Below are 97,366 nucleotides of genomic sequence, written 5' to 3' on the forward strand. Positions count from 1 at the left end.
TTATTTTTGCTAATAGATCCGTCGTTTATTAAGTCTTTCGTGGATTCAAAATCACCACCCCAATAAATTCCATTAGAAATCTCGACACTATTCGGGATCAGTTCAGGAATATTGTGAATGAAATATAGATTGTCCTGCTCTACAGGGCCTCCATTGTATATTTTAAAGTTGGCATCAATCTCAGGTATCAGGTCATTAATAGTGTATTTCAAGGGTTTATTAATGATGAATCCTATTGATCCTTCTTTGTTATGGTCTGCTAATAAAATTACCGATCTGTTAAAAGATAAATCTCCAATTATTGAAGGCTCGGCAATAAGCAGGTGTCCTTTTTTTAATTTTTCTGAAATCATACGGCTACAATTTTTATTAAATTTAATCATAAAAAAATTAAAATCCCAAATAAAATCGTTAAACCGCACAAAAAAACCCTCCATGAGGAGGGTTTTGATTATATTATAAGTTTAGAGAACTTTCTTACTTAGTTCACTGCACCTTCTAATTCAGCACCAGCTTTGAATTTTACTACATTTTTAGCAGCAATTTTGATAGTTTTTCCTGTTTGAGGATTTCTACCATCTCTTGCAGCTCTAGATGATACTGACCAAGATCCAAAACCTACTAAAGAAATTCTTCCACCTTTTTTCAAAGTAGCACCTACATTTCCTAAAAATGACTCTAAAGCTAATTTTGCCGCAGCTTTTGTGATTCCTGCATCAGCAGCGATAGCATCGATTAATTCTGATTTGTTCATAATAATTAGTTATTAATTGTTGGTTAAAAAAAATTGTTAATACACAAATTTAGTAGGAAATCCGTTGCGTGCAAGTGTTTTCTTTAATTTTAGCAATAATTGTTAATAACTTGCTTTTTTTGTTCATAAAGCAGGTTGTTCATCGATCAAAATCAGGTAGAAACCCCTGTTTTACTGAGTTTAATACATCTTTGCATCATCAGAAAAAGTGATGCCGTTTAAGATTTCTACTGCTTGCATTCTCTTTTTTCCTGGAAATTGCAAGCTTAAAAGTTGAATAAAGCCATCTTTAACTGCAATTTTGATTTCTTTTTTGCTGCTAACCAGTTTTCCAGATTCGTACGAATGCGCTTCTGCTATAAGTTTCGCTTCGTATATTTTAATGTTTAATTCTTCATTTTTGTCTTTCAGAAAACACCAAGCTGAAGGATATGGACTTAAACCGCGAATCAAATCATTGATTTCTTGACCTGATTTTGTCCAATCGATTTTGCAATTTTCTTTGTTTAGTTTATAGGCGGTTTTGATCTCGTCGTTATCTTCTTGAATTGTAGTGGTTACTTTTCCCGATTCAATAACTTTTAAAGTGTCGATTACAGTTGTGCTGCCAAGATTCATTAATCTGTCGTGAAGTTGTCCGGCATTTTCGGTCGGTTCAATTGCAATTTCCGAATTTAAGATCATCGCGCCCGTATCGATTTTGTCATCAATAAAGAATGTCGTAACGCCCGTTTTGGTTTCGCCATTAATAATGGCCCAGTTAATTGGTGCCGCACCACGGTAATTTGGCAATAAAGAAGCATGCAGATTAAAAGTTCCTAAACTTGGCATTTCCCAAACTACTTTTGGCAACATTCTAAAGGCAACTACAATTTGAAGATTTGCATTTAAAGCTTTTAATTCGGATAAAAAACTTTCATCTTTTAAATTGGTTGGCTGTAATAAAGTAAGATTGTTTTCAAGCGCATACTCTTTTACAGCCGAATATTTAATTTTTTGTCCACGTCCTGCTGGTTTGTCTGCCGCAGTAATAACGCCAACAACTTCGTAATTGTTTTTGATAATGGTGTCCAAAATGCCGACGGCAAACTCTGGAGTTCCCATAAATATAATTCGTAATTTTTCCATTATGTTTTTAAAGTGTATTTGTTGTTTGCTAATACGATGATATGGTTGTTTTCTAGAAGTTCTTGAATGACTTCTATAACATCATTAGCATCTAGCTTGATTTGATTTTGAATTTCGCGCGAAGTTAAGGCAGTTGCTTTTAATAAGTGAAGAATTTTATCAGCAATCGAATCGGCCTCTGTGATTTTTCCTTTTTGAGTAATGCAATAAGAACAAACGCCGCAATTCTCATTTGTTTCTTCTCCAAAATAATCCAAAACCAATCTGTTCTTGCAAGTTTTGTCTTCCTTAATATAATAGAGTACAGATGAAAGCTGATCGCGTTTCAGTTTGTTTTGCTTTTCAAGATATTTTGAAACTCGGTTTATCGTTAAATCATCTTCTCTAACTTCATTAAATAGGATTGTTGCATCGTTGTTTTTTGATTTATATTCGATGATTTCCTTTTCTTTTAGTTTCTCTAAAAGTGCGGTAACCTGTTCTTCGGTGTGATTTGATTTTTTTGCAATTAGCGAAAGATTCAGTGGTGTTTTCATTTCATGAATTCCCGGATAGGTTCTTAAAATCGCCAAAATGATTTCTTCGTCATTCGGATTCAGACTCATGTATCGAATAACTTCTTTTGATTCGATCAAAAACTGCATTGTTACTTTTTCTGAAAATTCTTGAGACATCGTAATAATTCCCTGCTGATTCAAAAACTGTAGAGCATTGTACGTTTTTAAAGTAGGGAAGTCGTATTTATTGCAAAAATGATTCATTTTAAAAGAATACGAATCATCCAAGCCTTCGCCATAAGCAATCTGAAAATAATTGCACAATTTGATGTACATGGTTTTCAGAAACTTTTTGTCTGGCAAAATGTTTATGAATTGTTGCTCGGTTTGTGTCGCATCTGAATTATTATAAAGCAATACCGAAAATGCTTTTTCGCCGTTTCGTCCCGCTCTTCCAGATTCTTGATAATAGTTTTCCAGATTTTCTGGCAATTGCGTATGAATAACGGTTTTTACATTGTCTTTATCGATTCCCATTCCAAATGCATTTGTAGCCACAATAACTTGTGCTTGTTCGGACATCCACAATTGCATGTTTTTGTCTTTTTCCTGAGCCGAAAGGCCGCCGTGATAATATGTGGCTCGAAAACCTAAAGATTGCAATTGTGTTGAAATGTTCAAACACGATTTTCTATTGCGTACATATATAATGGAAGGTTGTGGATTTTTCTTTAGAATCTGCTCTACGCGATACAATTTGTCTTCGACTTCAAATACCATGTACGCGATATTTTTTCGCTCAAAAGACTGCTGAAAAAGTTGGGTATCTTTTAATCCCAATTCGGTTTTGATATCTTCTACAACTCTTGGAGTCGCAGTTGCAGTCAAAGCCAAAAACGGAATTTTTGGAAAGAATTTTTTTAGTTCGGAGATTTTTAAATAAGCTGGCCTAAAATCGTGTCCCCATTGCGAAACACAATGCGCTTCATCGATGGCAATTAAATTGATAGGAAGATTTTTGATGCGTTCTAAAATCCAATCCGATTGTAAACGCTCTGGCGAAAGATATAAGAATTTATAATTCCCGAATTGGCAATTATCTAAAAGATCAATGATTTCTTCGGTATGAATTCCTCCTGTAAGTGCAATGGCTTTAATGTCTCTTTTTTGCAAATTCGCTACTTGATCTTTCATCAAAGCAATCAAAGGCGAAATTACCAAGCAAATTCCCTCACGCATCATCGCCGGAACCTGAAAACAAATTGATTTTCCGCCACCAGTTGGCAAAAGCGCAAAAGTATCCTGACCCTCTAAAACCGAATCAATAATTTCTTTTTGCAAAGGTCGGAAACTTTGATGTTTCCAGTATTTTAAAAGAATTTCTTGTGCTTCCTGCATGGCCAAAGTGTTAAAGTTAAAAATTTAGAAATCAGTTTCTAGTTTTGCAACTTTAAACCCGCCACTAAATTTTATCTAAGATATAAAGAATTCTGTTTTCAACCGTATCTTTTGGAACTTCGATCAAATTGTAACCGTACTTTTTATAGGTTTCAATAAGATGATTTTGAATTTCCACTGCCTGTTCAAAATTTTCATAACGCTCTGTGTCGCTCTGATAAATTTCTTCCCAAGGCGGTAAAATAAAAGTTTTAGAATATTTGTAATCCTCACAAGCTTTCGTGAAATGCTCTGGATATTCATCGCCAATATAATCCATATAAGCCACAACATCAGGAATTCCTCGGTCAATAAAAACTACATTATCAGGTTCTTGATTAGCATTTTTAAACTGCTGAATACGACCTTCCAACAACATTTCGCTGAACAATAAAGGCTGTTCCAAAAACAATTGCTCGATGCCTCTTTTTTGGGCTTCGAGAGTAACTTCTCTAGAAATTTCAGGGTAACAGCAGTAGCCACGAGCTACTAATTCGTTTATCAGCGTAGATTTTCCTGTACCAGGACCGCCAAGGAGAACTATGATTTCTTTTTGCACTATTCTAAAAATAAAGGGCAAATTTACCTAAACTTATTCATAATTAAAAAGAATATTTGTCTGAAGCGAAAAATTTGGCATTTTCAGCCGACATGGGTTCCTGCTGTCCGCTTCAATCTTTTGCTTTTTAAAGAAAAAAGCAAAAGGATTTCCACTTCCATCAGGGCTAGAGGATAGGCATGGTTTTGTTTTTGGATTAATTTAAAGTCCTTTAATTTTTGTTCTAAAATAACCTTTCCCAAAATGTTGAATTCGGTTGTTTTTATGATCTGTTTCAATTGATTTAAATTCAATGTTTCCATATAAACTATCTCCAACTTTATAGTTTTGTTTGTCTAGTATTAATTTTTGATAAATGAGATTGTAAGTAGATTTGGTTTCATCTTCATAAACAACATCGTCGTATGAATAAGCCTCAGTATAGAATTTGTCATTTTTGAGTTTTATTATAAAACCACTGCCGGAATAACCTCCAACATAGCCAATATCTATTTTTAAAGTGTCCGAAAGAAGGAAGTTAGCCTCACAATTATAATATTTTGAATATTTATCGTTGAGATTTATTCTTTCACCATAATAGTAAGATACTCCGCTTGATTTTTTTGTAACTGTAGTGTTTTTGCTAAAGTGATTTGGAATATCATTTTGTTTGTCTAATTCCTTGTAGATTTTGTTTCTACTAATTTTATTGTCAATGGTTGCTTTATCCCATTTTTCAATAGTTGCAGGTTTTTTACAACTAAAAGTTAGAGCTATGATAATTACAAAAAAGTGTTTTTTTAGGTAATTCATGTTTTTGAATTAGAATTATTTACTCACAAAACAAATATTTCCCAGAATCCTTACCTTTTTTATTAGAAGCAATAATCAAATGCGATTGGAATCTTTTTCCTTTTAAAACATCATTCACAAAATCTAGCACATATTGTTTTCCGTCATGAAAAAGATAGCCGGAAAATTCATGTCCGCCTCCACAAAAAGTAATCAGTTCAACATCTTTATGCAAATCATTCATTTGATTGTAAACGGCATAAGATCCAAAAAGAATCAGCCAACCTGAAGCATTTGTTGGGCAAGAACGATGTGAGCCCGCAGCATACGGAACGGTTTCATCGCTGTTTCCGTGCGCCAATAACATCGGAATTGCTTTTTCTTTCGTAATCAAATTAATGTCCTGAATCGCTCCCGAACCTCCAATTAGACCTTTGTATTTGAAGTTTTCAGGAAGATTGTTTTTGTAAAGATTCATCAATTTATAATCCCAGAAAGTTGCGTGGTAACTAATTTCGGCTCCAGCACTAATTCCAGAAATAAAGATTTTTGAAGTATCGAGATTGTATTTGTCGGCATTTTCAATTAAAAAGCCCGTTGCTTGCCACATGTCACTAACGCCAATTTGAATCGCTTTTATCTTTTCGGTCAAAGTTCCTTTGCAACCAAAATCTTTTCCTTTCATATACAAACTATACGAAATGCTTGCAACCGCATAACCATTTTGTGCCATGAACATTGCAAATTCTTTTTCGCTGGTACGTTCTCCTCCAGAAAATCCGCCACCAAAAGCAAACATAATTAATGGAATTTTTTCGTTAGTTTTTTTCTTTGGCAGATATAAATCTAAATCCAGTTTTAAGGTGTCGTTTTGGAAATAAGTTAAGGTTTTAACTTCTTGTGCTTGGATGTTGTTGGCTATAAGCGTGATAAAAAGTAAAAGAATATTTTTCATTGTAATGTTTTTTTAATCTCGCAAAGACGCAGAGTCGCAAAGAAGTTTAAAAACTTTGCGTCTTCGCGACTTTGCGAGTAAATTTTGTAGTAATGCAATCTCAAATATAAGCGTAAAATTTACAATGAAATAATCTTCTAAATCTTTTTTCTCTGCACCTTTGTAACTTTGTAACTTTGAACCTTTTTTCGAAAGAAAAAATATAAAAAATCTAAATTCAAAAAGCGTATATTTGCGTTTATTTTTAATTACGAATGGAGAACGATAAAGAAAAAAATACAGCCGAATTTTACGAAAGATTAAAATTAGAGCTTGACAATGCAAATACTTGGCCAGCAGAATATTTGTACAAATTCATTGTGCCTTCTGTTGCAGATAATGTGGAGCGTGTCGAAAAGGCTTTTGATAGAATGGGAGCGGTTATTAAAACAACAAAATCAAAAACAGGTAAGTTTACCAGCGTTTCTGTAGATGTTACTATGCACAGCTCAGACGATGTGATTAGTAAATACAAGGAAGTTTCTACCATAGAAGGTATAGTTTCATTATAAACTTATGATCGAAAAATATAAAAGAGAAGCCGCAAGCGATGTTGTCTATAATTTAGAATATAATTCTGAAAGACAACGATTAATAATTCCCGAATATGGTCGTCATTTACAAAAATTGATCGATCAGGCTACCGCTATTGAAGATGATGAAACGCGCAATAAAGCTGCGAAATACATCATTCAGGTTATGGGAAGCTTAAATCCGCATTTGCGTGATGTACCCGATTTTCAGCATAAATTATGGGATCAGCTTTTTATTATGTCTGATTTTAAATTGAATGTTGAGTCGCCATATCCAATTCCGTCAAGAGATGTTTTGCAGTTAAAACCTGAAACTTTGCAATATCCGCAGAACTTTCCAAAATACAGATTTTATGGAAACAACATCAAATATATGATTGATGTAGCCAATAAATGGGAAGAAGGCGAAATGAAAAATGCTCTTGTGATGGTTATTGCAAATCACATGAAAAAATCTTTCTTGAGTTGGAATAAAGACACTGTAAAAGACGATGTGATTTTTGAACATTTGTACGAACTATCAGGAGGAAAAATCAATTTGTTGCACAGCACAGAAGAGCTTTTGAATACAACAGATTTAATGCGTACCAACAAGCGTGTGTCAAACAAAACAGCTTCTGGAGGGCAGGCAAAAATACAGAACAACAAAAACAATAAAGGAAGTAAACAGAAAAACTTTCAAAAAAACAATAATCAAAAATAGAAAAGCTACTAAGATGCTAAGCTACTAAGACACTAAGTTTTTTTTACTTAGAATCTTAGAATCTCAGAAACTTAGAAACTTTGAAGAACCTAAAAAGAATCTATGGGAATTTTTAAAATCGAAGGAGGAACTCCTTTAAAAGGAGAAATCACTCCGCAAGGAGCAAAAAATGAGGCATTACAAATTTTATGTGCCGTGCTTCTAACAGGAGAGAAAGTAAAAATTAATAACATTCCTGATATTATAGACATCAATAAATTAATCACTTTGTTGGGTAATTTAGGGGTGAAAATTCAACGCAATGAACCAGGTTCAATCACTTTTCAGGCTGATGAGGTTAATGTTGGATATTTAGAAACAGAAGCTTTCAAAAAAGAAGGTGGAGCGCTTCGTGGTTCTATTATGATTGTTGGACCGCTTTTGGCCCGTTTCGGAAAAGGATATATTCCAAAACCAGGAGGTGATAAAATTGGTCGTCGTAGATTAGATACGCACTTTGAAGGTTTCATCAACCTTGGAGCAAAATTCAGATATAACAGAGAAGATCACTTTTACGGAGTAGAAACTCCTGAAGAAGGTCTTAAAGGAACAGATATGCTTTTGGATGAGGCTTCTGTAACTGGAACTGCAAACATTGTAATGGCTGCCGTTTTAGCAAAAGGAACAACTACAGTTTATAACGCAGCTTGTGAGCCATACTTACAACAATTGTGTAAAATGCTGAACTCTATGGGAGCTAAGATTACAGGAGTTGGCTCTAACTTATTGACTATTGAAGGTGTTGAAAGTCTTGGTGGATGTGAGCATAGAATTCTTCCTGATATGATCGAAATCGGTTCTTGGATTGGTCTTGCGGCTATGACAAAAAGCGAAATCACTATCAAAAATGTAAGCTGGGAAAACTTAGGTTTGATTCCGAATACGTTTAGAAAGCTTGGAATTACGGTTGAGAAACGCAATGATGATATTTATATTCCTGCTCACAAAGATGGATATGAAGTAAAAACGGATATCGATGGTTCTATCTTAACAATTGCTGATGCGCCATGGCCAGGATTTACACCTGATTTATTAAGCATCGTTTTAGTTGTGGCAACACAAGCAAAAGGAGATGTTTTAATTCACCAAAAAATGTTCGAAAGCCGTTTATTCTTCGTGGATAAATTAATTGACATGGGAGCAAAAATTATGTTATGTGATCCCCACAGAGCTGTAGTTATGGGACATAATTTTGAATCTCAATTGAAAGCAACTACAATGTCTTCTCCTGATATTCGTGCAGGGATTTCATTGTTGATCGCTGCGCTTTCTGCAAAAGGAACAAGTACAATTCAAAATATTGAGCAAATCGACCGTGGATATGAGCGTATCGACGAGCGTTTAAGAGCAATTGGCGCAAAAATCGTAAGAGCATAAAAAAGTTATAGCCACGAATTACACGAATCGTATTTTTTTTCAAAATTAAATTCGTGTAATTCGAGGCGAAAAAAATAAAAGTCGTTAAATGACAAACGAACAAAAAGCTGTAAAAGCTACTATATTTAGTATAGCTGGAAATACCTGCTTAGCCTTGATAAAAGGTTTAGCAGGTTTTTTTGGCAATTCATACGCCTTAATTGCTGATGCAATTGAGTCAACGACGGATATATTTTCATCTTTTTTGGTGTTGTTCGGAATCAAATATTCGAATAAACCGGCAGATGAAAACCATCCTTACGGTCACGGCCGTGCAGAACCTTTGATTACCTTTTTGGTTGTTGGGTTTTTAATTACTTCAGCAACGATTATTGGTTATGAAAGCATTTCCAATATTGGGACTTCACATGATTTGCCAAAATCTTGGACATTATATGTACTTGGCGCAATAATTATCTGGAAAGAATATTCTTTTCGATTGGTAATGAAAAGAAGCAGGCAGACAAATAGTTCGTCTTTAGCGGCCGATGCTTGGCACCATCGAAGCGATGCAATTACTTCTGTTGCAGCTTTCATCGGAATTTCGATTGCGCTTATAATGGGAAAAGGTTATGAATCTGCAGATGATTGGGCGGCACTTTTTGCAGCATTTTTTATTTTGTACAACAGTTATAAAATTTTCAGACCTGCGCTAGGCGAAATCATGGACGAAAATCTTCATGAAGACTTAGTCGAAGAAATTCGTGTAAAAGCCCTATTGGTTCCGGGAATCCTTGGAACGGAAAAATGTTTTATTCGTAAAGCCGGAATGCGTTATCACGTAGATCTACATGCCATTGTTTCTGCAAAAATTTCAGTAAAAGAAGGGCACGATCTTTCGCATAAACTTCAAGATACTTTAAAAGAGGAAATTCCAGAATTAGGAAATGTTTTGATTCATATTGAACCAGATGATTATCACTCTTAAAGAGGCTAAGATTCTGAGGTACTAAGATACTAAGTTTTCTCTTTTAGAGCGAATATGAATTTTGTCAAGCTGAGCGAAGTCGAAGCTTACTAAAAAAGAATCAAATTTTAAAAATATAAAATCCGCTTATTTGCTGTTTAATTCATAGAGAATTGGCAAATAAGCGGATTTTTTTTCGAATCTACAGGAAGGAAAAAACTTAGGATCTTAGTGTCTTAGCAACTTAGAATCTTAATCTAACACATTCAAAATCTTCAATCCAAATACGACGCCATTCTGCTGTACGCCACCTTGATAAGAATGAACATAATCAACTCGGAATAATTTGAATTTTCCAAAACCAAGATTGTCTAGACCAACTGTGAATTCAGAATATGGTTTTCGGTCTGGAATTGCCAAAGTGTGAAATCCGATATTCATAGTTGATTTTAAAAGATTGATGAGCGGAATTTTATTAGTTACAAATCCCATGTCGTTGTGCTCCAAATGCATTTCGAAATAACTGTCATTTGTTGAATTTGAATAATACGGCATTAGATTGAAAACATTCAAGTAACGATCTGTAGTGCCAATGTGAGTCTGATTTCCGTTGAAATGTCTATAATCCATAAAAGCGATGTTTTCAGCATTATAGAATTTTCCTGCTCTAAAATTTGTACCTAGAATTCCTTTGTTTCCTAACGATAAATCATATTGGACAGAAGCGCCAATTCGCTCAAATTCATATTTTTTCTCGCTGGCAGCAAAGGCTTTTTCAAAAACTAAATATACGGTTGGGTATTTCTCGTTTTTGACATTAAACCTTTCATTTGGTCTGGAAATATATTTGTTCCCAAAATTAATTCTCGCACTCAAAGCAGTTTTAAATAAATGATGCTGATCAAAGGCTGGTGTCGTGAAATCATTTGGCGCCAGCGGATTATTGGACGAATAAATATCATCTTGCTTAAAGAAAGAATAATCGGTTGTGTTGAAAAGTGGTTTTCGTTGTTCGTAAGCAATTTTTGCGTTGAGGTTTATTCCGTTTGCAACATCTTGACCGTAATTGACTTGGGCAAATTCCAAATTATACAATTTCATATAATTGTCTTTAAAAAATAAAGAACTTATCGAATTGACAAATTTTGTAATAGGTTCTGCATTATTGAATTGTGCTGTTTTTGTTCCTCCAGAAACATAAATCGAAGCGTAATTTATGGTATTGAATCGATGGCTGAATTCACCTATTACGCGCAAACGATCGTCTGAAAAGCCGTAATTGAAAGTCGTGCTTATAGAAGTGCTTTTCCCTTTTTCTTCATTCCATTTTCTAAATGAAAAACCAGAATCTAAATTGAAGCCTTGAACCGTATTGAAACTTAAAGAACTTATGTTTAATAATCCTTTGTAATTAAAGGAATAGCTTTTAAATGTATTCTTATAATCATAACCCATTAAGACATCCCAAACTTTAAATTTATTGTTTTTTGCGTCAATGGAATCAGTGTATTTTTGAGATTTTCTAATCGTTAGTAGGCTATCTTTTTTAGTATAATCATTGCTTTCTTCAAGAGTTAAAGGAATTGGACGAATCGAATTCCAGAAAGCATCGTCTTTTTTATTAGCAAGTGGTTCGAAAGCTACAATTTCATTTCCAAAAGTTTTCTTTTCGAAAGAAGCTGGGAATTCATAATTGGAATACACATAATTAAATGTTCCGGAGAATTTAATCCCAAAAACACCAGCATTAAAGGAAAGTGATTGCGCATTTTTTGACCATATTTTGTTCGCCGAATTATAGCTGAAGCTTTGTTTCAAGTTCATTACTTCAGTAAATTCATTTTTCATACGATACCCTTTGATGTCTAAATCAATTGCATAAATAGCAAAACTATCGTCTATAATATAAATGTAGCCTTCAAAAACGGGTTCTTTGTCTCGTTTTGGAGTAACTTTTATTTTGTTGATTTGATGGTTGTTATCGTCAAAAAAAGTACCTTCAAGTTTGTATTTATAATAGCTGAAAGCATTATCGGCAATCGGAGAAATGAGTTTGATGTCAAAATCTAAAGTATTGTCATAAAAGTCATAAGTTGATAATGCAGCCGTGTTGTAGCTATATCCTCGATTGTTTCCGGAGATTTTCGAAGCGATTATTTTCTCTTTTAATTTGTCGGGTTTCTCAAAAGAGATTTTTGATACGGTTTCAGATAAATATAAAATTCCTGTTCCAGTTGAATCTAAATTTGAAGCCATATCTTCGCCAAGATCTACTTTTTGTCCTAAGATTTTTTTGGGCAAATCTTTTACTTTGAACATTCCTTTCGAATAAAAATCGGCTGTGTAGCGTCCTGTTTTATCTGAATTGTCTTTTTTGTTTGCAATCGCGCTTTTTATAATAGCATCTGCTGGGTTATTTTTAGGATCAATGACTACTTCATTTAATGCAAAACTTTCTTCAAACATTTTGACATCAAGAGTGATCGTTTTTGAGTCTGAGGCAACAGCAAGTTTTTGCGTTTTAAAGCCTAGATATTGAAAAATGATTTTGTTTTTACCGGGCTCTTTTACATTTAACTGATATCTTCCTTGTTCGTTTGAAGTTGTTCCAACATAAGTGTTTTCTTCAAAAACTGATACAAATGGTAGCGGATTTCCTTTTTCATCAGTTATGGTTCCTTTGATTTGGGCAAAGGCAGAAAATGAAAAAAATAAAAGGGCAGATAAAATAAAGTTCTTCATGTAAGTGGTTTATCTTACAAAAATAGAATAACTTGAATCTGAGGATATTAATAATTTGTTAAATTGTGAAGATGTATTCGGGGCAAATTTGTTGTTTATAGAGTTGAAGTTCTAAAACATTAATATCTTTTTTTCTCGCAGATTTAGCAAATTGTGTAGATTCTTTTTTGATTTTTTTGCACTGTAGTAAGATGTTCTTGATTTGCAAAATCTGCGAGAATAAATAAAATTTTATAAAAACGATTGAATTGCTAATTCGTAGCTTTTTAATCCAAAACCTAAAATAACGCCTTTTGCATTTCCAGATAAATACGATTGATGTCTGAAACTTTCACGGGCATAAGTGTTTGAAATATGAACTTCTATTACAGGAGTTGTAACCGCTTTCATTGCATCGCCCAAGCCTATAGAAGTATGCGTATAGGCACCGGCGTTCAGAATAATTCCATCAAATGAAAATCCAACTTCCTGAATTTTGCCAATCAATTCGCCTTCAATGTTGCTTTGATAATAGGAAAGTTCAATGTTAGGGAATTTTTCTTTCAACGTTTCAAAATAATCTTCAAAAGTTTGGCTTCCATAAACTTCTGGTTCTCTTTTTCCTAAAAGATTTAAATTGGGTCCGTTGATAATGCAGATTTTCATGTTTAAGTTATTTATGTTGAGGTATTACATTTTGATATTTGCCATTGAATTCTGGCATTGCCATTGCATTCTGTAAAAATAAAAAAACCGTTCTAAATAAATAGAGCGGTTTTTATAAAAGTATGTGATATTATTTTTAAAACATGAATCCTGCTGAAAGCTGGAATACTGAGTTTTTAAGATCTGCATGAGTAGAAACTTCTGTCAGTCCTAAACCATATCTCGCCTGAACAAAAAGCCCTTCAGTGATTTTTAATCCAAGTCCGGCATTAACGGCAAAGTCAAAAGTTTTAGGATCTTGAACATCAAATTCTTTTTTATTGCTTAATAAAAATGAGGCTTGCGGACCAACTTCTAAGCTTAAAGATTTAGTCATATAGAATTTAGCCATCACTGGAATAGATAAATACCCAAGTTCATTTTTAAATTCGTCAACAGCATTTTTGTAAGTTGCCCCTTGTGTTGAATATAAAAGTTCTGGCTGGATTGAAAATTTTTCTAACAATTTTAATTCTGCTACTAAACCTGCATGATAGCTTGTCAAGCCTTCTTTGTCAACAGAAATCCCATCAAAACTAGCATCACCATGCTGATTAGCAAAGTTAACCCCAGCTTTTACCCCGATTTTTAATAATTGTGCGTGTATTGCAGTTGATGCTGCCAGGAACATTACAGCTGCTAAAAATAATTTCTTCATAAAAATGTCTTTTAAAAATTGGTATTTTATATGTTATCTACAATTCAAAACTACATTATTTAGAATTTATTGTTTTACATCTTAGATTAAAATATTATTAAAATTCTCACTTTTTAGAGGTTTTTCTCTTTGTGTTTGCCTTAAACATATGATTTTCAGTTAATTGTTTGTAATCCAATTCTGTCTTATTTTGTTGTTTTGTAATCTTATAAAGGAGTTTATTTAGTAAGTATATTTTTACTTTCGTGTATGTAATTAAAAAAAATATATTATGAAAAAACTTATTTTGGCTGCTATTGCAGTTTTGACATTCGGTTTTGCAAATGCACAAGAACAAACAGCAAAAGGAAAATGGTTAATTGAAACTAATACTTCTTTTGGAGCTACTCACGTTGGAAATACAGGCTTTCATTTGGAGTCTACAGATGGAGAGACAACTTGGGGAGCTGGTGCAGAAGGTGGATACTTTGTTGCAGATAATTTAGCGGTAAAAGCTGGTCTAGGTTATGAGGATTTTGGCCATAGTGCAAATGCTATTTCGTATAAAGTTGGAGCGAAATATTATTTATTAAATAAATTTCCTCTTGAGGCTTCTTATACAGGGATGAGCGTAAAAGGTTTAGATGAAAATCCTTCTTTTATTGGTCTACAAGGTGGATATGCGTGGTTTGTAGGTAAAAATGTTTCTGTTGAGCCAGGACTTCGTTATAATATTTCTTTAAATGATGATTATTATAAAAGTGTTTTCCAATTCAATATTGGATTTGCATTACATTTCTAAACAAAAAACATTTAGTTAGTTTTTGTTGGCCTTCCTTATCTTTGAGGAGGGCTTTTTTTTGAGTACTAATTTATTTGTTAAAAACCTAATTTGTTTTTAGTAGGGATAGTTTTATATTTGATTAATTTAAATTTTAACCCAAAACAAATTAGAATGAAAAAAATTATTTTATCTGCCATTGCATTAATGGCTTTTGCATTTAGTAATGCTCAGGAAACTAGGTTTGGAATAAAAGGAGGTCTTAACATTACAACTTTTGCAGGTGGAGATTATTGGGATGCCAAATCTTTAGTTGGCTATCAAATTGGAGGTTTTGCTGAGATTAAAATTATTGACAGATTATCAATCCAACCAGAGGTTTTGTTTTCTGCACAAGGAGCAAGAATTGAATTTGGAAACACTGATTCAGATATTAAATTAAATTATATCAATGTTCCGGTTTTAGCAAAATTTTATATCACAAAACAGTTTACTGCTGAAGCAGGTCCACAACTTGGATTTTTAGTTTCTGCTAAAAATGAAGGAGATGATGTAAAAGATAATTTTAAATCTGTTGATACAGGTTTTAACTTTGGAGTCGGTTACAATTTTACAGATAATTTCTCAGCTGGAATTCGCTATACAGTTGGTTTGTCAAATATTGCTGATTATGATGTTGACGATATTGATGAATACTACGACAGCCCAAAAAATAGTGTTTTTGCTTTGACTTTAGCTTATAGATTCAATAAATAAAAAAAAATACATTTTTAAAGCCTCCTTATATGGAGGCTTTTTTTTTTGCTCGCATATTATTGTTTTTTATTTTAATCAAATTTTTAAAAAAATCATCAAATAATTTTGTTTTTACGTTTTTCCGTAAGTTTTTTCATTATAGTGCTTCTATATTTGGCTCATTAATTTTAACCAAAAATAAATTGTAATGAAAAAAATTATTTTATCTGCAGTTGCAGTTATGGCATTTGGTTTTGCAAATGCACAAGATGTTAAATTTGGAGTAAAAGGAGGTTTGAACTTTGCTAATCTTGGCGGTGATTTAGATGGCGATGGCGTAACAAGCTTTCATGTTGGTGCTTTAGCTGAAATTAAACTAAGTGACAAATTCGCAGTGCAACCGGAGGTATTATTTTCTGGTCAAGGAGCAGATTTTAGTGAAGATGGTTTTGATTCTACATTGAAATTTTCTTATTTAAATATTCCAGTTATGGCAAAATATTATGTAATTGAAAAGTTAAGCATTGAGGCTGGACCTCAAATTGGATTTTTGTTATCTGCAAAAAACGAGGATGAGGATGTTAAAGACTCTTTTAAAAGTGTAGATTTTGGAGTTAATTTCGGAGCAGGATACGACTTTACAGAGCACTTTTTTGCTGGAGTACGTTACAATGTAGGTTTGTCAAATATTGCTGATGTTCCAGACGAGGCAGATTTCAAAACGAATAACGGTGTTTTCTCTGTATCTGTAGGATATAAATTCTAATAAAATAAAAAGAAAACAAATTAGCCTTTCGTTTTAAATAACGGAAGGCTTTTTTTGAAAAAAAATAATCAAAAAACAAAGAAATCAAAAAATGAAAAAAATTATTTTATCTGCATTTGCAGTTATGGCATTTGGATTTGCGAATGCACAAGATGTTAAATTTGGAGTAAAAGGAGGTTTTAATCTTTCTAACTTTTCTGGTGATACTGAAGGCGTAGATTTGAAATCTAAAGCAGGATTCCATGTAGGGGGGGTTGCAGAAATTAAGTTATCAGATAAATTCGCAATCCAACCAGAGCTTTTGTATTCGACTCAAGGTCCAAAGGCAGTAAATCAAGTGGGAGAAGATGAAAACGGGATAACTTATACAGGTGATGTCTGCTTTAATTTATCTTATATAAATGTTCCGGTAATGTTTAAATATTATGTTGCGGAAAAGTTTAATATCGAAGCAGGTCCGCAAATCGGTTTTTTAACTTCGGCTAAAATGAAAACAACAATTGATGGTTTTAATGGTTCAAATGAAATGGATGTTAAGGATATTTTTGAGTCGATTGATTTTGGCTTAAACTTAGGTGCAGGGTATGATTTTACTGATCATTTTTCTGCAGGTGTAAGATATAATTTAGGATTGGCAAACATTGCAAAAACAGAAGATGGTGATGATTCAAAACTTCACAACGGTGTTTTTTCATTATCTGTTGGATATAAATTCTAATTTTAGAAAATCTCATATTTTAAAACCTTCCTAAATTTTAGGAAGGTTTTTTTATTTCTAAAAAGTATTTACTTTGTAATTATGAATTGGAACCGATATATAAAAGATTATCAATCGTATTTGCGAATTGAAAGAGGCTTGTCTAAAAATACAATAGAAAACTATGGCTTTGATATAGAGCGATTATGCCTTTTTTTAGAGCAAAATAAAATTGAGGTTTCGCCGGTGAAAATTTCAGATGAAACTTTGCAACAGTTTATTTATTCGGTAGCAAAAGAAGTTAATCCGCGTTCACAGGCCAGAATAATTTCGGGGTTGAAAAGCTTTTTTAATTATTTGATTTTCGAAGATTATAGGAATGATAATCCTCTGGAATTAATAGAAGGTCCAAAAACAGGAAGAAAATTGCCAGATACTTTATCGGTTGAAGAAATTGATGCCTTAATTGCTGCAATTGATTTGAGTTCCAATGAAGGAGAACGAAATAGAGCAATTTTAGAAACTTTATACGGGTGTGGTCTTCGAGTTTCAGAATTGGTTACGCTTAAAATATCGGATCTCTATTTTGATGAAGGTTTTATAAAAATTACTGGAAAAGGAAATAAAGAACGCTTTGTCCCGATTGGGAAACTGACTAAAAAATATATTGAGATTTATAAAGATGAAGTGCGTCCTGATTTGAATATTAAAAAAGGTCATGAGGATACACTATTTTTAAACCGAAGAGGAAATCAGCTTACACGTGCGATGATTTTTACAATCATAAAGGACTTGGCAGTAAAAGTTGGTTTGCATAAAAATATCAGTCCGCATACATTGCGTCATTCTTTTGCAACGCATCTTTTAGAAAATGGTGCCGACTTAAGATCTATTCAATTAATGTTGGGTCATGAATCGATTACCACAACCGAAATTTATGTGCATTTGGACCGAAGTTTCTTGAAAGAAGTAATGCATACTTTTCATCCCAGAAAGTGATTTTTTTGCTTTAAAGTTAATTTTTATTTCAAAAATTAATATATTGTATGATAATTTCTACTAAAAGCAAATAAAATCGACGAACTGCACGTTTCTTGATTTGAGAGGCAAAAATAACTCGATTTTGCATAAATGTTATTATATGGTTTTTGATTTATATGGAAATGAAGATTGCCTGGAAGTAAATAATTTTTATAAAAAATTATTGGCTGAAATGCCCGATTTGCTTTTTCAATTTGTAATCGATAACAATAATAATTATTCTTTCCCGCTTGTCAGCAAATCAGCTGATGATATTTTCGAAATTTCTGCTAAAGAATTTACGAACGATATTAAATTTATAATCTACGATAGAATATTTCCGCAGGATCGAGATTTGTTTTTTCAGTCTTTAGTTAAAGCGCGAAAAGAAGTTAAACCTTGGGAAGTTGAATTTAGAGCAGTTTTACCAAAGAAAGGCCTTCGCTGGTTTAAAGTGGCTTCAAAAACTGAATTGTCTTCAGATGGAAAAGTGAGTTTCTTTGGACATGTTTCTGATATCACAGATTTAAAAGATAAAGAAGAAAGACTTCGTATTTCTGAAGAAAGATTTCAGTTTGCCTTAGACGCCTCTACGGCTGGAATTTGGGATTGGGATATGGTGACCAACCAAGTTTTTTATTCTTCGCTTTCTCTTAAAATATTAGAATTGGAATCAACGGATATTTTTGATGATCCAGAACGTTGGGACAAAATTGTTCATCCAGATGATCTTCCGAAATATTACTCCGATATTCACGAGCATTTTGACAACAAGATTCCGTATTATGAAAATTACCATCGTGTAATGACATCAAGTGGTAATTATAAATGGATTCTTGATCGCGGAAAAGTTATAAAACGTGATGAAAATGGTAAGCCATTGCGAGTAATTGGGACACATACCGATGTTTCTCAGCAAAAAGAAAAAGAGCTTGAGCTGTTAAAAACAATGAAATTATACAGCGATCAAAATAGCCGATTATTGAATTTTTCGCATATCGTTTCGCATAATCTAAATACACAGGCAGGAAACATAAAATCGATCTTGGATTTTATTGATGCTGATGTTGACAAGCAGACCGTAAGCGAAATGCTGGTGCATTTGAGAACGGTTTCAAATGATTTGAATGATACCATTTCGAATTTGACGCAAATAGTAAAAACCCAAAGCAACATCAATATTGCGGTTGTGCCGCTGAAATTGTGTGAATATATTGAAAAGACTATTGCAGCAATTAAAGGTTACGACAAACGCAAAAATGTGACGATTGTAAATAATGTTCCAAACTACTTGACCATTAATTTTAATCCGGCATATCTGGAAAGTGTTTTGTTGAATTTTACCACAAATGCAATCAAATATGCACATCCGGATCGTGATCCTCTGATTGTTTTTGATTTTGCAATTGAGCCAGAAGGACATAAGTCATTAAAAATAACAGATAACGGCCTAGGAATCGATTTGGCGGTTCACGGGGATCTTTTATTCGGAATGTATAAAACGTTCCATAAGCATGAAGATGCACGCGGAATTGGCTTGTATATTACCCGAAATCAAATCGAAGCAATGAAGGGAACTATTTGTGTTGAAAGTAAGGTAGGAGTTGGTACAAGTTTTAAAATTATATTTGGCGATTTGTAATTTCGTTTTTCGAATAAGATCATAAAAACAAAAACGGCTATCTGAAAAGATAGCCGTTTTTGTTTATTTAAAAAGAGAATTACTTCGCAATGTTCACCGCTCTTGTTTCTCTAATTACAGTTACTTTCACCTGACCTGGATAAGTCATTTCGGTTTGTATTTTCTGTGAAATCTCAAATGATAAGTTTGCAGCATTATCATCAGAAACTTTTTCGCTTTCTACAATTACACGAAGTTCTCTACCAGCTTGAATTGCATAAGCATTTTTCACGCCGCTGAATCCATAAGCAACATCTTCAAGATCTTTCAAACGCTGAATATATGAATCAAGAACTTGACGTCTTGCTCCCGGACGAGCTCCAGAAATCGCATCACAAACCTGAATAATTGGTGATAATAGTGATTTCATTTCAATCTCATCGTGGTGTGCTCCAATTGCGTTGCAAACTTCTTCTTTCTCACCATATTTTTCAGCCCATTGCATACCTAAAAGTGCGTGCGGCAAATCACTTTCTGTATCTGGCACTTTTCCAATATCATGTAGTAAACCAGCTCTTTTTGCTAATTTAACATTTAAGCCTAATTCGGCTGCCATGATACCACAAAGTTTAGAAACTTCTCTAGAGTGTTGTAACAAGTTTTGTCCATAAGAAGAACGGTATTTCATTCTACCCACAACTTTAATTAATTCAGGGTGTAATCCGTGAATTCCTAAATCTATTACAGTACGTTTTCCAACTTCAATAATTTCGTCATCGATTTGTTTTGCTGTTTTTGCAACAACTTCTTCAATTCTTGCTGGGTGAATACGTCCATCAGTTACAAGTTTATGTAATGACAAACGAGCAATTTCTCTTCTAACTGGATCAAAACAAGAAAGGATAATAGCCTCTGGAGTATCATCAACAATAATTTCTACGCCTGTAGCCGATTCTAAAGCTCTGATGTTTCGTCCTTCACGTCCAATAATTCTACCTTTTACATCGTCAGACTCTATGTTGAATACAGAAACACAGTTTTCAACTGCTTCTTCAGTCCCAACTCTTTGAATCGTATTAATGATGATTTTTTTAGCTTCCTGTTGTGCAGTAAGTTTGGCCTCTTCAATAGTGTCTTGAATGTGCGACATTGCTTTACTTTTAGCTTCAGCTTTTAAGCCTTCAACCAATTGCTCTTTTGCTTCTTCTGCAGAAAGTCCTGAGATTACTTCAAGTTGCTGTAATTGACTTTTGTGAAGTTTGTCAACTTCAGCTTGTTTTTTGTCCAAAAGCTCAATTTTGTTGCTGTATTCTTGAGTTTTAGCTTCAAAATCATCATTCACTTTTTTAGCTTTCGAAAGTTCATTCGAAACCTGAGATTCTTTATCGCGTACGCGTTTCTCTACTTCAGCAACTTTTTTATCGCGTGCTAAAATAACTTGTTCGTGTTCCGATTTTAATTCGATAAAACGCTCTTTTGCTTGAAGAATTTTATCTTTTTTAATATTTTCAGCTTCTAAATTAGCATCTTTCAAAATGGAAGCGGCTTCTTTTTTAGCGTTTTTGATTAGATTAGAAATATTGCTTTTCTCGATGATTTTAGCAATTGCAAAACCAGCTGCAATTCCTACAATACCAATAATGATCGTTATGATGCTCATGTTTGTTAGGGTTTATATATAAAAAAAGCCTACATTAATTGCTTGTATAAACTCGTAAAGACAAGTTTTGAGCTAACTCACTGTTCAAGTTTCCCAGCCAAAAGGAGGGCATACTATAGTAGCGACGATTTGCTCATTCTAAATTGTTAGTGTTGAGTTTACCAATTGTGAACTAATGTAGGCAGTATCTTAGTTTCTGTAAAGAACGTTTATTTTTCGAGATATTGATCTAATAGCGAATTTAATTTTTTAATTCTTTCGATGGTTTCTTCTCCATCGATTGCGTTATCAATTTGTTTTTGTTCAACTTGTGATGCAAATTGTAATGCACACATAGCTAATACATCTTGTTTGTCACGAACTGCGTAATTTTCTTCGAATTGCTTAATCATTGTATCAATTTTTTTAGAAGCACTTCTAAGTCCTTCTTCTTGAGCAGGTTCAACCGTTAAAGGGTAAACACGATCTGCAATTGATATTTTGATTCTAAGCTTTCCGTCCATGTTTTTACTAATCTGATAGTTGCGCTATACAGTAATCAATTTCGCGAATTAATGAATTTATTTTAAGCTTTGTCTCTCTCTTGTTATTGTCGCTGCCGAGCAACGAATTGGCTATTTTAAGTGTCTCATATTGCTTTTTCAAAGCTTCAATTTCTTCAGATTGCTTCTGGATAATTTGCACAGCTTTGGCTAGTTCTAATTGTAATTCCTGATTGTTTTTCTCCAAACCTTTTGACTTTTCAAAAAGCTTCTCGACTTTATATTCAAGAGTATCAATTATTTCGGCAATTACACTCATTATAAATCCTATTCATTACTTAATCATACAAAGTTAGTATTCCTTTTTATTAATGCAATTTTTTATCGATTTTTTTGTAGTTAAAATAACCAAATAGATGAAATTCAGTCAATTGTATTTTTGTAGCTAAATACTCGGTTTTGGCTTCATATTTTTTTATCTTAGCAAAAATGTTGTTTATGAAATTTACCTTATTCACCTTATTATTTAGTCATTTTATTTTTGCTCAAAGCCAGTATCCTAAAGATTATTTTCGCGCTCCACTTGATATTCCAATGCAACTTTCTGGAAATTTTGGAGAGCTTAGGCCGAATCATTTTCACGCGGGTTTTGATTTAAAAACAAATCAAAGAGAAGGCTTGAATGTATATGCTGTGGCTGATGGATATATTTCAAGAATCAAGATTTCGACTTTTGGCAATGGAAAATGCATTTATATTACGCATCCAAACGGGTACACTTCTGTCTATGGGCATTTGCAAACTGCAGTTGGCGCTGTTCAGGATTATATTCAAAAAACGCACTATAAAGAAAAAGCTTTTGAAATCGAAATGTTCCCGAAACCGGATGAATTGCCTGTAGCAAAAGGCCAATTGATCGCGCTATCTGGAAATACAGGGTCGTCAGAAGGCCCGCATTTGCATTTTGAAATTCGTGATACAAAGTCAGAATTTGTGATTAATCCAATGTTTTTTGGATTTGACCAAAACATAAAAGATAGCAAAAAGCCAACTTTGTCCAGTTTGTATGTTTATCCGTTGTATAATGCTGTTGTCAATCAGTCAAAACAGCCTGTAATGCTTAATTTGGCTTTGCAAAAAGATGGAACTTACCTTGCAGGTAAGGTCAAGACCAACGGGAAAATTGGTTTCGGAATTAATGCTATCGATACCGATGATGTTTCTTTTAATAAAAATGGCGTTTTTAATGTCTCGACTTTTTTAAACGGAAATCAGAATTATAATTATCAGTTTAATACGTATTCATTTGATGAAATGAGATTTGTCAACGCCTTTATTGATTATCCAAGATATAAAAAGACAAGTCAGCGTATTCAGAAGCTTTTTATGAAAACGCCTTATGCGTTAAGCATTATTAAAACTGATTCTGTTAGAGGAATAATTTCGGCGCAGCCAAATTTAGCTTCGACCTACAGAATTGAAGTTTCAGATTATAACGGCAATATGAATTCGATCACTGTTCCTGTTGAATACGATACAGTAACACCGCTTATTCCAGCAGAGCCAATTACGTCAAAATATTTTGTGAGATATAATAAAGACGCCAATTTTGAAAAAGATAATATGTCTGTGTTTTTTCCAGCAGGGACTTTTTATGAAGATTTCAATTTGAATTTTGATGTGAAAAACAACAAAATATATATTCATGATGATGTTGTTCCAGTGCATTCAAATTTTACGATTACAATTAAAGATGATTCTTATGACGAAGCTTTGAGAGATAAGCTTTTTATAGGAAGAAGCGGAAGTTATAATGCAACTTCCCGAAAAGGAGATGTTTTCACAGCCAAATCAAAAACTTTAGGTCAATTTGGGTTGGTTTTGGACACTATTGCACCTAAAATTTCAATTGCAAAACCAATTCAAGGCAAATGGATTAGCGATGTGAAGAAAATACAACTTACAATAAGTGATGCAGGATCAGGAATTAAATCTTATAATGGTTACTTGAACGGAAATTGGATTTTGTTTGAATATGATAATAAAACTAGAAAAATTACACATACTTTTGAGGATGCATTATTGCTTGAAGGTGAAAATAATCTAAAAATCGAAGTGGCTGATAATGTTGGAAATATCGGTTTCTTTGAAACTAATTTTTTTAGAAGTCAACAAAAATAAAATCTAAACGTTTGAATAAATATAAGCTAATACTTGTTTTCTTTTTTTTATGTATCGGGTCTATTGCATTTGCTCAAAACGCTCATGTGAAAGGTGTTATTTTAGACACAGAAAATCATCCAGTTGCAGATGTTAATATTTCGTATCAAGGAAATGTTGTTCAGTCAGATCAAAATGGAGTTTTTTATATTAAAGTGCCGGCAAATAAAAAAGTGTCTTTGATTTTTACCCACGTTTCTCTAAAAATGATGAGCCTTGTGGTAAGTTTGAAGCCAAACGAAGTTTTTCTTTTTAATCCGGTAATGAGCAGTTCTGCCGAACAAATGGGTGAAGTTTTTGTTTCTTCTAAAAATAAAAAACGGGTTCAAGGTATTGTAACTGTTGAACCTGAAACTATAAAGAAAATTCCTGGAGCAAACGCGGGAATAGAAAATATTTTAAAAACTTTGCCAGGAGTAAACTCAAATAATGAATTGAGTACACAATATGCGGTGCGTGGCGGGAATTATGATGAAAATTTAGTTTATGTAAATGAAGTCGAGGTCTATCGTCCTTTTTTGATTCGCTCTGGCCAGCAAGAAGGGTTGAGTTTTACAAATACCGATTTAGTGCAGAATGTCGATTTTTCGGCTGGAGGATTTCAGGCTAAATTTGGAGATAAATTATCTTCTGTTTTAGATATTACTTACAGAAAACCAACTCAGTTTGGCGCCGCTTTTGAAGCTAGCTTTTTGGGTGCAAGCGCTGCTGTCGATTTGGTCTCTAAAAATAAAAAATGGTCGGCGGTTACTGGAATACGTTATCGAAATAATAGTCTTTTGGTAAACAGTCAAGATACAGAAACAAATTATACTCCGATTTTTGTTGATATTCAAACGAATATTAATTATGATATTTCTGAAAAATGGCAAATGAGCTTTCTAGGAAATATTTCTCAGAATAAATATTCATATCAGCCATTGTCTCGTCAAACAAATTTTGGAACCATTGATCAGCCAATGGCTTTGACGGTATATTATGACGGTCAGGAAAAAGATAAATATGAAACCTATTTTGGGGCTTTAAAAACAACTTACAAAGTTTCTCCAAGTTTAACTTTTAAATTGATTGGTTCTCTTTTTCATACGACAGAACAAGAGCATTTTGATATTTTGGCACAATACCGTTTAGGAAATGTTGATGAGAATGGAAATATTGAAGATGTCGATTTTACACGTGGAATTGGTTCTCAATTAAATCATGCTCGAAATGATCTGGATGCTTTGATTGCTAATGCAGAAATAAAAGGTTTTAAAGAATGGATGAACGACAGTGAATTGGAATTTGGCTTGAAATATACTCGGGAATCTATTCGTGATCGCGTAGTCGAGTGGGAGGTGATCGATTCGGCTGGATTCTCAATTAATCCTCCATTAGTAATTTTGCCAAAAAATAATCAGCCGTATCAGCCTTATACAGGGCCGTTATTGCCTTATCAAGATGTTAGGGCTACAAATTTTAATACCATAAATAGGCTTTCCGGTTATATGCAGTTCAATAAAAAAACGGCTATTGGTTCTAGTCAGGTTTGGTATCATATTGGTGCGCGTTTTCAGAGTTGGAATGTTAAGGGGGCTTTAGAAGAAGGCAAAAACCAGTTCGTCTTAAGTCCGCGTGCTCAATTTTCTATAAAACCGGATTGGGATATGGATATGGTTTTTAGGGTTTCAGGAGGGCTTTATCATCAACCACCATTTTATAGGGAGCTTCGTGATTTAGATGGCGTTGTTCATCCAAATGTAAAAGCGCAGGAATCAGTTCACATTGTTTTAGGAAATGACTACAATTTTAAAATGTGGAATCGTCCTTTTAAATGGGTGACCGAAGTGTATTATAAATCACTTTCAGATGTAAATGTATATTCAATAGACAATGTCAGAATTCGATATATTGCCAATAATAATGCAAAAGCCTACGCTCAAGGTCTTGATTTTAGGTTAAATGGCGAATTTGTTCCAGGGACAGAATCTTGGGTGAGTTTTGGATATTTGAAGACCGAAGAAAATTATGAAAACAAAGGATATATTGCCAGGCCAACAGATCAACGTTTGAAATTTGCGATGTTGTTTCAGGATTATATGCCAAATATTCCGAGTGTGAAATTGTATTTGAATTTAGTGTACAATACAGGTTTACCTGGCGGAGCGCCGGCTTATTCTGATCCGTATTTGTATCAAAACAGATTGAATGATTACAGAAGGGCAGATGTTGGTTTTGCGAAAGTTTTTGTAGATAGCAGTACAAAAGTTGCTAAAGCAAAATGGCTGAAAGATTTTAAAGAATTATCAGTTGGATTGGAGATTTTTAATCTTTTCAATAATCAAAATGCAATTACCAATACTTGGGTTCGTGATGTGTATTCTAAAAATGAATATGCGATTCCAAATTATATGACTTCGAGAGTTTTTAATGTTAAGATTAATGCAAGGTTATGATCGAGAAACGTGAAAAAAGAAAAAAGATTTTTTACGTTCCAGGAATGATTTCTTTGGTTTTTATTCCTTTATTCTGTCTTTATCATTTTTATAAAGTTGATGCTTTTAAGGTTTATAATAGTATAGAATTATCAATGCCTTATGAAAACAATTTTGAAAAATATAAATTTTCGACTCTAAGAAAATATAAAGAATTTAGTTTTGCCCGAAATCACTCTGAAAAGAAAAAACTGAATGAAATGAGGCTTTATCTTAGAAAACTGAGAGTTGAAAAAGATACTGTAAATGGCATTAAAATACATTTTGGACTAAAATCAAATTATCAAACATTTATAAGTACTCTTGATATTTTAGCAGAAGAAGAGGCGCCTACTTGGGTAATTAATAAAAATGATATTTATGTTTTAGGAAGCAGTAATGTGTATAAAAAAGTGAAAGATGCAATTGAGCATCATACAATGAATTGTGGTACAGGTGAGGTGATGAGAAGACAGGCTTATTGGGCAGAAAAACAGGCCAAAGAAGAAGAAATGCATAGTTTTCAAACTTCTTTTTTAAAACAAAAATGGAAATCGCTTTCTCTAGGTTATTTAGGACTTGTATTCTTAAATATCTTCATTTTAGTAAAATTCAATAAAACCAAATTTTACAATCAAAAATAGTATATTTGATATTCTAATATAATTGCCACAAATGAAAAACTATATAAAATATATCGGCTTATTAATTATCGGAACTGCAATGAGTTGTAAGGATGAAGTGCAGAAGCCGAAAGTGATTTATGATGCTTCAAACAAAGCTAGTGTTGTGGCCAAAACCGACTCGACTCAAATTGAGATTGCTGATTTGCCGATTCAAATGGAAGGAACAAATTATTTGATTCATCCTGTTGGTGATTTGAGAGTATATGAAAAAGGCTCAAAAGCGCGTTATGGTTCGTCTAGCGTAAATGATGTGAGCTTCACAATTTCGAATTTGGGAGAATATGAAATTACAGGGTATTTGCAGAATTTAAAATTCCAGAAAGTAGATTCAGATTCTATTAGGCCTTTGTCAGATAAACCAGTTTTGATTTTAACGGCTACTTATTTGAAGACTGTTGCAGATAAAACACAGAATAAAGTAATGGTTTATACGCTAACAGATTCAGATACTAACAAAGATGGCAAAATTGATACGGGAGATATCAAAACTTTATATTTGAGTAATATCAGTGGTGAAAATTTCACGAAGGTTTCGCCAGATCTTCAGGAATTAGTAGATTGGAGTTTAATCGAATCTAAAAACCGTTTGTATTTCAGAACAATTGAAGATACTAACCAAAACGGCCAATTTGATAAAAATGATGTTTTGCATTACAACTATATAGATTTAGCTTCAAAAAACTGGGAGGTTAAAAGTTATAAACCTATCTAAGGTGCTAAGGTTCTGAGATGCTAAGATTCTAAGGTTTTTTGTAAAACGATTCCAGAGGAATCGGCAGAGCCAAAGGCTCGGCCAATTTTGAAGGGCTGGACTTTAGTCCAGTTTAACCGTATAGTTTCGGCAAAGAAAAATCAGATCAGAATGTCGCTCTCCAAATCAGATTTCTCAATTTCGAAACCAAAATCCAATCGTTCAACCAATTCGATAACCAGTTTTTTATACCAGTTTTCAGATTTTGGATGAATGTAAATTTTCTCAATCAATTGATTGATGTCAACATTGATTTTTAATCCATCATTCAGTTTTAAAGAACTTTTAGAAGTGTCGGTAATAATACGGACTTCACGTTCGTATTGAAAGCTTTTTCGTTTAAATAAAAAAGGAAAGAATAAATCATCAAACGGAATATATTCTTTTTTGTAGTCGATGTAATTTACCTCGCCAATATATTGGTCAAAATTATTTTCTGGTTTTAGCGCCTTTTGTAATCTTCCAATAGTAGATTGAATAGCAAGACCTTCACTGTTTTGTGTGAAAATCTGCCACATGGCAAATGATTCGTACTCGTTAATGTGCCAACTGCTTATTGCAACTTTCTCCCTGTGCGTTTTGTAATAATTTAAAAAGTCAGGATTGTCGACGGCCAGTTTTTTGATCTCTTCGTAAGTAGGTTCGCTAAAAGTGCCTTCGTATTGATCTTCAAACTTGTCTGAACGCGACATAAATAATTTTTTCGAAAGCAATAAATCAAGAAATTTAGATAAGTCGAGATACTTCCAAACGATAGTATCAGGATCTTCGGGCAATTTTATATTCGGATTATTGATGTACATTTTTAAAGAATTATCAATAGCTACCTAAAGTTATAAAAATAAAAACAGATTAAAGAAAATTAAATGGTGTTTTAATATTTCCTTAATCTGTAAAAATGATTTATTTCTTTTATGAATCTTATGATTCGAAAGACTGCATCGTAACTAGTTTGTTATAAGTTCCGTTATGGGCAATTAATTCTTCGTGAGTTCCCTGCTCAACGATTCTTCCTTTTTGCATTACTACAATTAAATCTGCTTTTTGAATGGTTGAAAGACGGTGTGCAATTACAATTGAAGTTCTGTTCTGCATCATGTTTTCAAGCGCAACTTGAACAAATTTTTCGCTTTCGGTATCCAATGCCGATGTGGCTTCATCTAGAATCATGATCGGAGGATTTTTAAGAACTGCTCTTGCGATTGATAAACGTTGTTTTTGTCCGCCTGAAAGTTTGTTTCCGCTGTCTCCAATGTTAGTGTAGATTCCTTGAGGAAGATCTTTTACAAATTCATAAGCATTTGCAATTTTTAGAGCCTCGATAATTTCATCATCAGTGGCATCAAGTTTTCCTAATGAAATATTAGCTTTAATTGTATCGTTGAATAAAATACTGTCTTGAGTTACTAATCCCATTAAACTGCGAAGTGATTGCAGGTTCATGTCTTTTATGTTGATGTCATCAATTGAAATCGTCCCGTCGTTTACATCGTAAAAACGAGTCAATAAGTTTGCGATTGTACTTTTTCCGCTTCCAGATTGACCAACAAGTGCAACCGTCTGACCTTTTTTGATTTGAAGAGAAAAGTCTTTTAAAACTGTTTCGTCCTCATATTTAAAGTTAACATGCTCTATATTTATATCGCTGTCAAAAGTGGTTTTTTCAATTGCTTTTTCTTTAGAAACAATCGTGTTTTCTTGTTCTAAGATTTCGAGAACACGTTCAGCAGCGGCGTTTCCTCTTTTTACTCCGTATGAAGCTTTAGAAATTGCTTTTGCAGGAGTAAGAATGTTATATGCTAAAGTCATGTAGCCAATAAAAGCTGCAGGGGCTAAAGTTTTGTCAATCAGTACCATTTGTCCTCCATACCATAATAAAATAGTGATAACTAAAATTCCCATGAATTCACTCGCAGGAGAAGCAAGATTTTGACGGTTTCCAATACTGTTAGATAATTTGAAAAAACGTTCTGTTGAATTTCGAAAAACAGTATTGAAGTAATTTTCAGAGTTGTATCCTTTTACGACTTTCAGTCCACCAATAGTTTCTTCAATTGTAGATAAAAAAGTGCCTTGTTCCTGTTGTGCTTTTGAAGATTGTTTTTTAAGTTGTTTTCCAATCAAAGAGATTACATAACCAGAAATCGGAATGAAAATAAAAACAAAAAGAGTAAGTTTGGCACTAATTGTAACCATCGTGATTATGGTAAAAACAATGGTTAGTGGTTCTTTTACAATTAGCTCCAAAATGGCTAGAAATGAAGTTTGAACCTCATTTACGTCACCCGAGATTCTGGAAATAACATCGCCTTTTCTTTTTTCGGAGAAAAAAGCCAAAGGTAATTCGAGTGTTTTTTTATACATAGCATTTCGCATGTCTCTCAAAATTCCGTTTCGCAGAAAGTTGATAAAATACATGGCTAAGTAATCAAATAAGTTTTTTAGTAAAAAGATTGATATTACTGTTAAAACCATGATGGATAAAGTATATCCCGGACCATTTGCATCTGTGGTTTTCGTAACAAAATAACTTAAAGAATCTTCGGCATAGTCTTTAAGCTCGCTTATTCCTGTATAAACTGGCTTAATAGTATTTCTTTTGGTTTGGTCAAATAAAACCTGAATCATCGGGATTAAAGACACAAATGAAAGTGTGCTGAAAAGGGCATACAGAACATTGAAAAAAATGTTTAAGTAGGCATATTTTTTATACGGATGTATAAATGGAACTATTTTTTTGAAATTACTCATTTATGTTTTTTGATGTTATTTTCTTTTTGGTTGATGGCTTTACTATTATTTAATTATTTGGTAAAGCAATTTTCACTGCACAAAATTAATCCAATTGAGGTGTTTTCAATTTCTTTTTGCTTTTTTTTATAAAAAAAACTCTGACTTGCATTTCAAAAATGTAAATCAGAGTTTATTATAATATGTTTTTTCAATTGTGCACAAGCATGCGTAATTGGAAAAAGATTCAAATTTTATTTCAATTGCATATCAGCAATAATATTCTGTATTTTTCCGTCTAAGAATTTTTCTGCTTCGTCAAATTCTGAAACTGATTCGATTTCGGCATTTACGCTGATATAGAATTTGATTTTTGGCTCAGTTCCACTAGGTCTTGCACAAATTTTAGATCCGTCTTCCGTATAATAAATCAATACATTAGACTTCGGAATATCCATTGTAGATTCTTCGCCAGTCAACAAATTTAAAGCAATTGACGAATCATAATCTTCAATCATAATCACTCTTTGTCCGTTGATTTCTTTCAAAGGATTCTGACGCAAATTGATCATCATTTGGTTGATTTCTTCTAAACCTTCCATTCCTTTTTTAGTCAATGAAACTAGGTATTCTTTATAAAAACCATTTTCAACATAAAGTTGTAGAAGCTCTTTGTAAACAGAACTTCCTGCAGCTTTTGCCTGCGCAGCAACTTCGCAGATTAATAAAGTTGCAGCAACGGCATCTTTATCTCTAACAGCGTCACCAACCATGAAACCAAAGCTTTCTTCGCCACCTCCAATAAATTGCAGTTCTGGAAAATCTTTGATCATTTTTGCAATCCATTTGAATCCAGTCAAACCTACTTTGCATTCAACACCATAACTTGTTGCCAATTCCATGATCATTGGAGTCGAAACGATTGTTGAACCTACAAATTGTTTTCCGTTGATTTTACCAGCTTTCTTCCATTGCTTCAATAAGAAAGAAGTCATTAAAACCATTGTCTGGTTTCCGTTAAGCAAAATTAATTTGTTGTCATTATCTCTAACTGCAACGCCTAAACGATCGCAATCAGGATCGGTACCAACAACAATGTCGGAGTTGGTTTTTTCTGCTAGAGCAACAGCCATTGCTAAAGCTTCAGGTTCTTCGGGATTTGGAGATTTTACAGTTGGGAAATCTCCGTCTGGAATAGCTTGTTCAGGAACGATGTGCACATTTTTGTAGCCTGCCTGCGATAAAGTATCAGGAATAGATTTTATAGAAGTTCCGTGCAATGAAGTGAAAACAATATGTAAGTTATCTTTGGCTTCAGCGGGAGTATTGAAACTTGCATTTTCAATAGATGATTTCACAAAAGCCTTGTCGATATCAGTGTCAATATATTTAATTAAGCTTTCGTTTGCGTCAAATTTGATTTTGTCGTAGCTTAAATTTTCAATTACATTAATGATAGCTTTGTCTTGCGGAGGAACAATTTGTCCGCCATCTTGCCAATATACTTTGTATCCATTGTATTCTGGCGGATTGTGAGAAGCCGTTAAAACGATTCCGCATTGGCATCCTAAATATTTAAGTGCAAAAGACAATTCTGGAGTTGGTCTTAAGTCTGAAAACAAATAAACCTGAATTCCGTTTGCAGAAAAAACATCAGCAACTACTTTTGCCAAAGTATTACTATTGTGGCGACAGTCGTAAGCAATAACCACTTTTAAAGGTTCATTTGGGAAAACCTCATGTAAATAATTAGATAATCCTTGAGTGTTTTTTCCAAGCGTATATTTGTTGATTCTATTGTTTCCAATACCCATAACACCACGCATTCCACCTGTTCCAAATTCAAGGTTTTTATAAAAACTTTCCTCTAGTTCTTTTGGAGAAGTTGTCATTAATTCTTTAACTGCAGCTTGTGTTTCTTTGTCAAATGTTGGTGTCAGCCATTCATTTACAGCGCTTAATATATTAGGTGCTATATTCATGTCAATTTTATATTTAAATTATAATATACAGAGTTGGTTATGCATTAAAAGTTAACTTCGCGAGCTACTTTGTATCTTGCTTCGTTGCTTTTGGTTCTTAAAATGATTTCGCCTAAAAATCCAGCAAGAAATAGCTGAGTCCCTAAAATCATTGTAGTCAAAGCAATATAAAACCACGGATTGTTTGTAACAAGCGTATATTTCATTCCTTCGTACATATGATATAATTTAGAAATACCAATATAGCCTGCTGATAAAAATCCGATAATGAACATCAAAGATCCAATTGCGCCAAATAAGTGCATTGGCCTTTTTCCGAATCGTGATAAAAACCAGATTGTAATTAAATCTAAGAATCCGTTTATAAAACGTTCCATTCCAAATTTAGTTTCGCCATATTTTCTGGCTTGATGGATGACCACTTTTTCGCCAATTTTGTTGAAACCTGCGTTTTTTGCCAAAACCGGAATGTATCGGTGCATTTCGCCAGATACTTCGATGTTTTTTACTACTGTGTTTTTGTATGCTTTTAATCCGCAGTTAAAATCATTCAGTTCAACGCCGGAAGTTTTTCTAGCGGCCCAATTGAATAGTTTTGAAGGCAGATTTTTTGCTACAACCGAGTCGTAGCGTTTCTTTTTCCATCCAGAAACCAAATCGTATTTCTGAGCGGTAATCATTTCGTATAAACCTGGAATTTCATCAGGACTGTCTTGTAAATCGGCATCCATTGTGATAATTACATCACCTTTTGCTTTTGCAAAACCAGCGTGCAAGGCCTGAGATTTTCCAAAGTTTTTCATAAAACGAATTCCTTTTACATTCGGGTTTTCGTTTGAAAAACTTTCAATAATATTCCAAGAATCATCTGTACTACCATCATCTACAAAAATGATTTCATAAGAGTAATTGTTAGATTGCATCACTTTAATGATCCATGCGTAGAGTTCTTGAAGTGATTCCTCTTCGTTTAGAAGCGGTATAAGTATAGATAAATTCATTTATATTTTTATTCTTGAGTAGTTTTGCTTTTGAAAAATGCAGCCAAAATTAACCCTAAAATAGAATAAAGGGCAAGGCTGAAAGCTAATCCTTTAAGTTGTTCTAGAGTTGAAAACGGGCTGGTTTCTCTCATTTTGTCCAATGCTTCGTTTATGGCAGAAGCAGGTGTTCCAAACTTTTGCAATGTTTCGGCCATATATTTTATAAGATATTCTCCTATGGTTTCTTTTGCGCCCGGATCAATAACATTAAATAATAAAATACTGAAAAATGTTGAAATTAATAGAGCAATAAGTGTGGTAATAAAATAGGTTGTAAATGCATCTTTAAAAGAGAACAAGCCATTGATTTCTTTTTTTGTCTTTGTCAGTAATAAGATTCCAATTACCAAATAAATGACAAAACTCAATGCGCCAATCCATCCAGAAACAAATAATTTGAGATCTATTGAATAGAGGCTAGCTGTAATTAATGCTAGGATAACTCCTAAGACAATTCCGTAAGTAATACCATTCTTTTTTATAACTTCATTAATCATATTTCTATATGTTTTAAAATTAATCCACAAATATAGTAATTCCCACTATAATCGTAGATAAAAAAAGCTTTTCGAAATAAACTAAAAAAAAGTGCGCTAAGTATTTGTTTATTAAAAAAGAATTGTAAATTTGCACACTCAAAAATAATTAAATTTTTAAACAAAAAAGAGTGTTGTTTGTTTATACCTTTTTCTAATCGCGAAAAAGCTTCAAAATGAAAATGCTCTAAACAATAAATAAAAGAAAAGATGAAAAAAGGAATTCACCCAGAAAATTACAGATTAGTTGCATTTAAAGACATGTCAAATGACGAAGTTTTTATCACTAAATCTACTGCAGATACAAAAGAAACAATTGAAGTTGACGGAGTTGAGTATCCAGTTGTAAAAATGGAGATTTCTAGAACATCTCACCCTTTTTATACTGGTAAATCTAAACTTATCGATACTGCAGGACGTATTGATAAATTCAAAACTAAATACGCTAAACACGCTAAAAAATAATAGCTGTTTTAAATTATACAAAAGCCTTCCAGATTTGGAAGGCTTTTTTTATGCAATTTTTTTTTATCACTTGACTAAAGTGTTGATTAGGGAATTACAAACTTTGTTTTGAAAATAATGGTTCGATTTAAAATAAAGGATTTTTGAATTTATTACCAATTACTAAAATAAGTTTAGTGAAAATAAATATTTGTAACTTTGACCTCGATAACCAAATCAAGATTTTAACAAGTACCAAATTTTTTATTTATGAATTACATTCTTTTTGACGGTCCCGTTCGGAATGCTTTATTACCTTTTACTTTTACGAGGCCTGTGGCCGATATCCTAATCGGAATTATGACAATTCGCCAAAAATGGGAAATGCGTCTTGGCTCAACAATAACAACAATTACCGAAGAATATTTGTCTGAAAAATTTCCGATGGTGGAAATGGAGGAAAACGTAATGATCAATGCCGCTTATTTGCCAAATGATAAGCTTGCTGAGATGGTTTCTGATTTAACTGCAAATCAGGCAATTTTTAAAGGTGATGATGTAATTGCTTTTTTTGCATCTGAAAATCAAGAAGAAGTTGATTTTGACTCTTATGAAATTATTCAGTATAACGACGATTGTTTAACTGTCGAGCATACTTGGGATATTTTTTCTAAAAATGATGCCGCAATCCGAGCTGATTTTGCCTTTTTGACTGAAGACAGAAAATCACAACCAATTCCGAAAAGCGTAAATGTTATTTCGCCTGAGAATATTTTTATTGAAGAAGGAGCGAAATTAGAGTTTGTAACTTTAAATGCTTCAAACGGTCCTATATATATAGGTAAGAATACCGAAATTATGGAAGGAACCGTAATTCGTGGGCCATTTGCTTTGTGTGAAAACGCGATGGTAAAAATGTCTGCTAAGGTCTATGGAGCAACAACTGTTGGACCTGGATCTAGAATAGGTGGTGAGGTTAAAAATTCGGTTCTTTTTGCTAATTCGAATAAAGGCCACGAAGGATTTTTAGGTGATTCTGTTTTAGGCGAATGGTGTAATATTGGTGCCGATTCAAATAATTCAAACCTAAAAAATAATTATGAAGAGGTGAAATTATGGAGTTATGAAACGGAAGGTTTTGCTAAAACCGGGCTTCAGTTTTGTGGTTTGATGATGGGAGATCACAGTAAATGCGGAATTAACACAATGTTTAATACAGGAACTGTGGTTGGCGTAAGCGCGAATATTTTCGGATCTGGTTTTCCGAGAAATTTTGTTCCGAGTTTTTCTTGGGGCGGTGCTGCGGGATTTACGACTTATGTAACAAAAAAAGCTTTTGAAACAGCAAGGTTAGTAATGAGTAGAAGAAATATTGAATTTGATGCTACAGAAGCTGCAATTATGGAGCACATTTTTGAAGAAACAAAAAAATGGAGAAAAGATTAAATTAGATAATTAGTCAATTTGAAAATGAGATAATTTTTTACAAACCCGACAGGTTTTAAAAACCTGTCGGGTTTTGTATTGTTGCATGTTTGCATGTTAAACTGGACTGAAGTCCAGCTCTACAACATGGTTCGAGCCTTTGGCTCTTTTTAAAGTTCTGGAGGAACGACTTATATTGTAGGGCTGGACTTCAGTCCAGTTTAAGAATAGAATATGAAAATTTTGTTTTTGGATTATCTAATTATCAAATTGGCACATTTTCAAATTTAACTTATTTGTCAATTTTAATGAATTCTTCCTTTAAGTTGAATTTTAGTTCTAAGCCATTGGTCAGTTTTGTCTCGTAGCCAGAAGTTCCAATTTCTATTTTGGTTGCGTCTTCTTTAGGGAAATTTGATTTTATGTAAGAAGCGATTTTTTTAGGAACAATTGATTTTGGAATTTTATCATTTTTTCCGTCAACTTCTTTCCAATTTCCTTTCTTGTCAAATTCAATTTCGATCCTATTGTCATACTGAACTTTATATTCCGTAGAAAGAATTTCTTTGTCTTCCAATATATAACTCGGCTTTTTAGAGCCAAAGTGGGTCTTTAAAAATGTTTGTGCATTTGCCGGTAGTGCTTCTTTCTTAATTACTGTTTTTTGTGCGATTGCAGAAAAACCAAATAGCAATCCTGCAATTAAGTAAACGGTCAGTTTTAATTTCGTTTTCATATTTTGCTGATTTTTAAATTCTTATACAAGGTAAGACGAAAAATTCAAAATGTGATTAAATATTTGGGATTTAGTTTTTTGCGATTTAGATATTCTTCTAATAACATATTGCCTAATTGGCACATTTTCAAAATTATCTAATTATCAAATTGGCACATTATCTAATTAAATCTATCTTTGCGGCACGAAAAAAAAATGGATAGTCGGTTAAACGATTAACCGATTAAACAAATTAACAAGAACAAATGATTACAGTTAACGATATTTCGGTTCAGTTTGGCGGAACTACACTTTTTAGCGATGTTTCTTTTGCTATAAACGAAAATGATAAAATTGCCCTTATGGGTAAAAATGGTGCGGGGAAATCGACACTTTTAAAAATAATTGCAGGAGTAAGCAAGCCTTCGACTGGAAATATTTCGGCTCCAAAAGAAGCTGTAATTGCATATCTTCCTCAGCATTTGCTTACTGAAGATGGCGCTACAGTAATGGAAGAAGCGTCAAAAGCTTTTAGCGAAATTTTCACAATGAAAGCTGAAATCGACGATATCAATGAGCAATTGACCGTTCGTACCGATTATGAAAGTGACGAATACATGAAATTGATCGAAAGAGTTTCAGACTTAAGCGAGAAATTTTATGCTATTGAAGAAGTAAATTACGAAGCTGAAGTTGAGAAAATATTAGTTGGTTTAGGTTTTGTACGTGAAGATTTCACTCGCCAAACTTCTGAATTTTCTGGTGGATGGAGAATGCGTATTGAACTAGCTAAGATTTTATTGAGGAAACCAGATTTGATTTTGCTGGATGAGCCTACCAACCACATGGATATCGAAAGTATTCAATGGTTAGAAGATTTCTTGTTGACGCAAGCAAAAGCGGTTGTGGTAATTTCGCACGATAGAGCGTTTGTAGATAATATCACAAACAGAACTATCGAAGTTACTATGGGGAGAATTTATGATTATAAAGCAAAATATACACATTACTTAGAATTAAGAAAAGATCGTAGAATCCACCAACAAAAAGCATACGATGAACAACAAAAGATGATTGCTGAAAATCGTGCTTTTATTGAGCGTTTCAGAGGAACATTTTCTAAAACAGATGCTGTTCAATCTCGTGTTAAAATGCTTGAGAAGCTTGAAATAGTAGAGGTTGATGAAGTGGATACATCTGCATTACGATTAAAATTCCCGCCAGCAGCACGTTCTGGTCAATATCCTGTTATTGTAAAAGAAATGTCTAAAGCATATGGCGATCATGTTGTTTTTAAAGATGCAAACATTGTAATCGAACGTGGACAAAAAGTGGCTTTTGTTGGGAAAAATGGAGAAGGAAAATCAACAATGATCAAAGCGATTATGAAAGAAATCGGAGTTGATTCTGGAAGTGTTGAAATTGGTCATAATGCTCAAATTGGATATTTCGCTCAAAATCAAGCAGCTTTGTTGGATGAAAATGCAACAATTTTTGAGACAATCGACAGTATTGCGGTTGGAGACATTAGAACACAAATCAAAAATATCTTAGGCGCTTTCATGTTCCAAGGTGATGACATTACAAAAAAGGTAAAAGTGCTTTCTGGAGGAGAGAAAACACGTTTGGCAATGATAAAATTATTGTTGGAGCCAGTTAATTTGCTGATTCTGGATGAGCCTTCAAATCACTTGGATATGAAGACGAAAGATATTATTAAAGATGCATTGAGAGATTTCGATGGGACTTTGATTTTGGTTTCTCACGACCGTGATTTCCTTGACGGGTTGGCAACTAAAGTATTTGAATTCGGAAACAAAAGAGTAAAAGAACATTTTGAAGATGTTGCTGGTTTCTTGGCACATAAGAAAATGGATTCTATGCGCGAAATCGAAAAATAAAATTCATTTCATATTAAATGCAAAAGCACAAGTTGATTCTTGTGCTTTTTTTATGTCCTAGCTTTAGTAACAATATTTTAATGCAATTTTTTTTACAATGATTGTTTTTTTAGTATTTTAGTAATCCCATTTCGTGTTGATTATTAAGTAATTTGCTTTTCTGTTTTTAAAAGCGTAGTACTGATTTTGAATTTAGTTAAATAATAACCTTGTTTTTATCTATTTGAATTCTATGAATAAAACACTACTAATTCCACTATTTTTTTTCTTTCTAACCACTTCCTTTGGGCTTTATGCTCAAGGAGATGTCAATCAGGGCGAAGAAAATGATAAAAAAGAAAAAACAGAAGGTGAGATAAAATATCCCCAATACCAAATTAAAGGCCTTTTGCAGGCAAGATATCTAAAAAGCTATGGTGAGAATGTCGATGTGATGGGGGTTCATCACTCTACAGGTGACGTTGTCCAGGAATCTTTCGATATTAAAAGAATGCGTGTTGGTTTAAATACCAAATTAAGTGAAGCGACAGAGGTTGTTGTTTTGGTAAATCTTGCTGATTTTAAATCTGATACAAAGGGGAAAGTTCTTGAAAACGCTTACGGAAAATACACTTTTAATAAATATATAGCTTTAACGGGAGGTCAGTTTCGACCAGCATTCGGAATCGAGGAACTTGTTCCTGTCGACATCATTAAGTCGTTTGATTTTTCTAATCAATATTATGAGTTTGGAAAAAATGGCTGGACCAGCTTTCAAATCGGTGCTTCAGCAACAGGATCTGTTGATCTTGGAAAAATCCCTTTAAGCTACGCGCTTTCTGTTTTGAACGGAAATGGCAAAAATGTAGAAATGGATAAAGATAACGGAAAACAATATTCTACAAGAATGGTTTTTGGATTGTCTAAAAAATATAAAATCAATCTAGGTTTAAATGGCGGTTTTGGGCAGGTTTTTAAAGAAGATGTTTTTGCAATAGGAGCTGATTTTACCAGTGATTTTAAACTTACTGATCGATTTAGTTTAGATCTTCAAATTGAGTACAAACAAGGTACAAATCATAATTTGTATTATTCTTTGCCGGTCGCTTCAAGAATTGGAAGTGTCGACGGTTATCAAATGCGAGGTATTTATTTTCTGCCAAATTTGAGATATATTGTCGATTACAAGAAATTAACTGCTTTTGAATTTTCTTGCCGATACGAGACTTTTAATCCGAACTATAAAATTGATCCTAATGTTAGGCAGACTTATACGCCAATGGTGAGTCTTGAGTTTGGAAAAGCATACACGGGCCGAATTGAGTTAGGTTTTCAAATTGATCGATATGATCATGAAATCCCAGATACATCAACATACAATAACGACTTGTTTTTACTACAACTCCAGCTTAGGCTTTAATTAATTTAAATCTTGTTTTTATGAAAGAAGTACAAATCCCCCAGACCCTGATCACACTTGCTGTAGGAATTGCAATTTGGTTGATTCCTGCGCCAAATGGTGTTGTTGTTGAAGCTTGGCATTTGTTTGCCATTTTTGTTGCCACAATTTTAGGAATTATTCTGAAAGCAGCTCCAATGGGAACCATGTGTATGATTGCTATTGCGTTGACAGCTTTTTCACAGGTTCTGGCGCCTGGTGATGCTGGGAAATCAATAACATTGGCCTTGAAAGGATTTGGAGACAAGGTAATTTGGCTTATCGGAATTTCATTTTTTATTGCACGAGGATTTATTAAAACTGGTTTAGGAAACCGAATTGCTTTTTTGTTTATTCGTATTTTTGGAAAAAGCTCACTCGGACTTGCATACGGTTTAGGATTTGCAGATTTGGTTTTGGCTCCAGCCGTACCAAGTAATACTGCTAGGGGAGGAGGAATCGTATATCCAATCATGAAATCAATGTCGATGAGTTTTGGCTCAATGCCAGATCAGCCAGAAACACATCGAAAATTAGGGGCTTACCTTACGTTGAGTAGTTATAATGCGAATTTGATCGCTTCATCAATTTTTTTGACGGGTACAGCAAGTAATCCAATGTGTCAAAAGTTTGCCGCTAATCTAGGAATAAAAATAAGTTGGATTTCTTGGGCTATTGCGGGAATTGTTCCGGGGCTTGTTGCTTTTTTTGTGATTCCGTTTGTGTTGTATAAAATATATCCGCCAGAATTGAAGAAAACTGGAGATGCGCCTCAGATTGCGGCTCAGAAATTAAAAGAAATGGGGCCGATCACCCGAAATGAATGGATGATGTTGCTTACATTCTTTATTTTATTGTTTTTGTGGATGACCGGCGATTTGTTTTCTATAGATGCAACAACAACAGCTTTTATTGGTTTGGTTATTTTACTTTTGACTTCAGTTTTAACTTGGGATGATGTAAAAGCAGAAAAAGGTGCTTGGGATACAATTGTTTGGTTTTCGGTTTTAGTAATGATGGCAAGCTCATTAAATGAACTTGGTTTTATTGCTTGGTTCAGTGGTTTAATCAAAGCTGAAATAGGCGGATTAAGTTGGCAAATGGCTTTTCCTATAATTATATTGGTTTACTTTTTTAGTCATTATCTTTTTGCAAGTGCAACGGCACACGTAGCAGCCATGTATGCGGCCTTGTTAGGAGTAGGGGTTTCTCTTGGAATTCCTGGCTTGCTTTTAGCTTTTATGCTTGGTTTCGTAGGGTCGCTGTACGGAACTTTAACGCATTACGGACATGGACCTGCACCAGTCTTTTTCGGAAGCGGTTATGTCGACCTAAAAAGCTGGTGGGTCAAAGGGCTGATAACCGGATTGGTTATGCTCTTTATCTATATGGTAATTGGAGGTTTGTGGCTCCGATTAATTGGTGATTTTTAAATCCTGATTCCTGGAGGAAGCAATTCTTTGTATTTCGGATTTTTTTTGAAAAAAGTCACAATTTTTGGGTGAATAGGAACAACTCTGAATTTTTTTTCGGTATTGAGTTCCATAATGCTTTTCAGCATATTGTCAATGGCAACTTGATTGTCAAAGCCTTCTGGCGTGTTGATTTTAGTTAGAAAAATTTTCTTTTCCTGAAATGAATATTCGACAGTAAGCATGCCTTCCGGGGCGATGGTTTCAAATTGTCTTGCAAAAGCATTGTCTTTGACTGGGGCAATAATTTCAGCTGATTCCATAATTTATCATTTTTTTAGCAGGTTTAAAATATAAAATAGATTTTGGGCGATTGTCCTGTTTAAAAGCTTGTGTAAGAATCTTAAACGGGACTGATTTGGACTGCAAAGTTAATCATTTGATTTTCAATATAAAATTATTTTTTTTCAGACTTGGTTTTTTGCATATTTTGTAATTTAAATTGTTTTAATATATAATTATGGTGTAAGATTTGCTGTGCATATTGTTAAAAAAAGTAAATTTATCTTGAAATAGAGATTTGTAATTAAAATACAATTTTTGACAAATGAGTAAAATTCCTGTTTATTTTATGCCGGGCTTGGCTGCTAGTCCAGCTATTTTTGAAAGAATTAAATTAGATGAATCTGTTTTTGAAACTCATTTGCTTGAATGGGAAATTCCAAAACAAAAAGAATCTTTGTCTGATTATGCATTTCGTATTTCTCAAAAAATCAAACATGAAAATCCAATTTTAATTGGAGTTTCTTTTGGCGGAATTTTAGTGCAAGAAATTTCGAAACATATAAAAGCTCAAAAAGTAATTATTATTTCAAGCGTTAGGAGCAATCTTGAATTCCCAAGAAGAATGAAAATTGGGAAAACCACAAAGGCTTATAAGCTGATTCCGATGAAGCTGATTTTAAATATTGAAAATCTGGCGAAATATTCTTTCGGAGAAAAAGTAAAGAAAAGAATCAAATTATATGAGAAGTTCTTAGCTGTCCGTGATCTGCATTATTTACAATGGGCTGTAGAATCAGTAATTTTGTGGGATCGAAGCGCAGTTGATGATAATGTGATTCATATTCACGGTGATCAAGATGATGTTTTTCCTATAAAATACATTAATAAGTGTATTGTGGTAAAAGGCGGAACTCATATTATGATTTTGAATAAGTATAAATGGCTGAATGAGAATTTGCCTTCTATTATATTGGAGGATTAAAAGGTCTAAGTTTTAATTTTTTAAAATTCTAAGTTTCAAGTTTTCAATCTTTGTCAAAGTTTTAAACTTTGACAAAGATTTGCGCAAAGTAATCGCAAAGTTTGTCCTCCTGATCGAAATCGAATGATCTCATGCAAAATCCATTCTGTGTGAACGTACTTTGCGTGTCCTTCGGCTTCGCTCAGGAGGACAAAAAATGAGAATAACTATACTACTTTTGAAAACGAGTGCCCTAGCCCTGATAGAAGCGGTATCCTTTTATGGCGGGGTTCGCCATAAAAGATACAAGTGAATAGCAGGGAATAGCTTCAAAAAAAAATCCCAAATACCGGAAAATTGGAATTTGGGATTTTAATATTGGAATTTAAAAATCGTTAGATTTTCTTCATTTGTTCTTTCATCATAGAAATTTGCTCTTTCAGCATTCCTTGTTTGTCTAATTTTTTAGCTTCGTTTAATAAATTAGTCGCTTCAAGTTTTCTTCTACGTGACATTGCAACTCCTGCAAGGTTTAACTTGGCTACAGCCAAATCCATATCCATTGATAATCCAAGCTCGATTGCTTTTTTGAAATGTTTCTCAGCTTGATTGATATTAGTTTGAGATAACATGATTCCGTGAAGGTAATTAAAGTATCCTTGTTGTTTTCTTACTAAAGCTGCTTCAGGATTTTTGATGTATGCAAGCCATTTTTGAGCTCCAGCAAAGTCTTGTTTTCTTAATTTAAGGAAGGCTAAAAGGATGAATTCATTTTTGAAATAAAGAAAAATTGGAATTGCAGTCAGTAAAATCAAGAATATACCATTTCCGATATTACTTTCTGTAAATTGCCAAATGCCCGCCACCACTAGAAGTGCGGCCAAAATAAGTTTAATATTTTTGTGAAACATAATTAATGTAAATTTGTGATTGCAAATATAGTAAAAGGAATTAAAAATATTTTTATAAAAGTGCTTGCCAGTGAAAAAAGTCTTTGTATATTTGCACTCGGTTTTTGAACAACGATATCCAAAACCAAAATAAAGAGTTAATAGATACCATTTTTAAAGATACAAAGCAATGAGCAAAAGAACATTTCAACCATCGAAAAGAAAAAGAAGAAATAAGCACGGATTTATGGACAGAATGGCTTCTGCGAATGGAAGAAAAGTTCTAGCGCGTAGAAGAGCAAAAGGAAGACATAAATTAACTGTTTCTAGCGAGCCTAGACACAAAAAATAATGTTTGTATAAACATACATAAGGCGATTACTTTTTTAGTATCGCCTTTTTTTATACCTTTTCGGTAATAAATTTGTAACTTTCTAGTTTAGAATACACTATGAAGGTTTTTTAAAGCACTTATATAACTACACAATACATACAAAATGCCTAAAGACACATCAATAAAATCAGTTTTAATAATAGGTTCAGGACCTATTGTTATTGGTCAAGCTTGCGAATTCGATTATGCGGGATCTCAATCTGCACGTTCGATTCGTGAAGAAGGAATTGAAGTTATCTTGATTAACTCGAACCCAGCAACGATTATGACCGACCCATCTATGGCCGATCATATTTATTTGAAACCTTTAACTACAAAATCGATTATTGAAATTCTTAAGGAACATCCGCAAATTGATGCAGTTTTACCAACAATGGGAGGGCAAACAGCATTAAACTTGTGTTTGGAAGCTGAGGAAAAAGGAATCTGGCAAGATTTCGGAGTAAGATTGATCGGTGTTGATGTTAACGCAATTAATATTACTGAGGACAGAGAGCAGTTTAAACAGCTTTTAGAGAAAATTAATGTACCAACTGCGCCAGCAAAAACAGCTACTTCTTACTTAGAAGGAAAAGAAATTGCTCAGGAATTTGGTTTTCCGCTTGTAATTCGTCCTTCGTTTACACTTGGAGGAACTGGAGCAGCGGTAGTTTACAAAAAAGAAGATTTTGATGAGCTTTTAACTAGAGGTCTTGAAGCTTCTCCAATTCACGAAGTTTTGATCGACAAAGCTTTGATGGGATGGAAAGAGTACGAGTTAGAGCTTTTAAGAGATAAAAATGACAACGTTGTAATTATCTGTTCGATTGAAAATATGGACCCAATGGGAATCCACACTGGAGATTCGATTACAGTAGCGCCAGCGATGACATTATCGGATACAACTTTCCAAAAATTACGTGACTACGCCATCTTAATGATGAGAAGTATCGGAAATTTTGCTGGAGGATGTAACGTACAATTCGCAGTTTCGCCAGACGAAAAAGAAGATATCGTAGCAATCGAGATCAACCCTCGTGTTTCTCGTTCTTCTGCTTTAGCATCAAAAGCAACAGGTTACCCAATTGCAAAAATCGCTTCTAAACTAGCTTTAGGATACAACTTAGACGAATTGCAAAACCAAATTACAAAATCTACTTCGGCTCTTTTTGAACCAACTTTAGATTATGTAATCGTAAAAATACCTCGTTGGAACTTCGATAAATTTGAAGGTTCAGACAGAACTTTAGGTCTTCAGATGAAATCTGTAGGTGAGGTTATGGGAATTGGACGCTCGTTCCAAGAAGCGCTTCACAAAGCAACTCAATCTTTAGAGATTAAGAGAAACGGTTTAGGTGCTGACGGAAAAGGATATAAAAATTACGAACAAATTATCGAGAAACTAACTTATGCAAGCTGGGATCGTGTTTTTGTAATTTATGATGCAATCGCAATGGGAATTCCATTAAGCACCATTCACGAAATTACAAGAATCGATATGTGGTTCTTAAAACAATACGAAGAGCTTTATATTTTAGAAAAAGAAATTTCAAACTACAAAGTTTCAAATCTTCCAAAAGAATTATTGCTTGAGGCAAAACAAAAAGGTTTTGCAGATAGACAATTAGCGCACATGATGAGCTGTCTTGAAAGCGAAGTACATGCTTTGCGTATGAACATGAACATCAATCGTGTATTCAAACTGGTTGATACGTGTGCGGCTGAGTTTAAAGCAAAAACACCTTACTATTACTCAACTTTTGAGGCTGAAATCGAAAAAGCAAACGGAGAACGTTATGTAGATAACGAAAGTATCCATACTGATAGAAAGAAAGTGATCGTTTTAGGTTCTGGACCAAACCGAATTGGACAAGGAATCGAGTTTGATTACTCTTGCGTACACGGAGTTTTGGCCGCTAAAGAATGTGGCTACGAAACGATCATGATTAACTGTAATCCTGAAACGGTTTCTACAGATTTTGATACTGCTGATAAATTATACTTCGAACCCGTTTTCTGGGAGCATATTTATGACATCATCCAACACGAAAAACCAGAAGGTGTAATCGTGCAGTTAGGAGGTCAGACAGCTCTTAAATTAGCAGATAAATTATCTAAATATGGAGTGAAAATCATCGGAACTAGTTTTGATGCACTTGATTTGGCAGAAGATAGAGGAAGATTCTCAGACTTATTGACTGAGTTAAATATTCCTTTCCCAAGATTCGGAATCGCTGAAACTGCTGACGAAGCTTCAAAATTAGCGGATACTTTAGATTTCCCGCTTTTAATTCGTCCTTCTTATGTATTAGGAGGTCAGGGAATGAAGATTGTAATCAATAAAAAAGAGCTTGAAGAGCACGTAATCGATTTGTTGAAAGCAATTCCAGGAAACAAATTGCTTTTAGATCACTACTTGGCCGGAGCAATCGAAGCTGAAGCTGATGCAATCTGTGATGCTGATGGAAATGTTTACATCATCGGAATTATGGAGCATATTGAGCCTTGCGGAGTTCACTCTGGAGATAGTAACGCGACATTGCCTCCTTTCAACTTAGGAGAATTTGTAATGCAGCAAATTAAAGATCATACGCATAAAATTGCAAGAGCCTTAAAAACTGTAGGGTTGATCAACATTCAGTTTGCAATTAAAGATGATACGGTTTACATCATCGAGGCAAACCCAAGAGCTTCTAGAACGGTTCCGTTCATTGCAAAAGCTTACGGAGAACCTTATGTAAACTATGCTACAAAAGTAATGTTAGGCCACAATAAAGTAACAGATTTTGATTTCAATCCACAATTAAACGGTTTTGCAATCAAACAACCAGTTTTCTCTTTCAGCAAATTCCCGAATGTAAACAAAGCGCTAGGGCCAGAAATGAAGTCAACAGGAGAAAGTATCTTGTTTATTGACGACTTAAAAGACGATCAATTCTATGAATTGTACTCTAGAAGAAAAATGTATTTGAGTAAATAATCTCAGATTCTACTATAAAAGAAAAAGCTCCAATGAAAATTGGAGCTTTTTTTTATAATAGAAGTTTGTTAGTTTGAAACATCATATCTATAACTAAAAGTACCATCAGTAACTTTTGTTGTGATAGGGTTAGATGCACTGATAGGTTTTGAAGAATTTTCAACACAATTAAAAGAGAATGTTCCTTTTACAGTTTTTGCATTTGTGTCAACAGCAGTAATGATTACACTTCCTTCGACTGGGTATTGAATGTTGGTGCCTTTGCTGTTATATGACATTTCTATTTGAGTTTTTGAAGCGTCATAAGATGCTGCTGTAATAGGATATGTTCCAATTTTAAGATTGCTTCTTTTAATGTAAATCCTAATTTCGTCGATTAAAGTTTTTCTTCCTTGTAATTGGATAAACTCTGTTTGAGGATAATAATCAAATAAAGGTTTGGTTGTGTAATCTGAAGAAAATGGATTTTGCATTTCCCATAAAGTTCCATCGACTTTTGCGGTCATTGCAAATTTGGATGTAGAATCAGGGGTTTCTGTGTTGTTCTCGTCGCTAGAACAGCTGTTTAAAGCAAAAATAAGAGCAAGAAACAGGATTTTTGGTGTTTTCATTAGGTTGATTTTTGGGTTAAAATCCAAAAGTAGCTAAACGATTATAATATATTTTACGTTAAAACGTAATGGGGTATAAAAAAAAGCTCTAAAATTATTTAGAGCTTTTTCTGATTTATAAAGTAAGATTGATGATTATTTTATCAATTGCTGTAATGGTTTCAGCTGATCCATATTGATGTTTGATTTTTGTAAAACCGACATCAATGTCATAATGTTATTCGGATTCATGTTTTTTCCTAAAACACGTACTACGGCAAAACCATTTTCTTTTCTGTTGGCAAAAATGACAAACTCTTCGATGTTTTCATCAGTTCCAACATAGCTTACTGAAGCACCGTCTTTGCCAGAGCCCACTTTCATTAATTGCTGATATTTTGGATCTTTTAAAATTGCTTTCACTTTGGTGCGTTCTGTTTCAAATTCGGCTTGATTTTTATCTGTAGCTTTAAAGGCTAAAATGTTCATTTTGTCAAATGATTTTAGCGCTTCATTTTGCTCGGCAGATAATTTTGCTTTGTCTACATTTAAAATATTAGAGGAAACATCGACCGCGATAAAATCCTTTTTCTCGCTATTTTCAACAAAATACTTTTGCAATGAAGGTTCAGAATTACAACTAATTAAAGTAAGTAATGCTATTAGGGCTGAGGTAAAAACACGTGTTTTCATGATTATTTTTTGCCTTTAGAGGCCTTTTTTAAGTCTGAACCGCCAGGAAGTTGCATTTTGTCAGTAAGGACAGAAATTTCATTTAAGTCAAAGTTACCAGTCAGCGATAGTAAAACTGTTTCGTCATTTTTTGCACCGTCAACAAACATCAGCAATTCTTTAATTTGAGAGTCGCTAGCGCCAGATTTTACCATTATGCGAACATTTTTTCCGCTGTCGTTTACTCGCATTAATTCTTCTAAACCAGCAGTTTTAATGTATTTATCTGCAGAAGCTTTCATGTCAGCTTCGATTTTAGGGTTTTTTGTTGTAAACACTTTTAAGTAATCTAATTTTTTGATCAGATTAATGTATTGCTGTGTTTCTTTGTCAGTAGCGTCAACTTTTACTTTGCTCATTAGATCGAACATTTTTTTGTTAACAATTACTGATGTTACGTCGTCTTGACCGTCAAATTTGTCAAAAGCGCCTTGAGCGTAGAAAGAATGTGTGAAAAAGGCGAAAACTAAAGTTATAATTAGATTTTTCATTTTTGATTGATTTTAATTACTGTTTAAAAATTTTGTTTTTTGATTGTTCATATTCGTTAATGTATTGTACACTTCCAATACCTACATTAACATTGTTTGATAAAAGTGCTAAGGCCTTTTGCGTTGCTTTTAGCGCTTCTTCAGGATTGTCATAAGTTCCTAATTCTGATTGTGCGACAGCCGGAGTTGTTTTTTCTTGGCTTGCAAAGAAATAGGTTCCAATTCCGAGTAAAACAACCGCCGAAGCTGCAATTGATAACCACGCCACATTTCGTTTCTTAGTTTGTAGTGGAATCTCTTGTGTCGATTTTTGTTGTTTTACCTGAGAGAAATAACCAAACATTGGCTTATATTGCTCTAAATGCTGCGCAACATTTGGAGATGAAAAGTATTCTTTTAGTTCCTTTTCTTCAGCAATAGTGGTGTCTCCCTGAAAGTATTTTTCTAATATATTTTCTATTCTATCTAATTCCATAACTGTGTGTGTTAACCATTGATTCTCTAATTTTTTTTCTCGCTCTCGAAAGTGCTACTCTAATAGCGGTTTCATTCATGTTGACAATTTTAGCAATTTCATCAAATTCATATTGCTCAACATCGCGAAGCTGAATTAATATTTGAAGCTGTTCTGGCAGCTCATTTATAATTTTTTCGACCCATTCCAAGCTATCAGAATCTTCTAATTTTTTGTCTAATTGAGGTTCCCGGTCTGTAAAATTGTTGTGTACAATCTTGAGGTTTCCGGCTCTTTTAGATTTTAATTGATCCAGACAATAATTTTTTGTCATGGTCATGGCTACTGCTTCAATATTATTATAGGAATCCAAATTGTCTTTTTTGTTCCATAATTTTACCATCACTTCCTGAGTAGCATCTTCAGCTTCTTCGGTGCTGGTGAGCAATCTTTTTGCCAGACGAAAAACTTTGTCTTTAAAAGGATTAATTAATTCTATAAACACATTCTGATTCATAAAATTGGTTGGTTATTCGTTAGCTTATATAGTCAAGACGAGGCACTATTATTTTTGTTACAGCCACTTTGAAAAAAAAATTACAGAAAAAATGAAATAAACTTGCTCCTGTTAAAACTAAAGGTAGTATTTTTACGTTAATAGATTACCAAAAGCATTATTATGAAAACAATTTTAAGGAGTTTATTACTCATTTTTTTGCTGGCATTTGCTTTGCAATCTTGTGAAGATCAAGATGATGTTGAAGCTCCTGCAACTTTGCAAGTAAACGATTTTATCTGGCACGGATTAAATGAAGTTTATTTGTGGCAAGCTGACGTGCCAAATTTAGCAGATGATAGATTCAGCACCAAAGCGGAATTAAACTCTTATTTATCTGGATATTCTGATCCGGAAGAATTATTTCAAGATTTATTAAATAAACCCATAAGTAAATATCCTGCAACGGCAATTGACCGTTTTAGCTGGATTGTGGACGATTATACTGTTTTGGAGCAAGAGCTTAACGGAATCACAAAAAATAATGGTGTCGATTTTAAATTGACCCGAGTTTCATCTGGATCTAATGATGTTGTAGGTTATGTGCGTTACATTATCCCAAATTCGGATGCTTCAGGTAAAGCTATTAAAAGAGGGGATTTGTTTACTTCTGTAAATGGTACAAAACTTACGGTTTCAAATTATCAATCTTTATTGATTGCTCCTGACACTTATACTTTGGATTTTGCAGATTATAACGGATCAGCATTTGTTTTGAATGGAAAATCGGTTACTTTGACTAAAACAGTTTTAGAAGAAAATCCTATTTTGATCAATAAAGTAATTACATCTGGAGGTCATAAAATTGGTTATTTGATGTATAATGGATTTTATTCTGATTACGATGCTAGACTGAATCAAGCTTTTGGGGAATTAAAAGCACAAGGTGTTACAGATTTGGTTTTAGATTTAAGATACAATGGTGGAGGATCTGTGCGTTCTTCAACTCGCTTGGCTAGTATGATTACTGGGCAGTTTGATGGAAAAATATTTTCTAAACAGCAATATAATCTTAAATTGATGGCTTCAATGACGACAGATGACTTGGAGACTTTAAATCAGAGATTCGTAAATAGTATTGACGGAACGGCTTTGAATAGTTTGAACTTATCAAAAGTTTATATATTGACAACTTCAAATACTGCTTCGGCAAGTGAATTGGTTATAAACGGATTAAAACCTTATATCAATGTTGTTCAAATTGGGGAAACCACAATAGGTAAAAATGTGGGTTCTTTTACGGTTTATGATTCGCCAACTTTCACAAAAGAGAAAGTAAATCCAAATCATAAATATGCTATGCAACCATTGGTTTTCAAAATTACGAATGCACAAGATTTTGGAGATTATACATCTGGATTGACCCCTACGTATGTTCAATTAGAATATATCAACAATTATGGTGTTTTAGGAGATCCTTCTGAGCCATTATTGAGTTTGGCAATTTCTAAAATTACTGGAGCTACAGCTAAAAAGATTCAAACAGACAAGTCTTTTATTTTGCCTTATATAAGCGATTCGAAAAAAATCAATGGATTACGAGACGAAATGTATTTAGAGAATGCTCCAAAAGGGTTTTCGAGATCATTAAAATAAAAAAAAAGGCTTTCAGAAATGAAAGCCTTTTTTTCAAAAAAAATCCAAAAACTAATTTAAAAATAAAGGTATGTTAGTTGAAATAAAAACCATTTGGTCCAACTCCCACAGTTAATTCTTTTTGTGATACACCACTTAAATTGTAGATGTAAGCTTTGCTATTTGAAGCGTAATCTCCTGCATCGGCAATGAAAATTTTGTCATTGTTTACCGCAAAACCATATATAGAACCACCAGTTGAAAGCGTTGCTGTAAAGATTGGAGCGGTTGTAGCATCAGTTGCTGTTGTATTAATAGCATATACAGCTTTGCCTGCAGTGTAGTAAATTTTATCATTGTAAATGTCCAAGTAACCTGCACGTCCTTGAGCTTGTGGAATTGTAATTTTTGAAGCTGTTTTGTCAGAAAGTTTTACTTTTATAATTTCGCTGTTAGCTCCTGAAAGCCCTCTTAGGATGTACAGTATGCCGTCTTTTGCTTCCATAGTGTCAGCATTGTATCCAATAGTTACAGGTGTCTCCAATGCTTTTGTTGCTGGATTTACAACTAATAATTTATCGCTTGAGTAAGGTTCAGTAATATATAATTTGCCATTTTCTAATAAAATTCGGTTAGCAGTAGCATTCAATTCAATTTTAGACTCATACTTGTTAGTTGCCAAGTCAATAACAGCAATATAATCGTCAGTATCGCCCGTAGCTGGATTGATGTATGAATATGTATTTGCATTTGTTACATATGCTTTTCCGTCTTTTACAACACCATATCTTGGGTTTGCCAATCCACTATCAATTTTAGCAACTAATTTAAAGGTGTATCTATTTACAACATTAATTACGTTAGATCCACCAGCAATGATATACGCTTTGTCTCCGTCAAAAAAGATGTTTTGAAGATATACTCCCGCAAAATCTCCTGCATTTGCAGTTTTGTAAACGTCAGCAGTAAAATTTGATAAATCATCACTCGCAAAAGAAACAGATCCACCGCTAGAATTTCCTTCGTTTAAGATGAAAAAACCATTATCATAAGCTCCTTTCGGATCGTTGTCATCATCGTTAGAACAAGAAACAAAAAGCGAGACGCTGATTGCGAATAAAAATAATCTAGTTAATTTCATTATATTTAAAATTTAAGGTTTAAGTACATATTAAAATTTCTTCCAGGCACTGGTCTGTTTTCAAGACTTTCATAATTTTCGTTCCAAATATTCAATATTTGAAATCCGAGTTTGAAAGAACTTAAAAATTTAAAGTCATAATCGATTCCAATATTCGAAACCGTATAAGCATTAACAATTTCATTTGGATCATTATCTGCCTGTGTATACACAAAACCATTATACAGAAATTGGTAATAAGCAGAGATTCGGCTTCGTGAATATGAAACTGACGCTGTTACTTTATTGAAAGGAACAAAGAACAGTTGTTTGTCGGTTTCTGTGTTTTCTGAAACCGTGTATGCATAAGTAGCATTGGCTCCAAAATAATTTTTGCCATACTGTTTTTTCCAGCTCAGTAAAGTTTCGGCACCATAACTGTTGACTTTATCTGTGTTTTCGGGTCTCCAGATGCCCCCGCTTCCTGGGACCCATCGCAATAAATCGGTAATTTTGATGTAGTAAAGTGTTTGCGTAAGCGAAATGTTTTTGAAAGTAAATACATTTCCAATTTCCGCCTGATAGGAACTTTCTGGTTTTAAATCAGGATTTCCTCCTTCTTCCCAATATAAATCGTTGAAAGTTGGAATTCTGAAATTTCTAGACAAATTCAATTTCAAATTATACAGTTTTCCAAATTGGTAAGAAGATCCTAAATTGAATAAAACAGGCGATTTATAATTGTCTGTAAATTCTTTTCGAATACCAAATTCACTTTTCCAGTCTTTTGAAAAATCTTGTTTTACTAATAAAGCAGCAGAACTTATTTCTCGAGTATTATCTCCAAAACCGCTTCCATAACCTTTTGTGCGGTTGTAATCTAAAATCCCGTTTACTTGTGTTGATTTGAAAAGTGTGTATCCTAAATCGGCTTTTGTGATAAAACTTTCTGTTTTTCCGTAAGTATATTGATTTAGAGCGTTGTTTGCGTAATATTGGTAATTTTCAAAAATATAGGCCGTTTTGAAATTGGCTGTAAACTTCCCGTAATTTCCGTCGTATTCAAGTAAATTTCTGTTGAAACCGTTTACATATTTGCTTGGAGTTTCAGTTTCGGTTATTAAAGAAGTATTTCGATCTGTGTTCGAAGTCTGAGTATATAATTTTAAACTGTTTTTGGCATCAAATTTATATCCCAAATTAGCACTTAGGGTGATAACGTCGTATTGTCCATTTTGATTCCAGCGCTGTTCGCCTTTCCAAGTATATCGGTTCAAATATTTATAGTCGTTTGTCGAACTGTTTTTTGAAAAACCAATTTGGGCGCTCCACTTTTTATTGGAAATATTAGTTTTATAATTAATCCCAATGGTATTAAAACTTCCGTAATCGAGTTTTAAATTATTCTCAAAACGATTATAAAATGCCAAATCGTTGTTTAAATGGACAGTTCCGCCCACGGCACCACTTCCGTAAATAACACTTCCGCCGCCAGCTTTTACACTAATTGAATTGTAATCTGCTCCCGAAATAGTGTTGAAATCGGTGCTTCCATTCATCTGAGAATTGATATTAATTCCATTCCAAATAACAGCGGTTTGAGAAGAAGTCGTTCCTCTAAAAGCAACTGTCGAAAGCATTCCGCGACCGTATTCTTTAAAATAAATTGTAGAATTGAAGTTTAATAAATCAGTTAACAAAGCCTCATTTTTATTGATAACAGAATCATTGAGTTTTAAAACCGATTGTGATGTAGAATATTTTTTAAGATTGGAATCAGAAACTAAAACTTCTTTTAAACTAGTAATAGAATCTTTTTGCGCCCAAATCAATTGGCACAACAATACTAAACTAAAGGCGAAATATTTTTTTAAAGTCATAATTTCTACACTCTTTTTCCCGAGAGTTCGATCTTTGTTTCAAAGGCAGGTCTCCTGGCTTACGTCTTGTTGTTTGCCTTCCCATTCGCCGCGGTGAACAGTGGTTTGTAGATAACAACAAGCATTCTTTTCAGAACTAAGCTTACAGTTGCGGGTACAGCTCAAGATTTTACTTGATTCCCTTTTAATGTGTTTTTTTAATTAAAAACACAACCTTAATTTTGCGCAAAGATAAAGTTAAAATTATTGAATTTTCAAATTTGTTTTACTTTTTCGGACAAATTCTGAACAAAAGCTTTGTCAAAGCTCAATTTTAATGACTTGACCAAAATCAACTTTATTTTGAAATGCCTCTTTTAAAGGCAATGAAGTTTGATGACATAAGATACTTCTGATGATTCCGGCATGTGCGACAATTACAATTGGTTGTTTTACATTTTTTGAAATATTGTTCAACAAAAAGTCACTAACTCTGTCATGCAATTCAACAAAAGATTCTCCGTTTGAAACCTTGATATTTACGAAATCTTCCATCCATGGATTGAGTTGTTCGGGCGGAATTTCGTTCCAGTTTTTGAGTTCCCAATCGCCAAAATTCATTTCTTTTAAACGCTCATCTTCGTGATAGGAAATGGTTTTGATGTTGTTTTGAATGTGTTTCGCCAAAATCACACAACGCTTTAACGGACTTGTAAAAATCGAAGCTTCGGAAGGCAATTGCGAAACAATTTCGTCAAAGATATTATCAAAAGGAACAGCAATATCAACATCAGATTGGCCATAACAAATTCCTTTTTCGCAGATGGTTTCAGTGTGGCGAACTAGATAAATTTCCATATAAAAAGAAGACTTAAGTAAAAAATAACTTCGCAGACTTGCTGTGTGGCACCAAGGCAATCGCCAGTATATCCGTCAATCCATTTTTGAAAATATCGCGCTAAAAAATATCTTGTCAAAAAAATAGGAATTAAAACCAACAGGATTTTTATCTGAAAAGAAAAATAGGCGAGCGCTAACAATGGAACTAATCCAAAGAAAAAAGATCCGAAAATCTCTTTCCAAGTATGTTGTTTTGCAATCGGTTTACTTTTGCTTGTTGCATCATCTCGTGAATATTCATGAGTGAAAATGATACTGATTGCAGCCAAACGGCTTAAAGAATGAGCCGAAATAAATAACAAGAATAGTAGAAAATAGGTGTTGTCATTTTTGAAAATCAGAAGAGATTCTGAAAGCAATTTGAATTTTGCTAAAAACAACAATACCAAGCCAATTGCTCCATAAGCCCCAATTGCACTGTCTTTCATAATCATCAGGATTTTTTCTTTAGTCCAACCACCGCCAAATCCGTCGCAGACATCTGCAAAACCGTCTTCGTGGAACGCTCCTGTTGTTAAAATAGAAGCAATTATGGCGAAAATTACCGCGGTTTCTGTTGAAAGAAATAAAGAGAAAATATAGAAGGAAAGAAATGAAATACTACCAACAATCCATCCAATAAATGGAAAATAACGGGTTGCTTTGTTCAAATAATCAGGATGATGCGTAATGTTTTTTGGACATGGAATTCTTGTATAAAACATTAAACAGGTGAAGAAAATGTGTAGTTCTTTTTTCATTTAAAGTGTGTAAGTTTGGCTAAAGCCCTTTGTTTGTCAATATTAAACCAACATCTAAAGATGTTGGCAATTCATTTCATATAAATTGCCTCCAGATTTATCTGGAGGTTAATATGAAATCACAAAGAAAAGGGCTTTAGCCAAAAAATCAAAGCAAAGTTTTTCATGTTATAATTTTTGAATTGCCTCCAGATTTATCTGGTGGTTTAATAAAATGACAAAGAATAAGGCTTTAGCCAAACTCTCGACTAAATTCTTTTAAATCCAAATTTGATCATAAACTCATCATATTCTTCTTGAAATGTTTTCTTTTTATGATGTTCTTCTTGGTTTTTGATATAATCTCGGACTTTATCAACAATCGATTCTGAAACTGAAACAGCAAAATATTCGTCTTGCCATTCAAATTTTTCTTTTGTTAATTGATTTTTATTGATCCAATATGAAGACTCGCCTTTTAATAATTGTATTGTTTTCTGAATAGTTTGGTCATTTCCGAGCGAAATCAAGCAATGACAATGGTCATTATATCCACTAATGAACTCAATAAATATATTTTTTTTTAAGGCATTTTCTTTGATGTGATGCCAAATTTTCTGACGTAAATCAAGAGAATTTAAAAATGGGAATCTGTTTTTTGTGCTCCAAACGCAATGAATATAAACTTTTGTAAATGGCATGTAAAAGATTTAAATAATTTCGATTTATGCTCAAAGTTATAAACTTTAAAAATAAAAAGAAAGTTATTTCTTACTAACTCCCGCGCTTTCAAAACTAGCCATTTCATTTAAAAAAGCCTCAGCCGATTTTAAAATTGGGAAAGCAATTGCGCAACCCGTTCCTTCGCCCAAGCGCAAATCTAAATTTAAAATTGGTTTTGCATCGAGATAATCTAAAAGTTTTATATGTGCTTTTTCGGCAGAACAATGACAGAAAACGGCATTTTTTTTAATATTCGGATTTAATTTATATGCGATTAAAAATGCTGTAGTGCAAATAAAGCCGTCAACTAAAATCAGCATTTGGTTTTCAAAAGCGGCTAGCATTCCGCCCGCCATTTGCAGGATTTCAAAACCGCCAAAATAGGCAAGTTGTGTCATTAATTCGGCTTGGCCAGAATAATTTTCGATTGCCTTTTTGAGCAAATTTTGTTTTTGAAGCAGCTTTTCCTCTTTAATTCCGGTTCCTTTTCCGACACATTCTTCAATTGAGAAACCTGTCAAAATGCTCATTAAAACAGAAGCTGTTGAAGTATTTCCAATTCCCATTTCACCAAAGCCAATACAGTTTGAACCTGTTTTTGCTATTTCTTCCACAATTGATTTTCCTCTTTCAAAACAGAATTGAACTTCGGTTTCGCTCATTGCTGGAACGTGCAGAAAAGATTGTGTTCCTTTTGCGATTTTGGCATTTATTAGTTTTGTATTCGTCGGGAAATCATAGTTCACGCCTGAATCAACAATCGACAATTCAATACTATTTTGTTTGCAAAAAACATTTATTGCCGCGCCACCGTCAAGAAAATTATTCACCATTTGACGTGTAACATCTTGCGGATAATCGCTTACACCGTGATTTGCTATTCCGTGATCAGCGGCAAAAACAACCATGTTTGGATTTATGATTTTCGGATTTAGTTTTTGCAAGACGGATGCCATTTGGAAAGCCAATGTTTCTAAAGTTCCTAAAGCGCCAATTGGTTTTGTTTTTGAATCTATTTTATCTTGAAGAAGTTTATCAAAATCTTCACTGTTATTTTTTTCTGACGAAGTATTTGTATTGATTTCTGAAGTTGAACTTTCGTTTAAATGTTGAATTTCAGTGCAAATTGGTGCTTCCGATTTTTGTTTCCAATGCAATTGCTGCAACATGGGTTGATTGTCATAGTTTGTTGCAGGTTTTCCTATGCAGAAATATCCTAAAGGCTCAATATTTTCTGGTAAATCTAATATTTTTTTAAACTGGTAATAATTTAAAATAGAAACCCAGCCCATTCCGTAGCCTTGTTCTGTCAATGAAAGCCAAATATTCTGCGCCGCACAAACCGAACTGAATTTTACCGCTTCATTACTTCCAACAGTTCCAATCGTAAATTGATTTAAAACAGATCGATCATAAGCAATTATAAGTCCGATTGGTGCTTCTTCAATTGCTTCTAGTTTTAATGATCTGTAAAGTTCTTTTTGTTCGGGATTGTCAGTAAGTTCTTCGGCTTTTTTGTTGTACTCTAAAAACAGATTTTTAATGGCTGTTTTGACTTCAGAAGATTTTATGATGTAATATCTCGTAGCATCCGTTAACCCAACAGAAGGCGCCCAATGTCCAGCCTGTAAAGCTTTTTGGATTACTTCGTCAGGAACTTCATCGGCAGTAAAATGTCGTGTGTCGCGGCGTGATTTTAAGATATCATCTAAACTAGTCATAAATTCCATTTTTTTATCTCGAGGCTTCGGGACCAAATTCCAATTTCATTGTGAATGTGATTATTCTTTTTTTGTAAAGGTACTTTAGTATATTGGAATTTGGAATTTAAAATTTGGAATTTTCCCCTTTGATTTTTACCGGAATTCCCGAAACCATCAAAACTACTTCATCAGCATTTGAAGCTAAAAATTGATTTATCCAACCTTGTAATTCTGTGAATTTTCTGCCAATGTGTGTATCTGCGTGAACCCCCATTCCAATTTCGTTGGTCACAATTATTAATGTGGCATTTTCTTGATTGGCAATCGAAAGAAATTCTTTTTTGGCTTCTTCCAAAGATGCGGCAACATCATTTTTAGTATCAACAAAAAAGTTAGTCAGCCAGAGCGTGACGCAATCAATAAGTGCAACTTTTTCTGAAAAATCAATTTCACTAAGGTATTTTTCTTTTTCGATATTAGTCCATCGTTCGTCACGTTCTTGTTGATGACGATCGATTCGGTTTTGAAAATCAGAATCCCATTTTCTAGCTGTTGCAACATAAAGTGGTGAATTAGAAAGTTGTAAAGCTAAGTTTTGAGCATAATTGCTTTTTCCAGAACGCTCTCCGCCTGTTATTAGGTAAATCATTTATAATGGTTAATTATTAATTGTTAATGGTTAATTTTTTGAAGAAATTTATTTTTCAACTAATTGATTTTTAGAAGTCTTTAAAATACTTGTTATTAATTTTAAAATTGAAATCGCATCGTGATGAATGTTTTCAAATTCTTTTTCGTTAAGATAGTCTGTCGCTTTTTAGTAATTCTAACCAGTAAACAGTTTCATTGGCTTCTTTTTGTGCTATTGCGAATTTATGGATAAAATCGCTTTTGCTTTCCGCATGTTCAGCTTCCCGAATCATCGCGCCAATACTTGTTCCAGATCTTAAAAGTTGTTTAGAAAGTGTAAATTCTTTCTTGTTGTTTAAATGTTGGTTTAATTTTACAATCCGAATTGCAAATTCAAAACTTTTATTTTTAACGACGTTGTTTTTCATAATTAACAACTAACAATTTATAATTAATAATTCAATAGGGGCAATGACGACAGCCGTTTCCACAACATTTGCCTCTTTTCAGATGGTACCAGGTTTTAAAAACCATATTGCCATTTTCCATGTAGTAGTCAATTCCTTCGATAAGTTTATCTGTTTTGGGCAATAATGCAGCCTTGTTTTTTGTTGCTTTTTCAGGAGTTATTGTTTCTATATAGGCATCAATTTTATCTTCGCAGGCTTCTTTGAAACATACTGGACACAAACAGTCGCCCCCTTCTGAAAGATTAAAAATAGGTGGGTATTCATTGCACCAGCATTTGTTTTCAACCGAAATATCTCCACAGCTGAAAGAAGCCTCACAGCTTGAGCAAATTTTTGTTTTTGTGGTATTCATAATGTAAAGATACAATTTGTTGAATTTTGTAAGAATAAAAGTAAACAAAAAAATCAGAAAATGATTTACCTTTGTCCCTATCCAAAACGTTAAACATGAAATTTTATTTACCTAAGTTAGTATTTTTTCTTTCTTTTTTTATTCTTACAAGTTGTAAAAAAAGTGAGAATATTGAAATCGTAAAATCAGAAACTGCAAAAAATAGTATCGAGTTTGCTTCAGGACTTTCTATCGTAAAACAAGAGGGATATTCTATAGTTACAATCTCAAATCCCTGGCCTAATGCAAATAAGGATTTTAAATATGTACTGAAAGAAAAGGATGCTAAAGTTCCGGACAGTCTTCAAACCTATACAACAATAAAAGTGCCATTAGAATCGATAGTGGTTACTTCGACAACAAATATTCCGTTTTTGGAAATGCTGGAAGTAGAAGATAAATTGGTTGGTTTTCCACATACCGATTATATTTCGTCTGAAAAAACAAGAGCACTTATTGACAAAGGTTCAGTAAAAAATGTTGGACAAAATGAAAAATTAAATATCGAACAGCTTATTGAATTGTCGCCAGATTTGATTGTAACTTTTGGTGTTGACAACAATAATCCGATGTTGGATAATTTGAAAAAAAGCGGTTTGAATGTTTTGATTCAGGGCGATTGGATGGAACAGTCTCCACTTGGAAAAGCGGAATGGATTAAGCTTTACGGAGCTTTATTTGGTAAAGAGGACAAAGCAAAAGAATTGTTTGATAAAATTGTTGAAAGTTATAATCAAGCTAAAAAATTAGTAGAAAATAAACCAGCAACAACAAAAGTTTTATACGGTTCTATGTACGAAGATGTTTGGTATGTAGCCAAAGGAAATAGTTGGGTTGCGCAATTTATGAAAGATGCCAAAGCCGATTATTTATGGAGCAATTTAAAAGGAACTGGAAGCGAAGGTTTGTCTTTTGAAAAAGTGTTGGATAAAGCGAAAGAAGCAAATGTTTGGGTGGTTTCAGGTTCTTTTAAAACTTTAGAAGAATTACAAAAAGCAAATCCGCATTATGGGGAGTTTGATGCTTTTAAAAATAAAACGGTTTATTCATTAGAAAATAAATTTGGAGCAACTGGTGGAACAATTTTTTATGAATTATCACCAAGTCGTCCGGATTTAGTTTTAAAAGATTATATAAAGATCTTCCATCCGGATTTATTGGCGGGTTACGAATTTACTTTTGCATCAAAACTGAATTAAATTGGCAAACAAAAAGCGAAATACCATTTTATTTATTGTTTTGTCTCTCGGACTTTTGCTGATGTTTTTTGCGAGCATTAGTTTGGGATCTGTTATGATTCCGTTAAAAGAGGTCGTTACAAGCTTAACCGGAGGACAAGCAACAAAATCAACTTGGGAATATATTATTATTAATTACCGTTTGCCTAAAGCCATTACTGCGGTTTTGGTGGGGGCGGGACTTTCGATCAGTGGTCTTTTGATGCAGACTTTATTCCGAAATCCTCTTGCAGGCCCCGATGTTTTGGGGTTAAGTTCTGGAGCAAGTCTTGGTGTTGCTTTTGTGATTTTAGGAGCAGGATTTCTGCCTTCATTTCTAAGTATAATAGCTTTATCGTCTTACGGAATTGTTTTAGCATCAACCTTAGGGAGTATATTGGTTTTGTTCCTAGTTTTGTGGGTTTCGCAGAAATTACGCGATACAATGGCAATTTTGATTATTGGTTTAATGTTCGGAAGTTTTACAACATCGATTGTTAGTGTTTTGAGTTATTTCAGTACAGCAGAACAGCTTCAGAAATTTACCTTTTGGTCAATGGGAAATCTTGGAAATCTTTCGTGGACAAACATTGTGATTTTGACAGTTTGCGTTGGAATCGGATTGCTTTTAAGTATCAAAAGTATCAAATCGTTGAATGCTTTGCTTCTTGGTGAAAACTACGCTAAAAGCTTGGGATTAAATTTTAAGCAAGCGAGATTAATAATCATATTTGCAACCAGCATATTATCTGGAGCAATAACAGCCTTTGCTGGACCAGTAGCTTTTATTGGCATAGCAGTGCCACATATTGCAAAATTGACTTTTCAAACGAGTAATCATGCCATATTATTTTGGAGTACTTTGTTTTATGGATCTATAATAATGTTGTTTTGTGATATCGTTTCTCAAATGCCAGGCTTTGACGTAACGCTTCCAATCAATGCCATAACATCGATAATCGGAGCGCCTGTTGTGATTTGGCTTTTAGTCCGAAAAAGAAATTTTCAGTAATTTGTTTAGCCACAGATTAATCGGATTATACAGATTTGCACTGTTGTTTAAAAAAAACTTAGTGTCTTAGCAACTTAGAACCTTAGCAACTTAAAAATGAAAAACATTTTAACTACTTCAAATTTAAATATTGGATATAAATCCAAGAAAGGAGTTACAACCATTGCTGAGAATCTAAATCTAAGTTTAGCTTCCGGAAAACTCATTACTTTGATTGGAGCAAACGGAATAGGAAAATCCACTTTACTCCGAACAATCACTGGAATTCAGAAACCTTTATCAGGAAATGTTTATTTGAATGAAAAAAATATTTCGGCATATAAACCTTTAGAATTAGCGCAGAATTTAAGTTTAGTTTTAACTGAAAAATTACCTCCGAGCAATCTTTCTGTTTTTGAATTGGTGGCACTTGGACGCCAGCCTTACACGAATTGGGTTGGAACTTTAACTCCCGAAGATATTGTAAAAGTAAACGAAGCTTTAGCCTTAACTCAAATTACACATTTAGCAAAAAAGAAGCATTTTGAAATTAGCGACGGACAATTGCAGAAAGTTTTAATTGCAAGAGCTTTGGCACAAGATACACCTTTGATTATCTTGGATGAACCCACAACCCATCTCGATTTGTTGCATAAAGTTTCATTATTCAAATTATTGAAGAAACTAACCCAGGAAACTGAAAAATGCATTTTATTTTCAACACATGATATTGATCTTGCGATTCAATTAAGCGATGAAATGATCATGATGACGCCAGAAAATATTGTCCAAGATGAACCTTGTAATTTAATTTCAAATGGCAATTTCAGCAATTTATTCAAAGATGAACATATTATTTTTGATACTGAAAAAGGGAAGTTTATTGTGACTTAAATTATATTGTTTTCTTTCTTAAATCTATTTCTTTGAACTTTCAATACTATACCTAGTTCACTTACATCTGTGCTTAGTTTAATAAGATTGAACATCATTATTTGGCCAGAATCAATAATATCGTAAGTGAAATATTGTGCACTGTTCTCTTGGTAACTATCTTGTTCTAAAAAAGTTCTTTCGTTTTCAATATTACTCCATGGAATCAAAAGATTATTTCTATACTGAATTCCTTTGGAATTAATTCTAAATTGAATTTCATCAATTCTTTTTATTGATTTTATAAGTAGAGGAATTTGAACAATAAAAAAGCAAAAAAGTGCAAAAACTAGAATAAGTTGATTGTATATGTAGCAGTAAATAAGTCCTATAAGACTTCCAACTATATAAATAACTCTCTCTAGAATTTTCCCTCGTGTGTAATAAATAAGGAATTCTTCAGAATAACTAAGATTGTTTTCGTCAATTAGAGGCCTCATTTTTTTCTTAAAGTTTGTTTGAGTTGTTTTTTGCCGTTTTCAATTCTTTGATTTTTCGATGAATTATTGTGAAAGCTACAACTGCAAGTGAAAAAAGAGAAATTTTAATTAATAACTCAAAGAATAAATTTGATGAATAAGAGCTTGAAGACATTGTCCATGAACTTGGCAAGTAATCTCTATGGAAAGAAGTTACAATGATTATTATTTTTTCAATAGAAACAATGAAGAAAAAGCTGAAAATTAGCCTTAAAAGAATATTTTTTTGAATTGATTTAATTCTAAGAAATTGGCTCATAGAAAACCAAAGTAATGGCTGAAGCCAAAAACCGAACCAATATTGACCAAACATTCTGTTAAGCAAATAATTTTTACTTTCCTCATCTAAAATGTTTAATTCAACAATTGTTGATAGAAGGAAGACAATTAAATAAGCAATTCCAATAAAAGTAATGAAATAGTTTGACAGATTATTTGTTTTTTGGAGAATTGGATTTTTAATAAATATTGAAAGAAATAAACAAATAATAGTAATTATTCCATAAGTAGAAAAAAAATCTATTAATATAAATTCCGTATTAAACAATAATCTTTCAATCATATATAAATTTCTTAATTCTCGATTAAACAGTTAAACAAATAAACGATTAAACTTTTTTAAATCCAATCTGTCTCTTAGCTTCACCAACCACAAACGCCACAGAATTTGCAATATTAAAACTACGAATAAGCGGTGACATCGGAATAGTCAAATGATTCTCAAATCTCGCCATAAATTCTTTGCTTAAACCAACACTTTCTTTCCCGAAAACCAGCCAGTCGCCATCTTGAAATTCATTTTCCAAATAAGATTTTTCAGAATGCGAACTCATCAAAAACACGCGCGAATGATCTGGAATTTGTGCGATCCATTCTTCTACATTTTGATATTCGCTTACGTCAAGATGCACCCAATAATCCAAACCAGAACGTTTCAAGTTTTTATCATTAATGACAAATCCAAAAGGATGAATCAAATGTAGTCGGCTTTCTGTACCAACACACAATCTTCCAATATTTCCAGTATTATTAGGTATTTCTGGCTCAACAAGAACAACGTTTAGCATCTTTTTTTAGTTATGAATTATGAGTTATAAGTTATGAGTTTCAAAAATTATCTAATTAGCACATTTTCAAATTGCCGTATTTTCAAATTGCCACATTCTCTAATTATCAAATTGATCCACTTCGCGAACTTCTCCGGCTTTTAAGTTTTGCAAATATACATTTCCAATTCGAACACGAACTAATCGTAATGTTGGAAAACCAACTGCCGCAGTCATTTTTCGCACCTGACGAAATTTTCCTTCTCTGACTGTGATTGATGCCCAGGAAGTTGGGCCATGACGTTCGTCTCTAATTTTTTTGGCTCGTAGTCCAAAATCAGGTATTTCTGTTACTATTGAAGCTTTACAAGGTTTTGTTTTGTATTTACCGCCATCAAGCCCAATTTCGACACCTTTTTGCAATTGTTCGATGGCTTCTGGCGTAATTAAGCCATCAACCTGAACATAATATTCTTTTTCGAACTTTTTGCTTCGAACTAATTCGCTCATATTTCCGTCAGTGGTTAATAAAAGCAAACCTTCAGAATCTTCGTCCAATCTTCCAATTGCCATTGTTCCTTCGGGAAAATCATGCAATTCGCCTAAAAGCTTTTTCTTTCTTTTTAATTCATAAATAAATTGGCTTAAATAGCCGTATGGTTTAAAAAGAATGAAATGTCTATGCATGTTTTAATTTTTTGCAAAGATAGTTTCTTTGGCAAAATTAAATGGAAAAGTTCTTATGCTTTCATTTTTTTCAGCCATTGGTACACAAACCAAACTACAGTAATTGCAAAAATGACAATTAAAACAGGATAATAATTTTGGAAAAACTCATGAAAATAGCTTCCAACCAAAATATAAATGGAAGCCATGCATAATTTGATCAGAATAAATTCGGCATTCGACCAACTGGTTTTTATTTTAAAGAAATTCATAATTGTAAAGGTTGTTAAGTTGCTTTTACTAAAGGTAATAAATTAAAAAAAGATGGCAATTATAAAAAAGAAGGACTATAAAGCGATAAATTTTTCAGCTCTAGAATTCGTAATATTATACTAAGAATTTTAAATGTAAATAGTATGGAAACGAATAATTTAGGCTCAAAAAAGATAAACGGAATCCAGAAAAATATAGACGAAACAAAAGGTAAAAATGTATCGCACGACATAAAATATGACAAAGCAAATCTGGAACAAGAAGTTGTAACCGATGAAAAGGGTAAAAAAGAAATTGTGGATCGTGCCCGAAATGTAAACGAAGAAATCGACAAAGTTGCCAATAGCGTAAATCCGGATAATCCAAATGCAAATCGTGGTGTTGCGACAGATGAAGAAGCCAGCAAAACAGTAGAAAACAAAGACCGAAACTCTGATGTAACTCCAAATCGTTATCCAAATTCAAATCCAGAAAGTCATGAAGATCGTGGCAATATGAAATTGGATGAAGAACAATAAATACGGATTTTTTTGCAGATAATCATCAATTTATGATCAAATAACATTTGATTGGCATAACAGGTTAATGTTATGCTAAACTCGTTTTTAAAGGCTTTAAACCGTTAATATCTTCGTAAATTGTAGAAGCAATTTAAATTTTTACAATATGGCACTTTTAGAAAACAAAGTAGCTTTTGTATCTGGCGGTGGTTCTGGAATTGGACGCGCAGTTGCAGAAGCCTATGCACGAGAAGGAGCAAAAGTAGTTCTTTCAGATATCAATGTTGAAAATGGTGAAGAAACCGTAAAGATGATTAAAGACAGCGGAGGTGAAGCTTTTTTTGTAAAAGGCGATTCGTCGAGTGCAAGTGATAATAAGCATATGGTTGAGGTTGCGGTTTCAAAATATGGACGTTTAGATGTTGCCTGTAATAATGCAGGGATGGGCGGACAAGCAAAACCAACTGGCGAATATGATCCAGAGGCTTGGGATCGCGTAATTGCACTTAATTTGAGCGGTGTTTTTTATGCTTGCAGATATCAATTAGAGCAAATGGAAAAAAATGGTGGCGGAAATATTGTCAATATCGCATCGATTCATGGGCAAGTCGCCGCGCCAAATAGTCCAGCTTATACTGCGTCAAAACATGGAGTAGTGGGTTTGACTAAAAATATCGCAGCGGAATACGCTTTGAAAAACATTCGCTGTAATGCAGTTGGGCCAGGTTACATCGAAACGGCTTTGTTAAAAGATAATATGACTCAGAATTTAATGGATGCCGTTGCAGCAAAAGCTCCAATGAATCGATTAGGAACTGCTCAAGAAGTCGCCGATTTGGTTGTATTTCTAAGTTCTGAAAAATCGTCGTTTACAACAGGAAGTTATATTATTGCAGATGGCGGTTATACTGCGATTTAAAGTTTCAGACATAAAAAGAAAAAAAGGCTTTCTAGTAATAGAGAGCCTTTTTTTGTATTAATAGGAAATCAATTTTTTAAAAGCGTCAAAATCAGGTTCTGGAACTATCGGATAAAAATATTCCAGTTGCCATTGTTGTGATTTTTTTGCTTGTTTGCTTTCAGTTTCATCCCAAGGAGGATAAACTCTGATGGCTCTTTTTCCTTCTTCAGTTTTAGAAGAAAAAACAGCTTTTTCCAGCAAAACATTTTTTGGAAAGATGAATTGTCCCAAAAGATCATCTTTGCGAACGCTTACGATTACAAAATCGATAGCATCACTATGATCAAAAGGTTCAATAACTCCCAGTCTGCTTCGTTTCCACAAAGTAACAAACTGTCCAGTTTTTGCTGGGGTAATTTTGGCCTCGCGATAACAAATATGTTTTTCATTCATCAGGAAACGGTAAGCACTATAATCAATGCTTTCGCTTTCCTGTTGAGGCTGCGTGCAGTCAAAATCAAAGCAATCATAAACCAGTTCCTTGGCTAAAATTAAATCCTGGGGGAAAGATTTGTGGTTAGACCAATGGTTTTTTACGATCATTTTGAGAAGACTTGCTTTTAGGCTTGTTTTCAAAATTATGTAGGTTTAGGGGGTTACGTGGTTTGGGGTTTAAATGGTTAATAATTTATTTAAAATGAAACATTTAATCCAAAATTCAATCCCCATTGGAATTGATTGAAAGATTGACTGTTCAAAGGATTAATATAATAATTCATTGCTGGTTCTACAAAAACATTTGTTTTTTTATAAACGCGATATTGTAATGTACTGCTTAAAGTGGAACCGTAAACAAAATCATTTGCATTTGCGTTTTCACCAATCGAATTCCCGTCAAGAGCAATATTGTTTGCAATTAATTTTCCAACAAAACCTCCAGTATTTAAACTGATGCTTGCTTTGTTTTTAGAAAAAACAGCATATGAAACCTCTAACGGCATTTCAATATATTTTAAGCTTTGATCTATATTACCAGTCTGAATGTTGTCACTTTTTAGTGCATTCTTAGTGGTATTAGATACAAGTACATAACCATCGTTTGTTGCAATTTGAGGAACAGTCGCATTTTGAACAAAATAATCACTGCTTCCTAAAAATGCATTATTTTTCGTGCTAATATAAGAAACATTTGCAACACTTTGTCCTAATTCATTTATTTTAAACCCGGAACCTACAGCCCATTTTTTGTTAAGCTTATATTTTGTTTTTACCCCAAAACTATTGCTTTGTTTGGAATCGTTGACGTTGCCTAATGTTTTGTCGTTTTTATAGTTTTCAGAATTGGCAACTCCAGCAAAAACTTCAAGCGCCCATTTTTCTCCGTTTGTAGTTTTTGGATCTTTCTTTTTTTCAGTTTTTACCTCAGGCGTTATAATTCCTTTTTCTAGATTTTGAAGCTCTGCCAATTGTACAGAATCCTTTTTGCTTAAAGCATCATTGAATTTCGAATTGCTTTTCTGCGTATTGGCAGCAATTGCTTTTTCTGATTTTTGATCGTTGATTATCGTTTCATTTTTGTTAGCCGAAACAACATTTTGTTTGTTGCTTTCAGTTGTTTTTGCCGAATTAAAAGCAACATTGTTTTTATTCGAATTCACATTGTTTTCAAAGACAGAATTTGGAAGTTGATTTTTTGAAGACGTGCTAAACGAATTTGTTTTTTTGCCAGTAAATGTTTTCTCAGCCAATATTTTGTCAAGGTTTTTCTTTTCATTTTCAGAAAACTGATTCTTGCTTGCAGTATTGAAAACATTCTGTTTTTGTGAAGAATAATTTTTTACGGCTAAAGCTTGATTTGAATTTCTCTTTTCAGTATTCAGATTCTGATTTCCGCCAGTCCCGAACTGATTTTTGTCCGATGAATTAAAAGCATTCGGTTTTTCTGAATTGTAGCTTTTAGCTGCAACTGCTTGATTTGATTTGTGATTTCCAGAATTAGAAAACTGATTTTTATCAGATGAATTAAATGAGTTTTGTTTGTCTGAATTGTAATTTTTAATTGCAACAGCCTGATTTGGTTTCTGATTTCCAGAAACAGAAAATTGATTTTTCTTTCCAGCATTTGTAGTTTCTTCCGCAACAGCTTGATTTGAATTATTTGCTGCATTAGATTTTGAAAGTATTCTTTTTGAATTGTTTTCTGCTTTAGAATCAACATTTGCAACCGCAGTTTTTGCAGCAGTATTTGCATCTGAATTAGGAGCAGTATTTGAAATGTTTTCAGAACCCGGATTTACAATGCTATTTTTATTTGTTTCAGAATTCTGATTTTCTTTTGAAGTTGCGTTTTTGTGATTTTCGTTATTTTTATTTTCGTCAAGAACTACATTGTTTTTTTCCACGGCATTGCCAGTGCCAATTTTATTGCCAGAATCAGACAAAACCGCAGGAAGTGATAAGCATAATAACAAGCAAGCTGCCGCCGACCACCAAAGAATAGCTCGCTTTTTCTTTTTAGGTTTGTCTAGTTTTTCCTCAATACCAGCCCAAAGCTCTGGCGGCGGAACACTCGAAAAGTCTTCCATTGATGAAAAAATATCTTCTATTTTGTGCTTTTTCATGCTGTTTTAAAATTTTTTATGCTCAAAATCCTTTTCTGCAAAATGCCCTTGGCCCTATTTAAATTTGATTTTGATGTTCCTTCTGAAATCTTCAATAATTCGGCTATTTCCTTATGTTTCATATGCTCAAAAACATATAAGTTAAAAACCGTCCGGTATTGATCGGGCAAATCCCGTATGTATTCTAATAATTTTTCTTTTTCTATCGGAATTGTTTCTAATTCTTCTTCTTCAATAAAATCAGTATCAGGATCAAAAACATCTAAAAAGAAACTTTCCTTTTTCTTCTTGTTTAAAGTTTCGATAAGCTTGTTGATGAAAATTCGCTTCATCCAGCCTTCAAAACTTCCTTCAAATTTATATTGGCTTATTTTCTGAAAAACGATCACAAATGCTTCCTGGAAAACATCTTTTGCATCATCTTCATTTTTCATATACTTTAAGCAAATACCATATAAAACCGGAGAAAACAGCTGATAGATTTTCAGCTGTCCTTCTCGGTTATTCTGAATGCATTGCTTGATGTATTTTTCTAAATCGTCTTTCAAAAAAGTGGTATTGTTTGGTTTGGCAAAAATAGTTTTTTAAAACTTAAAAAGCTATCTTTTAAAGATGCTTCGCGCAGCATCTTGATTGTTGCTTACAATGGTTAAGTTTTGACTGTCAAGGTTTTCTATAACGTATGTTTTACCTTCAAAGGTAATTAGGTCATGTTCCAAATGATCAGAAAAGCCAATTCCTTTTCCTATTTCATAACTGCTGTTTCTGATTTCTACATCATTTTTATAGGTAATGACTCTTCCGTTTGAGGTAAAGATTACCTTTTTATTAAAACCAGCTGTTTTTGGTGTTGCAGTGTATGGATTACTCGCGCCTCCAACAGATTTTTCCCAAATCCATGTATTTACAATTGATGCCGAATTTATTTTTGAAGCATCTATCGAATAAGCATTTGAAAAAAGTCCAAAAACAATAAGAAATAAAAAATGTTTCTTCATGATTCGATTATTTTAAACTTGTGATTTTGTCTTTAATTGCTTTTTTGAAAGTCTTGATATCTTCGCTTTGATCTGGCGTGTCGTTGTTGTCAATAAAGACTTTAGTTGTTAACGCACCTTGTTTTAATTGGAAGAAAATTCCACCTTGGTCTGCAGCATCTGGAGAACCATATGTTTTAGTTTGTCCTTTTAGAGCGTAAATTTCTGCAGGAATGAATTTTGTGAAAGTTGTATATTCATTTCTTTTTGTCTTAGCAAAATAAGCAGATTGATCAAAATTGAAATTTCCTGGAGCAGTGCTAACTAATTTCAAAATATTGAAATCATTTAATTGAAAGAAGTTTTGGCAGTCAGAGCCTGTACATTCGCCAAAATAACTTCCAATAATAATATTGTCTGGGCTTTCAGTAGTTTTCATGAAAATGATCGTTTTATTTGATTTTGGAATCAAAATAAAATCCGAAGGATATGTTGGAGTTGAAGATGTTGTTTCTCCAGATTGAGGCCCGCTTTCAAAATAATTGATTACAATTTCACAGTTATTTTGAACCACTGATGTCATTTTTATAGAATAACCGCTTGTTGATTTAACGCCTGCAAAAATACCAATTAACATGTTTTTGCTGAAATCAATAGTAGGATCTGTAGCTACAGGGCAAGTATTTTCGTGTTTAGTAAAAAGAGTAGTCATTTGTTCTTCGCTTGTCACCACAGCAGCAACAGGATTATTAGGCAATGTTTTAACTGCGTAATTGCATAAAAGTGGATAACCTGCAAACGGCACTTCTGTATTTGTGCCACAATCCATATTTATATCATCATTTCCAAGCGAACACCCGCTTAATCCAAAAGCTATAAACAAGCTCAACATTAATTTTTTCATTATATTATTTTAATAGGTTATATACTGTAGATGGCTGAGGTTTAAAATGGTTGCGTGGAAAATATTTTTTTCTTCATTTTTTTTAAAATGTTTGTTTAATTTAGAATGCGCACGAATTAGTGAAATTTTAATTTTAAAAAATCAGAACTACGTATTATTGCGTACTTTTACTTAAAAAAAACTTAGTTATGTTTGACTTTCTCCCAATTTTACTGGCTTTTATTGTTGCATTGTTCTTAGGCATTTACTTAGGAAAGCAATTGACGACGGCTAAATCGCAAACCGAAAAAGTAAGTTTGGAAGAAAAATTAAATGCAACCGCAAATCAGCTCCAGTTGCAAAAAGAACAATTTGAAGTCGAAAGAAATAATTTTCAGAAACAGGTTCAATTGATTAATTCTGAAAAAGAAAATATCAGAACGGAGAAAGATAGTCTGGCGATTCAGCTTTCAAAAAAAGAAGTTGATTTTGAAAATTTGTGGGAACGTCACAAAGAACAGAAAATTGAAATAACCGAACTTCAAGAAAAATTCACCAAAGAATTTGAAAATTTGGCCAATAAAATCCTCGAAGAAAAGTCGGCTAAATTTACCGAACAGAACAGCGAAAACATGAAAAGTATTTTGTTGCCTCTGCAAGATAAAATTCAGGGATTTGAGAAAAAGGTCGAACAAACGCATAAAGAAAGCATCGATTATCATGCAGCTTTGCGCCAACAGATTATTGGGTTAAGCGAAATGAATGCGCAAATGAGCAAGGAAACGCTGAATTTGACCAAAGCTTTAAAAGGCGATACAAAAATGCAAGGAAATTGGGGTGAGCTAGTTTTAGAACGTGTTTTAGAAAAATCAGGTTTAGAAAAAGGAAGGGAATATGAAGTCCAGCAAAGTTTTACCAATACCGAAGGAACTCGAGTTTTGCCCGATGTTGTAATCAATCTGCCTGATGGGAAAAAGATGATTGTCGATTCAAAAGTTTCATTGGTGGCTTATGAAAAATGGATCAATGAAGAATCTGAAATATTGAAAATCGATTTTCTGAAAGAACACGTAAATTCTATAAAAAGACACGTAGAACAGCTCGGAAATAAAAATTATCACGATTTGTACCAAATGGAAAGCCCAGATTTTGTGTTGCTTTTTATCCCGATTGAACCGGCTTTTGCCATTGCTCTAAACGAAGATTCGACTTTATATAATAGAGCTTTCGACAAAAATATTGTGATTGTTACTCCAAGTACTTTATTAGCTACTTTGCGCACAATCGATAGTATGTGGACCAACCAAAAACAACAGGAAAATGCTTTTGAGATTGCAAGACAAGCTGGAGCGCTTTATGATAAATTTGAAGGTTTTGTGACAGATTTGGTTCGTATAGGGAATAAAATCAAAGACACCAAAACTGAATATGAAAGCGCAATGAATAAATTAGTCGACGGAAAAGGAAATCTTATTTCGAGTGTCGAAAAACTTAAAAAAATGGGAGCAAAGGCAAAGAAATCGCTTCCAGAAAATATTATTGCAAGAGCTTCAAATGAAGATGAAAATCAATTTTTAAATTAAAAAATATTTAAACACATAGAAACATAGGTTTAGTTTGTCTTTAAAAGAACAAAAAAAACTTGTTTCTCACACATAGAAAGCTATGTGAATTTATGCAAGCGAAACGCCTTTTTTAAGGTTCCAATGAGCTATGATTCTATGTGTTTAAAAAAATCAAAACAAACTTACCAAATAACAAAAACATGACTACAGATTTTAAACCCGTTTCTTCATCAAAAATTAGCATATCAGAATTAATGCTGCCATCGCATACCAACTTTAGCGGTAAAATTCATGGAGGATATATTTTGCAATTGCTGGATCAGATTGCTTTTGCATCGGCATCAAAATTTTGCGGAAATTATTGTGTAACTGCTTCAGTAGATACAGTAAACTTTTTGAAACCTATTGAAGTTGGTGAATTAGTTACAATGAAAGCCTCCGTAAATTATGTGGGAAGAAGTTCAATGGTCGTTGGTATTCGTGTAGAGGCAGAACATATTCAAACTGGAGTTGTAAAACATTGCAATTCATCTTATTTTACAATGGTTGCCAAAGATAAAGATGGAAAAAGTGTTCAGGTTCCGGGGTTAATTTTGTCGAATCTTGATGAGGTACGCCGCTTTAGAAAAGCTATCAAGCACATCGAAATCAAAAAAGAAATCGAAGAACACGAAAAAATCGCCAATATAAGTTCGATTGAAGATTTGGCAAGTCTTGAGAAATACAATGTGCTTTTAGAAATTAGTTAGATTTTTTGAATATACAAAGTGTAGTCCCTACGGGACATTTCTTCTTTGGGATAATTTTATTTTCTACCGATATTTAATTCCTAACGGAATATCTCGTAGAGATTATATATTGGTAGAAATATAATAGAACACATTTTTTTGTCCCGTAGGGACTTCACAATTCACAATTCATAATTCAAAACCCCGATTTTTACACCTAAAATATTCACAAATTTTTAGGAGTAGTTCAAGAACTTTGTACTGAGAAATTTCGTAACTTTAAGTATGAATTATTAGTTTATGGAATATTTCACGGAGTACTGCCATTCTGTTTTTTTAGTCATTATCTTAAGTTTTGATTGTTCTCTTCTTAAAATAAAAAAATCGAATGACATAATTGTTTAATGCTGACGATTATGAAAAGAACTACTTTATTAATTTTACTTTTTACTGCATTTTCTCTGTTTGCTCAAGAAAAATTTAAAACCCATACAGCGGTTGTAAATTTTGAAGCTTCGGTTCCTTTTTTTGAAGAAGTAAAAGCGGTAAATAAACTCGGAACGCTTGTTCTTGAACCTGAAAGCAGTACGCTCATTTGTACTGTTGTAATCAAAGATTTTCGATTTAAAATGGATTTGATGCAAGAGCATTTTAATGATAATTATATCGAAAGCCATCGCTATCCTAAAGCTGTTTTTAAAGGCAAAATCGAAAAATTTGATTTGAAAAATATCGACGAAACCGAAAAAGAATATGATATTAAGGGAAAATTATATCTGCATGGGAAATCAAAAATGATAGCTGTAAAAGCATTGATGAAAAGAGTTCCTGAAGGAATTCAGATTGTTTCGAGTTTTCCAATTTCAGTAGAAGATTTTAATATTGAAATTCCTTATGTCGTGGCAAACAAAATATCAAAAACAGTCAATACCGATTTAGCGGGAATCATGAAATAATAAATGACTCAGATTTCACAAATTCTTTAGACTTTAAATAAATGGGTAGCAGCATATCGGCCTCAAGAATGTATAAAATCTGAGTCGTTTTTAATGCAAACAACTTAAGAGTGTTTTTTCTAAATCAGTAAATTGAAATTCAAATCCTGTTTTTTGGATTTTTTGAGATGAAACGCGTTGTCCTTTCAAAACGGCTTTGCTCATTTCTCCAAGAGTTAATTTTAGGATAAAAGCGGGAACTTTCGGCAACCAGATTGAATAGCCTAAAATTGTAGCCAATGTTTTTGAAAATCCGGAGTTTGTAGTATTGTCTGTAATACAGGCATTGTACGCGCCATGCATATGTTCGTCTGTAATTGCTTTGAGATAAATTTCGGATAAGTCATCAATATGAATCCAAGGCAAATATTGTTTTCCTGTTCCTAAAACGGCTCCAAAACCTGCTTTAAAGCTCGGAACAACTTTTTTCAGAAAACCTTCGTCTTTTCCAAAAACAATTCCGGTTCGCACTTTTACAGTCCGAATTCCTAATGTATTTATTTTGTCTACTCGACTTTCCCATTCTTGGCAAGTTCTTCCCAAAAAATCGTTTGCCGGAGGTGTTTCTTCAATGCAAATTTTATGGCTGGTAATTGCACCATAAATCCCAACTGCAGATGCCGAAATAAAGCCGTTCAAGGTTTTGTTGTTTTCTTCTAGAATTGAGAAAATAAGTTCAATAGGTTTTGTACGACTTTCTAAAATTGCTTTTTTGCGCTTTTTTGTCCATCTTTTTTCCACAATTCCTTCGCCGGCAAGATGCACAATATAATCTGCGTTTAAAACGGCTTCTTTTTCAATGAAATTCTTTTTCAAATCCCATTTGTAATACGTTATTGAAGATGTGTTTTTTTGTTCCGTTCGGCTCAAAACAGACACCGAAAAGCCATTGTCGATAAGAACATCCGTCAGATGTTTACCAACAAATCCACTTCCGCCGGTCAGTAAAATATTTTGAGCCATAAGAGTTTATAATATATTTAACAGTGCATATTGTTTAAGGATTAGTAAAGGTACTTAAACAATGCTTACCTTTAAGGCAAATTCTAAATTTTAATAAAATGGCGACTAAAAAAAAGGTAATTACCAAGGATGATATCGTTTCAATATACATGAATGAAATTTTAGAAAAAGGCCAAAAACCAAAATCAGTTTATCATTTTGCGAAAGAAAATGATTTTACAGAAGCTGAGTTTTATGCTTTTTTTGGAACATTAGAAGGTTTAGAAAAAGAAATATTCCGACTGTTTTTTGAAAACACAGTCAATCTGCTTCACAAAAATGAAGAATATCAGCAATATGATATGAAGAATAAAATGTTGAGTTTCTACTATACTTTTTTCGAGATTTTGACTGCCAACAGAAGTTATGTTCTCCAATCACTTAAAATCGATAGAAATCCGCTTAAAAATTTAGTACAGTTGACTTCGCTCAGAAATAGTTTCAAAGAATATGTTTCTGAAATACTGACCGATGATTATAGATTAGAACAGGAAAAACTTCAAAAATTTCAGGAAAGCGCTATTCAGGAATCGGCATGGTTGCAATTAATGCTTACCATAAAATTCTGGATGGATGATGAATCTGCTGCTTTTGAGAAAACCGATATTTTTATCGAAAAATCGGTTAACGCTTCATTCGAATTAATGAATGTCGCGCCAATGAATCATTTGATAGATCTTGGGAAATTTCTGTTCAAAGAAAAAATCTACAGCAAACAATGAAAACAATCGATTATATTCCAACTTCAAAAATAGAAAGAGCAGGAAAACTGGTTCAAACCGGAGCTAAAATCGGGGTAAACTATGTAAAGCATTATGCCGAAAAAATAGTGAATCCAGATTTGACCCGAGATAAATTAAATGAAAATAATGCCGAAGATATTTATGACGGACTAAAAAGCTTAAAAGGAAGCGCCTTGAAAGTCGCCCAAATGTTAAGTATGGATAAGAATTTCCTGCCTCAGGCGTATGTGGAGAAATTTTCGCTTTCGCAATTTTCTGTTCCACCACTTTCTGCACCTTTGGTTTTAAAAACTTTCAAAAGCAATTTCGGAAAAACGCCTTATGAAATTTTTGACGAATTCAATCCGAATTCTGTGAATGCGGCGAGTATCGGGCAAGTGCATTTGGCAAAGAAAAATGATAAAAAACTGGCCGTTAAAATTCAGTATCCAGGTGTTGCAAACAGTATTTCTTCAGATTTGGCTTTGGTTAAACCAATTGCCATCAGAATGTTTAATCTTCAAGGAAAAGATTCTGATAAATATTTTAAAGAAGTAGAAGACAAACTGATTGAAGAAACTAACTATTTATTGGAATTAAAACAAAGCCAAGAGGTTGTTGATGCCTGCAGTAAAATAGAAAACATCATTTTTCCGAATTATTATCCAGAGTTTTCGTCAGAGAAAATTATCACAATGGATTGGATGACAGGAATTCATCTTTCTGAGTTTACAGCAAAAAATATAGATCAAGAAGTTGGTGATAAAATAGGGCAGGCGCTTTGGGATTTTTATATGTATCAAATTCATGTTTTGCGAAAAGTGCACGCAGATCCGCATCCTGGAAATTTTTTGGTCGATGATCAAAACCACTTGATCGCCTTGGATTTTGGTTGTATGAAACAAATTCCAAATGATTTCTATACGCCATATTTTGAGTTGATCAATAAAAATGTGATTACTGATGAAAAGCTTTTCAATAAAAAACTGTTCGAATTAGAAATTCTTCGTGAAGATGATTCACCAGCAGAAATTGAATATTTTACTGAAATGTTTCACGATTTATTGTCGCTTTTCACGAGACCTTTTCAAAACGAAACTTTCGATTTTGCCGATGAAACATTCTTCAATTCAATTGCTGCATTAGGAAAACGTTTTTCAGAAGACACAAACTTGAAAAAAATGAACGGAAATAGAGGTTCTAAGCACTTTATTTATATGAATCGTACTTTCTTCGGACTTTATAATTTAATGTTTGATTTGAAAGCGAAAATTGTGGTGGAGAATTATTTGAAATATTAGAAATTGTTTTTTTGTTTCAGGCTTAAAGTTTCAAGTTGGCTTAACTTTATGTATAGAACTTTGTCAAAGTTTTAAACTTTGACAAAGTTTTTTTTGTTTAGTTTGTCATCTCGACGAAGGAGAGATCACACTAGAAACTCGATACAGAATGTCGCCAATCTTTGGAGATTTGCGAGTGTGATCTCTCCTTCGTCGAGATGACAAGATTGCGGATAAACGTCCAACAAAAACCTGAAACCTGAAACCTGAAACCTGAAACTTGAAACTTGAAACTTGAAACAAAAGAAACCTATTTCAAAATCCCCGCCTTATAAGTCGCAATCGCGCGATCTCTTGCAAAAGCATGATCAATCATCGGTTCGTTATAACCCAAATCAAACTCAGGAATCCATTTTTTTATATATTCTCCTTTTTCGTCAAACTTTTTTTGTTGAATTTCGGGATTGAAAACTCTGAAATATGGAGCTGCGTCGCAACCTGTTCCTGCCGCCCATTGCCAATTTCCTACGTTTGATGCCAATTCAAAATCCAAAAGTTTTTCGGCAAAATACGCTTCGCCCCATTGCCAGTTAATTAGTAAATGTTTGCATAAAAAACTTGCCACAACCATTCGGACACGATTGTGCATATAACCAGTTTCATTGAGCTGACGCATTCCGGCATCGACCATCGGATAGCCAGTTGTTCCGGAACACCAGCGTTTGAAATCTTCTTCGTTATTGCGCCATTGAATTCCGTCATAATTAGATTTGAAGTTGTGGTTGACACAATTCGGGAAGCTAAATAGAATTTGAATGAAGAATTCTCTCCAAATCAATTCGCTCAAAAAAGTTTGATTTTTTCGGTTTGCCCAATTCACTAATTTCCTAATGCTCACAGTTCCAAAACGCAAATGTGGCGAAAGATAGGATGTGCTGTCTAAAGCAGGAAAATCTCGAGTTTCTTTATAATTTGAAATCTGAGATAAATTATGTGGAAGTACTTTTATAGCGCTTCTTTCAAAACCAATTTCTGATAATTCAGGAAATTTGAAATTGTTTTTTGCAAAATTGGAATGTAATGAAATCGAATCATATTCAGGAGCTGTTCCTAGAAAATGATACTTTTCAAGCCATTTGTTTTTGTACGGAGTATAAACAGTATAAGGAAGTCCATCAGTTTTTGTAATTTCTTTTTCTTCGAAAATAACATGATCTTTAAAAGAGAAAGATTCGATATTATTTTCTCTTAAAAGAGAAGAAATTGCAGTGTCACGTTTGATGGCAAATGGTTCGTAATCTTTGTTGAAGAAAACGTTTTGGACATCAAATTCTTCAATAAGAGATTTCCAAACGTCAGTAGTTTTTCCTTTTTTGATTAAAATTGAAGATTCAAAAGAATTTAATTCTGAGTTTATTTTTTGAAGCGAATCGTATATGAAACTTACTCTCGCGTCATTTTTTGGAAGATGGTCTAAAATGTCATCATCAAAAATAAAAAGAGGCACAACAGGAAAATCAGATTGCAAAGCGTGAAATAATCCAGTGTTGTCTTCTAATCGCAAATCGCGTCTGAACCAGAAAAGGGAAACTTTTTGTTTTGTCATTTGTTTAATTTTCGCTTAAGGAATTATTTTTTTAACACATAGAAACATAGATTTTTTTTCTTATTTAAAAGTTTAAAAAAAAGAAACTAGTTTCTTAACACATAGTTTCGGGCGTATTTCTATGTTTATTGATGAAAGTGAAACGCCTTTTTTTGCATTATGAAACTATGTTTCTATGTGTTTAAATAAATATTAAAAACTTTTTTGTTTGCCATTAAGTTGCACAATTTGTGGCTGTGGTTTCGAATTAAACAATTCTTCAATTTTGTTGTGTCTGAAATCGAAAATAGTTTTTAGTTTGTTTTTTACAATTAATGTATTCATAAATCGGCCTAAAATTCCGAGTGGGAGAGCATAATGAACAATATCTGTCATTTTTGTTCGGCCATCTTTTGTGGGCTCAAAAAAATGTTTGTGATGCCATAATTTATAGGGACCGAAACGCTGAATGTCGATGAAATATTCATTTTCCTTGCAAGCTGTAATTTCGGTAACCCATGAAATTTTGATTCCGAATAGCGGTTTTAATGTATAGGTTATGATTTGGCCGTGATACATTCGCTTGTCATCGAAATCTTGGATTTCAAAACTCATATTATCGAGCGTTATGGTTTGGAGGTTTTTTGGGCTGGAGAAAAAATCCCAGCAATCCTCAACGCTTGAATTTACATACTGAACGGTTTCTATTTTGTATAATTTCATTTTCTCGTTGAATCAGTTGTTACAAATTAAAAGCTACATTTTATAATATTTAAATGGTACAAACAACATTCCGAAACATTCTCCTTTTTCCTTATTTAAGTGTTTATGATGTATTTTATGTGCTTTTCTAAGTCCGATCAGGTATTTGTTTTTCGTGTTTTTGAACCATTTAAAACGCTGGTGAATGAGAACATCGTGAATCAAGAAATAGCATGCGCCGTAAAGTGTGATTCCGCATGCTATAAAAAACAGATAATTGAACCCGCCCTGAACACCAAAGTAAAACAAGACAATACTCGGAATCGCAAAAATGACAAAGAAAATGTCGTTGCGCTCAAAAGTATGCTCATATTTTGGCTGATGATGATCTGCGTGAAAATACCACATAAAACCGTGCATTACATACTTGTGCGTAAGCCAGGTAACACATTCCATGAACAGAAAAACGCCTAAAAAGATTAAAAAAGAAATCATTTTATAAATGTTGTTATTAAAATTATGACTTTATTTTGTTTGAGTTTAGCTTTAAGTTGTAAAAGATTAACTCTAAAGATTTTTTTTTGCACAATCTTGTCATTTCGACCAAAGGGAGAAATCGCACGCGGGATTCGACAAAGATTGGCGACATTCTGTACAGAGTTTCTTGTGTGATTTCTCCCTTTGGTCGAAATGACAAAATACTAGACGAGCTTCAGCTTATACGTCACAAACGACTGCGCCAAAAGTCCCGCTTTTGTATAATTTGAAACCCTAATTCTAGAATTTCCAATTTCGTGATACGGTGTGTTTTTTAGTTTTTTGAGCAGTTTTTTGTAATAAACATAAGCCGTATAAACACCAAATTTTGCTTCTAGCGGTAATTTTACAATTCCTTGATAAGCTATTCGAAAATCTTCCTCGATTTCTTTTATGATTTGCACTTTTGAATCTTCATTGAAATTATTGAGATTGATTCCCGGAAAATAAGTTCGGTTTAAAATAAGGTTGTCGTCTCTTAAATCTCTCAAGAAATTCACCTTTTGAAAAGCCGACCCTAATCGCATCGCTTCGTGTTTTAGTTGTTCGTATTTGTGTTCTTTTCCCGCAACAAAAACTTTCAAGCACATTAAACCAACAACATCAGCAGAGCCATAAATATAGTCTGCATACTCGGTTTGAGTGTTGTAAGTTGATTTTATAAGATCAAGTTTCATGCTTTTTAAAAATGCCTGAACTAGATCATCGGTAATATTATATTCTTTAACTGTATGCTGAAAAGAATTCAAAATAGGATTCAGGCTTATGCCTAATTGCATTGCTTTGTAATATTCTTTTTCGAAATCTTCTATCAGATATTCTTTTTCATAATCGTGAAATGAATCTACGATTTCGTCAGCAAAACGCACGAATCCGTAAATGCTGTAAATCGCATCGCGAATACTTGGCGACAGCATTTTTACGGCCAATGAAAATGAGGAACTGTAATTTTGCGTAACGAGTTTACTGCATTTGAAAGAAACGGCGTCGAATAGTGATTTCATTTTTTTAAGATCTAAAAGATTTTTGAATTAACTCAGCAACCAATTTTCCTGAAATTAAAGCAGGCGGAACCCCTGGGCCAGGAACTGTCAATTGTCCTGTAAAATATAAATTACGTACTTTTTTGCTTTTTAGTTTTGGCCTTAAAAAAGCAGTTTGCAATAGCGTATTAGCCATTCCATACGCATTTCCTTTGTAGGCATTGTAATTTGTTACAAAATCATTTTTGCAGAATGATTTCTTAAATATAATGTTGTTTCGAATGCTCTGTTGTGTAAGTGCTTCAAAGCGCGAAATTATTTTTTCAAAATGTTCTTCTCGAAGTGCTTCGTTATCTTCAATTCCGGGTGCCAAGGGAATTAAGAAAAATCCAGATTCCATTCCGTTTGGCGCGGCAGTTAAATCTGTTTTTGATGGAAAATTGGCATAAAACAAAGGTTCATTTGGCCATTTAGGCTCATCATAAATGTCTTTTGCATGTTTGTCGAAATCGACATCAAAGAATAAAGCATGATGCGAAATATTCTCTATTTTTTTGTCGAAACCAATAAAAAATAAAAGCGAAGAGGGTGCAAAAACTCTGCTTTGCCAATATTTTTCAGAATATGCACGATGTTCTTTTTCAAGCAAAGTTTCGGTATGCTGATAATCGGCGCCACTTAAAATGATGTCTGCTTTTATGATCTCGCCATTGATTACAATTCCGGTTGCGGTTTTGTTTTCAACGATAATTTTTTCAACTGGCGAATCGGTTTTGATTGTAACTCCCAGTTCTATAGCCAATTTTTCGATTCCACGCACCACATCAAACATTCCTGTTTTTGGATGCCAAGTTCCTAAACCGAAATCGGCATAATTCATGAAATTGTAAAATGAAGGCGTTTTGTTGGGTTTTGCTCCAAGAAATAAAACCGGAAATTCTAGAATCTGAATTAATTTTTCATTTTTAAATTTCTTTCGGATATCTTGACTCACATTGCTTAAAAACTGATTTAGTTTTAATGCGGTTTTTGGCGTAATTAATTCTAAAGGAGAAATTCCGGGACGATAAACCAAATCTTTAATCGCAATATCATAATTGCTTTTTGCTTGGTCTATAAAATTTTGAAGTTTGGTAGCACTTCCTTTTTCAATTGTTTCAAAAGTGGTTTTGATTTCTTCCAAATTATCACAAATTGTGATAAAATCATTTGTCCCAAAATAAACCCTGTAAGCTGGATTTAATTTTATTAGTTCATAATAATCAGAAGTCTGTTTGTTGAAATCCTGAAAAAAACGTTCAAAAACATCGGGCATCCAATACCAACTTGGTCCCATATCAAAAGTAAAACCGTCTTTTTTGAATTGACGAGCACGTCCGCCGATCGTTGGATTTTTTTCATAAATAGTAACCTTGTTCCCTTGTTTTGCCAAGTAACAAGAAGCGGCTAATGAAGAAAAGCCAGAACCTAATATGATGATCGTTTTTGTCATTTGTTTAACAAATATACAAAAACTTTAAACAAAATTATTGCATTTCTTCTATAGTTTCTTCCATTGAATCAAAAATACGAATACGCTCAGGGAGATTAGATTGGTCAATATGTTCAACCATACTTCCCATAAGCCAGATTTCGTTGTTTTTTAGAAGCAACTTCTGTCCCATAGATTTCACATATTGATTGATAACCGTTCTGTCTGGCTGTACTGTCATAAAGGAAACAAAAGTGATGTTTTCAAAATGGCGCGTAAGATCCTGTAGGTTTTCAATCGGCATGCTTTCGCCTAGATAAATGGTTTTGTATCCTCTTGACAAAATTTCGTATTGCAGATATAGTAAACCAATTTGGTGAATTTCATTCAATGGTAATGAAAGAACAAAAATTCGATCCGTTTTGGTTGGTTTTAATATTTGAAGGCTTTCGGTATAAATTAAAATCTTTTGCTTGATCAAATGACTCATAAAATGCTCATTTGCCGGCGTAATAGTTTCAGATTGCCATAATAATCCTAATTCCTTCAACAATGGAAGAAAATGTTCTTTGAAAACTTCTTTAAAGCTTTTTTCTGAAATAAGCCAATCGAAAGTATTGAAGAACAATTCTTGGTCAAAATTCATCATCGCCATTTTAAATGACGTGATCGCATAGTTTTGCGAATTTTTCTTAGAAATGATTTCGCGCACTAGTTGCGGGATTTTGTCCTCAGGATAAGTAGCAATTTTAGATATTTTATACCCATATTCATGCAGTAAAGTAATATTTAAAAGCTTCTGTAAATTTTGCAAATTGTATAGCCTGATATTGGTATCAGTTCGCATTGGTTCAAGAATATTATATCTTTTTTCCCAAATACGAATAGTATGCGCTTTAATTCCAGATAAGTTTTCAAGATCTTTTATGCTGAAAACTGTTTTTATATTGTTTACCATTTTGAATTGTTGAATAAACAAAAATAAAATAAAATCTGAAAAAACCTTTAAAACTTTATCAAAATGATCGATATTTAAGAGTTTGTAGTAACATACTGATTTAATTGGGTTAAAAGAGGCTTTTTTTCTGTACGATTTTACTTTTTTAACAGATAATTCGCAACTATTTAGAGTCAATCTAAGATGGTTTTTTGCGAAATCTATAGAAAAACAAACAGCCTGTAGATAAATTTCTACAGGCTGATTTTTATTTTATGCTTCAATTATTTGCAAAAAGTGGCTTTGTTTTTTATAGCGCTTTGGCTTCCTAATTCAACTGCTTTCGAAAAATCTTTGCAGGCATTTTTCTTGTCGCCAATTTTATTATAAGCCAAGCCTCTCAAATTGTAGGCTATATAATCTTTTGGGTTTAGGCCTAATGATGAAGTACAGTCGGCAATTGCTTCGTTATAGTTCATCAATTTGTAATTTACATTTGCTCTTCCTGTAAAAGCATCGGCGTTCATACTGTCTAATTCGATGGTTTTGCTAAAGTCTGCTAATGCTCCTTTTAAGTCATTAAGCTTTAGTTTTGCTACACCACGGTTTTGGTAAGCTTCAACAAATTTAGAGTTCATGCTGATAGCTTTGGTGTAATCAGCGATGGCGCCTTTTGTGTTTCCTGCTTCGGCTTTTTTCATGGCTTTGTCAAAGTAAGCCGTTGCAGATTGTGCCCACGAAGAGCAAGTAATCATAATAAATGATACTAAAAGTAGGTTTTTCATAAACTAATTTGGGATTAGTGATTAATTATTTCCAAACGAATTTAATGAAGTTTTGTTTTGTAAGAGAATTTCTTTTGTGAAATAAATGTAAACCTGTTGTGTGTAATTAATTCAAACACATAGAAACATAGATTTAGGATGCTTAAAAAAGGCGTTTCACTTGTTTTAAACAAACATAGTTGGCTATGTGTTAGAAACAGGTTTCTTTTTAAGCTCTTTTCAGAAATAAAATCTATGTTTCTATGTGTTGAATAAAAAAAATATAACCAATGCTTTAATTAAATTTTCAAAAAGCCACGAAAACCTCTCGCAGCATAATAAGATTCTGCGCCATTATGATACAGAAAAACCCTGCCATAACGGAAATCGCAAAATACTGCGCCGCCAAGTTTTCGAACGTCTTCTGGCGTTGCAATCCAGCTTGAAGTCTTGGTGTCAAAATTTCCAAGTTCTTGTAATTGTCTGTATTGTTCTTCGCTCAAAAGCTCGATTCCCATTTCTTCGGCCATATCAATGGCGCTGTTTTTTGGCTTGTGTTCTTTTCTTGAATCCAAAGCTTTTCTGTCGTAGCAAAGACTTCTTCGCGATTTCGGACTTTCGGCAACGCAATCGAAAAAAACATATTCGTCTGAATTTTTGTCGTAGCCCACAACATCTGGTTCGCCTTCCGTTTTTTCCATTTGCAAAAGCGACCAAAGTTTTTCGGGATTAGCAATAAGTTTTGCTTCTACTTTTGGCCATTCAATATCCTTGTGTCTGTTTCTGTTTTTTTCAAAGCGAATTTTCAAGATACTTATGAGCTGTTCTTGTTCTTCTTGCGAAATCGTATTTTTCATGATGTGGTTTTTTGATTTTTACTTTTGTCGGCGAACCATTTCGTTGATCCAAATTGGGGCAAAAGGAGAAGTGCAACCTTTTGAAGTTGGATAATCTCGATAAATGCCCAATTTTTCTCCAATGGCTAATGCGCGCGCTCGGTATTCGGGAAATTTAATCCCGATTTGTGCCAAAGTGCTGTTCATCGTCCATTGTACTTCTGGCGCGGCGGTTGGCATTTCGTTTTCAATTCTGTCGAGCAAAGCCGGCAAATCCAGAATATCTGGATTTCGGGCAACGCATCCGCTAGTCAGGCTCCATCCCGCACGCCCGTGCATTACATCGGTCGAATGCATCCAGGCTTGTCGCAAAGTTTCGCGATCTGAATACTCTTTTATGATATAAGAATAAAACCAATCGGCAATATGAACGAATTTTTCCGAAGAAACCATTTTGGCAATTTGTTCTTTCGAAAGTTTTTCTGGTTCAATAATTAGAATGGCTAAAAAACGTGCGTCAGCATTTCCAGTTTCCCAAAGCTCTAAAGCCAATTCATGATTGGTTTTGATTTTTTTTGCCAATGCTCGAATATCGCCCATTTTTACGCCAAATTGATTTTCGCTGGCGCCTCGTTTTTTATTTTGAGCAAATACTTTTGGATCGCCAATAGCTTTGAGTTTTTCTAAAATATCGTTTGCTGTCATCTTAATTTAGGTTTTAATGAAAAGGAAAATTAGTCATTTAAGCCTTTTCCGTCAAGAATATTCTGGCGGTGTTTTTCAACTCTGGCTTCTCTTGTTTTGGCTTGTTTTGGTTGAGAAAAGTGTAGTAAATATGCTCTTTGTCTGCCTGGAGTCAAGGCTTCAAAAGCTTTTTTCAAGTCTGGGTTTTCGTCTAATTTCTTTTGAAATTCATCTGAAACAGGAAAATCTGAAGTTTTTTTCAAGATGACTTTTAAACCTGCTTTTTCAATTTCAATTGCTTCGTAGATGTAAGCTTTTAAAATAGGCTTCAAATCGATAATCTCCTGCAGATTTGTAAAACGTATGTGACGAGCCGCTTGCACATTTTCAGATTGCTGAATCAAAATTCCGTCAGTGTCATTTAACAATGCGCCTTTGAAGAATAAAAAAGCGCAATACTCCTTAAAAGCATGAATTAAAACAACATTGCTATCTCGGTACATATAACAAGGATTTCCCCATTTTAATTCTTCGGTAAGTTGGCATTCAAGAGCAATGGTTCGCATTTGTTCCAGCTCTTCCTGCCATTTTGTGGCTTTGTCAAAGAAAAAATCAACTTTCGGATTCATTATTTATAAGTTTAAGCGTTAATGAGTTTTCGTTCCGCGGGTCTAAAATACCAAGAAATCACGGTGAGGATTAATAATAACGTTGGACCAAAGAAATCTTTTGCACCGTCATTTGCCGCAAAATGTGAAAATATCGCGCCAGACATGGCAAAGAAAAATCCGGCGTAAGCCCATTCTTTCAGTAACGGAAATTTTGGAGCTAACACGGTTAAAACGCCCAGTAATTTCCAAACTCCTAATAAAATTAGTAAATAAATTGGATAACCCAAATGCGACATTCTATCTGTTTCGTCTTTTGACTGAAGCAATTGTACAATTCCTGTCGCTGTCATTCCTAGTGCTAACCAAAGCGTAGCGACCCAATAGATAATTTTGTTTCTTTTTGTCATGATACATTTATTTTAGTTTGTTACAAATTTCTTCTAATCGATTGTGAGCCATATTTAGGCCTTGCTTAAATGGTAATTGTAGCATTTGATCCCTCAAATCTGTTGATTTGTAAACAATCTGCATAGTGAGTTTGCTTTTGGAATCGGTTACTTTTTCAAATTCTAAAAATTCCAGCTGAACGGCAAAAGGTGAGTTTTCCATTTCAAATGTTCTCGTGATTTTTTCATTTGGAACAAATTCATGAATAACGCCATTCATTTGAACAACAACATTTCCTTTTGCATCGCTGGTTTCAAATTGATAACTGCCATGTTTTTTGCTTTCAAGTTTTAGCACTTTGGTTCCCATCCATTGCGCTACAATTTCAGGTTCTATATAAGCCTTGAAAAGCAATTCGACTGGCAAATCAAAATCACGCGTAATTACGAGTTCTTGTTTATCATCTTGAGCATTTATTTTCGTTTTTAATTCCATAACGGTTAATTTTCAGGTTTGTAGTTTTTCATTATATCTTCAAGTTTGTTGAATCTTTCGTCCCACATTTGGCGAAACGGTTCTATAAAATCGGCTATTTCTCTCATTTTTTTTGCATTAATTGTATAATGAACTTCGCGTCCGTTTTGTGTTTGCTGCAATAATTCGCATTCCGTCAGAATTTTTAAATGTTTTGAAACTGTTGGGCGCGCAGTGTCAAAGTTGGAGGCTATTGCACCAGCAGTCATAGAATGTGAAGTCACCAAAAGTAATATAGCTCTTCGTGTAGGATCGGCTATTGCCTGAAATACATCTCTTCTTAAATTCATAATATGAAGTTATTTGGCTACAAATTTATATGAAGTCATTTGGCTACGCAAATTTTTTAACAACTTTTTTTGTAATTATTTGATTGTCTGAGTGTTTTCAAGGGGGTGGAAGATTTTTGCTTTTCAGAAAAATTAATAAAAGAGAAATAATTGCTTTTGAAAAATTATTTCTGTTGTGTTTGTTTTAATTTTAAAGAAAATTAGAAAGTCAAATGCTACTTTGAAAAAAGTGCCGATTAATAAGTTTAGATATGAAAAAAATTCTAGTATTGTTTTTATTGAATGTTTCGATTGGAGTTTTCGCACAAGCGGCAAAAGATTCTGAATTGTTTTTGGCACTAAAGAAACACGACAGCATTTTCTTTGAAAAGAGTTTTAATCAATGCGATATTGCTTTTCTGGAAAAAGCGATTCATCCTGATTTGGTTTTTTATCACGATCAGGGTGGCATTCAGAATAAAAAGATTTTTTTAGAAAATGTCAAAAAGAATATCTGCGGGAAGGGTCCTCAAAAGCCAATCAGGAAAGTAAAACCAGAAAGTTTGGAAGTTTATCCGCTTTATAGCGAAGGAAAACTTTATGGAGTTGTCCAGACGGGAATACATGATTTTTATTTGAGAGAAGCAAATAAACCGGATGTTTTTACCAGTGAAGCCAAGTTTACTCATGTTTATCTTTTGATCAATAACCAATGGGTTTTGAAAGAGGTTTTGAGTTTTGATCACAAGAGTAAATAAGAGAGATATTTGCAATTGCCGTTATAGAAGATATTGTGGAGATATTATTTATTTCCAAACCGGGATTTTTATGAAACTGTCATTATACCATTTTATTTTTAAAGGTTCTTTAGCGTCTTTGATCGTTTCGTCGCTGACCTCTTTTCCTGTTCCATAATTTAATTGTGCAAACGCATTTTTATTGACATTGATGACTACAAGCAAACGGCTTCCTTTGTTTACTTGCTTGCTGATCAAATGTGTATTTGAGAAAGAAATCGTTTCTATTTCGTTTGTTTTTAATAAAGTTCTTTTGGTACTATCTTTCGCATAACTGGCACGGCCAATAAAATAAGATAAATGAAAATACTCTCCATTAGGCATTACTTCATAAAGCGTAACTCCTAAATCCATATCTTTTTTGTTGATGCGGGCTTTTATTTCTCCTAAAAAAGAACCGTTTATCAAGATTGGATTTTTTAAAGGTTCACTTATAAAAGCGCAACCACTTGTCGTGTCGATTTCTTTTCTAATTATAGGATCGGGATAATATTCATTGTTGAATGTTTGTCTGTCGGCAAAATCTACTTCTTGGTAAAGCCATTTTTTTTGACTTGGTTTTTTGTTTTCCAAAGCATAAAACTGGCCTGACTTTTTATCGGTTAAATACAGTTTAAGAAAACTGTTGTGCATTTTATCAAGCGAGGACGTACTTCGCCATTCGTTTGTTCCCATGACTTGATAGTTGATTTTATCTTTCAGTATTTCCGGTTTAGTACCATTTTTTAAAATATAATCGAACCATTCGTAGGTTGTTTTTTTAATATTAAATAATGCAGTTGGATCAACAGTATAACCATATAGATTTTTTTCACCGCCCATTTGAGTCCCGAAATGCCCGTACGGACCAATAACCAAATAAATAGGCGCTTTTGGATTATACTTTTGAAGTTCTCTTAAATAATATAAACTAGAATTTTGAGAGTCGTTATAATATCCGTCAAAAGCTAATACCGGAATGTTTATTTGAGCAAAATCTTTTTCAAAAGGAGCCATTTTTTGCCAATATTCATCAAATGAAGGATGCGTAATCCAGCGATGGAATAACTTGTTAGGATGATCGTCTATGCTGTCCAGTTTTTTATAGGCAACACCTGTTTCCCACCATTTGAACATCATTTTTCTGAAACGTTGTCGGTCATTTCCAGCAATAGTGTCCAAAGATTTATTGTTGCCTACATAAAAAGACCATTCGTAATTGGGATTTATAAAAACATTATTTTCCATAGGAAGTCCCATTCCTGGTCTATTAGCAACAGCTGGAACTATAGTTTTGAGTGCGGGATGCATTTTTTTGCAAGCTGCCCATTGCGTGAAACCATTGTAGCTTCCGCCGTACATTCCGACACTTCCGTTGCACCATTTTTGTTTGCTGACCCAGTCAATAACATCATAGGTGTCATTGGCCTCGTGTTCGTAAGGAATGATTTCTTCAGGACTAAATCTTTTGCCTCTGCTGTAGGCCATAACGCCAATATAATCTTTGTCCGCGGCTTCTTTTAAAGATCTTAGATCTCGACCTTTGTCTCTGACGTAAATAGTAAATTGCAGAATAACAGGTTTTGGGGTGTGATTGCCTTTCTTTTGAACAACCATTGCAGATATAAGCGCACCATCTCGGGTTTTGATCATCACGCTATCCTGAATATCATAAGCGCTTTTAAAATCTTCTGATTTTGTAGCTTGCGTTTGTTGCGAAAATGCTTTTGCAAATACAAGAATTAAAAAAAATATGCTGTAAATAAATTTCATGGATTCATTTTTGTTTTGAAAGTTTAAAGCCCGTTGCTGTTTTTGAATTTAACCGATTGGCGATTGGAAGCTTCTAGTAATTCTCCTGTCTTAAGCTTAATTTGTAATCTTCCACCATCTATTCTGTGTACCTCTTGGATGTATTTTACATTAATGATTTCGGTTCTATTTATTCTGAAAAAAGTGTTTTTATCAAGCAGTTCTTCCCATTGTTTGAGCGAGCGTCTTTGTAAAGCTTTTTTGTCCCGAAAAAATAGTCGGGTGTAATTTTCTAGTGATTCGATTAAATAAATTTCGTCTGTGCGGATGAAGAATCTTTTTTCACCATCTTTAATAAAAATCTGTCGATCTTCTGATGCAATTGTTTCAGATTCTGATTTAATCGTATTTCTTATTTTTTCAATTGCTTTTGCAAAACGTTCTTCTCTTATGGGTTTCATTAAGTAGTCTAAAGCATTGACCTCAAATGCTTGTACGGCGTATTGATCATAAGCTGTGGTAAACAATATCTGTGGTACAATGTCTAAAGATTCTAATAAATCAAAACCGGATTTTTCTGGCATCTGAATATCTAGGAAAACTAAATCAGGTTGTTCAGATTCGATCAAACGTTTTGCGTCATCAGCATTTTCAGCTTCGGCGATAAGAACAAAGTCATCGTAAGGTTTTAAGGCTCTTTTTAATTCCTCTCGCGATAATCGCTCATCATCTACTATTATAACTTTTATCTTTTTCATTTTGATGGAATTAAAATGGTTGCCAAAACAGTTTCGTTTTCGGTCTCTTTAATTTCAAAAGAAGCATTTCCGCTGTATTGAAGTTGAAGTCTTTCTCTTAAATTATTCAATCCGATGCCTGAATTTTCACTATCGATATTTAGTCTTCCCGAATTCTGAACACTGATTTTTATGAAATTGTTTTCTATTTCGACTTTTAGATTTATAAATCCGCCAAATTTTCTTTTTTCAATTCCGTGTTTTATTGCATTTTCAACGAGCGACTGAATGCTCAAAGGCAAAATCAAATGTTCTGATACATCTGGATTAATTTCTATATTTATTTTTAGCCGTTCTTCAAATCGCATCTTTTCTAATTCGAGATAATCTTTGACAAGGCTGATTTCATGATTAACAGAAATGAATCGCACAAAATTATTGTTTAACGAATTTCGTAATAGCTCAGATAAAAGGTCAATTGCTCTTCTCGCTAGATCTGGATTTTCTATAATGAGGTATTTTATGTTATTCAAAGAATTAAAGAAAAAGTGCGGATTAAGTTGTGTGCTGAGGTTTTGTAATTGAGCTTCTTTTATAATAAGCGACAAGCGCGCATTTTCTTTTACCGTTTCTAGTTCGAGTCTTGAATAATGGTAAAGATGATAGGCTAAAAGCCATACAGACATCAGTCGGGTTCCGGTAATGAAAACCTGCAGTTGTGTCAATTTGAAAAAAGCAGAAAAAGAAAGCGTCATGCTTTTTAAGACGAGAAGGCGAATCAAATAAAGTTTGAGGACAATTGCGATCGTGTATAACACAGAAAGAACTAAAACACTTAGTATAATTCTTGGAATCAATTTTTTTAGATTGAGTTTGTGCCATCCTTTTCTGATTGCAAAATTTCGGTAAAGATGCGTCAATGTAATACCAATCGCGATATCGAAAATGAAATCTAGCAAACCCATTTCCCAAATGAAATATTCACTTAAAAAAAAGCCCGAAAATCCCCAGTACAAAGCGGCCGAAGTCCATCCGATAAGTTGTATTTTCCAGTAATTTGATACAGATATATTCATTTTAAAAGCAATGATTATTTTAATGCTTTAGTAAAGATATTTCTCTATTACAGATTGAACAAATAAAAGTAGAGGAACGGAAAATAATAAGTGATGAGTGTAGAATTTTACATTATTGGATAATGGAAAAATAAAATTGAGCTTAAATTGGGAATGGCTGATGGATGGAAATGAAAAGGGGGAGTCTGAATATGTTGAAATTGATTAGAAAAGATTTCACTGCTATTTGTTTGTAGTTTGTATTAATCGTACTGATTCTTTAGGCTAAATTTATCATTCAAATTATTTTCAGTCAAAAAATTATAACCAATATCAATGGTTTTGTCCTTGCATTTAAAATATCTTCCATCGGTATAGATTATTTCTTTTTTATCTTGATTGTTCCAGAATTCAATTTTGTATTTATTGTCAAAGTGGTATGCTGTTTCTTTGCCTTTAAATATTTCTGTTAAAAGATAAAAGCTATCTGCTTTTGTGAGTTCGCAAATTTGATTTCCTTTTTCGAATCTAAATCCCCACATCGGCAGTAATGATTTTTCGGCCTTTAATGGTGTGAGTTTTATTTGTTGATATAGATATCTAACGGGCGTGTAAGCCTATATTAATTCGGTTGGTGATACTCTTCCATAATCACTGATAGATTTTACTATTTTATTGTTTTTTATAAAAGTTATTGTCACTTCCTCGTCATCTGTCCATCTTCCGGCATAATTATCTTTAAGATTCATTATGTTGGCTTTTTTAAAACTGTTTTGAATTTTTTGAAATTCATTTTTTGAAATCTTAGATTTGAAAAGGCCATTTTGAGTATTGTAGTGTTGGCCATGGAAAATGATATTACCATTGTGGTCGATACTTATGTTTGCAATAGGGCAAGAACCGTAACAGCCAGAAGACGAAACTATGATTCTATCATAATTTTCATTTGGGTTTATTTTGTAGGTTGTTCTGGCATATTTTGAAAAAATACTGTCACTTTCTTCTATTGTTAAAGTGTCTCCAATAATCGAATGTATTTTTTGATTCTCCCAAGTTTTCGTTACTAAGTCAAAAATTTTTAAACTATCGCTTTCGATTTTATATTTAGTTTTTGTTCCTAAAAAATAGATTTTTCTGTCTTCTCTTTCTCGTGCATCATTTGTTTTAAAATAACCTGATTTGTTTTCGCATAAATTGTTTTCTGAAAAAATATACCCTGGTACATGATTGCCAAATGGAGAAGGAGGAGGAGTTGGAATTTTGCTATCGTTATTTTTTTTAGATTTTCTTTGATCTTGAGTTTTGATGTAAATCCATTCGCCTAAGAGATCTTTGGTTAATTTTAAGTCGTTGTTTTTTTCACAAGAAGAGATAATGAAAAGTATTGCTTAAAAATCACACTATTTGGCTTCATGTATTTACGGAATTGGTTATGTTTATTATTTAGTTTAATGCAAATATAAATGTTTTGAGATAATATTTTTGATGAACTATTTAGGTGAAGTTTTAAGAAAAAATAAAAAATAGAAGAAATTAAGATTTGAATTATAAAACCATTGAAGAATTTAATAAACCAATTATTTATAAAAATGTAATTTGACTTTTTCTTCAGTTTTTGTTTGCATATCAATGTCTGATATTAAAAAAGAGAGCTATTTCTAAATAGCTCTCTTTTTTGTTTTTGGAGATTTTCTAAATTATCTTAATGCTACTCTTAGTTTAAGACCGTAGGACACTAGTCTTCCATTTGTAACAAAACCTGAACTTGAAACACTATTGTATTTTAAGACAACAGGTAATTCTGGGTTGTACTGAACAAGATTATTAGCATTGTTTTTGTCGTAAATATCGTTTAATCCGTAATCTAAATAAGCTCCGATATAGATTGAGTTTCGAGTGCTTATGATTTGTTTCCAACCTGTTTCAAAAGTTGCTGAGTAGGAAATTTTGTTGTTAAGATCCTGCTCTGGTGTTTCGACATTATTGGTGCTGGCAAATCCTGCAAATGCTGGAGCAAATAACTCTACATTGTATTGAGGATAATATCCACTAGTAGTAAGATTTGAAATCGTTGACTGATAATTTCCGCTTGATGCAAAACCAATTTTTGCGCCTGCAGCAACATACAATTTTGATGTTCCTGGGGTTTCAAACTGAATGCCAATAGGAACATTGATATAGCCTAATTTTTGTTCTTCTCTATAATTTGTTGCTCTATATCGAAATTGGAAAGCTTCATTTTCTGCATCGACCGCGTTATATTGACCTGAAAGCTGGCCAAATTTAAAATCAGAGCTATACGTTTGGTATTCTACACCAATGCCCACGCTAAGCCCTTCATTTAGATAATATGAATAACGAAGGCCAGCGCTAATGCCATTTCCTTCTACAGTTTGTCCTACTGATTGAGCTTTTACAAATGAAAATGGTCCTCCTATCGAAATTGAAAATTCGTGCTTTTTATCCTGACTGTAACTGTTAAAACACGCCATCAAAAATGTCGTAATTACAGCAAGTGATTTTATATGTTTTTTCATCTTTAACTAATTTATGCCAACGCCATTTTGAGATGACGTTGGCAGGGTTTATTTATTTCACAATTACTTTGAAAGATTTTTTGGTATTTGGAGTTTCCAAAACTACAAGGTACATACCGCTATCTGTTGTGTCAGGTAATTGTATTTCAGTAATGACTGTAGATGATGATACAGTTTTGATCAACTTGCCTGATACAGAATAAAGACTAATTTGCATTTTCTCTAATTCTTCTTTAGGGAAATCAGCCTCTACGGTGATTGCTTTTCCTGTTTCGGCTGGGTTAGGATAAAGCTTTGCCTGAAGCGAATTTGTAAGTTTGATTTTTGTTGAACATGTTTGTAAAACTTTACCATCTTTAGTGGTCATTTTTACGCTATAATCTGCAGTAGCATCTAATGTAGCGCTTATATCATCACTGGCAGAGTAGTATTGGCCAGTTCCAACTAATTGTCCGTTTTTAAACCATTGGTAAGCAACAAATTCATATCCTCCGTTTGTTTGTGGATTGTTGTTTACAAGCAATACGTTATTGAATTTTTGGTGTACGATATCGTAGAAACCAAATGGTTTTTCAACTGTAATAGAGTAAGTAGCTGATACACTTCCATCTTCAGATGTAATTGTTGCATTTTGCGTGTAAATTCCAGGTTTAGGAGTCTGTATTGTAAAACTAGCAGATGGCGTGATAGCCGCATTTGATTCGTTTACAATCGTAACCGTTGGATTATTTTCTCCGCAAGGCAACAGATAGTTGATTGTTTTTCCTGGTGTTTCAAAAACTTTAGATCCTACAGTAATTCTCTTAACATCAATATTATTGTTTAAGATTATTAACAACTGCGAAACATTTGTAGCAGGAAGATAGTTGTTATCTCCAGCTTGTTGAGCCGTAATTAATATCTGACCAGATCTTAACATAGTAACTGTACCAGTTGCTGAAACTGTTGCAGGAGGAAGTGGTGAACTGAATGAAGATGTGTAAGTTATTGGTAAACTTGCACTTGAAGTGGCAGTAAGATTAAAAGTATTGTTTGCCCCAAGTATCTTAACCGCAATTGGACTGAAAGTAATTTGTTGTGGTGCTTTCTTAATTACAAGATTAGCTGTTAACACTATTGGTGAGCAATTTGGTGTGCTAGCTGATGGTGTAATTGTAGCTGTAACAGCATAAGTTCCGGCATTTGTCGAAATGCTGTTTGCAGAATATGCTACAGTAGCTCCAGTTGGTAAATTCGCAACCTGAAGAGAATGCGGATTTCCGTCATATATAAATTCAGCAGTGCTTAACGTGGTTGCACTAATTGGAGAAGCTAATACTTTTACAGTTTGTGTTTGCGTAGTAATATTTCCGCTTGCATCAGTATATTTCCAAGTAATAGTATAAGTTCCCGTCGCTGTATAAGTTAAAGGGTCAGTTGTAGTTCCGTTTAGAACTCCTGAACAATTATCAGTTGCAGTTGGAATAGCAATTTCTGCAGTTAAAACTGAACAATAGTTTGAAATTACAGGAAGTGTGGCTACAGTTGGTACTGGAGCAGTTACATCTGGAGTAGTAATTACATTTACTGTTTTAGTGATGAAACATCCATTAGCATCTGTAATAGTTACAGTGTAAGTATTTGGACTTAATCCTGTTGCAGTTGCGGCAGTTCCGCCAGAAGGAGACCATGAATACGTGTAAACGCCAGTTCCGCCAGTTGCATTTACACTTGCAGTTCCGTCATTAGCCCCATTGCAAGTAACATCGGTTTTAGAAGTTGTTGCAGTAAGTAATGTAGGCTGAGTTATCACAACAGTTACAGTTGTCTGACAAGAATTTGCATCAGTAACCGTAACAGTGTATGTTCCTGCTGACAATCCTGTTGCAGTTGCGGCAGTTCCGCCAGAAGGAGACCAAGCATAAGAATAAGCTCCGGTTCCGCCAGTTGCATTAACTGTCGCAGATCCGTTTGAGCCGCCATTGCAAGAAACATCAGTTTTGGTTGTTGTCGCAGCAAGAACGGCAGGTTCGGCTATTGTTATATTGTTTAGTGTCTGGCATCCATTTGCATCAGTAACTGTAATGCTATAAGTTCCCGGAGCAAGGCCCGTTGCAGTAGCGGCAGTTCCTCCTGATGGAGACCATAAGTAAGCATAAGCGCCAGTACCGCCAGTTGTATTTACGGTTGCCGTTCCGTTATTGGCGCCATAGCAAGTGACATTTGTAGCTGCAGCTGTTGATGCAAGCAAAGCAGGCTCTGTAATAGTAATATTAGCAGTAGTTTGACATAAATTGGCATCTTTAACGGTTACGGTATAGGTTCCCGGAGCAAGACCTGTAGCTGTAGCGGCAGTTCCGCCAGAAGGAGACCAAGCATAAGAATAAACGCCAGTTCCGCCAGTTGCATTTACAGTAGCAGTTCCGTTATTATCACCATTACAAGAAACATCTGTTTTGGATGCTGTTGCAACAAGAGCGGCAGGCTCTGTTATCGTAACGGTAGCAGTGGTTTGACATAAGTTTGCATCTTTAACTGTTACGGTATAAGTTCCCGGAGCAAGACCTGAAGCTGTAGATGATGTTCCTCCAGTAGGAGCCCAAGAATAGGTGTAAGCTCCAGTTCCGCCGGTAACATTTACAGTCGCAGATCCGTTTGTGCCTCCATTGCAAGAAACATTGGTCTGAGTTGCTGTTGCAGCAAGGGCAGCAGGTTCTGTGATTGTAAAACTTTGCGTTTTTGTACATAAGTTGGCATCAGTTACGGTTACC

At 33.6% G+C, this 97,366-nt stretch carries 98 protein-coding genes, 1 pseudogene and 1 riboswitch (1 of these 100 only partly in view); of the genes and pseudogenes, 34 read left to right on the plus strand and 65 right to left on the minus strand.

Annotated features, from left to right (window positions below; genetic code table 11):
- From EYY60_RS05390 to EYY60_RS05420, 7 genes are all read right to left on the minus strand, one after another.
- Positions 1-353, minus strand: partial view of a YqgE/AlgH family protein gene (locus EYY60_RS05390; RefSeq protein ID WP_026727618.1) — the 5' portion only. Its footprint begins 208 nt before the window's first position; 353 of the gene's 561 nt are visible here — the first part of the coding sequence; its start codon is at positions 351-353; its stop codon lies beyond the left edge, outside the window.
- A 128-nt stretch (positions 354-481) separates the two neighbouring features.
- On the minus strand, positions 482-754 hold the full coding sequence (locus EYY60_RS05395) for an HU family DNA-binding protein (RefSeq protein WP_132988368.1): 273 nt from the start codon (positions 752-754) through the stop codon (positions 482-484).
- A 180-nt stretch (positions 755-934) separates the two neighbouring features.
- Positions 935-1,882 (minus strand): methionyl-tRNA formyltransferase, encoded by a 948-nt coding sequence (fmt, locus tag EYY60_RS05400; protein ID WP_132988369.1) that lies wholly within the window; start codon positions 1,880-1,882, stop codon positions 935-937.
- Positions 1,882-3,777 carry a RecQ family ATP-dependent DNA helicase gene (locus EYY60_RS05405; protein WP_132988370.1) on the minus strand — a complete coding sequence of 632 codons (1,896 nt, stop codon included), beginning with the start codon at positions 3,775-3,777 and terminating at the stop codon, positions 1,882-1,884. Before EYY60_RS05405 ends, fmt begins: the two co-directional genes overlap by 1 nt.
- 64 nt (positions 3,778-3,841) lie before the next feature.
- The gene (locus EYY60_RS05410; RefSeq protein ID WP_132988371.1) at positions 3,842-4,375 is read right to left on the minus strand and encodes an AAA family ATPase; all 534 of its coding nucleotides are present in this window, start codon (positions 4,373-4,375) and stop codon (positions 3,842-3,844) included.
- A 201-nt stretch (positions 4,376-4,576) separates the two neighbouring features.
- Positions 4,577-5,167, minus strand: coding sequence for a hypothetical protein (locus tag EYY60_RS05415; RefSeq protein WP_132988372.1), 591 nt, complete (start codon positions 5,165-5,167; stop codon positions 4,577-4,579).
- Between the two features lie 19 nt (positions 5,168-5,186).
- Complete coding sequence (locus tag EYY60_RS05420) at positions 5,187-6,101, minus strand: alpha/beta hydrolase fold domain-containing protein (protein WP_132988373.1); 915 nt, start codon at positions 6,099-6,101, stop codon at positions 5,187-5,189.
- A gap of 254 nt (positions 6,102-6,355) precedes the next feature.
- Here EYY60_RS05420 and EYY60_RS05425 point away from each other — a divergent pair, with 254 nt between their 5' ends.
- The 4 genes from EYY60_RS05425 (at position 6,356) to EYY60_RS05440 (ending at position 9,759) form a co-directional block, all read left to right on the plus strand.
- Entirely contained in the window at positions 6,356-6,652 is a 297-nt protein-coding gene (locus EYY60_RS05425) for a DUF493 family protein (RefSeq protein ID WP_035649758.1), read from the plus strand.
- A 4-nt stretch (positions 6,653-6,656) separates the two neighbouring features.
- Positions 6,657-7,376, plus strand: a complete 720-nt coding sequence (locus EYY60_RS05430; protein ID WP_132988374.1) for a DUF4290 domain-containing protein — start codon at positions 6,657-6,659, stop codon at positions 7,374-7,376.
- Between the two features lie 102 nt (positions 7,377-7,478).
- A complete protein-coding gene (murA, locus tag EYY60_RS05435; RefSeq protein ID WP_026727609.1) occupies positions 7,479-8,792 on the plus strand; it encodes a UDP-N-acetylglucosamine 1-carboxyvinyltransferase in 1,314 nt (437 codons plus the stop codon).
- A gap of 88 nt (positions 8,793-8,880) precedes the next feature.
- Positions 8,881-9,759, plus strand: a complete 879-nt coding sequence (locus EYY60_RS05440; RefSeq protein WP_132988375.1) for a cation diffusion facilitator family transporter — start codon at positions 8,881-8,883, stop codon at positions 9,757-9,759.
- Positions 9,760-9,990: 231 nt separating this feature from the next.
- Here the strand turns inward: EYY60_RS05440 and EYY60_RS05445 are convergent, their stop codons facing one another.
- From EYY60_RS05445 to EYY60_RS05455, 3 genes are all read right to left on the minus strand, one after another.
- Positions 9,991-12,480 carry a DUF5686 and carboxypeptidase regulatory-like domain-containing protein gene (locus EYY60_RS05445; RefSeq protein WP_132988376.1) on the minus strand — a complete coding sequence of 830 codons (2,490 nt, stop codon included), beginning with the start codon at positions 12,478-12,480 and terminating at the stop codon, positions 9,991-9,993.
- 231 nt (positions 12,481-12,711) lie between these two features.
- A complete protein-coding gene (gene aroQ / locus EYY60_RS05450; protein ID WP_109190429.1) occupies positions 12,712-13,125 on the minus strand; it encodes a type II 3-dehydroquinate dehydratase in 414 nt (137 codons plus the stop codon).
- 136 nt (positions 13,126-13,261) lie between these two features.
- Positions 13,262-13,822, minus strand: a complete 561-nt coding sequence (locus tag EYY60_RS05455) for a porin family protein (RefSeq protein ID WP_132988377.1) — start codon at positions 13,820-13,822, stop codon at positions 13,262-13,264.
- A gap of 271 nt (positions 13,823-14,093) precedes the next feature.
- On the opposite strand from EYY60_RS05455, the gene EYY60_RS05460 reads away from it, so the two are divergent.
- From EYY60_RS05460 to EYY60_RS05485, 6 genes are all read left to right on the plus strand, one after another.
- Positions 14,094-14,603, plus strand: coding sequence for a hypothetical protein (locus EYY60_RS05460; RefSeq protein ID WP_132988378.1), 510 nt, complete (start codon positions 14,094-14,096; stop codon positions 14,601-14,603).
- A gap of 153 nt (positions 14,604-14,756) precedes the next feature.
- Positions 14,757-15,338 carry a porin family protein gene (locus EYY60_RS05465; protein WP_132988379.1) on the plus strand — a complete coding sequence of 194 codons (582 nt, stop codon included), beginning with the start codon at positions 14,757-14,759 and terminating at the stop codon, positions 15,336-15,338.
- 187 nt (positions 15,339-15,525) lie between these two features.
- Positions 15,526-16,083 (plus strand): porin family protein, encoded by a 558-nt coding sequence (locus tag EYY60_RS05470; RefSeq protein ID WP_132988380.1) that lies wholly within the window; start codon positions 15,526-15,528, stop codon positions 16,081-16,083.
- Between the two features lie 91 nt (positions 16,084-16,174).
- On the plus strand, positions 16,175-16,801 hold the full coding sequence (locus EYY60_RS05475) for a porin family protein (protein ID WP_132988381.1): 627 nt from the start codon (positions 16,175-16,177) through the stop codon (positions 16,799-16,801).
- An 81-nt stretch (positions 16,802-16,882) separates the two neighbouring features.
- A complete protein-coding gene (gene xerD, locus EYY60_RS05480) occupies positions 16,883-17,779 on the plus strand; it encodes a site-specific tyrosine recombinase XerD (protein WP_132988382.1) in 897 nt (298 codons plus the stop codon).
- A 142-nt stretch (positions 17,780-17,921) separates the two neighbouring features.
- The gene (locus tag EYY60_RS05485; RefSeq protein WP_132988383.1) at positions 17,922-19,442 is read left to right on the plus strand and encodes a PAS domain-containing sensor histidine kinase; all 1,521 of its coding nucleotides are present in this window, start codon (positions 17,922-17,924) and stop codon (positions 19,440-19,442) included.
- Positions 19,443-19,521: 79 nt separating this feature from the next.
- Here EYY60_RS05485 and rny read toward each other — a convergent pair whose 3' ends face one another.
- From rny to EYY60_RS05500, 3 genes are all read right to left on the minus strand, one after another.
- Complete coding sequence (gene rny / locus EYY60_RS05490) at positions 19,522-21,081, minus strand: ribonuclease Y (protein WP_132988384.1); 1,560 nt, start codon at positions 21,079-21,081, stop codon at positions 19,522-19,524.
- Positions 21,082-21,290: 209 nt separating this feature from the next.
- Positions 21,291-21,584, minus strand: a complete 294-nt coding sequence (locus tag EYY60_RS05495) for a cell division protein ZapA (protein ID WP_132988385.1) — start codon at positions 21,582-21,584, stop codon at positions 21,291-21,293.
- Between the two features lie 7 nt (positions 21,585-21,591).
- Positions 21,592-21,882 (minus strand): hypothetical protein, encoded by a 291-nt coding sequence (locus EYY60_RS05500; RefSeq protein ID WP_132988386.1) that lies wholly within the window; start codon positions 21,880-21,882, stop codon positions 21,592-21,594.
- Positions 21,883-22,061: 179 nt separating this feature from the next.
- Here EYY60_RS05500 and EYY60_RS05505 point away from each other — a divergent pair, with 179 nt between their 5' ends.
- From EYY60_RS05505 to EYY60_RS05520, 4 genes are read left to right on the plus strand one after another with little or no spacing between them, the layout of a single operon-like run.
- Positions 22,062-23,744 carry a M23 family metallopeptidase gene (locus EYY60_RS05505; RefSeq protein WP_132988387.1) on the plus strand — a complete coding sequence of 561 codons (1,683 nt, stop codon included), beginning with the start codon at positions 22,062-22,064 and terminating at the stop codon, positions 23,742-23,744.
- Between the two features lie 11 nt (positions 23,745-23,755).
- Positions 23,756-26,218: a carboxypeptidase-like regulatory domain-containing protein gene (locus EYY60_RS05510; protein WP_132988388.1), complete on the plus strand. Its 2,463-nt coding sequence runs from the start codon at positions 23,756-23,758 to the stop codon at positions 26,216-26,218.
- Entirely contained in the window at positions 26,215-26,880 is a 666-nt protein-coding gene (locus EYY60_RS05515) for a hypothetical protein (RefSeq protein ID WP_132988389.1), read from the plus strand. The genes EYY60_RS05510 and EYY60_RS05515 overlap by 4 nt, the downstream gene beginning before the upstream one ends.
- 31 nt (positions 26,881-26,911) lie before the next feature.
- Positions 26,912-27,634, plus strand: a complete 723-nt coding sequence (locus EYY60_RS05520; protein WP_132988390.1) for a hypothetical protein — start codon at positions 26,912-26,914, stop codon at positions 27,632-27,634.
- A 140-nt stretch (positions 27,635-27,774) separates the two neighbouring features.
- Here EYY60_RS05520 and EYY60_RS05525 read toward each other — a convergent pair whose 3' ends face one another.
- The 5 genes from EYY60_RS05525 to EYY60_RS05545 all read right to left on the minus strand — a co-directional run bounded on the left by EYY60_RS05525 (position 27,775) and on the right by EYY60_RS05545 (position 33,925).
- Positions 27,775-28,476, minus strand: coding sequence for a DUF2971 domain-containing protein (locus EYY60_RS05525; RefSeq protein ID WP_132988391.1), 702 nt, complete (start codon positions 28,474-28,476; stop codon positions 27,775-27,777).
- A 118-nt stretch (positions 28,477-28,594) separates the two neighbouring features.
- Positions 28,595-30,424, minus strand: coding sequence for an ABC transporter ATP-binding protein (locus EYY60_RS05530; RefSeq protein WP_132988392.1), 1,830 nt, complete (start codon positions 30,422-30,424; stop codon positions 28,595-28,597).
- Positions 30,425-30,657: 233 nt separating this feature from the next.
- Complete coding sequence (locus tag EYY60_RS05535; protein WP_132988393.1) at positions 30,658-32,385, minus strand: phospho-sugar mutase; 1,728 nt, start codon at positions 32,383-32,385, stop codon at positions 30,658-30,660.
- A 44-nt stretch (positions 32,386-32,429) separates the two neighbouring features.
- Complete coding sequence (locus EYY60_RS05540) at positions 32,430-33,386, minus strand: glycosyltransferase family 2 protein (RefSeq protein WP_132988394.1); 957 nt, start codon at positions 33,384-33,386, stop codon at positions 32,430-32,432.
- A gap of 8 nt (positions 33,387-33,394) precedes the next feature.
- Positions 33,395-33,925, minus strand: coding sequence for a DUF4199 domain-containing protein (locus tag EYY60_RS05545; RefSeq protein WP_132988395.1), 531 nt, complete (start codon positions 33,923-33,925; stop codon positions 33,395-33,397).
- Between the two features lie 249 nt (positions 33,926-34,174).
- Here EYY60_RS05545 and EYY60_RS05550 point away from each other — a divergent pair, with 249 nt between their 5' ends.
- Together EYY60_RS05550 and EYY60_RS05555 are read left to right on the plus strand one after the other, a co-directional pair.
- Entirely contained in the window at positions 34,175-34,429 is a 255-nt protein-coding gene (locus EYY60_RS05550) for a type B 50S ribosomal protein L31 (protein WP_008464817.1), read from the plus strand.
- A gap of 249 nt (positions 34,430-34,678) precedes the next feature.
- Complete coding sequence (locus tag EYY60_RS05555; RefSeq protein ID WP_132988396.1) at positions 34,679-35,854, plus strand: GlmU family protein; 1,176 nt, start codon at positions 34,679-34,681, stop codon at positions 35,852-35,854.
- A 271-nt stretch (positions 35,855-36,125) separates the two neighbouring features.
- Here EYY60_RS05555 and EYY60_RS05560 read toward each other — a convergent pair whose 3' ends face one another.
- On the minus strand, positions 36,126-36,569 hold the full coding sequence (locus tag EYY60_RS05560; protein WP_132988397.1) for a PepSY-like domain-containing protein: 444 nt from the start codon (positions 36,567-36,569) through the stop codon (positions 36,126-36,128).
- 245 nt (positions 36,570-36,814) lie between these two features.
- Between EYY60_RS05560 and EYY60_RS05565 the strand changes: the two genes are divergently transcribed.
- From EYY60_RS05565 to EYY60_RS05575, 3 genes are all read left to right on the plus strand, one after another.
- On the plus strand, positions 36,815-38,449 hold the full coding sequence (locus tag EYY60_RS05565) for an ABC-F family ATP-binding cassette domain-containing protein (RefSeq protein WP_132988398.1): 1,635 nt from the start codon (positions 36,815-36,817) through the stop codon (positions 38,447-38,449).
- A gap of 232 nt (positions 38,450-38,681) precedes the next feature.
- Positions 38,682-39,848: a porin gene (locus EYY60_RS05570; protein WP_132988399.1), complete on the plus strand. Its 1,167-nt coding sequence runs from the start codon at positions 38,682-38,684 to the stop codon at positions 39,846-39,848.
- A 20-nt stretch (positions 39,849-39,868) separates the two neighbouring features.
- The gene (locus EYY60_RS05575; protein WP_132988400.1) at positions 39,869-41,299 is read left to right on the plus strand and encodes an anion permease; all 1,431 of its coding nucleotides are present in this window, start codon (positions 39,869-39,871) and stop codon (positions 41,297-41,299) included.
- On the opposite strand, the gene EYY60_RS05580 is transcribed toward EYY60_RS05575, so the two are convergent.
- Entirely contained in the window at positions 41,296-41,601 is a 306-nt protein-coding gene (locus EYY60_RS05580; protein WP_132988401.1) for a GNAT family protein, read from the minus strand. The two genes, EYY60_RS05575 and EYY60_RS05580, sit on opposite strands and share 4 nt — an antisense overlap.
- A gap of 284 nt (positions 41,602-41,885) precedes the next feature.
- On the opposite strand from EYY60_RS05580, the gene EYY60_RS05585 reads away from it, so the two are divergent.
- A complete protein-coding gene (locus EYY60_RS05585) occupies positions 41,886-42,545 on the plus strand; it encodes an alpha/beta hydrolase family protein (RefSeq protein ID WP_132988402.1) in 660 nt (219 codons plus the stop codon).
- 374 nt (positions 42,546-42,919) lie between these two features.
- Here the strand turns inward: EYY60_RS05585 and EYY60_RS05590 are convergent, their stop codons facing one another.
- Positions 42,920-43,435: a DUF2892 domain-containing protein gene (locus EYY60_RS05590; protein ID WP_132988403.1), complete on the minus strand. Its 516-nt coding sequence runs from the start codon at positions 43,433-43,435 to the stop codon at positions 42,920-42,922.
- A 169-nt stretch (positions 43,436-43,604) separates the two neighbouring features.
- Here EYY60_RS05590 and rpmH point away from each other — a divergent pair, with 169 nt between their 5' ends.
- Positions 43,605-43,766, plus strand: coding sequence for a 50S ribosomal protein L34 (gene rpmH, locus EYY60_RS05595; RefSeq protein WP_008464848.1), 162 nt, complete (start codon positions 43,605-43,607; stop codon positions 43,764-43,766).
- A gap of 145 nt (positions 43,767-43,911) precedes the next feature.
- Positions 43,912-46,767, plus strand: a complete 2,856-nt coding sequence (carB, locus tag EYY60_RS05600) for a carbamoyl-phosphate synthase large subunit (RefSeq protein WP_132988404.1) — start codon at positions 43,912-43,914, stop codon at positions 46,765-46,767.
- Positions 46,768-46,835: 68 nt separating this feature from the next.
- On the opposite strand, the gene EYY60_RS05605 is transcribed toward carB, so the two are convergent.
- The 5 genes from EYY60_RS05605 to EYY60_RS05625 all read right to left on the minus strand — a co-directional run bounded on the left by EYY60_RS05605 (position 46,836) and on the right by EYY60_RS05625 (position 49,551).
- Positions 46,836-47,378 carry a DUF6252 family protein gene (locus EYY60_RS05605; protein ID WP_132988405.1) on the minus strand — a complete coding sequence of 181 codons (543 nt, stop codon included), beginning with the start codon at positions 47,376-47,378 and terminating at the stop codon, positions 46,836-46,838.
- Between the two features lie 135 nt (positions 47,379-47,513).
- Positions 47,514-48,050, minus strand: a complete 537-nt coding sequence (locus tag EYY60_RS05610; protein WP_132988406.1) for a DUF4252 domain-containing protein — start codon at positions 48,048-48,050, stop codon at positions 47,514-47,516.
- 2 nt (positions 48,051-48,052) lie between these two features.
- Positions 48,053-48,580, minus strand: coding sequence for a DUF4252 domain-containing protein (locus EYY60_RS05615; RefSeq protein WP_132988407.1), 528 nt, complete (start codon positions 48,578-48,580; stop codon positions 48,053-48,055).
- Between the two features lie 16 nt (positions 48,581-48,596).
- Entirely contained in the window at positions 48,597-49,055 is a 459-nt protein-coding gene (locus EYY60_RS05620) for a hypothetical protein (protein ID WP_132988408.1), read from the minus strand.
- Positions 49,042-49,551, minus strand: coding sequence for an RNA polymerase sigma factor (locus EYY60_RS05625; RefSeq protein WP_132988409.1), 510 nt, complete (start codon positions 49,549-49,551; stop codon positions 49,042-49,044). The genes EYY60_RS05620 and EYY60_RS05625 overlap by 14 nt, the downstream gene beginning before the upstream one ends.
- Positions 49,552-49,713: 162 nt before the next feature.
- Here EYY60_RS05625 and EYY60_RS05630 point away from each other — a divergent pair, with 162 nt between their 5' ends.
- Positions 49,714-51,186 carry a S41 family peptidase gene (locus EYY60_RS05630; RefSeq protein ID WP_132988410.1) on the plus strand — a complete coding sequence of 491 codons (1,473 nt, stop codon included), beginning with the start codon at positions 49,714-49,716 and terminating at the stop codon, positions 51,184-51,186.
- A gap of 73 nt (positions 51,187-51,259) precedes the next feature.
- On the opposite strand, the gene EYY60_RS05635 is transcribed toward EYY60_RS05630, so the two are convergent.
- From EYY60_RS05635 to EYY60_RS05675, 9 genes and pseudogenes are all read right to left on the minus strand, one after another.
- Positions 51,260-52,306, minus strand: a complete 1,047-nt coding sequence (locus tag EYY60_RS05635; protein ID WP_132988411.1) for a YncE family protein — start codon at positions 52,304-52,306, stop codon at positions 51,260-51,262.
- A 5-nt stretch (positions 52,307-52,311) separates the two neighbouring features.
- Positions 52,312-54,165, minus strand: coding sequence for a TonB-dependent receptor plug domain-containing protein (locus EYY60_RS05640; RefSeq protein WP_132988412.1), 1,854 nt, complete (start codon positions 54,163-54,165; stop codon positions 52,312-52,314).
- Between the two features lie 27 nt (positions 54,166-54,192).
- A riboswitch (cobalamin riboswitch) is annotated at positions 54,193-54,398 on the minus strand.
- A 67-nt stretch (positions 54,399-54,465) separates the two neighbouring features.
- Positions 54,466-55,002, minus strand: coding sequence for an alpha-ribazole phosphatase (cobC, locus tag EYY60_RS05645; protein WP_132988413.1), 537 nt, complete (start codon positions 55,000-55,002; stop codon positions 54,466-54,468).
- A complete protein-coding gene (locus EYY60_RS05650) occupies positions 54,987-55,784 on the minus strand; it encodes an adenosylcobinamide-GDP ribazoletransferase (RefSeq protein WP_132988414.1) in 798 nt (265 codons plus the stop codon). Before EYY60_RS05650 ends, cobC begins: the two co-directional genes overlap by 16 nt.
- Positions 55,785-56,032: 248 nt before the next feature.
- Complete coding sequence (gene tnpA, locus EYY60_RS05655; RefSeq protein WP_132988415.1) at positions 56,033-56,464, minus strand: IS200/IS605 family transposase; 432 nt, start codon at positions 56,462-56,464, stop codon at positions 56,033-56,035.
- A gap of 63 nt (positions 56,465-56,527) precedes the next feature.
- Entirely contained in the window at positions 56,528-58,207 is a 1,680-nt protein-coding gene (gene cobT / locus EYY60_RS05660) for a nicotinate-nucleotide--dimethylbenzimidazole phosphoribosyltransferase (protein ID WP_132988416.1), read from the minus strand.
- 106 nt (positions 58,208-58,313) lie between these two features.
- A complete protein-coding gene (gene cobU / locus EYY60_RS05665) occupies positions 58,314-58,838 on the minus strand; it encodes a bifunctional adenosylcobinamide kinase/adenosylcobinamide-phosphate guanylyltransferase (RefSeq protein WP_132988417.1) in 525 nt (174 codons plus the stop codon).
- A 48-nt stretch (positions 58,839-58,886) separates the two neighbouring features.
- A pseudogene (locus EYY60_RS05670) lies at positions 58,887-59,247 on the minus strand (four helix bundle protein).
- 31 nt (positions 59,248-59,278) lie between these two features.
- Entirely contained in the window at positions 59,279-59,641 is a 363-nt protein-coding gene (locus EYY60_RS05675; RefSeq protein WP_132988418.1) for a DUF5522 domain-containing protein, read from the minus strand.
- A gap of 95 nt (positions 59,642-59,736) precedes the next feature.
- On the opposite strand from EYY60_RS05675, the gene EYY60_RS05680 reads away from it, so the two are divergent.
- From EYY60_RS05680 to EYY60_RS05690, 3 genes are all read left to right on the plus strand, one after another.
- Positions 59,737-60,879, plus strand: coding sequence for an ABC transporter substrate-binding protein (locus EYY60_RS05680; protein ID WP_132988419.1), 1,143 nt, complete (start codon positions 59,737-59,739; stop codon positions 60,877-60,879).
- A 1-nt stretch (position 60,880) separates the two neighbouring features.
- The gene (locus EYY60_RS05685; RefSeq protein ID WP_132988420.1) at positions 60,881-61,909 is read left to right on the plus strand and encodes a FecCD family ABC transporter permease; all 1,029 of its coding nucleotides are present in this window, start codon (positions 60,881-60,883) and stop codon (positions 61,907-61,909) included.
- Positions 61,910-62,005: 96 nt separating this feature from the next.
- Positions 62,006-62,782: an ABC transporter ATP-binding protein gene (locus EYY60_RS05690; RefSeq protein ID WP_132988421.1), complete on the plus strand. Its 777-nt coding sequence runs from the start codon at positions 62,006-62,008 to the stop codon at positions 62,780-62,782.
- Here EYY60_RS05690 and EYY60_RS05695 read toward each other — a convergent pair.
- The 4 genes from EYY60_RS05695 to EYY60_RS05710 all read right to left on the minus strand — a co-directional run bounded on the left by EYY60_RS05695 (position 62,779) and on the right by EYY60_RS05710 (position 65,284).
- Positions 62,779-63,261 (minus strand): hypothetical protein, encoded by a 483-nt coding sequence (locus EYY60_RS05695; protein WP_132988422.1) that lies wholly within the window; start codon positions 63,259-63,261, stop codon positions 62,779-62,781. The genes EYY60_RS05690 and EYY60_RS05695 overlap by 4 nt on opposite strands.
- A gap of 647 nt (positions 63,262-63,908) precedes the next feature.
- Entirely contained in the window at positions 63,909-64,367 is a 459-nt protein-coding gene (locus EYY60_RS05700; protein ID WP_132988423.1) for a tRNA (cytidine(34)-2'-O)-methyltransferase, read from the minus strand.
- A gap of 99 nt (positions 64,368-64,466) precedes the next feature.
- A complete protein-coding gene (locus EYY60_RS05705) occupies positions 64,467-65,033 on the minus strand; it encodes a pseudouridine synthase (protein ID WP_132988424.1) in 567 nt (188 codons plus the stop codon).
- Between the two features lie 53 nt (positions 65,034-65,086).
- The gene (locus EYY60_RS05710) at positions 65,087-65,284 is read right to left on the minus strand and encodes a hypothetical protein (RefSeq protein ID WP_132988425.1); all 198 of its coding nucleotides are present in this window, start codon (positions 65,282-65,284) and stop codon (positions 65,087-65,089) included.
- A 144-nt stretch (positions 65,285-65,428) separates the two neighbouring features.
- On the opposite strand from EYY60_RS05710, the gene EYY60_RS05715 reads away from it, so the two are divergent.
- Together EYY60_RS05715 and EYY60_RS05720 are read left to right on the plus strand one after the other, a co-directional pair.
- Positions 65,429-65,803, plus strand: coding sequence for a hypothetical protein (locus tag EYY60_RS05715; protein ID WP_132988426.1), 375 nt, complete (start codon positions 65,429-65,431; stop codon positions 65,801-65,803).
- Between the two features lie 148 nt (positions 65,804-65,951).
- Positions 65,952-66,704: an SDR family NAD(P)-dependent oxidoreductase gene (locus EYY60_RS05720; protein WP_132988427.1), complete on the plus strand. Its 753-nt coding sequence runs from the start codon at positions 65,952-65,954 to the stop codon at positions 66,702-66,704.
- Positions 66,705-66,761: 57 nt separating this feature from the next.
- On the opposite strand, the gene EYY60_RS05725 is transcribed toward EYY60_RS05720, so the two are convergent.
- From EYY60_RS05725 to EYY60_RS05745, 5 genes are read right to left on the minus strand one after another with little or no spacing between them, the layout of a single operon-like run.
- Positions 66,762-67,322, minus strand: coding sequence for a MepB family protein (locus EYY60_RS05725; protein ID WP_235832295.1), 561 nt, complete (start codon positions 67,320-67,322; stop codon positions 66,762-66,764).
- Between the two features lie 56 nt (positions 67,323-67,378).
- On the minus strand, positions 67,379-69,307 hold the full coding sequence (locus EYY60_RS05730; protein ID WP_132988428.1) for a hypothetical protein: 1,929 nt from the start codon (positions 69,305-69,307) through the stop codon (positions 67,379-67,381).
- The gene (locus tag EYY60_RS05735; protein WP_132988429.1) at positions 69,304-69,855 is read right to left on the minus strand and encodes an RNA polymerase sigma factor; all 552 of its coding nucleotides are present in this window, start codon (positions 69,853-69,855) and stop codon (positions 69,304-69,306) included. Before EYY60_RS05735 ends, EYY60_RS05730 begins: the two co-directional genes overlap by 4 nt.
- Before the next feature lie 51 nt (positions 69,856-69,906).
- Positions 69,907-70,305, minus strand: coding sequence for a hypothetical protein (locus EYY60_RS05740; RefSeq protein ID WP_132988430.1), 399 nt, complete (start codon positions 70,303-70,305; stop codon positions 69,907-69,909).
- Between the two features lie 7 nt (positions 70,306-70,312).
- Positions 70,313-71,188: a protease complex subunit PrcB family protein gene (locus EYY60_RS05745; protein ID WP_132988431.1), complete on the minus strand. Its 876-nt coding sequence runs from the start codon at positions 71,186-71,188 to the stop codon at positions 70,313-70,315.
- A 188-nt stretch (positions 71,189-71,376) separates the two neighbouring features.
- Between EYY60_RS05745 and rmuC the strand changes: the two genes are divergently transcribed.
- The 3 genes from rmuC (at position 71,377) to EYY60_RS05760 (ending at position 74,416) form a co-directional block, all read left to right on the plus strand.
- Positions 71,377-72,750 carry a DNA recombination protein RmuC gene (gene rmuC, locus EYY60_RS05750; protein ID WP_132988432.1) on the plus strand — a complete coding sequence of 458 codons (1,374 nt, stop codon included), beginning with the start codon at positions 71,377-71,379 and terminating at the stop codon, positions 72,748-72,750.
- Between the two features lie 182 nt (positions 72,751-72,932).
- Positions 72,933-73,481 (plus strand): acyl-CoA thioesterase, encoded by a 549-nt coding sequence (locus EYY60_RS05755; protein ID WP_026727549.1) that lies wholly within the window; start codon positions 72,933-72,935, stop codon positions 73,479-73,481.
- 395 nt (positions 73,482-73,876) lie between these two features.
- Entirely contained in the window at positions 73,877-74,416 is a 540-nt protein-coding gene (locus EYY60_RS05760; protein WP_132988433.1) for a YceI family protein, read from the plus strand.
- Positions 74,417-74,506: 90 nt separating this feature from the next.
- Here EYY60_RS05760 and EYY60_RS05765 read toward each other — a convergent pair whose 3' ends face one another.
- Positions 74,507-75,418, minus strand: coding sequence for a TIGR01777 family oxidoreductase (locus tag EYY60_RS05765; protein WP_132988434.1), 912 nt, complete (start codon positions 75,416-75,418; stop codon positions 74,507-74,509).
- A gap of 98 nt (positions 75,419-75,516) precedes the next feature.
- Here EYY60_RS05765 and EYY60_RS05770 point away from each other — a divergent pair, with 98 nt between their 5' ends.
- Together EYY60_RS05770 and EYY60_RS05775 are read left to right on the plus strand one after the other, a co-directional pair.
- On the plus strand, positions 75,517-76,179 hold the full coding sequence (locus EYY60_RS05770; RefSeq protein WP_132988435.1) for a TetR family transcriptional regulator C-terminal domain-containing protein: 663 nt from the start codon (positions 75,517-75,519) through the stop codon (positions 76,177-76,179).
- Positions 76,176-77,480, plus strand: coding sequence for an ABC1 kinase family protein (locus EYY60_RS05775; RefSeq protein WP_132988436.1), 1,305 nt, complete (start codon positions 76,176-76,178; stop codon positions 77,478-77,480). The genes EYY60_RS05770 and EYY60_RS05775 overlap by 4 nt, the downstream gene beginning before the upstream one ends.
- Before the next feature lie 289 nt (positions 77,481-77,769).
- Here the strand turns inward: EYY60_RS05775 and EYY60_RS05780 are convergent, their stop codons facing one another.
- The 13 genes from EYY60_RS05780 to EYY60_RS05840 form a co-directional block, all read right to left on the minus strand.
- Entirely contained in the window at positions 77,770-79,065 is a 1,296-nt protein-coding gene (locus tag EYY60_RS05780; RefSeq protein WP_132988437.1) for a cryptochrome/photolyase family protein, read from the minus strand.
- Positions 79,066-79,257: 192 nt separating this feature from the next.
- Entirely contained in the window at positions 79,258-79,767 is a 510-nt protein-coding gene (locus EYY60_RS05785) for an SRPBCC family protein (RefSeq protein WP_132988438.1), read from the minus strand.
- A gap of 33 nt (positions 79,768-79,800) precedes the next feature.
- Positions 79,801-80,241: a sterol desaturase family protein gene (locus tag EYY60_RS05790; RefSeq protein ID WP_132988439.1), complete on the minus strand. Its 441-nt coding sequence runs from the start codon at positions 80,239-80,241 to the stop codon at positions 79,801-79,803.
- A gap of 206 nt (positions 80,242-80,447) precedes the next feature.
- Entirely contained in the window at positions 80,448-81,287 is an 840-nt protein-coding gene (locus EYY60_RS05795) for a phytoene/squalene synthase family protein (protein WP_132988440.1), read from the minus strand.
- Positions 81,288-81,291: 4 nt separating this feature from the next.
- Positions 81,292-82,758: a phytoene desaturase family protein gene (locus tag EYY60_RS05800; RefSeq protein WP_132988441.1), complete on the minus strand. Its 1,467-nt coding sequence runs from the start codon at positions 82,756-82,758 to the stop codon at positions 81,292-81,294.
- 34 nt (positions 82,759-82,792) lie between these two features.
- Positions 82,793-83,695: a MerR family transcriptional regulator gene (locus EYY60_RS05805; RefSeq protein ID WP_132988442.1), complete on the minus strand. Its 903-nt coding sequence runs from the start codon at positions 83,693-83,695 to the stop codon at positions 82,793-82,795.
- Positions 83,696-83,958: 263 nt separating this feature from the next.
- The gene (locus EYY60_RS05810) at positions 83,959-84,459 is read right to left on the minus strand and encodes a tetratricopeptide repeat protein (RefSeq protein WP_235832296.1); all 501 of its coding nucleotides are present in this window, start codon (positions 84,457-84,459) and stop codon (positions 83,959-83,961) included.
- Between the two features lie 278 nt (positions 84,460-84,737).
- The gene (locus EYY60_RS05815; RefSeq protein ID WP_132988443.1) at positions 84,738-85,295 is read right to left on the minus strand and encodes a DUF4256 domain-containing protein; all 558 of its coding nucleotides are present in this window, start codon (positions 85,293-85,295) and stop codon (positions 84,738-84,740) included.
- Between the two features lie 18 nt (positions 85,296-85,313).
- Positions 85,314-85,979, minus strand: a complete 666-nt coding sequence (locus tag EYY60_RS05820; protein WP_132988444.1) for a DNA alkylation repair protein — start codon at positions 85,977-85,979, stop codon at positions 85,314-85,316.
- A 29-nt stretch (positions 85,980-86,008) separates the two neighbouring features.
- Complete coding sequence (locus EYY60_RS05825) at positions 86,009-86,587, minus strand: YdeI/OmpD-associated family protein (protein ID WP_132988445.1); 579 nt, start codon at positions 86,585-86,587, stop codon at positions 86,009-86,011.
- Positions 86,588-86,598: 11 nt separating this feature from the next.
- Positions 86,599-86,976: a DoxX family protein gene (locus EYY60_RS05830; protein WP_132988446.1), complete on the minus strand. Its 378-nt coding sequence runs from the start codon at positions 86,974-86,976 to the stop codon at positions 86,599-86,601.
- A 7-nt stretch (positions 86,977-86,983) separates the two neighbouring features.
- Complete coding sequence (locus EYY60_RS05835; RefSeq protein WP_132988447.1) at positions 86,984-87,451, minus strand: SRPBCC domain-containing protein; 468 nt, start codon at positions 87,449-87,451, stop codon at positions 86,984-86,986.
- A 5-nt stretch (positions 87,452-87,456) separates the two neighbouring features.
- Entirely contained in the window at positions 87,457-87,780 is a 324-nt protein-coding gene (locus EYY60_RS05840) for an ArsR/SmtB family transcription factor (RefSeq protein WP_132988448.1), read from the minus strand.
- A 251-nt stretch (positions 87,781-88,031) separates the two neighbouring features.
- Between EYY60_RS05840 and EYY60_RS05845 the strand changes: the two genes are divergently transcribed.
- The gene (locus tag EYY60_RS05845) at positions 88,032-88,517 is read left to right on the plus strand and encodes a nuclear transport factor 2 family protein (RefSeq protein ID WP_132988449.1); all 486 of its coding nucleotides are present in this window, start codon (positions 88,032-88,034) and stop codon (positions 88,515-88,517) included.
- Positions 88,518-88,565: 48 nt separating this feature from the next.
- Here the strand turns inward: EYY60_RS05845 and EYY60_RS05850 are convergent, their stop codons facing one another.
- From EYY60_RS05850 to EYY60_RS05875, 7 genes are all read right to left on the minus strand, one after another.
- A complete protein-coding gene (locus tag EYY60_RS05850) occupies positions 88,566-90,308 on the minus strand; it encodes a CocE/NonD family hydrolase (RefSeq protein WP_132988450.1) in 1,743 nt (580 codons plus the stop codon).
- 23 nt (positions 90,309-90,331) lie between these two features.
- Positions 90,332-91,045 carry a LytR/AlgR family response regulator transcription factor gene (locus EYY60_RS05855; protein WP_132988451.1) on the minus strand — a complete coding sequence of 238 codons (714 nt, stop codon included), beginning with the start codon at positions 91,043-91,045 and terminating at the stop codon, positions 90,332-90,334.
- Positions 91,042-92,100, minus strand: a complete 1,059-nt coding sequence (locus tag EYY60_RS05860) for a sensor histidine kinase (protein WP_132988452.1) — start codon at positions 92,098-92,100, stop codon at positions 91,042-91,044. Before EYY60_RS05860 ends, EYY60_RS05855 begins: the two co-directional genes overlap by 4 nt.
- Positions 92,101-92,342: 242 nt before the next feature.
- Positions 92,343-92,621 (minus strand): hypothetical protein, encoded by a 279-nt coding sequence (locus EYY60_RS05865; RefSeq protein ID WP_132988453.1) that lies wholly within the window; start codon positions 92,619-92,621, stop codon positions 92,343-92,345.
- A gap of 75 nt (positions 92,622-92,696) precedes the next feature.
- Positions 92,697-93,464 (minus strand): DUF6438 domain-containing protein, encoded by a 768-nt coding sequence (locus EYY60_RS22570; protein ID WP_394346639.1) that lies wholly within the window; start codon positions 93,462-93,464, stop codon positions 92,697-92,699.
- Positions 93,465-93,776: 312 nt separating this feature from the next.
- Positions 93,777-94,616: an outer membrane beta-barrel protein gene (locus EYY60_RS05870; RefSeq protein ID WP_132988454.1), complete on the minus strand. Its 840-nt coding sequence runs from the start codon at positions 94,614-94,616 to the stop codon at positions 93,777-93,779.
- Between the two features lie 52 nt (positions 94,617-94,668).
- Positions 94,669-97,366 (minus strand): T9SS type A sorting domain-containing protein (locus EYY60_RS05875; RefSeq protein WP_132988455.1); only part of this gene is annotated, 2,698 nt, incomplete at its 5' end.

Origin of the sequence: Flavobacterium zhairuonense (assembly GCF_004352915.1) — a bacterium.
In the GTDB taxonomy this organism is placed as follows: Bacteria; Bacteroidota; Bacteroidia; order Flavobacteriales; family Flavobacteriaceae; genus Flavobacterium; species Flavobacterium zhairuonense.

Coding starts and splice junctions, on each gene's coding strand:
- EYY60_RS05395 (WP_132988368.1), bottom strand. CDS start 754: ATGAACAAATCAGAATTAATCGATGCTATCGCTGCTGATGCAGGAATC.
- fmt (WP_132988369.1), bottom strand. CDS start 1,882: ATGGAAAAATTACGAATTATATTTATGGGAACTCCAGAGTTTGCCGTC.
- EYY60_RS05405 (WP_132988370.1), bottom strand. CDS start 3,777: ATGCAGGAAGCACAAGAAATTCTTTTAAAATACTGGAAACATCAAAGT.
- EYY60_RS05415 (WP_132988372.1), bottom strand. CDS start 5,167: ATGAATTACCTAAAAAAACACTTTTTTGTAATTATCATAGCTCTAACT.
- EYY60_RS05420 (WP_132988373.1), bottom strand. CDS start 6,101: ATGAAAAATATTCTTTTACTTTTTATCACGCTTATAGCCAACAACATC.
- EYY60_RS05425 (WP_035649758.1), top strand. CDS start 6,356: ATGGAGAACGATAAAGAAAAAAATACAGCCGAATTTTACGAAAGATTA.
- EYY60_RS05430 (WP_132988374.1), top strand. CDS start 6,657: ATGATCGAAAAATATAAAAGAGAAGCCGCAAGCGATGTTGTCTATAAT.
- murA (WP_026727609.1), top strand. CDS start 7,479: ATGGGAATTTTTAAAATCGAAGGAGGAACTCCTTTAAAAGGAGAAATC.
- EYY60_RS05440 (WP_132988375.1), top strand. CDS start 8,881: ATGACAAACGAACAAAAAGCTGTAAAAGCTACTATATTTAGTATAGCT.
- EYY60_RS05445 (WP_132988376.1), bottom strand. CDS start 12,480: ATGAAGAACTTTATTTTATCTGCCCTTTTATTTTTTTCATTTTCTGCC.
- aroQ (WP_109190429.1), bottom strand. CDS start 13,125: ATGAAAATCTGCATTATCAACGGACCCAATTTAAATCTTTTAGGAAAA.
- EYY60_RS05455 (WP_132988377.1), bottom strand. CDS start 13,822: ATGAAGAAATTATTTTTAGCAGCTGTAATGTTCCTGGCAGCATCAACT.
- EYY60_RS05460 (WP_132988378.1), top strand. CDS start 14,094: ATGAAAAAACTTATTTTGGCTGCTATTGCAGTTTTGACATTCGGTTTT.
- EYY60_RS05465 (WP_132988379.1), top strand. CDS start 14,757: ATGAAAAAAATTATTTTATCTGCCATTGCATTAATGGCTTTTGCATTT.
- EYY60_RS05470 (WP_132988380.1), top strand. CDS start 15,526: ATGAAAAAAATTATTTTATCTGCAGTTGCAGTTATGGCATTTGGTTTT.
- EYY60_RS05475 (WP_132988381.1), top strand. CDS start 16,175: ATGAAAAAAATTATTTTATCTGCATTTGCAGTTATGGCATTTGGATTT.
- xerD (WP_132988382.1), top strand. CDS start 16,883: ATGAATTGGAACCGATATATAAAAGATTATCAATCGTATTTGCGAATT.
- EYY60_RS05485 (WP_132988383.1), top strand. CDS start 17,922: ATGGTTTTTGATTTATATGGAAATGAAGATTGCCTGGAAGTAAATAAT.
- rny (WP_132988384.1), bottom strand. CDS start 21,081: ATGAGCATCATAACGATCATTATTGGTATTGTAGGAATTGCAGCTGGT.
- EYY60_RS05495 (WP_132988385.1), bottom strand. CDS start 21,584: ATGGACGGAAAGCTTAGAATCAAAATATCAATTGCAGATCGTGTTTAC.
- EYY60_RS05500 (WP_132988386.1), bottom strand. CDS start 21,882: ATGAGTGTAATTGCCGAAATAATTGATACTCTTGAATATAAAGTCGAG.
- EYY60_RS05505 (WP_132988387.1), top strand. CDS start 22,062: ATGAAATTTACCTTATTCACCTTATTATTTAGTCATTTTATTTTTGCT.
- EYY60_RS05515 (WP_132988389.1), top strand. CDS start 26,215: ATGATCGAGAAACGTGAAAAAAGAAAAAAGATTTTTTACGTTCCAGGA.
- EYY60_RS05520 (WP_132988390.1), top strand. CDS start 26,912: ATGAAAAACTATATAAAATATATCGGCTTATTAATTATCGGAACTGCA.
- EYY60_RS05525 (WP_132988391.1), bottom strand. CDS start 28,476: ATGTACATCAATAATCCGAATATAAAATTGCCCGAAGATCCTGATACT.
- EYY60_RS05530 (WP_132988392.1), bottom strand. CDS start 30,424: ATGAGTAATTTCAAAAAAATAGTTCCATTTATACATCCGTATAAAAAA.
- EYY60_RS05535 (WP_132988393.1), bottom strand. CDS start 32,385: ATGAATATAGCACCTAATATATTAAGCGCTGTAAATGAATGGCTGACA.
- EYY60_RS05540 (WP_132988394.1), bottom strand. CDS start 33,386: ATGAATTTATCTATACTTATACCGCTTCTAAACGAAGAGGAATCACTT.
- EYY60_RS05545 (WP_132988395.1), bottom strand. CDS start 33,925: ATGATTAATGAAGTTATAAAAAAGAATGGTATTACTTACGGAATTGTC.
- EYY60_RS05550 (WP_008464817.1), top strand. CDS start 34,175: ATGAAAAAAGGAATTCACCCAGAAAATTACAGATTAGTTGCATTTAAA.
- EYY60_RS05555 (WP_132988396.1), top strand. CDS start 34,679: ATGAATTACATTCTTTTTGACGGTCCCGTTCGGAATGCTTTATTACCT.
- EYY60_RS05560 (WP_132988397.1), bottom strand. CDS start 36,569: ATGAAAACGAAATTAAAACTGACCGTTTACTTAATTGCAGGATTGCTA.
- EYY60_RS05565 (WP_132988398.1), top strand. CDS start 36,815: ATGATTACAGTTAACGATATTTCGGTTCAGTTTGGCGGAACTACACTT.
- EYY60_RS05570 (WP_132988399.1), top strand. CDS start 38,682: ATGAATAAAACACTACTAATTCCACTATTTTTTTTCTTTCTAACCACT.
- EYY60_RS05575 (WP_132988400.1), top strand. CDS start 39,869: ATGAAAGAAGTACAAATCCCCCAGACCCTGATCACACTTGCTGTAGGA.
- EYY60_RS05580 (WP_132988401.1), bottom strand. CDS start 41,601: ATGGAATCAGCTGAAATTATTGCCCCAGTCAAAGACAATGCTTTTGCA.
- EYY60_RS05585 (WP_132988402.1), top strand. CDS start 41,886: ATGAGTAAAATTCCTGTTTATTTTATGCCGGGCTTGGCTGCTAGTCCA.
- EYY60_RS05590 (WP_132988403.1), bottom strand. CDS start 43,435: ATGTTTCACAAAAATATTAAACTTATTTTGGCCGCACTTCTAGTGGTG.
- rpmH (WP_008464848.1), top strand. CDS start 43,605: ATGAGCAAAAGAACATTTCAACCATCGAAAAGAAAAAGAAGAAATAAG.
- carB (WP_132988404.1), top strand. CDS start 43,912: ATGCCTAAAGACACATCAATAAAATCAGTTTTAATAATAGGTTCAGGA.
- EYY60_RS05605 (WP_132988405.1), bottom strand. CDS start 47,378: ATGAAAACACCAAAAATCCTGTTTCTTGCTCTTATTTTTGCTTTAAAC.
- EYY60_RS05610 (WP_132988406.1), bottom strand. CDS start 48,050: ATGAAAACACGTGTTTTTACCTCAGCCCTAATAGCATTACTTACTTTA.
- EYY60_RS05615 (WP_132988407.1), bottom strand. CDS start 48,580: ATGAAAAATCTAATTATAACTTTAGTTTTCGCCTTTTTCACACATTCT.
- EYY60_RS05620 (WP_132988408.1), bottom strand. CDS start 49,055: ATGGAATTAGATAGAATAGAAAATATATTAGAAAAATACTTTCAGGGA.
- EYY60_RS05625 (WP_132988409.1), bottom strand. CDS start 49,551: ATGAATCAGAATGTGTTTATAGAATTAATTAATCCTTTTAAAGACAAA.
- EYY60_RS05630 (WP_132988410.1), top strand. CDS start 49,714: ATGAAAACAATTTTAAGGAGTTTATTACTCATTTTTTTGCTGGCATTT.
- EYY60_RS05635 (WP_132988411.1), bottom strand. CDS start 52,306: ATGAAATTAACTAGATTATTTTTATTCGCAATCAGCGTCTCGCTTTTT.
- EYY60_RS05640 (WP_132988412.1), bottom strand. CDS start 54,165: ATGACTTTAAAAAAATATTTCGCCTTTAGTTTAGTATTGTTGTGCCAA.
- cobC (WP_132988413.1), bottom strand. CDS start 55,002: ATGGAAATTTATCTAGTTCGCCACACTGAAACCATCTGCGAAAAAGGA.
- EYY60_RS05650 (WP_132988414.1), bottom strand. CDS start 55,784: ATGAAAAAAGAACTACACATTTTCTTCACCTGTTTAATGTTTTATACA.
- tnpA (WP_132988415.1), bottom strand. CDS start 56,464: ATGCCATTTACAAAAGTTTATATTCATTGCGTTTGGAGCACAAAAAAC.
- cobT (WP_132988416.1), bottom strand. CDS start 58,207: ATGACTAGTTTAGATGATATCTTAAAATCACGCCGCGACACACGACAT.
- cobU (WP_132988417.1), bottom strand. CDS start 58,838: ATGATTTACCTAATAACAGGCGGAGAGCGTTCTGGAAAAAGCAATTAT.
- EYY60_RS05675 (WP_132988418.1), bottom strand. CDS start 59,641: ATGAATACCACAAAAACAAAAATTTGCTCAAGCTGTGAGGCTTCTTTC.
- EYY60_RS05680 (WP_132988419.1), top strand. CDS start 59,737: ATGAAATTTTATTTACCTAAGTTAGTATTTTTTCTTTCTTTTTTTATT.
- EYY60_RS05690 (WP_132988421.1), top strand. CDS start 62,006: ATGAAAAACATTTTAACTACTTCAAATTTAAATATTGGATATAAATCC.
- EYY60_RS05695 (WP_132988422.1), bottom strand. CDS start 63,261: ATGAGGCCTCTAATTGACGAAAACAATCTTAGTTATTCTGAAGAATTC.
- EYY60_RS05700 (WP_132988423.1), bottom strand. CDS start 64,367: ATGCTAAACGTTGTTCTTGTTGAGCCAGAAATACCTAATAATACTGGA.
- EYY60_RS05705 (WP_132988424.1), bottom strand. CDS start 65,033: ATGCATAGACATTTCATTCTTTTTAAACCATACGGCTATTTAAGCCAA.
- EYY60_RS05710 (WP_132988425.1), bottom strand. CDS start 65,284: ATGAATTTCTTTAAAATAAAAACCAGTTGGTCGAATGCCGAATTTATT.
- EYY60_RS05715 (WP_132988426.1), top strand. CDS start 65,429: ATGGAAACGAATAATTTAGGCTCAAAAAAGATAAACGGAATCCAGAAA.
- EYY60_RS05720 (WP_132988427.1), top strand. CDS start 65,952: ATGGCACTTTTAGAAAACAAAGTAGCTTTTGTATCTGGCGGTGGTTCT.
- EYY60_RS05730 (WP_132988428.1), bottom strand. CDS start 69,307: ATGAAAAAGCACAAAATAGAAGATATTTTTTCATCAATGGAAGACTTT.
- EYY60_RS05740 (WP_132988430.1), bottom strand. CDS start 70,305: ATGAAGAAACATTTTTTATTTCTTATTGTTTTTGGACTTTTTTCAAAT.
- EYY60_RS05745 (WP_132988431.1), bottom strand. CDS start 71,188: ATGAAAAAATTAATGTTGAGCTTGTTTATAGCTTTTGGATTAAGCGGG.
- rmuC (WP_132988432.1), top strand. CDS start 71,377: ATGTTTGACTTTCTCCCAATTTTACTGGCTTTTATTGTTGCATTGTTC.
- EYY60_RS05755 (WP_026727549.1), top strand. CDS start 72,933: ATGACTACAGATTTTAAACCCGTTTCTTCATCAAAAATTAGCATATCA.
- EYY60_RS05760 (WP_132988433.1), top strand. CDS start 73,877: ATGAAAAGAACTACTTTATTAATTTTACTTTTTACTGCATTTTCTCTG.
- EYY60_RS05765 (WP_132988434.1), bottom strand. CDS start 75,418: ATGGCTCAAAATATTTTACTGACCGGCGGAAGTGGATTTGTTGGTAAA.
- EYY60_RS05770 (WP_132988435.1), top strand. CDS start 75,517: ATGGCGACTAAAAAAAAGGTAATTACCAAGGATGATATCGTTTCAATA.
- EYY60_RS05775 (WP_132988436.1), top strand. CDS start 76,176: ATGAAAACAATCGATTATATTCCAACTTCAAAAATAGAAAGAGCAGGA.
- EYY60_RS05780 (WP_132988437.1), bottom strand. CDS start 79,065: ATGACAAAACAAAAAGTTTCCCTTTTCTGGTTCAGACGCGATTTGCGA.
- EYY60_RS05785 (WP_132988438.1), bottom strand. CDS start 79,767: ATGAAATTATACAAAATAGAAACCGTTCAGTATGTAAATTCAAGCGTT.
- EYY60_RS05790 (WP_132988439.1), bottom strand. CDS start 80,241: ATGATTTCTTTTTTAATCTTTTTAGGCGTTTTTCTGTTCATGGAATGT.
- EYY60_RS05795 (WP_132988440.1), bottom strand. CDS start 81,287: ATGAAATCACTATTCGACGCCGTTTCTTTCAAATGCAGTAAACTCGTT.
- EYY60_RS05800 (WP_132988441.1), bottom strand. CDS start 82,758: ATGACAAAAACGATCATCATATTAGGTTCTGGCTTTTCTTCATTAGCC.
- EYY60_RS05805 (WP_132988442.1), bottom strand. CDS start 83,695: ATGGTAAACAATATAAAAACAGTTTTCAGCATAAAAGATCTTGAAAAC.
- EYY60_RS05810 (WP_235832296.1), bottom strand. CDS start 84,459: ATGAAAAACCTACTTTTAGTATCATTTATTATGATTACTTGCTCTTCG.
- EYY60_RS05815 (WP_132988443.1), bottom strand. CDS start 85,295: ATGAAAAATACGATTTCGCAAGAAGAACAAGAACAGCTCATAAGTATC.
- EYY60_RS05820 (WP_132988444.1), bottom strand. CDS start 85,979: ATGACAGCAAACGATATTTTAGAAAAACTCAAAGCTATTGGCGATCCA.
- EYY60_RS05825 (WP_132988445.1), bottom strand. CDS start 86,587: ATGAATCCGAAAGTTGATTTTTTCTTTGACAAAGCCACAAAATGGCAG.
- EYY60_RS05830 (WP_132988446.1), bottom strand. CDS start 86,976: ATGACAAAAAGAAACAAAATTATCTATTGGGTCGCTACGCTTTGGTTA.
- EYY60_RS05835 (WP_132988447.1), bottom strand. CDS start 87,451: ATGGAATTAAAAACGAAAATAAATGCTCAAGATGATAAACAAGAACTC.
- EYY60_RS05840 (WP_132988448.1), bottom strand. CDS start 87,780: ATGAATTTAAGAAGAGATGTATTTCAGGCAATAGCCGATCCTACACGA.
- EYY60_RS05845 (WP_132988449.1), top strand. CDS start 88,032: ATGAAAAAAATTCTAGTATTGTTTTTATTGAATGTTTCGATTGGAGTT.
- EYY60_RS05850 (WP_132988450.1), bottom strand. CDS start 90,308: ATGAAATTTATTTACAGCATATTTTTTTTAATTCTTGTATTTGCAAAA.
- EYY60_RS05855 (WP_132988451.1), bottom strand. CDS start 91,045: ATGAAAAAGATAAAAGTTATAATAGTAGATGATGAGCGATTATCGCGA.
- EYY60_RS05860 (WP_132988452.1), bottom strand. CDS start 92,100: ATGAATATATCTGTATCAAATTACTGGAAAATACAACTTATCGGATGG.
- EYY60_RS05865 (WP_132988453.1), bottom strand. CDS start 92,621: ATGTGGGGATTTAGATTCGAAAAAGGAAATCAAATTTGCGAACTCACA.
- EYY60_RS05870 (WP_132988454.1), bottom strand. CDS start 94,616: ATGAAAAAACATATAAAATCACTTGCTGTAATTACGACATTTTTGATG.